The sequence below is a fragment of the Flavobacterium denitrificans DSM 15936 genome, assembly GCF_000425445.1.
Lineage (GTDB): Bacteria > Bacteroidota > Bacteroidia > Flavobacteriales > Flavobacteriaceae > Flavobacterium > Flavobacterium denitrificans.
The window spans coordinates 1-115,343 of record NZ_AUDL01000014.1; the positions used below are offsets into that span (position 1 = coordinate 1).

95 protein-coding genes, 2 tRNA genes and 1 riboswitch (1 of these 98 running past the window's edge) are annotated in these 115,343 nt (G+C 34.4%); of the genes, 44 read left to right on the top strand and 53 right to left on the bottom strand.

The window, feature by feature from the left end; translation table 11 throughout:
• The 12 genes from H600_RS22535 to H600_RS0109655 all read right to left on the bottom strand — a co-directional run.
• A partial coding sequence (locus tag H600_RS22535) for an Ig-like domain-containing protein (protein WP_157509895.1) occupies nt 1–4,025 on the bottom strand: 4,025 nt, incomplete at its 3' end.
• 996 nt (nt 4,026–5,021) lie between these two features.
• Nucleotides 5,022–5,948, bottom strand: a complete 927-nt coding sequence (queG, locus tag H600_RS0109605; protein ID WP_035108543.1) for a tRNA epoxyqueuosine(34) reductase QueG — start codon at nt 5,946–5,948, stop codon at nt 5,022–5,024.
• The gene (locus H600_RS0109610; RefSeq protein WP_026728585.1) at nt 5,945–7,291 is read right to left on the bottom strand and encodes a cytochrome P450; all 1,347 of its coding nucleotides are present in this window, start codon (nt 7,289–7,291) and stop codon (nt 5,945–5,947) included. Before H600_RS0109610 ends, queG begins: the two co-directional genes overlap by 4 nt.
• Before the next feature lie 9 nt (nt 7,292–7,300).
• Nucleotides 7,301–8,326 carry a Holliday junction branch migration DNA helicase RuvB gene (ruvB, locus tag H600_RS0109615; RefSeq protein WP_026728586.1) on the bottom strand — a complete coding sequence of 342 codons (1,026 nt, stop codon included), beginning with the start codon at nt 8,324–8,326 and terminating at the stop codon, nt 7,301–7,303.
• Nucleotides 8,327–8,433: 107 nt separating this feature from the next.
• Nucleotides 8,434–10,236 (bottom strand): cytochrome c oxidase subunit I, encoded by a 1,803-nt coding sequence (locus tag H600_RS0109620; protein ID WP_026728587.1) that lies wholly within the window; start codon nt 10,234–10,236, stop codon nt 8,434–8,436.
• A gap of 32 nt (nt 10,237–10,268) precedes the next feature.
• Complete coding sequence (locus tag H600_RS0109625; RefSeq protein WP_026728588.1) at nt 10,269–11,459, bottom strand: cytochrome c oxidase subunit II; 1,191 nt, start codon at nt 11,457–11,459, stop codon at nt 10,269–10,271.
• Nucleotides 11,460–11,478: 19 nt separating this feature from the next.
• Nucleotides 11,479–12,873 (bottom strand): hypothetical protein, encoded by a 1,395-nt coding sequence (locus tag H600_RS0109630; protein ID WP_026728589.1) that lies wholly within the window; start codon nt 12,871–12,873, stop codon nt 11,479–11,481.
• Nucleotides 12,874–12,900: 27 nt separating this feature from the next.
• Nucleotides 12,901–13,446 (bottom strand): c-type cytochrome, encoded by a 546-nt coding sequence (locus H600_RS0109635; RefSeq protein WP_026728590.1) that lies wholly within the window; start codon nt 13,444–13,446, stop codon nt 12,901–12,903.
• A gap of 8 nt (nt 13,447–13,454) precedes the next feature.
• A complete protein-coding gene (locus tag H600_RS0109640) occupies nt 13,455–13,979 on the bottom strand; it encodes a DUF3341 domain-containing protein (protein WP_026728591.1) in 525 nt (174 codons plus the stop codon).
• The gene (nrfD, locus tag H600_RS0109645) at nt 13,972–15,375 is read right to left on the bottom strand and encodes an NrfD/PsrC family molybdoenzyme membrane anchor subunit (protein WP_026728592.1); all 1,404 of its coding nucleotides are present in this window, start codon (nt 15,373–15,375) and stop codon (nt 13,972–13,974) included. The genes H600_RS0109640 and nrfD overlap by 8 nt, the downstream gene beginning before the upstream one ends.
• A gap of 33 nt (nt 15,376–15,408) precedes the next feature.
• Nucleotides 15,409–18,462, bottom strand: a complete 3,054-nt coding sequence (locus tag H600_RS0109650; protein WP_026728593.1) for a TAT-variant-translocated molybdopterin oxidoreductase — start codon at nt 18,460–18,462, stop codon at nt 15,409–15,411.
• 32 nt (nt 18,463–18,494) lie between these two features.
• Nucleotides 18,495–19,829 carry a c-type cytochrome gene (locus tag H600_RS0109655; protein WP_026728594.1) on the bottom strand — a complete coding sequence of 445 codons (1,335 nt, stop codon included), beginning with the start codon at nt 19,827–19,829 and terminating at the stop codon, nt 18,495–18,497.
• A gap of 218 nt (nt 19,830–20,047) precedes the next feature.
• Here H600_RS0109655 and H600_RS0109660 point away from each other — a divergent pair, with 218 nt between their 5' ends.
• Nucleotides 20,048–20,437, top strand: coding sequence for an SPOR domain-containing protein (locus H600_RS0109660; RefSeq protein ID WP_026728595.1), 390 nt, complete (start codon nt 20,048–20,050; stop codon nt 20,435–20,437).
• Nucleotides 20,438–20,525: 88 nt separating this feature from the next.
• Here H600_RS0109660 and H600_RS0109665 read toward each other — a convergent pair whose 3' ends face one another.
• From H600_RS0109665 to rimP, 4 genes are all read right to left on the bottom strand, one after another.
• Nucleotides 20,526–21,035, bottom strand: a complete 510-nt coding sequence (locus tag H600_RS0109665) for a DUF4920 domain-containing protein (protein ID WP_026728596.1) — start codon at nt 21,033–21,035, stop codon at nt 20,526–20,528.
• Nucleotides 21,036–21,159: 124 nt separating this feature from the next.
• Nucleotides 21,160–24,039, bottom strand: a complete 2,880-nt coding sequence (infB, locus tag H600_RS0109670) for a translation initiation factor IF-2 (protein ID WP_026728597.1) — start codon at nt 24,037–24,039, stop codon at nt 21,160–21,162.
• Nucleotides 24,040–24,097: 58 nt separating this feature from the next.
• Nucleotides 24,098–25,351 (bottom strand): transcription termination factor NusA, encoded by a 1,254-nt coding sequence (nusA, locus tag H600_RS0109675; RefSeq protein WP_026728598.1) that lies wholly within the window; start codon nt 25,349–25,351, stop codon nt 24,098–24,100.
• 13 nt (nt 25,352–25,364) lie between these two features.
• A complete protein-coding gene (rimP, locus tag H600_RS0109680; protein WP_026728599.1) occupies nt 25,365–25,829 on the bottom strand; it encodes a ribosome assembly cofactor RimP in 465 nt (154 codons plus the stop codon).
• 175 nt (nt 25,830–26,004) lie between these two features.
• On the opposite strand from rimP, the gene H600_RS0109685 reads away from it, so the two are divergent.
• The 3 genes from H600_RS0109685 (at nt 26,005) to H600_RS0109695 (ending at nt 29,296) form a co-directional block, all read left to right on the top strand.
• On the top strand, nt 26,005–26,829 hold the full coding sequence (locus tag H600_RS0109685) for a universal stress protein (RefSeq protein ID WP_026728600.1): 825 nt from the start codon (nt 26,005–26,007) through the stop codon (nt 26,827–26,829).
• 175 nt (nt 26,830–27,004) lie between these two features.
• Nucleotides 27,005–28,426 carry an aldehyde dehydrogenase family protein gene (locus H600_RS0109690; protein ID WP_026728601.1) on the top strand — a complete coding sequence of 474 codons (1,422 nt, stop codon included), beginning with the start codon at nt 27,005–27,007 and terminating at the stop codon, nt 28,424–28,426.
• Between the two features lie 63 nt (nt 28,427–28,489).
• Nucleotides 28,490–29,296 carry a helix-turn-helix domain-containing protein gene (locus H600_RS0109695; protein WP_035108546.1) on the top strand — a complete coding sequence of 269 codons (807 nt, stop codon included), beginning with the start codon at nt 28,490–28,492 and terminating at the stop codon, nt 29,294–29,296.
• A 55-nt stretch (nt 29,297–29,351) separates the two neighbouring features.
• Here H600_RS0109695 and H600_RS0109700 read toward each other — a convergent pair.
• Together H600_RS0109700 and H600_RS0109705 are read right to left on the bottom strand one after the other, a co-directional pair.
• Nucleotides 29,352–29,422 (bottom strand) — tRNA-Gln (locus tag H600_RS0109700).
• 109 nt (nt 29,423–29,531) lie between these two features.
• Nucleotides 29,532–29,602: transfer RNA gene (locus tag H600_RS0109705), tRNA-Gln, on the bottom strand.
• A 245-nt stretch (nt 29,603–29,847) separates the two neighbouring features.
• Here H600_RS0109705 and H600_RS0109710 point away from each other — a divergent pair.
• Together H600_RS0109710 and H600_RS0109715 are read left to right on the top strand one after the other, a co-directional pair.
• Nucleotides 29,848–33,129 carry a glycosyltransferase family 117 protein gene (locus H600_RS0109710; protein WP_026728603.1) on the top strand — a complete coding sequence of 1,094 codons (3,282 nt, stop codon included), beginning with the start codon at nt 29,848–29,850 and terminating at the stop codon, nt 33,127–33,129.
• A gap of 96 nt (nt 33,130–33,225) precedes the next feature.
• On the top strand, nt 33,226–33,864 hold the full coding sequence (locus H600_RS0109715; RefSeq protein ID WP_026728604.1) for a polysaccharide deacetylase family protein: 639 nt from the start codon (nt 33,226–33,228) through the stop codon (nt 33,862–33,864).
• A gap of 23 nt (nt 33,865–33,887) precedes the next feature.
• Here the strand turns inward: H600_RS0109715 and H600_RS0109720 are convergent, their stop codons facing one another.
• The 6 genes from H600_RS0109720 to H600_RS0109750 form a co-directional block, all read right to left on the bottom strand.
• Nucleotides 33,888–34,190: a thioredoxin family protein gene (locus H600_RS0109720; protein WP_026728605.1), complete on the bottom strand. Its 303-nt coding sequence runs from the start codon at nt 34,188–34,190 to the stop codon at nt 33,888–33,890.
• Between the two features lie 73 nt (nt 34,191–34,263).
• Nucleotides 34,264–35,499, bottom strand: a complete 1,236-nt coding sequence (locus H600_RS0109725) for a metallophosphoesterase (RefSeq protein ID WP_026728606.1) — start codon at nt 35,497–35,499, stop codon at nt 34,264–34,266.
• A gap of 223 nt (nt 35,500–35,722) precedes the next feature.
• Nucleotides 35,723–37,054, bottom strand: a complete 1,332-nt coding sequence (locus tag H600_RS0109735; protein WP_245176550.1) for a sensor histidine kinase — start codon at nt 37,052–37,054, stop codon at nt 35,723–35,725.
• A gap of 11 nt (nt 37,055–37,065) precedes the next feature.
• Nucleotides 37,066–37,740 (bottom strand): response regulator transcription factor, encoded by a 675-nt coding sequence (locus tag H600_RS0109740; RefSeq protein WP_026728609.1) that lies wholly within the window; start codon nt 37,738–37,740, stop codon nt 37,066–37,068.
• Between the two features lie 186 nt (nt 37,741–37,926).
• The gene (locus H600_RS0109745; protein ID WP_026728610.1) at nt 37,927–38,187 is read right to left on the bottom strand and encodes a hypothetical protein; all 261 of its coding nucleotides are present in this window, start codon (nt 38,185–38,187) and stop codon (nt 37,927–37,929) included.
• Between the two features lie 46 nt (nt 38,188–38,233).
• Nucleotides 38,234–38,434, bottom strand: a complete 201-nt coding sequence (locus H600_RS0109750; protein ID WP_026728611.1) for a hypothetical protein — start codon at nt 38,432–38,434, stop codon at nt 38,234–38,236.
• A 323-nt stretch (nt 38,435–38,757) separates the two neighbouring features.
• On the opposite strand from H600_RS0109750, the gene polA reads away from it, so the two are divergent.
• Together polA and H600_RS0109760 are read left to right on the top strand one after the other, a co-directional pair.
• On the top strand, nt 38,758–41,598 hold the full coding sequence (polA, locus tag H600_RS0109755; protein ID WP_026728612.1) for a DNA polymerase I: 2,841 nt from the start codon (nt 38,758–38,760) through the stop codon (nt 41,596–41,598).
• Nucleotides 41,599–41,658: 60 nt separating this feature from the next.
• A complete protein-coding gene (locus tag H600_RS0109760; RefSeq protein WP_026728613.1) occupies nt 41,659–42,774 on the top strand; it encodes a hypothetical protein in 1,116 nt (371 codons plus the stop codon).
• A 37-nt stretch (nt 42,775–42,811) separates the two neighbouring features.
• On the opposite strand, the gene H600_RS0109765 is transcribed toward H600_RS0109760, so the two are convergent.
• The gene (locus H600_RS0109765) at nt 42,812–43,840 is read right to left on the bottom strand and encodes a LacI family DNA-binding transcriptional regulator (RefSeq protein ID WP_026728614.1); all 1,029 of its coding nucleotides are present in this window, start codon (nt 43,838–43,840) and stop codon (nt 42,812–42,814) included.
• Between the two features lie 196 nt (nt 43,841–44,036).
• Between H600_RS0109765 and H600_RS0109770 the strand changes: the two genes are divergently transcribed.
• From H600_RS0109770 to tsf, 6 genes are all read left to right on the top strand, one after another.
• Entirely contained in the window at nt 44,037–44,783 is a 747-nt protein-coding gene (locus H600_RS0109770; RefSeq protein WP_026728615.1) for a ferritin-like domain-containing protein, read from the top strand.
• Between the two features lie 25 nt (nt 44,784–44,808).
• A complete protein-coding gene (locus H600_RS0109775) occupies nt 44,809–45,621 on the top strand; it encodes a ferritin-like domain-containing protein (RefSeq protein ID WP_026728616.1) in 813 nt (270 codons plus the stop codon).
• A gap of 195 nt (nt 45,622–45,816) precedes the next feature.
• Complete coding sequence (gene rplM, locus H600_RS0109780) at nt 45,817–46,272, top strand: 50S ribosomal protein L13 (RefSeq protein ID WP_026728617.1); 456 nt, start codon at nt 45,817–45,819, stop codon at nt 46,270–46,272.
• Nucleotides 46,272–46,658 (top strand): 30S ribosomal protein S9, encoded by a 387-nt coding sequence (gene rpsI / locus H600_RS0109785; RefSeq protein ID WP_026728618.1) that lies wholly within the window; start codon nt 46,272–46,274, stop codon nt 46,656–46,658. The genes rplM and rpsI overlap by 1 nt, the downstream gene beginning before the upstream one ends.
• Nucleotides 46,659–46,834: 176 nt before the next feature.
• Nucleotides 46,835–47,599, top strand: a complete 765-nt coding sequence (gene rpsB / locus H600_RS0109790) for a 30S ribosomal protein S2 (RefSeq protein ID WP_026728619.1) — start codon at nt 46,835–46,837, stop codon at nt 47,597–47,599.
• A gap of 138 nt (nt 47,600–47,737) precedes the next feature.
• Nucleotides 47,738–48,700, top strand: coding sequence for a translation elongation factor Ts (gene tsf, locus H600_RS0109800; RefSeq protein ID WP_026728620.1), 963 nt, complete (start codon nt 47,738–47,740; stop codon nt 48,698–48,700).
• 211 nt (nt 48,701–48,911) lie between these two features.
• Here the strand turns inward: tsf and H600_RS0109805 are convergent, their stop codons facing one another.
• Entirely contained in the window at nt 48,912–51,029 is a 2,118-nt protein-coding gene (locus H600_RS0109805; RefSeq protein ID WP_051234402.1) for a M3 family metallopeptidase, read from the bottom strand.
• Between the two features lie 246 nt (nt 51,030–51,275).
• Here H600_RS0109805 and H600_RS0109810 point away from each other — a divergent pair, with 246 nt between their 5' ends.
• From H600_RS0109810 to H600_RS0109870, 13 genes are all read left to right on the top strand, one after another.
• Complete coding sequence (locus H600_RS0109810; protein ID WP_026728622.1) at nt 51,276–54,941, top strand: TraB/GumN family protein; 3,666 nt, start codon at nt 51,276–51,278, stop codon at nt 54,939–54,941.
• Nucleotides 54,942–54,987: 46 nt separating this feature from the next.
• Entirely contained in the window at nt 54,988–55,647 is a 660-nt protein-coding gene (locus H600_RS0109815) for a queuosine precursor transporter (RefSeq protein WP_026728623.1), read from the top strand.
• Nucleotides 55,648–55,659: 12 nt separating this feature from the next.
• Nucleotides 55,660–56,340 (top strand): hypothetical protein, encoded by a 681-nt coding sequence (locus H600_RS0109820; protein ID WP_026728624.1) that lies wholly within the window; start codon nt 55,660–55,662, stop codon nt 56,338–56,340.
• Nucleotides 56,340–56,912: a DNA-3-methyladenine glycosylase I gene (locus H600_RS0109825; protein WP_026728625.1), complete on the top strand. Its 573-nt coding sequence runs from the start codon at nt 56,340–56,342 to the stop codon at nt 56,910–56,912. Before H600_RS0109820 ends, H600_RS0109825 begins: the two co-directional genes overlap by 1 nt.
• A 120-nt stretch (nt 56,913–57,032) precedes the next feature.
• A riboswitch (TPP riboswitch) is annotated at nt 57,033–57,130 on the top strand.
• Between the two features lie 65 nt (nt 57,131–57,195).
• A complete protein-coding gene (gene thiS / locus H600_RS0109830) occupies nt 57,196–57,402 on the top strand; it encodes a sulfur carrier protein ThiS (RefSeq protein WP_026728626.1) in 207 nt (68 codons plus the stop codon).
• Between the two features lie 149 nt (nt 57,403–57,551).
• Nucleotides 57,552–59,375, top strand: a complete 1,824-nt coding sequence (thiC, locus tag H600_RS0109835) for a phosphomethylpyrimidine synthase ThiC (RefSeq protein ID WP_026728627.1) — start codon at nt 57,552–57,554, stop codon at nt 59,373–59,375.
• A 33-nt stretch (nt 59,376–59,408) separates the two neighbouring features.
• On the top strand, nt 59,409–60,023 hold the full coding sequence (locus H600_RS0109840; RefSeq protein WP_026728628.1) for a thiamine phosphate synthase: 615 nt from the start codon (nt 59,409–59,411) through the stop codon (nt 60,021–60,023).
• Nucleotides 59,990–60,745 (top strand): hydroxymethylpyrimidine/phosphomethylpyrimidine kinase, encoded by a 756-nt coding sequence (locus H600_RS0109845; RefSeq protein WP_026728629.1) that lies wholly within the window; start codon nt 59,990–59,992, stop codon nt 60,743–60,745. Before H600_RS0109840 ends, H600_RS0109845 begins: the two co-directional genes overlap by 34 nt.
• Nucleotides 60,735–61,373 carry a thiamine phosphate synthase gene (locus H600_RS0109850; RefSeq protein ID WP_026728630.1) on the top strand — a complete coding sequence of 213 codons (639 nt, stop codon included), beginning with the start codon at nt 60,735–60,737 and terminating at the stop codon, nt 61,371–61,373. The genes H600_RS0109845 and H600_RS0109850 overlap by 11 nt, the downstream gene beginning before the upstream one ends.
• Complete coding sequence (locus tag H600_RS0109855) at nt 61,354–62,130, top strand: thiazole synthase (protein ID WP_026728631.1); 777 nt, start codon at nt 61,354–61,356, stop codon at nt 62,128–62,130. The genes H600_RS0109850 and H600_RS0109855 overlap by 20 nt, the downstream gene beginning before the upstream one ends.
• Before the next feature lie 121 nt (nt 62,131–62,251).
• Entirely contained in the window at nt 62,252–62,629 is a 378-nt protein-coding gene (locus H600_RS0109860; protein WP_026728632.1) for a GxxExxY protein, read from the top strand.
• A gap of 40 nt (nt 62,630–62,669) precedes the next feature.
• Nucleotides 62,670–63,806: a 2-iminoacetate synthase ThiH gene (gene thiH, locus H600_RS0109865; protein ID WP_026728633.1), complete on the top strand. Its 1,137-nt coding sequence runs from the start codon at nt 62,670–62,672 to the stop codon at nt 63,804–63,806.
• 94 nt (nt 63,807–63,900) lie between these two features.
• On the top strand, nt 63,901–64,611 hold the full coding sequence (locus tag H600_RS0109870) for a HesA/MoeB/ThiF family protein (RefSeq protein ID WP_026728634.1): 711 nt from the start codon (nt 63,901–63,903) through the stop codon (nt 64,609–64,611).
• Here the strand turns inward: H600_RS0109870 and H600_RS0109875 are convergent.
• The 4 genes from H600_RS0109875 to H600_RS0109890 form a co-directional block, all read right to left on the bottom strand.
• Nucleotides 64,608–65,402 (bottom strand): MOSC domain-containing protein, encoded by a 795-nt coding sequence (locus H600_RS0109875; protein WP_026728635.1) that lies wholly within the window; start codon nt 65,400–65,402, stop codon nt 64,608–64,610. The genes H600_RS0109870 and H600_RS0109875 overlap by 4 nt on opposite strands.
• A gap of 2 nt (nt 65,403–65,404) precedes the next feature.
• Nucleotides 65,405–66,049 (bottom strand): leucyl/phenylalanyl-tRNA--protein transferase, encoded by a 645-nt coding sequence (gene aat / locus H600_RS0109880; RefSeq protein ID WP_026728636.1) that lies wholly within the window; start codon nt 66,047–66,049, stop codon nt 65,405–65,407.
• 151 nt (nt 66,050–66,200) lie between these two features.
• Nucleotides 66,201–66,572, bottom strand: coding sequence for a DUF3127 domain-containing protein (locus H600_RS0109885; protein ID WP_026728637.1), 372 nt, complete (start codon nt 66,570–66,572; stop codon nt 66,201–66,203).
• 31 nt (nt 66,573–66,603) lie between these two features.
• The gene (locus tag H600_RS0109890; RefSeq protein WP_026728638.1) at nt 66,604–67,479 is read right to left on the bottom strand and encodes a flavin reductase family protein; all 876 of its coding nucleotides are present in this window, start codon (nt 67,477–67,479) and stop codon (nt 66,604–66,606) included.
• A gap of 160 nt (nt 67,480–67,639) precedes the next feature.
• On the opposite strand from H600_RS0109890, the gene H600_RS0109895 reads away from it, so the two are divergent.
• On the top strand, nt 67,640–68,791 hold the full coding sequence (locus H600_RS0109895) for a sensor histidine kinase (protein ID WP_026728639.1): 1,152 nt from the start codon (nt 67,640–67,642) through the stop codon (nt 68,789–68,791).
• 69 nt (nt 68,792–68,860) lie between these two features.
• Here H600_RS0109895 and H600_RS0109900 read toward each other — a convergent pair whose 3' ends face one another.
• Together H600_RS0109900 and greA are read right to left on the bottom strand one after the other, a co-directional pair.
• Nucleotides 68,861–69,250 carry an HIT family protein gene (locus H600_RS0109900; protein ID WP_026728640.1) on the bottom strand — a complete coding sequence of 130 codons (390 nt, stop codon included), beginning with the start codon at nt 69,248–69,250 and terminating at the stop codon, nt 68,861–68,863.
• 70 nt (nt 69,251–69,320) lie between these two features.
• Complete coding sequence (gene greA, locus H600_RS0109905; RefSeq protein ID WP_026728641.1) at nt 69,321–69,797, bottom strand: transcription elongation factor GreA; 477 nt, start codon at nt 69,795–69,797, stop codon at nt 69,321–69,323.
• A gap of 155 nt (nt 69,798–69,952) precedes the next feature.
• On the opposite strand from greA, the gene H600_RS0109910 reads away from it, so the two are divergent.
• Nucleotides 69,953–70,366 carry a Rieske (2Fe-2S) protein gene (locus tag H600_RS0109910; RefSeq protein WP_026728642.1) on the top strand — a complete coding sequence of 138 codons (414 nt, stop codon included), beginning with the start codon at nt 69,953–69,955 and terminating at the stop codon, nt 70,364–70,366.
• 43 nt (nt 70,367–70,409) lie between these two features.
• On the opposite strand, the gene H600_RS0109915 is transcribed toward H600_RS0109910, so the two are convergent.
• From H600_RS0109915 to H600_RS0109935, 5 genes are all read right to left on the bottom strand, one after another.
• A complete protein-coding gene (locus tag H600_RS0109915; protein ID WP_026728643.1) occupies nt 70,410–72,560 on the bottom strand; it encodes a TonB-dependent receptor in 2,151 nt (716 codons plus the stop codon).
• Between the two features lie 286 nt (nt 72,561–72,846).
• Nucleotides 72,847–73,251: an alternative ribosome rescue aminoacyl-tRNA hydrolase ArfB gene (gene arfB, locus H600_RS0109920; protein ID WP_026728644.1), complete on the bottom strand. Its 405-nt coding sequence runs from the start codon at nt 73,249–73,251 to the stop codon at nt 72,847–72,849.
• Nucleotides 73,251–75,365, bottom strand: a complete 2,115-nt coding sequence (locus tag H600_RS0109925) for a DUF4301 family protein (RefSeq protein ID WP_026728645.1) — start codon at nt 75,363–75,365, stop codon at nt 73,251–73,253. Before H600_RS0109925 ends, arfB begins: the two co-directional genes overlap by 1 nt.
• Nucleotides 75,326–75,949 (bottom strand): nicotinamide riboside transporter PnuC, encoded by a 624-nt coding sequence (gene pnuC / locus H600_RS0109930; protein WP_026728646.1) that lies wholly within the window; start codon nt 75,947–75,949, stop codon nt 75,326–75,328. The genes H600_RS0109925 and pnuC overlap by 40 nt, the downstream gene beginning before the upstream one ends.
• A gap of 24 nt (nt 75,950–75,973) precedes the next feature.
• Nucleotides 75,974–76,702, bottom strand: coding sequence for a phosphoglycerol geranylgeranyltransferase (locus tag H600_RS0109935; RefSeq protein ID WP_026728647.1), 729 nt, complete (start codon nt 76,700–76,702; stop codon nt 75,974–75,976).
• A gap of 89 nt (nt 76,703–76,791) precedes the next feature.
• Here H600_RS0109935 and H600_RS0109940 point away from each other — a divergent pair, with 89 nt between their 5' ends.
• The 3 genes from H600_RS0109940 (at nt 76,792) to H600_RS0109950 (ending at nt 78,154) form a co-directional block, all read left to right on the top strand.
• A complete protein-coding gene (locus H600_RS0109940; protein ID WP_026728648.1) occupies nt 76,792–77,388 on the top strand; it encodes a Crp/Fnr family transcriptional regulator in 597 nt (198 codons plus the stop codon).
• An 83-nt stretch (nt 77,389–77,471) separates the two neighbouring features.
• A complete protein-coding gene (locus H600_RS0109945; protein WP_026728649.1) occupies nt 77,472–77,759 on the top strand; it encodes a hypothetical protein in 288 nt (95 codons plus the stop codon).
• Nucleotides 77,756–78,154, top strand: coding sequence for a group III truncated hemoglobin (locus H600_RS0109950; RefSeq protein ID WP_026728650.1), 399 nt, complete (start codon nt 77,756–77,758; stop codon nt 78,152–78,154). The genes H600_RS0109945 and H600_RS0109950 overlap by 4 nt, the downstream gene beginning before the upstream one ends.
• A 35-nt stretch (nt 78,155–78,189) precedes the next feature.
• Here H600_RS0109950 and H600_RS0109955 read toward each other — a convergent pair whose 3' ends face one another.
• On the bottom strand, nt 78,190–78,840 hold the full coding sequence (locus H600_RS0109955) for a 4'-phosphopantetheinyl transferase family protein (RefSeq protein WP_026728651.1): 651 nt from the start codon (nt 78,838–78,840) through the stop codon (nt 78,190–78,192).
• 301 nt (nt 78,841–79,141) lie between these two features.
• On the opposite strand from H600_RS0109955, the gene ahcY reads away from it, so the two are divergent.
• The 9 genes from ahcY to H600_RS0110000 all read left to right on the top strand — a co-directional run bounded on the left by ahcY (nt 79,142) and on the right by H600_RS0110000 (nt 87,323).
• The gene (ahcY, locus tag H600_RS0109960) at nt 79,142–80,458 is read left to right on the top strand and encodes an adenosylhomocysteinase (protein WP_026728652.1); all 1,317 of its coding nucleotides are present in this window, start codon (nt 79,142–79,144) and stop codon (nt 80,456–80,458) included.
• A gap of 199 nt (nt 80,459–80,657) precedes the next feature.
• The gene (locus H600_RS0109965; protein ID WP_026728653.1) at nt 80,658–82,976 is read left to right on the top strand and encodes a patatin-like phospholipase family protein; all 2,319 of its coding nucleotides are present in this window, start codon (nt 80,658–80,660) and stop codon (nt 82,974–82,976) included.
• A 105-nt stretch (nt 82,977–83,081) separates the two neighbouring features.
• The gene (locus tag H600_RS0109970; protein WP_026728654.1) at nt 83,082–83,549 is read left to right on the top strand and encodes a hypothetical protein; all 468 of its coding nucleotides are present in this window, start codon (nt 83,082–83,084) and stop codon (nt 83,547–83,549) included.
• 55 nt (nt 83,550–83,604) lie between these two features.
• Nucleotides 83,605–83,937, top strand: coding sequence for a DMT family transporter (locus tag H600_RS0109975; RefSeq protein WP_026728655.1), 333 nt, complete (start codon nt 83,605–83,607; stop codon nt 83,935–83,937).
• 8 nt (nt 83,938–83,945) lie between these two features.
• On the top strand, nt 83,946–84,407 hold the full coding sequence (locus H600_RS0109980; protein ID WP_051234401.1) for a GNAT family N-acetyltransferase: 462 nt from the start codon (nt 83,946–83,948) through the stop codon (nt 84,405–84,407).
• Nucleotides 84,408–84,676: 269 nt separating this feature from the next.
• A complete protein-coding gene (locus tag H600_RS0109985; RefSeq protein ID WP_026728657.1) occupies nt 84,677–85,519 on the top strand; it encodes a bifunctional helix-turn-helix domain-containing protein/methylated-DNA--[protein]-cysteine S-methyltransferase in 843 nt (280 codons plus the stop codon).
• A gap of 114 nt (nt 85,520–85,633) precedes the next feature.
• On the top strand, nt 85,634–86,347 hold the full coding sequence (locus tag H600_RS0109990; protein WP_026728658.1) for a 2OG-Fe(II) oxygenase: 714 nt from the start codon (nt 85,634–85,636) through the stop codon (nt 86,345–86,347).
• A gap of 135 nt (nt 86,348–86,482) precedes the next feature.
• Nucleotides 86,483–86,728 (top strand): Ada metal-binding domain-containing protein, encoded by a 246-nt coding sequence (locus H600_RS0109995; protein ID WP_026728659.1) that lies wholly within the window; start codon nt 86,483–86,485, stop codon nt 86,726–86,728.
• Nucleotides 86,715–87,323 (top strand): alpha-ketoglutarate-dependent dioxygenase AlkB family protein, encoded by a 609-nt coding sequence (locus H600_RS0110000; RefSeq protein ID WP_026728660.1) that lies wholly within the window; start codon nt 86,715–86,717, stop codon nt 87,321–87,323. The genes H600_RS0109995 and H600_RS0110000 overlap by 14 nt, the downstream gene beginning before the upstream one ends.
• Nucleotides 87,324–87,328: 5 nt before the next feature.
• Here H600_RS0110000 and H600_RS0110005 read toward each other — a convergent pair whose 3' ends face one another.
• Nucleotides 87,329–87,649: an MmcQ/YjbR family DNA-binding protein gene (locus tag H600_RS0110005; protein ID WP_026728661.1), complete on the bottom strand. Its 321-nt coding sequence runs from the start codon at nt 87,647–87,649 to the stop codon at nt 87,329–87,331.
• Nucleotides 87,650–87,680: 31 nt separating this feature from the next.
• A complete protein-coding gene (locus tag H600_RS0110010) occupies nt 87,681–88,445 on the bottom strand; it encodes an NUDIX hydrolase (RefSeq protein WP_026728662.1) in 765 nt (254 codons plus the stop codon).
• Between the two features lie 267 nt (nt 88,446–88,712).
• On the opposite strand from H600_RS0110010, the gene H600_RS0110015 reads away from it, so the two are divergent.
• A complete protein-coding gene (locus H600_RS0110015; protein WP_026728663.1) occupies nt 88,713–88,970 on the top strand; it encodes a hypothetical protein in 258 nt (85 codons plus the stop codon).
• Between the two features lie 48 nt (nt 88,971–89,018).
• Here H600_RS0110015 and H600_RS0110020 read toward each other — a convergent pair whose 3' ends face one another.
• From H600_RS0110020 to H600_RS0110070, 11 genes are all read right to left on the bottom strand, one after another.
• Complete coding sequence (locus H600_RS0110020; protein ID WP_026728664.1) at nt 89,019–91,247, bottom strand: glycoside hydrolase family 3 N-terminal domain-containing protein; 2,229 nt, start codon at nt 91,245–91,247, stop codon at nt 89,019–89,021.
• 14 nt (nt 91,248–91,261) lie between these two features.
• On the bottom strand, nt 91,262–92,686 hold the full coding sequence (locus H600_RS0110025; RefSeq protein ID WP_026728665.1) for a glycoside hydrolase family 30 protein: 1,425 nt from the start codon (nt 92,684–92,686) through the stop codon (nt 91,262–91,264).
• A 2-nt stretch (nt 92,687–92,688) separates the two neighbouring features.
• The gene (locus H600_RS0110030; protein WP_026728666.1) at nt 92,689–93,528 is read right to left on the bottom strand and encodes an endonuclease/exonuclease/phosphatase family protein; all 840 of its coding nucleotides are present in this window, start codon (nt 93,526–93,528) and stop codon (nt 92,689–92,691) included.
• A 73-nt stretch (nt 93,529–93,601) separates the two neighbouring features.
• Nucleotides 93,602–94,675 (bottom strand): glycoside hydrolase family 16 protein, encoded by a 1,074-nt coding sequence (locus tag H600_RS0110035; RefSeq protein WP_026728667.1) that lies wholly within the window; start codon nt 94,673–94,675, stop codon nt 93,602–93,604.
• A 38-nt stretch (nt 94,676–94,713) separates the two neighbouring features.
• A complete protein-coding gene (locus H600_RS0110040) occupies nt 94,714–96,456 on the bottom strand; it encodes a cellulase family glycosylhydrolase (RefSeq protein WP_026728668.1) in 1,743 nt (580 codons plus the stop codon).
• A 40-nt stretch (nt 96,457–96,496) separates the two neighbouring features.
• Complete coding sequence (locus tag H600_RS0110045) at nt 96,497–97,975, bottom strand: glycoside hydrolase family 30 protein (protein WP_026728669.1); 1,479 nt, start codon at nt 97,973–97,975, stop codon at nt 96,497–96,499.
• Nucleotides 97,976–98,005: 30 nt separating this feature from the next.
• The gene (locus H600_RS0110050; protein WP_026728670.1) at nt 98,006–99,472 is read right to left on the bottom strand and encodes a glycoside hydrolase family 30 protein; all 1,467 of its coding nucleotides are present in this window, start codon (nt 99,470–99,472) and stop codon (nt 98,006–98,008) included.
• A 92-nt stretch (nt 99,473–99,564) separates the two neighbouring features.
• Entirely contained in the window at nt 99,565–101,016 is a 1,452-nt protein-coding gene (locus H600_RS0110055) for a glycoside hydrolase family 30 protein (RefSeq protein WP_026728671.1), read from the bottom strand.
• Nucleotides 101,017–101,157: 141 nt separating this feature from the next.
• Nucleotides 101,158–102,036 carry a hypothetical protein gene (locus H600_RS0110060; protein WP_157509897.1) on the bottom strand — a complete coding sequence of 293 codons (879 nt, stop codon included), beginning with the start codon at nt 102,034–102,036 and terminating at the stop codon, nt 101,158–101,160.
• 26 nt (nt 102,037–102,062) lie between these two features.
• Nucleotides 102,063–103,571 (bottom strand): RagB/SusD family nutrient uptake outer membrane protein, encoded by a 1,509-nt coding sequence (locus tag H600_RS0110065; protein ID WP_026728673.1) that lies wholly within the window; start codon nt 103,569–103,571, stop codon nt 102,063–102,065.
• A gap of 13 nt (nt 103,572–103,584) precedes the next feature.
• Nucleotides 103,585–106,695: a SusC/RagA family TonB-linked outer membrane protein gene (locus H600_RS0110070; protein ID WP_026728674.1), complete on the bottom strand. Its 3,111-nt coding sequence runs from the start codon at nt 106,693–106,695 to the stop codon at nt 103,585–103,587.
• 345 nt (nt 106,696–107,040) lie between these two features.
• On the opposite strand from H600_RS0110070, the gene H600_RS0110075 reads away from it, so the two are divergent.
• The gene (locus H600_RS0110075) at nt 107,041–109,911 is read left to right on the top strand and encodes a triple tyrosine motif-containing protein (RefSeq protein ID WP_026728675.1); all 2,871 of its coding nucleotides are present in this window, start codon (nt 107,041–107,043) and stop codon (nt 109,909–109,911) included.
• A gap of 44 nt (nt 109,912–109,955) precedes the next feature.
• Here H600_RS0110075 and H600_RS0110080 read toward each other — a convergent pair whose 3' ends face one another.
• Together H600_RS0110080 and gldJ are read right to left on the bottom strand one after the other, a co-directional pair.
• Complete coding sequence (locus tag H600_RS0110080) at nt 109,956–111,242, bottom strand: UDP-N-acetylmuramoyl-tripeptide--D-alanyl-D-alanine ligase (protein WP_026728676.1); 1,287 nt, start codon at nt 111,240–111,242, stop codon at nt 109,956–109,958.
• 117 nt (nt 111,243–111,359) lie between these two features.
• Entirely contained in the window at nt 111,360–113,045 is a 1,686-nt protein-coding gene (gene gldJ, locus H600_RS0110085; RefSeq protein ID WP_026728677.1) for a gliding motility lipoprotein GldJ, read from the bottom strand.
• A gap of 213 nt (nt 113,046–113,258) precedes the next feature.
• Here gldJ and porU point away from each other — a divergent pair, with 213 nt between their 5' ends.
• Nucleotides 113,259–115,343, top strand: the 5' portion of a protein-coding gene (gene porU, locus H600_RS0110090) for a type IX secretion system sortase PorU (protein WP_026728678.1). The gene runs 1,752 nt beyond the window's last position; only the first 2,085 of its 3,837 coding nucleotides appear in the window; it begins with the start codon at nt 113,259–113,261; the stop codon falls past the right edge of the window.

Genomic DNA, 115,343 nt, shown 5'->3' on the forward strand with positions numbered 1-115,343 from the left:
TCTCCTGAGCAGATCGTTGCATTCGTTACCACATCAGCCTGTTTTGGAGTAACCGTCACATTTACAGCAGTTCTCGCGCTCTCGCATCCACTCGTTGTCTGGCTTACATAATAAGTTCCTACAGACAATGTTTCTGTGCCTGCATATGCTGTGCTAGCTGAATTGGAACTATACCATTTGATTCCTGTTCCTGAAGGTGATAGATCACCAACTGTTTTTGCATCAACTGAACAGAATGTCTGGTCTGAAGCTGTCGGAGCTGAAGGAATAGTATTTACAGTCACATTCAACGCTGTTGAAGATGCACTATAGCAACCAGAAGCATTTGAAACCTGAACACTGTAGCTTCCTGAATTTGAAACTGTAATTGATTGGGTAGTTGCCCCATTAGACCATAAATATCCTATTCCGCTGGTTGAAGTTAAAACTACGCTTCCACCTGTACAAAATATTGTTGAACCTCCAGCATTAATTGACGGTGTAACTGGTGTCGGATTTACTGTAACCGAAACCAACGTCCTTGTACTTTCACAATTATTAACTGTTTGACTTACGTAATAATTATTTGAAGATAAAATCTCATTTCCCGTATATTGTGTTCCTCCTGTACTTGCAGTATACCATTTTAAATTTGTACCTGAAGTAACAGTTAAATCACTTACTTTTTTACCATCTGCAGAACAGAATGTCAGAGATGATGCAGTTGGTGAAGATGTACTATTTACTGTAACTACAACCAAAGTTCTTGAACTTTCACAACCATTTACTGTTTGCGAAACATAATAATTGTTTGACGATAAAGTCTCATTTCCTGCATATTGTGTCCCACCTGTGCTCGCATTATACCATTTTAAACCTGTTCCAGTTGCACTTAAATCGCTTACTTTTTTAGCATCTGGTAAACAAAATGATTGTGCTGAAGCTATCGGTGCCGCTGTATTATTTACCGTAACTGTGACCGTAGTCCTTGTACTCTCTCCACAACTATTAGATTGGCTTACATAATAATTTCCTGATGAAAGCATTTCCGATCCAGTATAAAGTGTTCCGCCAGTTAATTGATTATACCATTTTAAATTTGTTCCAACAGCTATTAAATCATTTACTGTTTTCGAATCTGTTCCACAAAAAGTCTGAGATGACGCTGTTGGTGCAGATGGAACATTGTTTATTGTTACCGCAACCAATGTTCTTGCACTTTCTGGACAACTGCCAGCTGTTTGAGTTACATAATAATTTCTTGTAACTAAGGTTTCAGTTCCTACATATTGCGTTCCTCCTGTTGACTGATTATACCATTTCAAATTGGTACCAGAAACTACTAAATCACTTATTTTTTTATTTTCAACAAAACAAAATGTTTGTGCCGAAGCAACTGGCGCAGATGAGTTGCTTACTGTTACTTGCACTGCAGTTCTAGAACTTTCGCATCCATTTGTTCCAGTTTGGCTAACATAATAAGTTCCTGCTGCCAATGTAGCAGTTGCTGCATATTGTGTTCCATTTGTTAAAGCGTTGTACCATTTTAAATTTGTTCCTGTCGCTACCAAATCACTTATTTTTTTATTTTCAGAAGCACAAAATGATTGAGGGGTAGGTGCTGTTGGTACGGCTGGTTTCAAGGTAACAACAACTGAATCAGAAACTTCACTTATACATCCAGAACTATTTACCCTTCTAACTGAGTAGGTTCCATCCGTAGTTACAGTAATATCTTTAGTAGTTTCTCCAGTAGACCATAACCAACTTCCAGAGTTACCTGATGATCTCAAAATAACAGATGTAGAAGAACAAGCTGTTGCTGAGCCACTTTGGAAGCTGATTGAAGGTTTGCCTGATGGCTGAACGACATTAACTGAAACTGATTTTATAGCTGTGCATCCTTCTGCCGAAACTGCTTTTATATAATACGTTCCACTTGCGACAGAAGTTGGAGTAACCACTGCCGATGTAGCGGCTGAATTTGTCCAGTATGAAAAAGTTAAATTATTACTGCTTCCCGCTGTAACCGAAGCTGCTGTCAAATCGCCAGAAACACAAGCAGTAAAAGCATTAGTCACGAGGGTAACCACAGGTTTTGGATTTACTGCAGCACTAGCCGAATTATTTGCAGTGTTTGAATCTATTGAAGCAGGCAATGTTGCCGTATTAGTATAATTTCCAGATGATTTTACTGTTGCATTAATTTTTAATGTTACAGATGTTTGTGCATCTACGTCACCAATACTCCACGTACCAGTTGATGAATCGTAAACTCCAACAGAAGGTGATGAACTTACATAAGTATAACCTGATGGAAGTAAATCATTAACAGAAACTCCCGAAACATTGTTTCCTCCTAGGTTACTAACTCTTACAGTAAATTCAACATTTGATCCAATACATGGCGTTGCATTATCAACTGTTTTAGTAATTCCTAAATCGGTACACAAAATAACGTTAACTGGCTTTGATTGCGTTTGAGCCCCACAAGCCAAAGTAGAGGACACTGTATAGTTCCCCGTTTTTGTAGCCGTATAAGTTGATGAGTTTGCGCCACTTATTGCTGTTCCGTTAAAATACCATTGATAGGGATCAAAAGTGGGTGGAGTCGTAAGTTCTGCTGTATTGTTGGTGCAACCTCCACCTGCAATATAAGTTAAAGTTGGTTCATCTGGCTGAGCTGCAAAATTTGAGAAAAAACCCGCCATCGAGAATCCGCCTCCTTGCTGTACAATTGATACGGTCATTTTACTCTCACTTGAAATCGACAGAACATTTGGACTTCCAATTTGTGTATCTTCAAAATTTATAATATACCAACCAGTGCTTCCTAATTGGTGTCTTGCAGCAACACCGTTTCTAGTTTCAATATTGGTTCCATTAACCATTACGGCATCATCTTTACTTCTCAAAAGTATGTATCCAAAGTAGGGTAATGTACCCGTGCCATAATTTCTAAATTTTGCCGTTTCTATGAAATTAGATCCACCACACTCCGACACTGGAGCAATAGTCGAAATATCAACTTCACAAGATTGAGCAGTTCCTGAATATACTACAACTCTCTTATCTGCAGCAACACGTGATGCTGAAAATGGCGTATCTAAAGAACCATTATTGAAAGTATGAAAACTTCCTGCGGTTGCTAATGTGACATTTGTCGTTCCTACCACAACACCAGTAGTAGAATATGTATTGATTACTAAGTGTGTATCATCTTTTGTTGCAACAACTGTGGTTTGTTCCGCTTTATTATTTCCTTTTCCTCTTTCGATGAAGTATTCTGTTCCCAAAACTGATTCTGGTGGAATTTGATTATAAGCGCTGTCTCCACAACCATCAGGCATATCAATCGCTGCCGCTGTATTCATAACAGCCGGACTAGAAGATTCTACTAAAGTTCCAATTGCCGCCTTAAACAAATAACTTTGACCAGCGTTTAAAGTAGTTGTAACAACATTATTGATTTTTACACTCGTATTATCAGCAGTAGCCATAATACTGTAAATAGGGCGCTGGTCTCCAAACGTACTAAAACTTCCTAAACTTCCATCTCTATAATAACCTACTCTAAAACGAACCCCGAGCCCAGCATCGCCAAAACTAGTCAAGGCTGCATTACCCTTCAAATACGCATCATTATTATCTCCTGAATTATCATCAGAAGCAACATTTCGCATATTTACCGATGTAGGCCCTGTACTTTCGACTATTAATCCGGCACCAGTAAGTACCGTATTCAAGGCATTCATTGGTAGATCTCTTGCGAGAAGTTGAAATCTATAAACCGCAGGCGTTCCTTTTACGGCTGTTAAAGTGGTCTCTAAAACACCATTGCTCTTAGACAACGTAATTGTTACAGGAGTTTCTGACTTTGTTGCAATTACAATTTCGTTCGATTTACTAAAATACTGCCAAGGTGCTGGTGCTATATAATGTTTCGTGTAGAACTGAGCAGAAGCACTGGAGCTCGCCAATAATAAAAATGCAATAAAAAATTTTAGCCTAGAAAATCTAGACTGACAAAAAGTAGAGTTACGCATACGCAATTGAGATTTGAGAAGTGCAAATATTGTCAACTGAAAAATCTTCAATGGTTTTCAGCAGATGAGACAGATACGAAAAAAAGGAGAGATTGGATTTTGAATAATAAACAAAATCTTTGATCAGATTTTTATCAAAATCAGAATACATTTGAACCTTTGTAGGCTCAAGAAATAAAAATTGATTCATAGGTTTTTGGTAGTTTTGGTGTCGCGAAAGTATATAAACACCTAATAACTAGCCACTTTAGTCGACAAACTACCTATAAAAACGTTGAACAACACTTTTATTCGGTTAAATTTAGATCAATAAGTCCAAAAAAATAAGTAATTGACAACAAAATAGATGAATTTTCTTAAATAACTACCAATAATTCACAAATATCAATCATTTAAAACAAAAACATCAAAATATCTTACAAAACAAACAGTATTTAATGATGCAAATTTCTTTTAACATTTGTTTGCTGTTTATTCCTCTAATCACGTATCCATATTTTTTATTTAATTTTTTTTCAACTAGAAAAATTTCCCTGTTCTATTTTTCTGATCAAGAGAAATGCTATTCCTTCTTAGCGTTAGACAAGTACAAAGAAAAACAAAACAAACAACTGATTACAAATACGTTAACTCATGAAATAAAAACACATAATTGATCTATGATTTTTAAATAAAGCTTCAATTTATATTTTTCCATAGAAAATTAAGGCAATCTTATATCCCTTTATATAAAAGAAAACTTTGTATTAAATTAATGTTAATCGCTGCGAAATAATTAATTCAAAAAATATGCTATGAAACAAATCATGAGATAATGTGTCATTTGTCGATGACAATTATCGACAAAGTGCTTAAGGTGTATTTTATTTCTTACAACACTAAAAAGACACACGTAGTGAATTAAAAAATAGACTCTTACAAAAAATGTGTCTTTCTAAAAAGAAAATTTTTCGAATTATACATTAGCAAAAAGCCTCAAAATTTTGTCTAATATTTTTATTTCAAAAAGGAGATATTTCGTTTTAGCCCCTCAAATTTGGTTCTTTTAATTGGGGAATTTTTAAAAACGACACGGAAAGTTTCCTCTGTAATTTCAGTCCACTCTTTTTTCGAGAAAGAAAGCAAGTCAGGATTAGGATTAAATAACGGTTCTGAATGAGGTTTTGAAAATCGATTCCACGGACAAACATCTTGGCAGGTATCACAGCCAAACATCCATTCATCAAATTTCCCCTTCATCTCATTTGGTAGATTTTCTTTTAATTCAATCGTATAATATGATATACATTTGCTCCCATCAACAACATATGGCGCTAGAATTGCCTGCGTGGGACAAGCATCAATACATGCCGTACAAGATCCACAATGATCGGTCACTTTGTGATCGTATTCTAAATCGAGATCTAAAATCAATTCGGCAATAAAATAAAAAGAGCCCACTTTTTGTGTTATTAAGTTGCTGTTTTTTCCAATCCAGCCCAGGCCACTTTTTGCTGCCCAAGCTTTGTCTAAAACTGGAGCAGAGTCTACAAAAGCGCGACCTGCAACTTCTCCAATATTTTCTTCAATAGAATGAATTAACTCTTTTAGTTTTTCTTTTATAACAAAATGATAATCCTGTCCATAGGCGTATTTTGAGATTTTAAAACTATCTTCATTTTGCGATTCCGACGGAAAATAGTTTAAAAGAAGTGAAATTACACTTTTTGCGTCATCAACAAGCAAGGTAGGATCGAGACGTTTATCAAAATGGTTTTCCATATAGGCCATTTTACCGTTATGGTTATTGTTTAACCATTTTTCTAAACGAGGAGCTTCTTCTTCCAAAAATCCAGCTTTTGAAATTCCACACGAAAGAAAACCAAGCCTTTTGGCTTCGTCTTTTATAAATTTTGAATATGTTTCTTTCGAATTAATGCTCATCTTTTAGAAAATGAAACTTCTACATTCACAGGCTTTAAAGTCACTAACGGATTAAATTCGACTTTATCGGTATTTGATTTTACAATATAGCGTTTTACAATCTGCGAAATAGCTAAGCACATTTCGTAAATAGCAAATCCTGCTCCAATACACATTCTTGGCCCCGCTCCAAAAGGATAAAAATACTGCATTGATTGCTTCTTCTGCTCTCCCAAAAATCGTTCAGGAATAAACGCATCTGGATTTTCCCAATACTTCGGATTTCGGTGCAATTCATAAAACGAAACCCCAATCAAAGTTCCCTTTTTTATTTTATATGAACCTACTATATCATCTTCAACATTTTGTCTATCTGTTATCCACGCCGGAGAATATAATCGCATCGACTCATTCAAAACGGCATTTAAATATACCATCTTTTGAAGTTGCTCAATAATATTATCAGTTTGTGATTCAATTTCAGCAATCTCATCAAAAACCTTTTGTTGCACCTCTGGATATCTTCCTAAAAAATGAAGTGTAAAGGTTAAGGCATTAGCAGTTGTTTCGTGTCCAGCTATAAATAATACTTTTATCTCGTCAATCAATTGTTCCATAGACATACTCTCTCCGTTATCTTCATAACGAGTTTCCATTAGCATATTAAGCAAATCATTAAAATCATCATTTGAAGAATTCCTTTCCTCGATAATTTCCTGTATAATTCGATTGTTCTCTTGCGCTAATTTTAAATGCGTTTTGACTTGACCACTTAAAGAAAACCACAAAGCTTTATGGGGAAGCCTAATCTCTTTGACTAAAAACTTTTGAACTTCTTCGATAATAAATTTTATTCTATGCAGTTTTTCTTCAGAAATGGAAAACTCAAATAATGATTTTGCTACAAAATTAAATGCGAGTTGGCTCATAGCCGGAAAGGCATTGACAACTTCATTTTCTTTCAAATTAATGATTTCAGCACTAATTGCCTTATTCATATTTTCTACAAGCATGTTCATTTTCTGTTTATGAAATGCAGGCTGAATAAGTCTTCTTTGTTTCAACCAAAAATCACCATCACTAGTTAAAAGCCCTTTTCCTAAATACTTAGAAAGATAAAATGACTGGAACTTTGACTTATGATAATTCTTCTGATTTTTAACTAAAATGTACTGCACAATCTCATTATCACGAGACAAAATCAAATGCTTAGAAAAACCAATCTTCAAAGAAAATGAATCGCCTAACTTATCAAAATATCTTTTATGAAACGGTATAGGATTTTTTCGAACTCCTTCCGAATCTAAAAAGAATCTAAATATTGATAATTGATTAGGATAATTATATTTTTTGCCAACAGACATAAAAAGAAATTAAAATAAACCTCCTTGGATATTATTTGTATTTATTTTTCCAAGATGCTTATATGCTTTATCAGTCACTTCTCTACCTCTAGGTGTACGCATGATAAATCCTTCTTGAATTAAAAAAGGCTCATAGACTTCCTCAATAGTTTCACTACTTTCAGAAACTGCTGTTGCCAAAGTTGAAAGTCCAACCGGACCTCCTTTAAATTTATTGATAATAGTCAGTAAGATTTTATTATCCATTTCATCTAGTCCATGCGCATCTACATTTAATGCTTTTAAAGCATAACGTGAAATTTCTAAATCAATTCTTCCGTTTCCTTTTATCTGAGCAAAATCACGAACACGCCTTAATAATGCATTTGCAATACGAGGTGTTCCTCGACTGCGCCCAGCAATTTCAATTGCAGCTTCAAGATCGATTGGCATTTTTAAAATAGATGCACTGCGTTCAACAATCGTTGTCAAAAGTTCTGTAGTATAATATTGCAAACGGGATGAAATCCCGAAACGTGCTCTCATCGGAGCAGTTAATAATCCTGAACGAGTTGTTGCACCTATCAATGTAAATGGATTCAAATTAATCTGAACTGTTCTAGCATTCGGACCAGATTCTATCATAATATCGATTTTGAAATCCTCCATTGCAGAATATAAATATTCCTCAACAACAGGACTCAATCTATGAATCTCATCAATGAATAAAACATCCCTTTCGTCTAAATTAGTCAATAATCCAGCTAAATCACCAGGCTTGTCTAATACAGGTCCAGAGGTTATTTTAATTCCCACTTGAAGTTCGTTAGCCAAGATATTTGCCAGAGTAGTTTTACCAAGCCCCGGAGGACCATGAAAAAGAGCATGGTCAAGTGCTTCACCACGCTGATTTGCTGCCGCAACAAAAACTTTTAAGTTTTCCAAAACCTGATCTTGCCCAGCAAAATCATCAAATGACAACGGACGCAATCTTTTTTCAAGATCTAATTCTTCTGAGTTATATCCTTTAGTAGTAGGATCTAGATTTTCATTCATCCTACAAAGATAGAGAAAGTAATCAGTTTGTAAAACAGCAAAATTGAACGTTTAAAATTTTAACTAACAAAAAAAGACTATCATTTCTGATAGTCTTTTAATTATTTTTAGTGGTGTAAAACTTCTTCACCTTCCTTCATTGGTACATTTTGAGGAACAAAATCTACATCGTGATTTGGGTTACTATAGTCATACGGCCAACGATATACATGAGGAATTTCACCTGGCCAGTTACCGTGGATATGCTCAACTGGAGTAGTCCACTCTAAAGTTGTAGATTTCCATGGATTCTGAACTGCTTTCTTACCGTAGAAAATACTGCTAAAGAAATTGTATAAGAATACTAATTGGAATGCACCTCCTACAAGAGCAAATGTTGTAATTAAAACATTCACATTTTGTAAATCATCAAATAATGGGAAGTTTGTGTTTGTATAATAACGTCTTGGTAAACCAGCTAATCCAATAAAGTGCATTGGGAAGAAAACTCCATAAGCACAAACTGCAGTTACCCAGAAGTGAATATAACCTAAGTTTTTGTTCAACATTCTTCCGTACATTTTAGGGAACCAGTGGTAAATACCAGCAAACATTCCGTAAAGAGCAGAGATACCCATTACTAAGTGAAAGTGAGCAATTACGAAGTAAGTATCATGAACGTTGATATCCAAAGTACTATCTCCTAAAATGATTCCAGTTAAACCTCCAGTGATGAAAGTAGAAACCATTCCAATAGAGAATAACATTGCAGGGTTAAATTGTAAGTTACCTTTCCATAAAGTAGTAATCCAGTTAAATGCTTTTACAGCAGATGGAATTGCAATCAATAAAGTTGTAAAAGTAAATACAGATCCTAAGAAAGGATTCATACCAGAGATAAACATGTGGTGACCCCAAACAATAGTTGATAAAAATGCAATTGCAAGAACTGACATAATCATCGCTCTGTAACCAAAGATTGGTTTACGAGAGTTTGTAGCCATAATTTCAGATACAAGACCCATTGCAGGCAAGATTACGATGTAAACCTCAGGGTGTCCTAAGAACCAGAATAAGTGCTCAAACAATACCGGAGAACCTCCTTGGTAATGTAAAACCTCTCCAGCGATATAAATATCAGATAAGAAGAATGAAGTACCAAAACTTCTATCGAAAATCAACAATAAAGCTGCAGATAATAATACTGGAAACGAAATAACACCAATAATAGCTGTTACGAAAAATGTCCAGATTGTAAGAGGAAGTCTAGTCATAGACATTCCTTTAGTTCTTAAGTTAATAACAGTTACAATGTAATTTAATGATCCCATTAAAGAAGATGCAATAAAGATAGCCATTGAAACCAACCATAAAGTCATACCTGTTCCAGAACCTGGAATTGCCTGTGGCAATGCACTTAATGGAGGATAAATTGTCCAACCTGCAGATGCTGGTCCAGCTTCAACAAATAAAGAACATAACATTACTACCGCAGATAAAAAGAACAACCAGTATGAAATCATATTCATAAATCCAGAAGCCATATCTCGTGCCCCAATCTGAAGTGGAATAAGTAAGTTACTAAAAGTACCACTTAAACCAGCTGTCAATACGAAAAATACCATAATGGTACCGTGAATCGTAACTAAAGCTAGATAAATATCATTTGCCATTACACCATCAGGTGCAAATTTATCTCCTAATAGAACATTAAAGATTTTGAAAGACTCTTCTGGCCAAGCCAATTGCATTCTGAAAAGCAAAGACATTACGATACCAATAATCCCCATAATAATACCTGTAATCAAGTATTGTTTAGCAATCATTTTGTGATCAATACTAAAAATATACTTAGTAATGAACGTGTCTTTATGATGATGTTCGTGCTCGTGATCGTGTCCGTGATCGTGACCGTGCGCTTCTGCTGACATATATGTGTACTTTAAATTTTCTTAATAATATATTATTTCATCGCAACTTTAGCTACCACCGCTTTAACAGTATCAATAACTGCTTTTACAGTATCTTGAACTTTTGCAGTAGTATCAGTAGTTGGAGCAGCTCCTTCAGCTGGTTTCTCAGCCGCTTTCGCAGCTTCGATATCTTGAGCTAAAGTAGTTTTTTCACTTAACCATTTTTTATACTCTTCAGGAGTATCAACAACAACTTTCATTTGCATATTGTAGTGAGAAGCTCCACAGATTTTATTACATAATAATAAGTAATCAAATGTATAAGGATCTAAAGCCGTTCCACCTTTAGCAACTAACTCAGCACTTTTTTCAGCTCTAAGTTTATTGATATGTGCAACTTTTTCAACCATAAATGGTAACTCTCTGTACTCAGCCGTTGTATAAGTTGGAATAAATGCAAACTCTGTAACCATACCAGGAACACAGTTCATTTGCGCTCTAAAATGAGGCATATAAGCTGAGTGCAATACATCTTGAGAACGCATTTTAAAATGCACTTTTTTTCCTTTTGGAATATGTAATTCTGTTACAACAATATCATCTTGAGCATTTGGATCAGACATATCAACACCTAAAGTATTAACTCCTTCAATCAAACGAACATTTGCTTTTCCTAAAACATTATCTTTTCCTGCATATCTAGCAGTCCATTTAAATTGTTGAGCGTATAATTCAATTTCAACTACATCTTCATCTTTGTCAACAAACATAATGTTGTTCCAAGCATATAATCCATAAAGAATTAAACAAGCTAAAACCACAGAAGGTATAATACTCCAAATAGCTTCTAATTTATTGCTATCAGCAAAAAATAATGCCTTTCTGTCTTTGTGTCCTCTATTTTTAAAAGAAAACCAATACAATAAACCTTGAGTTATAACTTGAACTATAAAAATTAAAACCCAAGTAATATTCATTAAGTTGTCTACTAAAAGTCCATGCTCAGAAGCAGGTGTATGAAGCGCTAAATTACCCCATTTTAGTAAACCATAAATCGTAAATATATAAATGAAAGCTAAAAAGCCGAACATAATATATCCTTGAATATTATTATCATTATCTGATGCAACCTGAGAATCGTCCGAAGAAGAACCAACCTGAGTAAGGTCAAATATCTTCGTCAATTGCCATAATGCAACTGCTAATAAAACTACAACTATAATTACCAACAAACTTGTCATCTGTTTACTTCTTTAAATATTAATAATGAAAATGTTTACTTTCTTCAATGAAAGGATTTCTTTTTGCCAACAAAGGAACTTTAGTTAATGCAGTAAATACAACAAAAATAAACAACCCTAAGAAGAAAAGAATAGATGCAATTTCAGGAACACCGATAAACCATTTGTCTCCAACTGTACCAGGCATAATCATATTAAAGAAATCAACATAGTGTCCTAATAAGATCACAATACCAGCCATAACAATTACCCAATTAAGACGTTTGAAATCTGTATTGATTAATATTAACAATGGGAACACAAAGTTCATAACAACCGCTCCAAAGAAAGGCAAGTTATATAATTGAATTCTTGTAACAAAATAAGTAACCTCTTCTGGAATGTTAGCATACCAGATCAACATAAATTGAGAGAACCATAAATAAGTCCAGAAAACACTAATACCAAACATAAATTTAGCTAAATCGTGTATATGGCTTGTATTTACATACTCTAAATATCCTTTTGATTTTAAATATACTGTCACTAAAGCAATAGCAGTAATACCACTTACAAAGAAAGAAGCAAATACATACCATCCAAACAAAGTACTGAACCAGTGCGGATCAAATGACATAATCCAGTCCCAAGACATAATAGACTCAGAAACGATGAAGAATACAAGGAATCCAGCAGAAGCTTTGAAATTCTTTTTGTAGTAAAGATCATCATTCGCTTCATCTTGTGCTAAGCAGTTCTTTCTTGAAATATAACGGTAAATATTCCATCCTAATAAAAAGACAAAAGCTCTTGCGATCCAAAATGGGAAATTTAAATATCCTGATTTTCCCGCAATAATTGCGTCATAATTTGGACTCGTTGGATCAGTAACTCCTTCACCAAGCCATACAAAAATATGGTTGAAATGCAATCCGCATAAAACTAATATAATAAAGAAAATGATTGAACCAGCTGGTAGATAAGCAGTGATACCCTGCATAACTCTAAATAAAACTGGAGACCAACCTGCTTGGGCTACTTGTTGAATAGCATAAAATGCTAGAACTCCCATAGAAAGCAGTAAAAAGAAAATACAAGCAACATATAATGCAGACCATGGCTTATTTTGCAATTGGTGCAATACATGCGTTAAATGTTCAGTATGCTCATCTGTTGCTCCAACTTTTTCATGTTCTCCACCTTTGTGTGATTCATGTGAAGCTTCAGCAACTTCATGATGCGCAGCATCTTTATGAGAAGCTTCAGCAGCTTCTCCATGTGCAGCCCCATGCGAACCGTGAGCATCCGCAGCTAGTATTTTTTCAACTTCTTGAATATCTTTAGGTGCACTTAAAAAACCATACCCAATTCCTAATAGGCCAAGGACCATTAAGATGATAGAAAAAGTTTTTAATTTACTTGAAAATGTATACATATCTATTACGATCAGTTTGTTCAACAATTATAATTGGCTTTTTAGTTTTAGAACATAGTCAGCAACTAACCAACGTTCGTGGGCGCTTAATTGATTTGCGTGTGAACCCATTGCATTTAAACCATAAGTCTCAACGTGGAAAATACTTCCTTCAGTAATTACCCTGTCTTTATAACTAGGAACTCCAAGAAATTTTTCTCTTTCAACCAATTTACCTTTACCGTTACCAGTAGCACCATGACAACTGATACAATAAATTTCGAAAAGCTCTTTTCCTTTCCCAGAATTTCTATCTGCTTCAGTCAAAGGTGATTTCAAATTAGCTTTTGCCAATTCGTAACCTGCAGTCGAATTTTCATACTCATAAGGTTCAAAACCTCTATTAATAGTTCCTTCAACAGGAAGCTGACCTTCTTTTCCTCCCTTAAATACTTTTGCTTCTGCATAAGGCTCATAACCTACAGATTCGTACATATTTGGGAAATACTGATAGTTCGGTGCCGAATTATTGTGGCAAGATGAAACTAAAATAGTTATACCAACTAAAAGTGTTATTTTATATATCCTTTTCATAGCTACAATTAATTCTTTTCTATTACTTTAACTTCGACAGCACCAGTTCCTTCAAAGAAAGAAACCAATTCTGCTTCGTTATCATTTACTGCTACTTCCATTAAGAAGTGATCATCTGTTGTTCTTACATCAGGATTTTCAGCTTCTTTAAATGGCCATAATCTACTTCTCATATAAAAAGTGATTACCATTAAGTGCGCAGCAAAAAATACTGTCATCTCAAACATAATAGGCACAAAAGATGGCATATTTTGAATGAAACTAAAACTAGGCTTTCCACCAATATCTTGTGGCCAGTCATGAATCATGATATAACCCATCATTGTAGTGGCAACAGAAATACCAACACATCCGTATAAGAAAGAACAGATTGCTAATCTTGTTGGCGCTAAGCCCATGGCTTTATCCAATCCGTGAACAGGAAATGGAGTAAAAACCTCTTCAATATGATGGTGAGCAGCTCTAGTTTTCTTTACTGCATCCATCAAAATATCATCGTCATTATAAATGGCGTATATTACTTTATTACTCATGATGTGAATCTTTACTGTTTGCTCTTTCTCTAACGTAATTATCTCCTGTTCCTTTCAAAATTGTTTTTACCTCTGCCTGAGCAATTACAGGGAATGTTCTAGAGTACAATAAAAACAATACAAAGAAGAAACCAATTGTTCCAATGAAAATTCCAATATCAACAAATGTTGGTGAGAACATTGTCCAAGAAGATGGAAGGTAATCTCTATGTAAAGAAGTAACAATAATTACAAATCTTTCAAACCACATTCCGATGTTTACTACAATCGAAATAATGAATGAGAACATTATACTTGTTCTTAATTTTTTGAACCACATAAATTGTGGAGAGAACACGTTACAAGTCATCATCGACCAATATGCCCACCAGTAAGGTCCAGTAGCTCTGTTTAAGAATGCATATTGCTCATACTCTACACCTGAATACCAAGCTACGAATAACTCAGTGATGTAAGCAACACCTACAATCGAACCAGTAATCATGATAATGATATTCATTAATTCGATATGTTGTAATGTGATATACGCTTCAAGGTTAGAAACTTTTCTCATAACGATCAACAATGTGTTTACCATCGCAAATCCCGAGAATACCGCTCCAGCAACGAAGTAAGGAGGGAAAATTGTTGTATGCCATCCAGGAATTACAGAAGTAGCAAAGTCCATCGATACAATCGTATGTACAGAAAGTACAAGAGGAGTAGCTAAACCAGCTAATACTAATGATACTTCTTCAAAACGTTGCCAATCTTTTGCTCTACCACTCCATCCGAAACTTAAGATCGAATAAACTCTCTTGTTAAATGGAGTAATAGCTCTATCTCTAAGCATTGCAAAGTCAGGTAATAATCCAGTCCACCAGAATACTAATGATACTGAAAGATAAGTTGAAATTGCAAAAACGTCCCATAATAATGGTGAGTTAAAGTTTACCCATAAAGATCCAAATTGGTTTGGAATAGGTAAAACCCAGTATGCTAACCATGGACGCCCCATGTGAATAATTGGAAATAAACCTGCTTGAACTACCGAGAAGATAGTCATTGCTTCCGCAGAACGGTTAATAGCCATTCTCCAACGTTGACGGAAAAGTAATAGTACTGCAGAAATTAACGTTCCGGCGTGACCAATACCAACCCACCAAACGAAGTTCGTAATATCCCAAGCCCAACCAACTGTTTTATTTAATCCCCATGTTCCAATACCGGTAGATACGGTGTAAATTATACAACCTAATCCCCAAAGGAAGGCTGTTAATGCGATTGAAAATACAATCCACCATTGTTTATTTGCAGGTCCTTCAACAGGCGCTGCCACATCTACAGTTACATCGTGATAAGATTTATCACCAATAACTAAAGGTTTTCTAATGGGTGCTTCGTAGTGAGACGACATAATCCTTTATATTGTTTCTTAATTAATAATTTACTAAGTATTTCTAACTTTAACGTGGTAAACCACATTAGGTTTAGTTCCTACATGCTCTAATAAGTGGTAAGATCTCTCATCAGCTGCTAATTTAGCAACCTTACTTTCCTTATCATTTACATCACCAAATATCATTGCTCCAGAAGAACAAGCACTAGAACAAGCTGTTTGGAACTCACCATCAGCAACTGGGCGACCTTCATTTTTAGCTTTCAATTTAGTAGCTTGTGTCATTTGTATACACATAGAACATTTTTCCATAACTCCACGAGAACGAACGTTTACGTCAGGATTCAATACCATACGACCTAAATCATCATTCATGTGATAGTCAAATTCACTGTTTTTGTTATACAAGAACCAGTTGAAACGACGAACTTTATATGGACAGTTATTTGCACAGTAACGAGTACCAACACATCTGTTGTATGCCATGTGGTTTTGACCTTCACGACCGTGAGACGTTGCAGCAACAGGACAAACTGTTTCACAAGGTGCGTGATTACAGTGCTGACACATTACTGGCTGGAATGCTACTTGAGGATTCTCACCTGCTTTTTCCATTTCATTGAATGTAGACAATGAGCTAGATAAACCAGCGATTCCTTCTTTTCTTTTATTATCACCTTCAAAAGTGCTTTCAGAAGAATAATATCTATCAATACGCAACCAGTGCATATCACGGCTTCTTCTTACCTCTGCTTTACCTACAACAGGAACGTTGTTCTCAGCATGACAAGCAATAACACATGCTCCACATCCAGTACAAGCATTTAAATCGATAGATAGGTTAAAATGATGTCCCGTAGTACGATCAAATGATTCCCATAAATCCACAGTTGTAGCTTCAACTTCTTGGTGATCTAAAGATACCATCGGTTTTTCATTCCAATGTTCAGCATCTTTAGTATTAAATATTTCAAGAGTAGTTTCTTTAATGATATCTCCTCTACCCATTAATGTTTTTTGTCCTTGAACACAAGCGAACTCATGAACACCATTAGCTTTAGCTAAAGTTATAGACTGAACATTATCGAAGTTTTTATATAAAGAGTAAGCATTAATACCTACTTGCATTTCTTCTTTTAAAGCCGCTTTGCGACCATATCCAACTGCAAATCCAATTGTCCCAACAGCTTGTCCTGGCTGAACAATAACTGGAACATTTTCGATTTTCACACCATCAGCAGATGTAATTGTAGCATAACTACCATTCAAACCACCATTGGCAACGATTTCATTTGATAGATCGTATTTTTTAGCGTCTGCGTTTGAAACAGTAATGTAGTTATCCCAAGAAACTCTAGTAATTGGATCTGGAAACTCTTGCAACCAAGGATTGTTTGCATGCTGACCATCTCCCATACCCGTTTTTGTATACAATACTAATTCAAGGCCTCCTACAGATTTTGATTTAGAAAGTGCACTAGCAGCACCAGCAGCATCAAAAGCTCCACCAGATATAGCCGCAGAACCAGTCACTAAAACACCATCGTGTAATACTTTGTTCCAAGAAGAACCAGCCACAAAACTAGAAGCATTAGCTTTAAGGTAATCGTAGAAAGTTCCACCAACACCATTCAAAGACAATAAAACATCTTGAAATTGTTTTGTATTAAATATTGGACGAATTGTAGGCTGAGTTAAGCTATAAGTTCCTTTTGTAATTACAACATCACCCCAAGACTCTAAATAATGAGGCGCTGGCGCAGCAATTGTTACAACAGAAGCAGTTTCATCTTCTTTTAAAGAAAAAGCAACAGAAGTTTTAACTTTTTTCAATCCAGATACAAAAGAAGCTGAATCAGCTAATGTATACACAGGATTGATTCCGCTCATAATTAAAGTATGAACCGTTCCAGCATTCATGTCTTTCACTAATTGAGACACAGCAGCATTAGAACCTTTTCTAATTTGTCTTGTTCCAGCAGTACTGAAAGACTCACTAGCCAAGTGCTGATTAATAGCTAAAACTAATAATTGAGCATTTTTATCTTCAATTCCAGACACTAAAACTCCTTTTGTCCCAGCAGCTTTTAATTGCTTAGCCGCTTTTACAACTTCAGCTTTAAAACTACCATCCAAAGAAACAGGAACAGAAGCACCTACAATAATATTATAAATCTGAACTAAAGCTTGTTTTTGATCAGCTGTAGTCATCGGAACACGCTTATCAGCAGCCGCTCCAGATAATGTCATATTTGATTCAAACTGAAAATGACGAGACATTTTTCCGTTTTGAGGAATACGTCCTTTTGCATATCCAGAATCATATCCACCACCTTGCCAATCCCCTAAGAAGTCAGCACCAACAGATACAATTAAAGAAGCTTTCGAAAAATCATAATCAACCAAAGCTCTTTCACCATAAACCGCCTCAAAAGCATCTAATGCCTCAGAAGAAGAAACAGCATCATAAACAACATGTTTTGCATTAGGATTTTTAGCAATAAACTCACCTATCAATTTCTCAGTAGATGGACTCGCTAACGTATTTGTCAACAATACCACTTGTCCTCCTTTTGCTTTTGCGTCAGCAAGACTCGCTTTAATTTTCAAATCAACAGAAGACCAACTACTGTTTTTTCCTTCCAATTTAGGCTCTTTCAAACGAGTACTATCATACAATCCTAAGATTGATGCATGAATTCTAGCGTTAGCTGCAAATTTAGCACCTTCGATAGTATTGTTCTCAACTTTGATTGGACGACCCTCACGAGTTTTTATCAAAAGATTTGCAAAATCAAAACCATCAAAAACCGTAGTTGCATAATAATCCGCAACACCAGGAATGATTTGCTCTGGTTGTAAAACATAAGGGATAGACTTGTGCACAGGACCTTCACAAGCAGCAAGTGTAACAGCTGCAGTACTAAATCCTACGTACTTTAAAAAGTCACGACGTGAAGTTCCTGACGAAGCTAAAGCTTCAGCATTTCCTAAGAATTCATCTGTAGGAATCTCTTCAACAAATTCGTTATTTCTAAGCGCCTCAACAATAGAACCATTCTCTAGTTCTTCAACACTTTTCCAGTATTTTTTGTTTGATGACATTGTATATAAATATTAAAATCTTAATAATTCGATTAATAGTGGCATTTACCGCATTCTAAACCTCCCATTTGCGCTGCAGTTAATTTCTCTACACCGTATTTTTTAGAAAGTTCAGCATGAATTTTATCATAGTAAGCATTTCCTTCCATCTTAACATCAGTTTTTCTATGGCAATCAACACACCATCCCATTGTTAATTTAGAGTATTGCTTCATGATTTCAAATTCTTGCACCGGTCCATGACAAGTTTGACACTCAATTCCCGCAACAGAAACGTGTTGTGAGTGATTGAAATATACAAAATCAGGAAGATTATGAATACGAACCCATTTTACAGGTTGTGTTTTTCCAGTATAAGCCTGTTTAGTTTTATCCCAACCAACAGCATCATATAATTTTTGAATTTGAGCATCATAGAACGCTTTGCTATACTCAGCTGTAGCAGTAGTTTCAGCAACCTCAGAAATATTTTTATGACAGTTCATACAAACATTCAAAGAAGGAATACCAGCCGTTTTACTTACACGTGCAGCAGAGTGACAATACTTACAATTGATTTCATTGTCTCCAGCATGGATTTTATGAGAATAATGAATTGGCTGAATTGGCTCGTAATTTTGATCGACACCAACTTGCATTAAATACCCATAAACAAAGTAACCACTAGCCAAAAGCAAGAAAATTGAAGTAACCAATACTAAAAATTGATTTCTAGCAAAAGCTTTCCAGATTGGCAATTTACCTTCTTTAGGCGCAACCTCAATTCCGTTATTACTTGCAACTTTAGTCAACACCTTGTTCACCATAAACAACATAACAACTAAAATAGCCATTACTAAAGCAAGAGCTCCTAAAATAACATTATTAGAAATTGAACCACTCTCCACATTAGTCCCTGGAGGAGTTGCAGCTCCGCCAGCTGCCGCAGCAGCAGGTTCAGCTTTTTTCTCAGAAGTATAAGCGATAATATTATCAATATCACCTTCAGATAATTGAGGAAACGAAGTCATTACCGCCTTGTTGTTTTCTTCAAAAAGCTTAACAGCAACAGCGTCTCCTGATTTAATCATATCAGAACTGTTGTGCACCCACTTGTAAATCCAAGCCATATCATGCTTTTCAGCAACACCTCTTAAAGCAGGACCTGTTGATTTAGCATCTAATTTGTGACATGCAGCGCAATTTGCATTAAAAAGTTCTTTCCCTTTTGCTGGATCACCACCTGTTGTTGCTGCCGGAGCTGCAGCTTCAGGCGCCGCAGGAGCAGCAGCATCTTGAGCAAATGAAGTTAGGGAGAAAATAAACGTTAGCGATAAGCTAAGGAGCAATTTTCTTGAGATCGAATTATGGTTACCCACCTTTTTCATATAGTATAATAATTATCTACTAATTTTTGGTATGATTTTTACTGTGATAAATTCGTAAAAATGAATACCCTCTTTTAAAACTTGCACAAAAATACGACTTATGAACTATTCTCAAAACCTTAAAATAGTCTTAAATATCAATTTATATCAATTCTAAATAATATTAAAATTTTCCACACAAACTTTAAATAGTATTTTTGCATAAAAACCATCACATTATGAGAATTTTAACCCCTTCGAAAAGAGTTTTCTTAACACTGACAGCATTAACATTAACATCTTACATTCATGCTCAGGATCAAAATTTAACATTAAATCAAGACCCAAAATTTGAGCAATTACTAACGGAGAAGCGCAAAATTAACACATCAATAAGTACAAACGACACTTATAGAATTCAAATTTTCAGTGGCAAAAGCGAAGAAGCAAAAAAAACGCTGGCCGATTTCAAAAGAGAATACAGCAATATCGACGGAACGATCATTTTCAACACACCAAACTACAAAGTAATCGTTGGAAACTTCAAAACCAGAATAGAAGCCGAACGAAATTTGGCAGACATAAAAAACAGATACAAAAGTGTCTTTTTACTTAAGCCAGGTAAATAAAAAACTCTTATAAAAAAAGCGAGATTTAATCTCGCTTTTTTTGTTCCTTTTGTCGCTAAAACACAATTAACCGAAGCCCCCTTTCAAATTAGTTCACCACTTTAATTCCACTTGCCATAAAGCGAATTTCTTCCCTAGGGGTAGTTATGGCATTGATTTCTGTTTGTGATTTTTTTGCATCCTTAGCATAATGTTTCAACTCATCAACGGATGTAACTTTTTTTTCCGCATTTCCTTCTAAAACAACATTTTTTCCTTTCAGCGCAGTAGGCACAAAAAATGCATAATCCTTCATTTTGACAAAAAACGACGAACCATTATCTGTTTTAATAGTAACCCAGCAACCTTTTTTTTCACAAACATCCGCCACAGTTCCCTTTACCACAATGTTCTCTATTTTTTTCTGCTCCTTAAAACTGCCCTCTAGTTTCTGAACTGAGATTGCCCTACCTAAAGAATTAGCAGAAACATCGGCACCATAATAATCTCCCACAACTGCATTCCCCGCCGGAGGCGCGCTTTTTTCAACTGCTTCCTGCGCAAAAGAAAAAGCAGATACACCAATAAAAAACAAAGCTGAATATAATAATCGTTTCATAATTAAATATTTTTAACCAAAAATAGTAAATTTTCAGAAAATCATCATCAGCACAAGCGACACTTGAATTAACCACAAAAAAAAATCCCAATATAAATTGGGACTTTTAAATTTATGATTGAAATTATTTCAATTTCTTTTTGATCGCTACTTCATGGTATGCCTCAATAACATCATTAATTTCGATATCATTAAATCCTTTTATTTGAATACCACAATCATAACCTTTTGTTACCTCTTTAACATCATCTTTGAAACGTTTTAAAGCAACTAGCTCACCAGTATGAACAACAACTCCATCTCTAACAACTCTGATTTTAGAAGTTCTTAGAATTTTACCATCAGTCACCATACAACCTGCAATTGAACCCACTTTTGAAATTTTGAAAATCTCACGAATTTCAGCATTTCCTAAAACTTCTTCTTTCATTTCAGGTGCCAACATACCTTCCATTGCATCTTTCAAATCATCAATAGCGGCATAAATAATAGAGTAATAACGGATATCGATTTCCTCTTTATCTGCAAGTTGCCTTGCATTTCCAGCTGGACGAACGTTAAATCCAATAATAATTGCATCTGATGCAGAAGCCAAGTTAACGTCAGTTTCTGTAATCGCACCAACACCTTTATGAATAATATTAATTTGAACCTCTTCAGTAGAAAGTTTAGAGAACGAATCCGACAATGCTTCAACTGACCCATCAACATCACCTTTAAGAATAACATTCAATTCTTTAAACTGACCAAGAGCAATACGACGTCCAATCTCATCAAGCGTAATATGACGCTGTGTACGAACTGACTGTTCTCTCATTAATTGAGAACGTTTTGAAGCAATTTGTTTTGCTTCTTTTTCATCTTCAAACACATTAAACTTATCACCAGCAGTTGCTGCACCATCTAACCCCAATACAGATACTGGAGTCGAAGGACCTGCCTCTAAAACCGAATGCCCTCTTTCATCGTGCATCGCTTTAACTTTACCGTGATGCTTCCCTGCCAACATATAATCTCCAATTTTCAAAGTACCTTGCTGTACTAAAATTGTAGAAACATATCCTTTTCCTTTATCTAAGTAAGCCTCAACAACAGTTCCTTGTGCTGCTTTATTTGGATTTGCTTTTAAATCTAATATCTCAGCTTCTAATAAAACTTTTTCTAACAATTCTTTTACGCCCGTTCCAACTTTTGCAGAAATATCATGCGATTGAATTTTTCCACCCCAGTCTTCAACAAGTAAATTCATACCAGCCAAACGTTCTTTGATCTTGTCAACATTTGCGTTTGGTTTATCAATTTTATTGATTGCAAATATAATCGGAACCCCAGCTGCTTGCGCATGAGAAATTGCTTCTTTTGTTTGTGGCATAATATCATCATCGGCCGCCACCACAATAATTGCAATATCGGTAACTTGAGCTCCACGTGCACGCATAGCGGTAAACGCCTCGTGACCTGGAGTATCTAAAAATGCAATTTTTTGTCCGTTATCTAAAGTCACACCATAAGCTCCAATATGCTGTGTAATACCTCCTGATTCACCAGCGATAACATTTTCTTTACGGATATAATCCAGCAAAGATGTCTTACCGTGGTCAACGTGTCCCATTACGGTAACAATCGGTGCTCTAGTAACTAAATCTTCTTCCCTATCCTCAACTACAGCGATAGCTTCTTCGATATCAACAGTAATAAATTCAACTTCGTAACCAAATTCGTCGGCAACAATAGTCAACGTTTCAGCATCCAAACGCTGGTTCATGGTAACCATGATACCAAGAGACATACAAGTTCCAATTACTTTAGTAATAGGCACATCCATCATAATCGCAATCTCACCCACTGTAACGAACTCCGTAACTTTAATAGTTTTGCTTCCTTCGTCAAGAGCTCTTTGCTCATCATCAGATTTCTGACGGTGCGTTTCTCTCTTATCTCTTCTATATTTAGCTGCCTTTGACTTCCCTCCTTTACCTTGAAGTTTTTCAAGAGTTTCTCTAATTTGGTTTTTTACTTCTTCTTCAGTTGGCTCAACTTTAGCCACAATTGCAGGACGGTTTCCTTTTACAAAACCAGGTCTTGCATTTCTGTTAGCATTAAAGCCTCCACCAGCATTATTTGGAGTAATTTTATTAGGATTTGGTGTTCCTGGCGCATTTCCTGTTGCAGGTTTTGGCGCACCTGGCGCACCTGGTTTCGGAGCAATTCTTTTACGCTTATTTTTATTTGCGTTATTATTGTTTCCAGTTCCTGGAGCCCCTGGTTTATTTGGTGTAATTTTCGGATCTTCTTTCTTCTTTTTAGGCTTGTTAAATTGAGATAAATCAATCGTCTGCCCAGTAAGAGTAGTTCCAGATAATTTTTGATATTGTGTAGTGATTGTTTCTTCAGCAGTTGCAGGATCAGTCGAAATGATTGGTTCCTGAGCCGTTTTAGAACTTTCAGCTTTAACTTCTTTTTTCTCAGTAATAATAGGTTTTTCAGCCTTTTTTTCTTCAGAAACTACAGGAGCCACTGGCTCAGGCTGTATATTTTCTTTTTCAACTGGCTTTTCTGGCTGAACAGGAGCGACTACTTCTTTTGGTTCATTTGTTTTAACCGGCTCTTCTACAGGAGCAGAAACCGCAGGTTTCTTTGGATTCAAATCAATTTTACCCACTTGAACAGGTCCGCTTACAACAGCTCTTGCTTTAATAATCTCTTGCTGTTTTTGACGCTCTTCTTCTTGTCTGCGTTTGTCCTCAATCTCTTTCTCACGCTCAACACGTAATGCTTCTTTTTCTTTTCTTTTCTCTTCTCCTACCTCTTTTGAAGCTTCCTTATTCCCCTTATCGCCCGCAAATTGGCTTTGCAGGATATTAAATTCACTATCAGAAATTTTAGCGTTTGGATTTGCATCAATAGCAATTCCCTTATCTTTTAGATAATCAACAGCTCTTTCTAACGAAATATTTAATTCCCTTAAAACCTTGTTTATTCTTATTACTCTCTCTTCAGACATATAACCTTTTTATTATTACCTTTTTCGTTGTGTTGTTAGAGCAGATAGTCAGCTAATTCTAGCTATCAAACTCTTCTTTTAGTATTTTCATAACGTCTAGAATCGTTTCCTCTTCTAAATCTGTCCTTCTTACTAAATCTTCTACGTCGTGTTTCAAGATACTTTTTGCAGTATCCAAACCTATTTTTGCAAATTCTTCAATTACCCACTCTTCGATTTCATCAGAAAACTCTGTTAATTCAACATCGTCTTCATCTGCAACTGTACCAGCTACATCACCTTCACGTATAACATCTAATTCATAACCTGTCAATTGACCAGCTAACTTAATATTGTGACCTCCTCTACCAATTGCTTTAGAAACCTCTTCTAATTTCAAGAAAACTTCAGCTCTTTTATTATCTTCATCAATTTTGATAGAAGATACTTTTGCAGGGCTCAATGCTCTTGTAATAAACAATTGAATATTATTTGTGTAGTTGATTACGTCAATATTTTCGTTTCCTAATTCACGAACAATTCCATGAATACGAGAACCTTTCATACCTACGCAAGCTCCAACCGGATCAATTCTGTCATCATAAGAATCAACAGCCACTTTTGCTTTTTCGCCAGGAATACGTACTACATTTTTAACTGTAATTAGTCCGTCGAAAACTTCAGGAATTTCTTGCTCAAATAATTTCTCTAAAAACTTTTCAGAAGTTCTAGACATAATAATTTGAGGTTTATTTCCTTTCAATTCGACGCTTTCAATAATTCCACGCACATTATCTCCTTTACGGAAAAAGTCAGATGGGATTTGTTTTTCCTTTGGAAGCACAATCTCGTTTCCTTCGTCATCAACCAAGATAACCACTCTAGGACGCACGTGGTGCACCTCTGCCGTATAAATATCACCGATAATATCTTTAAATTGCTTGTAAAGATTTGTATTATCGTGCTCGTGAATTTTAGATATTAAGTTTTGACGCAAAGCCAAAATAGCTCTTCTTCCTAAATCAATCAATTTAACTTCTTCCGAAACTTCTTCTCCAATTTCAAAATCCGCCTCGATCATTCTTGCTTCAGTCAAAGTAATCTCTTCGTTTTCAAAATCTAGATCTTCATCAGCAACGATTACTCTTCTTCTCCAAATTTCCATATCCCCTTTATCAGGATTGATAATGATATCGAAGTTTTCATCAGAACCGTATTTTTTCTTCAATGCATTTCTAAACACGTCCTCTAAAATTGCCATAAGCGTTACACGATCAATAAGTTTATTATCTTTAAACTCTGAGAATGAATCGATTAATGCTAAATTTTCCATGCGAATTCTTTAATTAAAATGTTACTGTAACAATTGCCTCTTTAATTTCTGTATAAGGTATTTGTTGCTCTTTTTGAACTGTTTCTTTTCCTTTTCCTACTTTTTTCGGTTCTCTTGCCTTCCAAGACAAAATTATAAAAACATCGTTAGCTTCAACCAATTCTGCTTCAATTTTTTCATTATTTGTAGTAACAATCAGCGTTCTACCAATATTTTTTTTGTATTGCCTTACTAATTTTAAAGGAGAGCCTACTCCAACCGAAGCTACTTCAAGCGAAAAATCCTGCTCTTCACGGTCAAGATTATTCTCAATAGCGCGGCTAATATCAATACAATCCTGCAATGCCACTCCATTATCTCCGTCTAAACCAACACTAATCTTGTAAGAATCTGAGACAGCCAAATCAATCAAAAAGATCGATGGCTTTTCCAGAAGAGCTTCTTCAATTAATCCGTTTACTTTTTCTTTAAATGTCATAATTTTATAAAAAGAGGGGACACTTAGTCCCCTCATTATTTAGATTTTAATAAATAACGGTGCAAATATAGTGATTTTTTTATAAACCAAATAAATAGATTGCTCTAAAAATATTTCTTATCTTTATAGTAGCATTAAAATAATAGATTATTCAAATAATTTAACCCAAAAAATTATGAAACGAATTTTAGTTCCTACTGACTTTTCAGAACATGCTGAAGATGCCTTAAAAGTGGCGGCGCAAATTGCAAAGAAAAATAATTCAGAAATTATTATTTTGCACATGCTTGAACTGCCGCACCAAATGAACGACGCCATACTTGGTGGCGCAAGCATCCCCGAAACCATGCTTTTTATGAAAAAAGCAAACGAAACGCTTGACGAGGTATCATCAAAACCATATCTGGATGGAATCTCAGTAACTGAAATCGTAAAATTGGACAAACCAATTCACGGCATCACACAAGTAAGCAAGGATTACGAAGTTGATTTAATCATAATGGGATCTCATGGATCGTCTGGCGTTGAAGAACTGCTAATTGGCTCAAATACCGAAAAAGTAGTTCGCAATTCGGAAATCCCGGTCCTTGTAATCAAAAAAGATATTTCCGATTTTAAAGTAGCCGATATTGTTTTTGCTTCTGATTTTTCTGAAGAAACCAAAAAACCTTTTGAAAAACTGCTGAATTTCACCAATTTCTTCGAATCAAAAATCCATTTAGTAACCATCTGCACACCAAACAGCTTTAAACCAACTCATGTTATGGAAAAAGCAATGAAAAGTTTTGTAGCAGAATTTGGCATAACCAATTATACTACTCAAATTTACAACGATACCAATATCGAAAAAGGAATTATTAATTTTTCAAACAGCATAAATGCTGACATCATAGGAATGTGCACACATGGAAGAACAGGTTTTGCGCACTTTTTTAACGGAAGTATTAGCGAAGGACTAGTAAATCATGCCGTTAGACCCATTATTACTTTAAAGATTTAAAAAAAAAACAACAAATAGCACACAAAAAAAATAGCTTTCCAATCGGGAGCTATTTTTTTTATAAAAAATCCATTTTTTTGAGCTTCTCAACAAAGTTTAATTGAGCTTCACAACAAAATCAAACACTTGTTTAATGCAGAAATTTGTCAAATAAAAATTCATAAAATCATACAACATGAAAACAATAGACAAAATTTACATTAACGGAGAATTTTCAACACCTAAAGGAACTGAATATTTTGACCTTACAAGCCCAACCACAAACGAAAAACTCGGAAAAGTTCGTTTAGGAAATACCGAAGACACTCAAAACGCAATTGAAGCTGCTAAAAATGCTTTCAAAATTTTCTCTAAAACTTCAGCTAAAGAAAGAATTCAATATTTGAAAAACATAAAAACTGCTGTTGAAAAAAGAAAAACAGACTTTGTAAACATAATGGTCGAAGAATACGGAGGAACTTTTCAATTTGCATCAGTAAGCTACGAATACATGCTAAAAGGCTTCGATTCAGCAATCAACTTATTGAACAGCTACGATTTCATCAAAACAATGGGAGAATCTGAAGTTCAAATGACCCCAATTGGCGTAGTCGGAATCATAATTCCATGGAATTCCAGCAATGGTTTTATCGCAAGCAAATTATCGACAGCAATTGCAGCAGGATGCACAACTGTTATAAAACCAAGCGAAATGAGCGCACAACAAACGCAATTGATGATGGAATGCTTACACGACGCTCAACTTCCAAAAGGAATAGTAAACATCGTAAACGGATTAGGAGAAATAGTTGGTGCAGAAATCAGTCGAAATCCTGACATTTCAAAAATCTCGTTTACAGGATCAACAAACGTTGGCAAAATTATCGCCAAAGAAGCCGTAAACACTATGAAACGCGTTACGCTAGAACTTGGAGGGAAATCACCAAATATCATTTTGGATGATGCTGATTTTTCAAAAGCAATTCCGCTTGCCATAAATGCCGCATTTATGAATAGCGGACAAGCGTGTATTGCCGGAACTCGACTTTTAATTCCGGTAAACAAATTGGAGGAAACCAAGTCAATCTTAAAAGAAGTTTTGTCAAACATAATAGTTGGCGATCCGAAAAACGGCAACACAGCAGTTGGGCCAATGGTAAGCACAAAACAATTCCAACGTGTTCAAGATTATATCCAAATCGGAATTAACGAAGGTGCAGAAGTTCTTGTGGGAGGACTAGGAAAACCTGAAGGCCTTGAAAAAGGAAATTTTATCAAACCGACTGTTTTCGTTAATGCAAACAACCAAATGCGCATTGCTAGAGAAGAAATATTTGGGCCGGTTTTAACTGTAATTACATACAAAACTGAAGAAGAAGCAATTGAAATCGCAAACGACACCACTTACGGACTTCAAGCTTACGTAAGCTCATCAGATGAAAAAAGAGCGCACAGAGTCGCTTCACAAATCAACGCTGGACGCGTTCAAATAAATGGTCTTGGGCACGACCCAATGGCACCTTTTGGCGGATTCAAGCAATCAGGAATTGGTCGTGAATTTGGAACCATTGGACTTGAAGCCTATTTAGAACCAAAAGCCCTTATTCAGCCTAAATAATCATTTTTGGATCCGGAAATTTTTCATAAAAAGATTTTCCGGATCTTTTAGTATTTTTACATCATGACTACAAAATCAAATCCGAAGCCTAAAATACTCTACTCCTGCTATTATACACGCAGCCGAGAAGGAGAACATTTTATTCCAGAACATGTTTTCAGCTATCAAATTTCTGGCGAAATGATCGCTTCGGACAACAAAAACACTTTTCACTCAAAACCAGGAGATTTTCGTTTCAGCAAAAGAAATCACTTGGCAAAATTCACCAAAATTCCACCTGAAGGAGGCGAATTCAAAGTCATATCCCTTTTCTTAGATCAAGAAATTCTTCGCGAAGTAAACAAAGAATACAATTATAAAGCAACCAAAAAAGTCGATTCTGAAGCCATGTTTACATTAGCTCCAAATCCGCTTTATAAATCATTCATGGAATCGTTGCTATCTTATCTTGAAGTTGAACAAGAAGGCAATGAAGCTTTATTCAATTTAAAAATCAAGGAAGCTATTCATTTATTACTAAAAATAAATCCCGAATTAAAAGATATTTTATTCGATTTTACCGAACCTGGAAAAATTGACCTGGAAGCGTTTATGAACAAAAACTTCCATTTCAATGTTAAAATGCATCGATTCGCCTATCTCACAGGAAGAAGCCTAGCAACTTTTAAAAGGGACTTTCAAAAAACATTCCAACAAGCGCCCGGAAAATGGCTCTTAAACAAAAGACTCCAAGAAGCCTATTATTTGATCAGCCAAGGCAATCCTCCGTCAGAAGTTTATATAGGCGTTGGTTTTGAAGATTTGTCACATTTTTCATTTTCATTTAAAAAGAAATTCGGAATTGTCCCATCATCTTTAAATCATAAATAAGCCTATCAAAATTAATTACATAAAAAAAGCCTCTCATTTCTGAGAGGCTTTTCTGTTGGTCTACTAGGACTCGAACCTAGAAAGACGGCACCAAAAACCGTAGTGTTACCATTACACCATAGACCAGCAGTGCGGTTAAGCGGGTGCAAAATTAGAACTTTATTTATCTTATGCAAATTTTATTTGAAACTTTTTTGCATAAAAAAAAGCCTCCCATTTCTGAGAGGCTTTTCTGTTGGTCTACTAGGACTCGAACCTAGAAAGACGGCACCAAAAACCGTAGTGTTACCATTACACCATAGACCAGCAGTGCGGTTAAGCGAGTGCAAATTTAAGCCTTTATTTAGTTTTTGCAAACTTTTTGAACAAAAAAATCATTTTTTTTAGTTTTTTTTCACTTAAAAAACCACACAACAATTAGAACCACCTCATAAACAATAGATTACTTTTCAGAGATAGTTTTATAGAATTTTTTGTTAATGCTCGTTTCTTTACATAAAAAAACATTTTCTTTGTAGGATAGAAAACATACAAAATTTTAACACCTAAATATGGCACAATTCAATTTCAATAAATGGAATACAATTATTGGTTGGTTTGCATTTGCAATCGCTTTAATTACCTACACATTAACTGTCGAACCTACAATGAGCTTTTGGGATTGTGGCGAATATATTGCCACAGCTGCTAAACTTGAAGTTGGCCACCCGCCAGGAGCACCTTTATTCCAAATGATGGGAGCCTTTTTTGCAATGTTTGCGATCGATGCGCAGCATGTTGCGGTAATGGTGAATATGATGTCTGTTTTTTCTAGCGCATTTACAATTTTATTCATGTTTTGGTCTTCGTCTATGATTTTGAAAAAAATTGTAGCACGTTTTGCCGAAATTGATCAAAACAATTCAGTTGTTATTTTAGGAAGTTCCTTTGTTGGAGCATTAGCTTATACTTTCTCTGATAGTTTTTGGTTTAATGCAGTTGAAGCCGAAGTTTATGCAATGGCTTCTTTATTAATTGCATTGCTTTTCTGGCTTGGTCTTCGTTGGGAACAAGACATGGACAAACCAAAAGGAAACAAATGGCTTTTAATTATTTCTTTGGTTGTCGGACTATCATTTGGTGTTCACTTTATGGCATTATTGACTATTCCTTCAATAGGTTTTCTTTATTACTTTAAGCATTACGAAAAAGTTACTATTAAAAACTTTCTTATCGCCAATGTAGTTGTAATTGGTATTTTGTTATTCATTTTCAAATTACTTTTGCCTTTAACCATGGCATTTTTCGGGAAAACCGAAATTTTTATGGTAAACAGCATGGGACTTCCTTTTAACTCAGGAACTATTTTTGTTGCATTACTTTTTGTTGCCTTCTTTTATTTTGGATTAAAATATACGAAGCAAAAGGGTTTAATTTTTTACAACACCATTATTCTTTGTATTTTATTTATCCTTATTGGCTTCTCTACTTGGATGATGCTTCCTGTTCGTGCCAATGCCAATACGGTAATCAATGAAAACAAACCTTCAGATGCCATCGAGGTTTTAGCTTATTATAATCGTGAACAATACGGTGTAAATCCTTTATTTTATGGCCCTCAGTACACAGAATTTTTTGCTGGACTTGATGAGAAAACACCTTATTTAGACAAAAAACCAAACTACGAAAGAGATTATAAAACAGGTAAATATATCATTACCAATAATTATAAAAACGCAGATCAAAACTCTGATGACAATCAAAAAACGATTTTGCCAAGAATGTGGAGCACCGAAATGGGGCACATTCAAAATTATATCAACTTTACAAACCCACCTAAATTCAAAATCAACCCAAATTACAACTACGAAGAAGATTTAGGAGAATACGGAATTGACGTAAGCCAATTAAGTGAAGATGAATACAATAAAGCCACAGCTCAATTAAGAAATGAAGTTGAAAAAACGGTTTCTGAGTTCAGAAAAGCATATGCTCAAAAACAAATTGACAACGAAGGTTATGTGAAATTCTTGAAGAGCTATGGAAAATACTTAACTATTGAAAAACCAACAACTGTAGATAATTTCAGTTTTATGTTCGAATACCAATTTGGATATATGTACTGGAGATATTTGATGTGGAATTTTGTTGGACGTCAAAGTGATGTTCAAGGAAAGTATGATAATTTAGATGGAAACTGGATCAGTGGCATCAAACCACTTGACTCTTTACATTTAGGTTCTCAAGACAATCTTCCATCAGATGTCTTAAACAATAAAGGTCGAAATGTTTACTACTTCCTTCCTTTTATCTTAGGTCTTATCGGAATAATGTACCATGCAAACAAAGATCTTAAAAGCTTTTACGTGCTTTTAGCATTATTCTTATTTACCGGAATTGCTTTAAAAATTTATTTGAACGAAAGGCCATTTGAACCTCGCGAGAGAGATTATGCGCTTGTAGGATCATTTTATGTTTTTGCCATTTGGATTGGATTTGGGGTCTACTCTTTATATGAAAGTATTCAAAAATATATTGCATCAAAAATTGCAGGACCAGTAATTATTGCAGGAAGTTTATTAGCTGCTCCGATTTTAATGGCTTCTCAAAACTGGGACGACCACGACAGATCTGGAAGATACACTGCAGTTGCTATGGCAAAAGCTTACTTAAGTTCTTGCGATAAAGATGCAATTCTATTTACCATTGGTGATAACGACACATTCCCTCTTTGGTATGCTCAGGAAATTGAGCATTTTAGAACCGATGTAAAAATCGTAAATACAAGTTTATTCATGACGGATTGGTACATTGACCAAATGAAAGCCAAAGCATATGAATCTGATCCATTGCCAATATCTTTCGTACATGATGATTATGTTGGAGACAAGCTAGATTATGTAGCGTATATCCAAAAAATTGATACGCGCTGGAACATCAATGATTTCATTGATTTTATTAAAAACCCAAAATCAACTGTTGGACTTCAAAATGGACAAACAATCCACTTTTATCCAACAAATAAAATCAGGGTTCCCGTAGATAAAAATATCATTATCAAAAATAAAGTCGTAAATTCAAAATACAACGATTCTATCGTTCCATTTTTGGATATTGACATCAAAGGAAGCGCTATTTACAAAAACCGCTTGATGATGCTTGACATCTTGGCCAACAACAATTGGAAACGCCCAATTTACTTTAGTGGCGGTGCTTTTGATGATGAAGATTATTTATGGCTGAAAGATTATCTTCAATTAGACGGAATGGTTTACAAACTAGTACCTATCAAAAATGTTCCTTCAAAAGATGGTGGACCAATGGATATGGGACAAATTGATGCCGATAAAATGTATGATATTGTAATGAAATGGGATTGGGGCAACAGCGAAAGCGATAAAATTTATCACGATCCCGAAACCAGAAGAAACAGTATCACTTACCGCACAAACCTATCTCGTTTAATGGATCAGCTTATTGCGGAAGGCAAAATTGACAAAGCTAAAAACGTAATCAATCTAGCCATGACAAAAATGCCATTGGACAAATTTGGCTACTATTCATTAGTTGAACCTTTTACAAATGGATATTACAAAGTTGGGGAAACTGGAAAAGCGAGAGAACTGCTTAATAGATTGGTTAAAAAATACAATGAAAACCTAAACTATTACGCAACATTGCCTCCAGGTGATCAAACTGATCTTGCAATAGATATTATCACGGATATTGAACGCTACAGAAGTCTATTGCAAGTTATGGATCGAAACAACGATAAAGCGTTCTACGAAAAGCACAAAAAGACTTTTAATACGTATGTAAATGTATTCGAACGTTTTGGACGTGAAAAAGAATAATAAGATACGAAAAATATACTGATTAAAAAAATGCGGTGCTATTAGCTAAATAGCACCGCATTTTTTAATTTTACAATATCTGTAAATCTATTCAAAATGAGCTTTTATTGGGTCAAAACTAATTTATTCATCAAAAAGGTGTTTTCTAAGTATTGTTGGGATATTCCAAACAAGGAAAAGAAAATATACCTCACTTTTGATGACGGGCCTACTCCAGAAGTTACAGACTGGGTTTTATCTGAATTAAAAAAATTTGACGCCAAAGCTACTTTTTTCTGCATTGGAAAAAACATCAATGCGAATGCAAATTTATTTGAAAGACTAATTGCCGAGGGGCACGCCATTGGCAATCACACAATGAATCATATAAATGGATGGAAAAGCCAGACTAATGATTATATCGAAAACGTCAAAAATTGCGCTTCAATTCTAGCAAATGAAAAAAAACTAAACAGTTTGTTATTTCGACCTCCATATGGAAAAATAAAAAAAGCACAGTCAAAAGTATTGCGCAGTCTTGGCTATAAAATAGTAATGTGGGATGTTTTAAGCGCTGATTTTGACCAATCGATCACACCAGAAAAATGCCTTGAAAATGTAACTAAAAATGTGACTTCAGGTAGTGTAATTGTTTTTCATGACAGTATAAAAGCATCACAGAATTTAAAATTTGCGTTGCCTAAAACATTACACTTTTTAAAAGAAAATGGATATGCGTTTGATGTTATCCATTAAAGAAACATCAGCAAAAAGTTGTGTTACTGGTTGAATTGCTCTTGGACAATTCCTATAATTGTATTCGCATCAAGCTCGCCAGATTGTCTCCAGATCATCTGTCCTTCTTTATAAATCATTAACGTCGGAAGACCTTTAATACGAAGAGCCTCAGCTAGTTCTTGATTCTTATCTACATCAATTTTGATTACTTTGGCCTTATCACCAAGCGCAGCGGCAACATCCTTAATCACTGGATGCATAGATACTGACGATTCATTCCAATCTGTGTAGAAGTCTATCAACACAGGGACTTGAGCATTTATTAGTTCTCCAAATTTTGACATAAAACCAAAAATTTAAATTTTTTAATCTACTTAAAAGAGACAAATATTCTACAAATGTAGCATTTTTAACGAATTAAGCCACATTGTTGCCCTTTTTTAGTTCGATTACTGTTATTTCTGGCATAATACCAACTCGTCCTGGATAAGCATGAAAACCAAACCCACGGTTAACATAAACGTATCTTCCGGCAGTTTCGTACAAACCAGCCCATTGTTTATAAATATATTGTGCCAAACTCCATTTAAAATAACCCGGAATCTCAATTCCAAACTGCATTCCGTGTGTATGTCCCGAAAGTGTCAAATGAAAGTTTTTAGGATGATCTTTTATTTCAGCATCCCAATGACTTGGATCGTGGCTCATCAAGACTTTAAAATCTTCTTTAGAAACATTTTCAGATGCTTTATTTAAATCTCCAGTCTTTTTGAAATTAACTCCCCAATTCTCTACTCCAATCAAAGCGATTTTATCGTCACCTTTTTGAATATAAGTATGCTCGTTCAGCATCAATTTAAATCCAATCTGACCATAAAGCTTTTTGATTTCCTCAAAATTTTCTGCTTTCTGTTTTTCAGATGGCCAACTCACATATTCGCCGTAATCGTGATTTCCTAGAACCGAAAACTTTCCGTATTTGTAATCTTTAATTCGGCTAAAAGTCTCCAACCAAGGATACATTTCTTTAGCATGCGTATTCACAATATCGCCTGTAAACAAAATCATATCGGCCTCTTGTTCATTGATCAAATCAATGGCATAATTTATTTTATCGGGATTGTCAAAACTTCCGCTATGCACATCTGAAATCTGCGTGATTCTAAAACCATCAAAAGCATCTGGCAAATCTGGAAAAAATACAGTTTGCTTGATTACTTTGAAATTATATTTTCCTTCAAAAATTCCATAAATTATAGACAAAAATGGAACTGCGGCCAAACCTAATGCAATTTGGCTAATAAACTTTCTTCTGTCTGGCATTATTTCTTTTTTGGGCGCATTATAAACAAAATAATTTACGATGCTTGCGCCAATTCTAAAAATATCTTCACCAAACATTACCAATGTAAGGACAATTTTTGGAACATAAACCAACAACATGAGCCCCATTGTAAACATGGTTTGCTTGGTTTGTCCTACTGAGCGGTCAAACTGAGTAAAAGAATATATAATGAATGCTAAAAGCAGAAAACTTATTACTTGGTAGCTTACTAAAATCCATCTCGTTTTGATTAGAGTACGAAAGGCTTGATAAGAATAAAATTCAACAAACAGAAAAAGTGCGCAAAGAAATATTAAACGAAAGATCATTTATTTTACAGTTTTAAGCAAAGTAACAAAGAATGAAAATTTTATTGCTTTTTATTATCAAAAATTTAACTCAAAATAAATACAAAAAGCTGGCAGATTTTTCTACCAGCTTTTTACCTAATTATTTTTTTGCTGAATTGTTTTTTTTACTTTATTATCACACTTCAAAGATCGAATCACAAAATGAAGACATAATGAAGATTGAAACAATCAACTTTTAATCCTATTTTTCAGCTTCTGGAAACGCTAAAGTAAAAGTTGTGCCTTCATTTATTTTAGAAACAACTTTGATTTCAATATGATGAAAGAAAGAAATACTTTCGGCAATCGCCAAACCTAAACCCTGCCCATCTTGATCTGAATTTATTCTGGCAAACCTATTGAAAATTTTTTCCAAATGAACCTCTGTCATTCCAAGTCCAGAATCTGTAATTGAAATAAAATAACGGTCATTTTCAAAACCATCAAAAATTACAATATCTCCTTTTGGACGATTGTATTTTATCGCATTGATCACCAAATTATAAATCAAAATATGGATTAAAGTTCTGTTTCCGATGAAATTATAATTGTGCGTCATCTGATTTTTAAAATCAATTTCACGATCTTCCAAACGATCCTGAAAATCTTCCTGAAGATCATTTAAAATTTCATGAAAATTAATGTTTTCATTTGCTTGGTATTGATTGTTTTCAATTCGGGAAATCAAAAGCAAATTATTAATGATCTTTTTCAGCATATCCAGCGTTTTCAGCGAACTCGCAATTTTATCTATTGCATTATCATCTAACGATTCGTTTTGCAGCAAATTCTCAAATTTGTTTTTCAAAAGCGCGATGGGCGTGAGCAATTCGTGAGAAACATTTGAAATAAATTGTTTTTCTTTTTTGAAAAGCTCCGCGATTCTATCCATCATTTGATTTAAAACCAAATCCAATTCTCTGAAATCTCTTGATTTTGCTTTTATCGGAGTGTGATCAAATGCTTCTGGTTCGTTTACACGCCTAATTTTTGTGTCAATTATTTTATAAAAAGGCTTAAGCAGATATTCTATATAAAATGTATCTGCCAAAAAAGTGACTAATAGAATTACAACAAAGACAATGAGTATGAAAAAACGAATCACAAAAGTCAAATCATTCACCTCACTTAAACTACTTCCTATCTCAAGCTTATAACCTTCTCCTTCATAAGCAAAATAATACTGTAGAATTCGATACTCATTTTCTTCTCCTTCAATTTTTCGGTAATCATTACTAAAAGTGTAAAATTTATGACGCGGTTTTAAGGGTGCGCGGGATAAAACCAAAAACTCATTATGAAGCATTGAAAATTCTGAAAAAGCCTCGGTTGAATCATCCGCACTTTCTATAAAATCATTGATTTCTTCTCGATTCAAATGTTTAATAAACTTTTCTTTTTTTTCCAGAAGACTATTATTTATATGATGGTATACCACATTTTCGACTAAAATGGGCAACATTAGCCACAAAATCAAAATTACTAATAATCTTGTCAGTGCATTAAAAATAGCCAATTGGTGTTTTATCTTCACAAATTTGTTTTTTATTCGTTGATGCGATAGCCAACATTTCTAACGGTTTCAAACCAGTCAATTGTAGTATGCTTGTCCAATTTTTTTCGGAGATTGCGAACGTGGACATCGATAAAATTAGAATCGGAATTGACTTCAAGGATATCTCCCCAGATATGTTCTGTCAACTGAAGTCGAGTAATCACTCTATTTTTATTCAAAACCAAATATTGAAAAATATCAAATTCTTTTTTAGTCAAACTAATTGGCACCTCATTATAACTAACCTTATAATCTTGAAGCTGAAGTAAAAATCCGTGGATAATTAAATTATTCAAAGTAAAACCATGCATTCTACGAATCACAGCAAATAACCTCGCACTGAGCTCAGTCAATGCAAAGGGTTTTGTCAAATAATCATCGGCGCCTAAATGCAAACCGTTTATTCTATCGTCAAGCTCACCACGTGCCGTAAGGACGATTACTGCCATTTTTGACTGCGTTTTTCGGACTGTTTTCAAAACTTCAAAACCGTCTCCATCTGGCAAACCCAAATCTAGCAACATTGCATCATAATCGTTGCTTCCAATTTCTTCGAGAGCATTATTGCAGGTATGCACAATTTTACAAACATAACCTGCATTGCACAAAAAGTCATAAACTTCTACCGCAAGTTCCTTATTATCTTCAACAATCAAAATATTCATAAACACAGCTATTAAGCGCGATTAAATTTACGCAATTTTAAAAAACACAACTTGCGCATTATTAAAAAATTAACGATTAAAAAAAGCTGATAAATTTCTTCATCAGCCTTTTCCAACCGCATTCTCCATAATCATTATCTCTGTTTTGTTTCCTTACAATAATTTGAAAACAAATCAAAAACAATCTTATTTTTTCACATTTGCTGTTTCTGCTTTTGGAGCTTCAGTTTTTGTTGCTTTAGCTTTTTTGCTGTGTTTTGAATGTTTAGTCGCTTTCACCTCTTTTACAGGAGTTGTTTTCTCGTCTTGCACTGGAGTTTTTTTAACTTCTTTAGCAGATGTTGCTTTAACTTCTTTTACTGGTGCTTTTTTAATTGGAGCCGGAGCGGCTGTAACCATTGCACTTGTTCCTAATACTGCGGCGATTGCCAAAAATAAATTTCTCATGATTTCTAATTTTTTAAATGAATGTTTTCTTACTTAAGTCTTTTTGTTATTTTTTTACTTTTGTTGTTTGAGCCTTTGGAGCTTCGCTTTTTTCTGATTTTGCTTTTTTGTCAGCTTTGTGTTTTTTAGGATGTTTTGTTGCTGTAACTTCTTTTACAGAAAGTGCTTTTTCATTTTTTGCAGGAAATGCATGAACCATTGCACTTGCACCTAAAACCGCTACTAATACCATCAATAAATTTCTCATGATTTCTAAGATTTAAAAATTAATTACCTTTTATTTTACACTTCAAAATTACCTTCGCAAAATGAAGACAAAGTGAAGAATTCCTACAAACTGAATTATTTAACGAGACATTAACGCTTTGTAGTTTTTTGAACCATATAAGTCATATAAGTTCATTTAAATATTCGGCATCTTTAAATTCGTCATTAGACGCACTGCAGTGCGTCTCTACAGTGTACACTTGCTAAAAATGAACTTATATAACTTATATGGTGGAAAAAAAATCTTGCGAGTCTAATTTTTAAAATCCCAATTGTTTATTTTTACAGACTAATATTTTTAATATGTCAACTCAAAAACGCCTTTTTCTTCTAGATGCTTACGCATTAATTTTTCGTGGTTATTATGCCTTCATAAAAAACCCGAGAATCAACTCAAAAGGAATGGATACATCTGCAATTATGGGTTTTATGAACTCACTTTTAGATGTTATTAAAAGAGAAAAACCAGATCATTTGGCCGTTGCTTTCGATAAAGAAGGAAGTCATGTAAGAACCGAAATGTTTGCTGAATATAAAGCCAATCGTGACGCCACTCCCGAAGCCATTAAAATTGCCGTTCCGTATATTCAGGAATTATTGCGAGCAATGCATATTCCTATCATTGAAGTTGCTGGTTGCGAAGCCGACGACTTAATTGGGACAATTGCCAAACAAGCCGAAAAACAGAATTATCAAGTTTTTATGGTAACACCGGATAAGGATTTTGCACAATTAGTTTCTGAAAACATCTTTATGTATAAACCTGCTAGAATGGGTAATGGAATAGAGATTTGGGGAATTCCTGAAGTTTTGGCAAAATTCGAAATTGAAAGACCAGAACAAGTAATCGATTTTCTTGGGATGATGGGTGATGCTGTTGATAATATTCCAGGATTGCCAGGAGTTGGCGAAGTTACCGCTAAAAAATTCTTGAAAGAATTCGGTACTATGGAAAACCTTTTAGAAAACACTCATTTGCTCAAAGGCAAAATGAAAGAAAATATCGAAGCCAATAAAGAAAAAGGGATTCTTTCTAAAAAACTGGCTACAATTATTTGCGATTGCGATGTTACTTTCAACGAAGATGATTACGAACTTTCGCGTCCGGATATTGAAAAAACAGATGCTATTTTTCAGGAATTAGAATTTAGAAGAATGGCAGAACAGTTTGACAATTTGTTTAAAACCGACGGAACTCAAACGGCAGCCCCAGAAGTTGCTGATGCCAAATTGTACAAAAAACCACAACCAAAAAACGAAGATCAGTTTGATCTTTTTGGAAGTGCTTCTGCAGATGAAGATTCAGAAACGCCAAGAACTTCTTTCTATAATACATTATTAGACACACCTCACTCCTACCAGATTATTCAAGGAGATTTAGGAGTAAAATTATTATTGCAAAATTTACAAAACCAAATTTCGGTTTGTTTTGATACTGAAACTACAGGAATTGACGCTCTTCATGCAGAACTTGTGGGAATGTCATTTGCTTTTGAAAAAGGAAAGGCATTTTATGTTCCGTTTCCGGAAAGCCAGGAAGAAGCTCAAACTTTGATCGACAAATTTGTTCCGTTTTTTGAAAATGAAAAAATTGAAAAAATTGGGCAAAACTTAAAATACGATTTAAAAATCCTTGCAAATTATGGTATTACTGTAAAAGGAAAACTTTTTGACACTATGATTGCGCATTATTTGATTAACCCAGATATGCGTCATAATATGGATATTTTGGCCGAAACGTATTTAAAATATTCACCAAAATCAATTGAAGATTTAATTGGAAAAAAAGGAAAAAATCAGCTTTCGATGCGCGATGTTCCTCTTGAAGACATTAAAGAATATGCCGCTGAAGATGCCGATATTACTTTGCAATTAAAAGAAATCTTCACTACTGAATTAGACAAAACCGAAACTAAAAAGCTATTTGATGAAATTGAAATTCCATTAGTGAGCGTTTTGGCTGCTATGGAAACTGAAGGAATTCGTTTAGATGTTGATTTTTTAAAAGGAATGTCATCTGAAATGGATGTCGAAATCAAATCTTTGGAACAAAAAATATACGAGACTGCTGGTGAGAAATTCAACCTTGCCTCTCCAAAACAATTAGGAGATATTCTATTTGAAAAAATGAAGATTGGCGGTGCAAAACAAAAGAAAACCAAAACCGGCCAATATGCAACTGGAGAAGAAGTTTTGACGTATTTGGCCAATGAAAATCCGATTGTAAAAGATATTCTGGACTGGCGCCAAATGGTAAAACTGCAAAGCACTTATATTTTGGCTTTGCCAGAGCAAGTGGACAATAAGACACAACGCGTTCATACCGATTATATGCAAACCGTTGCAGCTACAGGACGCTTGAGTTCAAACAATCCGAACTTGCAGAACATTCCGATCCGTACAGAAAGAGGCCGTCAGATTCGTAAAGCTTTCGTAGCTCGCGATGAAAACCACACTTTAATTTCTGCCGATTATTCGCAAATTGAGTTACGAATTATTGCTGCTTTAAGCGGGGAAGAAAACATGATTAAAGCGTTTCAGGACGGGGAAGATATCCACAAAGCAACAGCTGCAAAAGTATTTAATGTGGCTTTAGATGAAGTTTCGCGCGAACAGAGAAGCAATGCCAAAACAGTAAACTTCGGAATTATATATGGTGTTTCTGCTTTTGGTTTAAGTAATCAGACTTCGTTATCAAGAAGCGAAAGTGCCGCTTTGATTGATGCTTATTACAAAACGTATCCAAGACTAAAATCTTATATTTCAGAACAAGTTGAATTTGCCCGCGAAAAAGGTTACGTACAAACTATTTTAGGAAGACGTCGTTATTTAAAAGATATCAATTCGGCAAATGCCGTGGTAAGAAGTGCTGCTGAACGAAATGCTGTAAACGCTCCAATTCAAGGAAGTGCCGCCGATGTGATCAAAATTGCAATGATCAACATTCATAAAAAACTTCGTGACGAAAATTGGAAATCTAAAATGTTGCTTCAGGTTCATGATGAGCTTGTGTTCGATGTTCACAATGACGAACTCGATAAAATTCAGCCAATGATCAAACACGAAATGGAAAATGCTTTTAAAATGGCGGTTCCTTTAGAAGTTGAATTAGGAATGGGTAAAGATTGGCTAGAAGCGCATTGATCTAATTTTAGATTTCAGATTGTGGATTTTAGATTTTTGACTTAACAATATTTTTAAGCAATGAAAAAGCTTTTCCTTTTTGTCTCTCTATTTCATTCTGTACTTTCATTTTGCCAGGATCAAACCTATTATTTGGAAGGAACATTAGGGAAAAGCAAAATTTATATGAGTATCAGTGTCTATAAATCAGATAAAGAAACTAATGTAAATGCAACTTATTTTTATCAAAATTCATTAAAAGACATCAAATTAGAAGCAAAATTAAAAGATGGCAACTATACGTTTTATTTTAAGCCCGGAGATGTTGTAAGCGAAAAGTTTTATTTAAAAAAGTCGACCTCTAATAATTTTGATGGATTTTGGTATGATGCAAAAGAAAAACAGCAGCCTGTTCATCTTGCGCCTATAAACTTTGCAAATTATAAATCCAATTTAAAACTTCAGTTTGAAGAGGATAAACTAAATTTTGTAAAGTTTAAATTTCTTGAGTTTAAGAAAATCAAAACCACAACCTACAACAATAAAGAATTTGTTTGGTATTCTGAAAAACACTGTGATTCAGACTTCTTCAGATTGGGAAATAATTTTCCTGAAAAGAACAAAGCTACAATCAACCCTATTTTAGAAGAAATCCATGCGCAAAGAACACTAACGCAATTGGGCTGTTCGTCAAGTTTTGCATATAGTGATGGTAAAGGAATAGAAAGCACAGCAACTATAAACTTTCTTAATACAAATTTAATTGGTTTTGAAACTTTTGATTCTTGGTACTGCGGAGGAGCACATCCTGATTTTGGAAGCAGTGGTTTTCTAATCGATTTAAACAACGGAAGACAATATGAGATTGACGACATTATAGCTTTTGACAAAAGTGTAACCACAGAGAAAAAGGATAATTTTTCTGCTTTTTCGAAATACAGAAATGATTATTTCGCTCCAAAATTATTAGAACTTGTAACTTCTATAGAACACTTTACAAAACCTGAAAGCGATGAGGATTGTGATTACACAAATCTTGAATATTGGGATTTTGTATCTTGGAGTTATACAGAAAAAGGAATAACATTTACTCCTTATTTTGCAAGAGTAAGTCGCGCATGCGAAGAACCCTTCTTGGTTCCGTTTGAAAAATTACAAAAATATAAGAACCCAAAATTCCCTTATGATTTAAAATAAAAAAAAGCCACCAGATTTAATCCTGATGGCTCTTTTGCTATTTTACTTTTCTAGTCGATTCTCGTTCTTTCAAAACCGTCTTGATGACGATTGTTTCATAATCCGAAGTTTCTTCTTCGCTTTCTTCCAATCTTTTAATTAAACGTTTTGCAGCAACTTCACCAATTTCAATTCCGTGCTGGCTTACCGTTGTTAAACTTGGCGATAAACGTCTTGAAGCTAAAATTCCGTCAGCAAAACCAATAATTGAAATATCTTCAGGAACTCTGTATCCTTTTTTCAAACTCACTCTTAAAGCTGCAACTGAGTCATTTTCATCCAAAGCAAAAATTCCATCGATTTTGTTATCAAAAAGACCATCGATTTTAGCTTTCATGTCATCTTCAGAATCGGTACGAAGAATAATTTTCTCGTTTACTGGAATATTGTTGTCTGCCAAAGCTTTCAAGTATCCATCAGCTCTTAATTTTCCAACGCTTAAATTATCTACAGAAGAAATCAAGGCGATATTTTTACATCCAAGATTAATCAAATGCTGTGTTGAGTTCAAAGCTGAATCAAAATCATCAACCACTACTTTATCACAATCCACTTCATCGGCAATACGATCAAACATCACAATTGGAGTTCCGTCATTGATAATTTCCGAAAAGTGATTATAGTCTTGAAGTTTTTGGGCTTCCTCAGAAACCGAAAGAATGAAACCATCAATAGTTCCGTTACTCAACATTTCAAGTGTATGAATTTCTTTTTCCAAAGATTCATTAGAAATACAAGTAATCACATTATATCCTTTTTTATCGGCAACTTTTTCAATACCACTGAAAACTTTTGCGAAAAAAGAGTTCAATATATTAGGTATAATTACACCAATAGTTTTGGTCTTTCTGTTTTTCAAATTCAGACCAATAACATTCGGCTTATAATTTTTGAGTTTGGCATACTCCTTAATCTTCACCTTCGTTTGCTCACTAATTTCTGGACTGTCATTTAATGCCTTAGACACTGTTGACACAGAAACACCTAGTTCTTTCGCAATTTGTTTAAGAGTTGCTTTAGCTTTCATCTAATTGAATTTTATGTAATTAATACAAATATAGTAGAATTACCTAAAATAAAACAAAAAAGCCCTACCACTTATTAAAATTATAAGGTCTTTTGAAAATAAAAGCAAGATAACCCTGATTTTTAAAACCGCATCTCCTTAAATCTCGTTAATACTCTAATATACGCTTTATTAACCTTAATAAAAACCTTTGATTATGAAAAACGAAGTTAAAATTCAGGAAGTTAATCCTTCCCTGGATAGTAGAAGGAGCTTTCTAAAGCTCAGTGGCTTAACGCTAGTTAGTGCAGGTTTGGTTCTTGCTGGCTGCAGCGACAACGATAATGAAGATAATATGCAGGACAATTCCCTGCCTGGAATAAAAAATGGAGTATTTGATTTAGGCTCCGGAGATTTTGGTGTACTGACTTACGCTTACGCCTTAGAACAATTAGAAGCTGATTTTTATACAAAAGTTGTAAATTCTTCCAGTTTCAATTCTGTTTTTAATGACACAGAAAAACAAGTTTTAACCGACTTGTATCATCACGAAGTAGTTCACAGAGATTTTTTTAAAGCCGCTTTAACAGGAGCCCTTCCTGATCCTAGTTCACAATTGCTTCCCTCCTTAGTATTCAATTATGGCTCTCTAAACTTCAATAGTCGCAACGAAGTTCTTGCAACTGCAAAAGCACTGGAAGACACAGGAGTGGCTGCTTATAATGGCGCTGGAAGATTAATTAAAAGCGCAGACTACTTATTATTGGCCGGAAAAATTGTTTCGGTAGAAGCTAGACATGCTTCAGCAATAAGAAGCTTGATTAATCCGAATTCGAAAGATTTTGCCGGAGATGATATTGTAAATATGACGACAGGTTTAGACGATGCAAAAGATCCTTCTAAAATCCTTCCGATTGCTGGAAATTTTATTACCACAAAATTTACAGCTAAATACTTGCCTTAATCCTAACCGTTAAAACTTAGAAATTATGAACATTTTAAAATTTATAGAATCCTTCACTGATGACAATTTAACGAATCGTACTGGTTCTCGCAGAGACAGTTTTACGCAGTTTGGGAATATTGGAAAAAATTTAGCTTTGGCATCAATCCCTTTCGGATTGTCGGCTCTTACTAATAAAGCTTTCGCGAAAGACATTACAGCAACACCCGCAACACCAATTGGAGCTTTGCAATTTGCTTTGACTTTAGAATATCTTGAAAATGAATTTTACGCCATGGCATTAGATTCTGGAGTAATTCCAGCATCAGAAAATGGCGGACGCGATTTAAAAGTATTTCAACAAATTGCCGCACATGAATCTGATCATGTTAAATTCCTAATTAACGGACTTGGCGGAACAATGAGCCCAAACTTCGTTGCAAAACCCACTTTTGATTTTACAGTAGGTGGCGCTTTTGATCCTTTTCATGATTATCCAACATTTTTAGCATTGGCACAAGCTTTTGAAGATACCGGCGTAAGAGCTTACAAAGGCCAAGCTGCAAACTTAATAACCACACCAGATTTGCTAACCGCAGCATTGCAGATTCATTCAGTAGAAGCGCGTCATGCATCCGAAGTTAGAAGATTACGAGGTTTAAAAGGATGGATTTCCAATGCCGAGAGAGGCGCTGGTATGCCGGCAGCAACACAAGCAGTCTATGACGGAGAAGGTGTAACGATGCAAGCAGGATTTAATACCGCAACCGCCTTTGGGGCTGCAGCAGGCTCAGAGGCTTATGATGAGCCACTTACAACACAACAGGTAATTGATATAGCCAATATATTTATTGTATAATTGATTTTTTTTCCTAAATATTTAACCGTCTTTACTTTATTGCAGAGACGGTTTTTTTATTCCTTAATTAATTTAAAAACTGAAGTCCTGATTTTCAGCAGATAAAATATTCTTTCAGGTATTTGGTTTTAAAATAATTAATTGTACTTTTGCATCCCCTTTATTGGGGATGGAATGTTTAATTAAAATAATATTATGGACGCATTAAGCTACAAAACAGTTTCAGCAAGCAAAGCCACAGTAACTAAAGAGTGGATTGTTGTTGACGCTGAAGGTCATAACTTAGGACGTCTTGCTTCTAAAGTTGCTATGATCTTAAGAGGTAAGTACAAGCCAAGTTACACACCGCACGTTGACTGTGGGGATAACGTAATTGTTATCAACTCAGAAAAAATTAACCTTACAGGTACAAAAATGAATGACAAAATTTACATGCGTCATACAGGTTACCCAGGAGGACAAAGAACTTTAACTGCTAAAGTATTGCAAGCTAAAAACCCTGCATTATTAGTAGAAAAAGCGGTAAAAGGAATGTTACCTAAAAACAAATTAGGAGCTGAACTTTTTAGAAATCTAAATGTTGTTGTAGGAGCTGAGCACAAACACGGAGCTCAAAAACCTAGAACTGTTAACCTAAATGATCTTAAGTAATGGGAGTTATTCACAAAATCGGTAGAAGAAAAACCGCTGTTGCACGTGTATACGTTTCTGAAGGAACTGGAAACATCACTGTAAACAAAAAAGAATTCGCAACTTACTTTCCAACTGCAACTTTACAGTACAAAGTTTTACAACCGCTTTCTATGACAGAAAACGCTGGTAACTTTGACGTAAAAGTAAACGTTTACGGAGGTGGTACAACTGGTCAGGCAGAAGCTGTAAGAATGGCATTAGCACGTGTAATGTGTGAAGTTAACGCTGAAAACAGAGCTATCCTTAAACCAGAAGGTTTATTAACAAGAGACCCTAGAATGGTTGAACGTAAGAAATTCGGTCAGAAGAAAGCTCGTAAGAGATTCCAATTCTCTAAACGTTAATATTACCTGTCTTGTTCAGATGGGACAAGACATTATCAATTATTTATTGAAATTAAAAAACACAGTTATTGTTGCTCTCCTATCGAGGTAGGATATAGTTTAGCATCTAAATGTATAAAGCCAGAGAAATCGCCATTTATACATTGCTAATCAACAGAACGTAAACTAGTACAAAAATGGCAAACAAAATAGAAGTAAAAGAATTACTAGAAGCAGGTGTTCACTTCGGACACATGACTAGAAAATGGGATCCAAACATGGCTCCTTACATTTATATGGAGCGTAATGGTATTCACATTATCAATCTATATAAAACTGCAGCTAAAATTGAAGAAGCTAATGAAGCTTTGAAAAAAATCGCTGCATCAGGTAGAAAAATCTTATTCGTAGCTACCAAAAAACAAGCAAAAGACATCGTTGCTGATAAAGCAAAAGCTGCAAACATGCCTTACATCACTGAAAGATGGCCAGGTGGAATGTTGACTAACTTCGTAACTATCAGAAAGGCAGTTAAAAAAATGTCTTCTATCGATAAAATGAAGAAAGATGGTACTTTCAACACTTTATCTAAAAAAGAGCGTTTACAAGTTGATCGTCTACGTGCTAAATTAGAGAAAAACTTAGGTTCAATTGCTGATATGTCTAGACTACCTGCAGCATTGTTCGTAGTAGATATCAAAGCTGAACACATCGCAATAAAAGAAGCTCAAAAATTAAACATTCCAGTTTTCGCAATGGTTGATACGAATTCTGACCCAAGAGAGGTTGATTACGTGATTCCTGCAAATGATGACGCTTCTAAATCAATTGACAAAATTTTATCTTTAGTGACTACTGCAGTAATCGAAGGTCTTTCTGACAGAGGTGCTGAAAAAGAAGTTGAAGTAGCTGAAGAAGCTCCAGCTGCTGAAGCTGAAGCTGCTCCTGCAACTGAAGAATAAATCAAATTTTAAATTCCAAATTTTAAATTCCAAATTCCAAATACAAAATTAAAAACGTTATGTTGATAATTTAATAAAATTGGAGTTTGGGATTTAGAAGATGGAATTTTTACTTTTAACATTAAAATTCAAAATATTATGGCAACAATTACTGCTGCAGACGTAAATAAATTAAGACAATCTACAGGTGCCGGAATGATGGACTGTAAAAAAGCTTTAGTTGAAGCTGAAGGAGATTTCGATAAAGCTATACAAATTCTTAGAGAAAAAGGACAAAAAGTTGCTGCTAACCGTTCTGACCGTGAGTCTTCTGAAGGAGCTGCTGTTTCTTTTATCAATGCAGACAATACTAAAGGAGCTATCCTTACTTTAAACTGCGAAACTGACTTCGTAGGTAAAAATGAAGCTTTCGTTGCTCTAGCTAAAGATTTAGTTGAAAAAGCGATCAACTTCTCTACTAAAGAAGAATTATTAGCTTCTGATTTCAACGGAATCACTGTTGCTGAGAAATTAATCGAGCAAACTGGTGTTATCGGTGAAAAAATCGAAATCGGTGGTTTTGAAATTTTAGAAGGCGCTTTCGTTGGATCTTATGTTCACGTTAACAAAATTGCTGCTTTAACTGCAATTTCTGCTCCAGTTGCTAACGCTGAAGCTTTAACAAAAGACATCTCTATGCAAGTTGCTTCTATGGGTGCTGACACATTATCTTACAAAGATTTTGACCCAGCTTTCGTTGAATCTGAACTTGCTGCTCGTATTGCTGTAATCGAAAAAGACAATGAAGAAGCTAAACGTTTAGGAAAAACTTTGAAAAATGTTCCTAAATATATCTCTTTCTCTCAATTAACTCCTGAAGTTATCAAACAAGCTGAAGAAGATGCTAAAGCTGAATTAAAAGCTGAAGGTAAACCAGAGCAAATCTGGGATAAAATCCTTCCAGGAAAAGTTCAACGTTTCATTTCTGACAACACTACTTTAGATCAAGAAAAAGCTTTACTTGATCAAAACTTCATCAAAGATGACAGTAAAAAAGTTGGTGATTATGTTAAAGGATTCAATGTTGAAATCACTGGTTTCAAAAGAGTTACTTTAGGTTAATATAATTATTTCAATATAAAAAGCCCTGAATCTTACGATTCGGGGCTTTTTTTGTTCTGCATAAACTGGACTGATACCGAAGCCTCGGGACAGCTCTACAATATAATTTGTTCCTCTCGGAAATACTAAAAGCCTTGGGCTTTAAATACAATTCAATAAAAATCCCCGAATAAATAATTTATCCGGGGATTTTAATCAGATTTCAATCTTCTTATTTTTTACCCTTGATTGGGAAGTTTCTTGCACGCATCAACGCATCAGATTTCGGGGCTCTACCTCTGAAGTTTTCATACGCTTTTTCTTGATCAATAGTGTTTCCAACACTAAATACAGTATCATAAAGTCTTTTTGCTACAGCTTTATCATAAGCTCCTTTTCCTTCTGTAAAAGCTTCCCATGCATCTGCATTGATAACATCAGCCCATAAGTAACTGTAGTATCCTGCAGCATATCCATCACTTGAGAAAATATGCCCAAATTGTGGAATACGGTGGCGCATTACAATTTCTGAAGGCATATGAAGCGCATCTAATGTTTCTTTTTCAAATTTATGAGGATCGATAGGCTGCGTAGCCAAATGAAGTTTCATATCTACTAAAGAGCTTGAGATTGTTTCAACCGTAGAGAAACCTTCACCAAAGTTTGCTGCTTTCTCGATTCTATCTACTAACGCCTGAGGTAATGGCTGATTAGTTTTATAATGCAAAGCGAATTTGTTCAACACTTCTGGAGTTGCCAACCAGTGCTCTAATAATTGTGATGGAAATTCAACATAATCTCTCGCAACAGCCGTTCCTGCCAAACTTGGATATGTTACGTTTGAACATAAACCGTGAAGTGCATGTCCAAATTCGTGGAATAAAGTCGAAGCATCTTCCCAAGAAATCAAAATTGGCTCATTAGCTGCGCCTTTAATAAAATTACAGTTATTAGATACAATTGTAAGAACATCTCCATCTAATTTTTGTTGGTCGCGATATGCATTCATCCACGCGCCAGAACGTTTTCCCGCACGAGCATAAGGATCAAAATACCATAACCCAACAACTTTACCTGTTACTTTGTTGCTTACCTCCCACACACGTACATCTGGATGATAAACTGGAACATTAGTGACTTGTTTGAAGCTTAAGTTGAATAATTCTCCAGCAACCCAAAACATTCCTTCTCGCAAGTTTTCTAATTGAAGGTAAGGCTTAACTTCATTTTGATCTAAATCGTATTTTGCTTTTCTAACTTTTTCAGCATAAAAACGGTAATCCCATGGCTGAATTTTAAAATTTCCGCCTTCTGCATCAACGATTTTTTGCATTTCGGCAACATCTTTATGTACTTGCTCAACAGCAGGCTCCCAAACAGATTCCATTAAAGCCAAAGTCTTTTTAGGATCTTTTGCCATTTTGTTAGACAAACTCCAGTCAGCAAATGTTGGGTAACCCAATAATTTTGCTTTTTGAGTACGCAATTGCAAAATAGAAACAAGTGTTGAGTTGTTGTCATTCTCGTTTCCGTTATCGCCACGTTTTACAAAAATATCAAATGCTTTTTCTCTTAAATCTCTGCGAGTTGAAAATGTCAAGAATGGCTCGATTGAAGAACGCGTGTTAGCAATACATCCCATCACGTTCAATTTTCTTTCTTTTGCTTCAGCAATCGCAGCATTTTTAACTTCGGTTGGCAAACCTGCAAAATCGCTTTCTGTTTTTAATTCAACATATTGGTTATGCTCTTCTGCCAATAAATTTTGGCTAAAACGTGTAAAGAGCGTTGCAAGCTCTTTGTTTATTCCAGCAACTTTTGCTTTGTCTGCATCATTAAGCTGTGCCCCTTGACGTACAAAATTAGTATAGTACAACCAAATCAATCGTTGTTGCTCACCTGTAAGTTTGCTTTTTTCTTTTGAATTATAAACCGTTTCGATTCGGGTAAATAACTTTTTGTTTTGATTTATTTTATCTGAAAACTCAGAAAATTTAGGCGACATTTCTCTGTCGATTGCACTAAACTCAGGACTACTTAAGTTTGATCTATAGATTCCATAAACGGTCAAAATACGCTCAATCGTTGCGCCAGAACGCTCTAAAGCAACAATAGTATTTTCGAAAGTAGCTGGTTTTGGATTATTCGCAATAGCATCTATTTCGTTTAATTTTTCCTGAATAGCAAATTGAATTGCCGGTTTGAAGTCAGAAACTTTGTACTCATTAAAGGCAGGAACTCCACCATAAGGTCCTGTCCAAGGTTTTAGCAACGGATTATCAGAATTGCTTTGTGCGGAAGCCGCAAAAAAAGTTGTACTCATGATAAAAATTGACATTAATTTTTTCATTCTCATTAATTTGATTTTAAATAATAGAAACTTGTTCTTCTCCAAAAATACCTAAAAATTACGAATCACAAACCATTCACAGAATGTTAAAAAAAAATCATTTCTTTAAAAATACCTTTAATTAAGAAAAGCATTCGGCGTTGTTCAGAAAATCCTTTATAAAAAAACGTATAAAAACGGGAAACCGTAAACAACAGAATCTATTCTGCTTTATATTTGTTTATTAAAACCTTTAATCGTTCTCTCTTGAAAAAATTACTTTATATCTCATTATTAATAACTTCGGTTATTCAGGCACAAAACAAAAGTTTATTTTGGGAAATATCCGGCAATGGTTTAACCAAAAATTCTTATTTGTACGGAACGATGCATGTCAATGAAAAAGTATCTTTTCATTTGTCTGATTCTTTCTTCAAAAACCTTTTGGGATCAGATATTGTTGCCAATGAAAGTAATCCTGAAACTTGGGGCGAATTAAACAACTTAATGAAAAACGACGACTATAATTTCGCTACAAATTTTTATTCGGAATTTTATTTGTTTCCTGCGAGCAAAGAAAACATTAAGACCATTTTTGTTAATGATAATGCCAAATATTTTAAAAACATGCTATCTGGAGCGGAAGGAAATCATGCCGATTTTCAAGAAAATACCGTTCTTGATATGTTTATTTTTCAGACAGGAAAAAAGTACAAAAAGAAAATTGCCGGACTCGAAGATGCAAAACAATCAATGCTTTCGATCCTCAATATAATGGATGAAGATGCTATTGCTAAAGATGAGAACAAGACGATTTTACTAAAGATCTTAAAGAATCGAAATCCTACAGAAGCTCTTAAAGAATATTACAGAGAAAAAGATATTGTCATGCTCGATTCTATCTATAAATTAATGTTTTCGAAAAAAGCGCACGATGCATTAATTATAAACCGCAACAAGGTAATGACCAAAAGCATCGATTCGATTGCAAAAACCGGCAGTTTATTCTCAGCCGTAGGTGCAGCGCATCTGGGAGGAAATGAAGGAATTATTGCGCTTTTAAGACAAAAAGGATATACAGTAAAACCAATAATTGACACTTTTACTGAAAATGGAAAAAATCAGAAAAAGACAATTGAGGCCTATTTTCCAAATCCAAATTTCAGCGTTACAAGTACAAAAGACAAAATGTTGCAATTGCCATTATATAAAACTACAATTCAAGAAAACGAAAATTTAGGCTCGCCTGACTTTACAAATGGTGGCGCTATTACAATTAAAAGAATTCCGTTTAATTACTTCCTAAACAGCAATGAAATCACCTACAATACAAAATCTTTAGACAGTTTGTTTTTTGAAAATATTGCGGGCGATATTATTGAGAAAAAATATTTTGAGCAAAATAATTATTCAGGTTACGATATTAAAAATGTGACCAAAACAGGAAATAGCCAGCACTCTAAATTTTTTGTTACACCACTGGAAATTATTGCGGTTTCAATGACTGGACCTGCAAATTATGTTCGCCAATACGAAAGCGAAGTTTTTGACAATATCAAAATAAAACCTTTTAAAAATGAATGGGAAAAAATAAAACCATTAAAAGGCGGTTTTGAAGCCGAAATTCCGTCATTTAATTTTGTTTTTGGAAATACGCTCGAAAAAGGAACTGATATTGACATTCAGGCTTATGATAATCAAGAAAAAGGGTATTATTTTTTAAGAGAAAAAACGCTAAACGATACCGAATTATTGGAGAATTCAGAATATGAACAACGCCAAATTCACTATCAGTTTTATTTACAACAAGATCAAGATTCCTCTGCCGTGCAATACAATAAAGCAGAAAATGTTTTGATTTCGTCTTCTAAAATTGGAAATCGAAAAATGAAATTAAAAACGGTCGTTGCGGGAAATAAATATTATTTATTGGGGACAGTAAACGCATCTGAAGAAAATACAAACCGATTTTTCAAATCGTTTTCAATTTCGCCTTTTATTTATACTTCAAAATCCAAAATGTATGTTGACTCGACAGCAAACTATAAAATAGAAATTCCCGAGAAGGAAAATGAAAACTTGTTTTTGAATCTTAAAGGAGACAAACGACAACGAAAAAACACTTTTACATCAGAAATAAAATTTCAAAACTTCGCCTCTGAAACTGGCCGAAAAATCAGCTTGCAATATTATAAATATCCAAAATACGAGCATAATCTCCCGATTGATTCAATTCAAAAGAAGTTCAGAGAAGAGTTCTTAAAAAAGGATTACATAGATTTTAGTGACGACAATTTTAATGACGAAAATTTTATCGACAACTCGACTTCATTACTAAGTCCAGAGGTATGTGTGAAAAAAGGTTTTTCAGAATCGCTTTGGAATAAAATTCTTTCAGACAAAAAAAATATTTACGAATTTGTTTCAGAAAACACCACTTTCAATAAAGAGGATAATAGTTATATTATAAACGCAACAGTTTCAAAACCAAATGCTGTCCAAGCAATAAAATACAAGGCGCTTTATAAAAACAACACCTATTATCTGTTGAGCACGCTGGTTGACAAAAACTATAAAAATGAAGATGTTTTTATCGAAAAAACGTTCAATTCACTGGCTTTGGCAAAAAACTACCCAACTGAAAATGCAACCGATAAAATCAAACTTTTTATTGAAGATGCACAAAGCAAAAGCGATACTATTCGTTATTCAGCTTTAAAGTCAATAAATACGTTGGATGTTTCTGCTAAAGATTTTGAAAGCTTAACTGGTTTTGTAGATTCTTTTGGTTTTAAAGAAAATGAAACGTATGCTGTTACTTCACTTTTGGAGAAAATAGGTCATATAAAAGATGATAGAGTTATTCCGTATTTAGAAAATTATTATAAAAAAGAATCTGTTAAAACTGATGAGCAAGTTAGTATTCTTAAAGCGCTTTCTAATCAAAAAACAAAAGCTGCTTATAAAAAAATCAATGAATTACTAGATTACGATTTGCCTATTCCAGACAATCAATTTGCGATTGCCAACTTATTTTCGGCATTTGAGGAAGATTCGGAAAACAGCAAAGAATTATTCCCTGATGTTTTTCAGTACTACAGCATAAAAGAATACCACAGCCCTGTAGTAACTTTTTGCAATTCGTTGTTTGAACAAAAATTAATCTCTGTTAATAAATTAAAAGCGTTCAAAAAACTAATTCTTACCAATACCAAACTTGAATATAAAAGAGTGGTGAGTTGGAATCAAAAAAACAAAGCAAAACAAACCAACGAAAACCTTGAAGATACAGGCATTTATTTTGACAGTACTGAATCGCTAGCCGACTTGCTTACCTATACAACCTTGATTTATAACTATATTGACGACAAGCCGGTCAAGGATATTTTAACCAAAATAAAAAAACTAGACATTCCTGAATTGAATATCGAATTAGCAAGATTAGGAATTGTAAACAATAAACTGACAACAGCTGAAATTGAAGATTTCTTAAAAGATTCGAAAACACAATTTGCCGTTATAAACCTTTTATTAAACCAAAATAAAAAAGATTTACTTCATTTTTCAGATGAAGAAATTTCAAAAGCTGCAGTAATAAATTTCCAAAATCTTAACGAAAATGACAGCATTTCAATGATGAAAACGAAAATTATTGAAAAAGACAGTCATGAGATTTCGCTATTCTATTACAAAATAAAAGCAAAAGATATGGAAAAAAGCCAACTTTGCACGGTTGGTTTTATAAGTGAAAATGGAAAAATAAATCCGTTGGCATTCAACGTTATTAATTTGAAGTTGCTGGATGATGGTGAAGAAGATTTAGAAAAAACATACAATTTAATTGCAACAGAATATTTGAACAAGGAGCATTTAAGAGCAAGTTTTGAAAAAGTAAATGCAAATAATGAAAACATTCTTGATGAAGAATATTAAGCTTAAAATAATTAACTTTGAAAAACAGATTTTATAGTAAGCTTATATGTTTAAAACCAAAAGAGAAATTGTCTTTGTAATTCTGGCAGGTATATTCATAACAAACGCAGTTGTTGCTGAATTAATTGGAGGAAAACTTATTCAAATTGGCCCATTTGTAATGAGCATCGGAATTTTGCCTTGGCCAATAGTGTTTTTAACAACCGATTTAATAAATGAGTATTTTGGTGAAAAAGGAGTAAAAAAACTCTCTTTTATAACCGCGTGTTTGATTGCATACGCTTTTTTGATTTTATTTATGGCTATTATAATTCCTGCAGCAAAAGGAATAAGTCCTGTAAATGACGAACAATTTCAAGCTGTTTTTGGTCAAAGCATGTGGATTATTGTTGGTAGTTTGATTGCGTTTATGGCGTCACAATTAATTGACGTGTGGATTTTTTGGTTTTTTAAAAGACGCACCGGAGAGAGAAAAATATGGCTGAGAACAACAGGATCAACAGTAATTTCGCAATTATTTGATTCTTTTATTGTACTTGGAATAGCATTTTGGTTGCCTGGAAAAATTGATTTTGATACTTTTATATCCTCGGCGCTAATTGGTTACACTTTTAAATTATCAATTGCCATATTATTGACACCTTTAATTTACGCAGGGCATCATTTGATAAAAAAATATTTGGAAGAAGATCCTCATAAGGAATAAAAACATTTGGATATGAAAAATAGTTTCTCGCTTATCTTATTCTTCATAATAGGTTTGTTTTTTAGCTGTGGCCATGATGAAAAAAAGCCGGCTAAAAAAGCAATTGCACCTGTCAATATGTTAACGCCTGCTCCTATTAAAACTAATGCAAAAATCTCGTCGAAAAATATTAAGGCTCCAAAAGAAATTGATACAAAAAAAACAGCGAGTATCAACAAAAATCCTTTTGATGTAAAAAATCCAATAAACGTTACACCAATTCATACGCCAGTAAACCAAACGCAAAACACTCCCATTAACATCAAAAAAGAAGTCAACGACAAATTATTGAATTTTGTTAATATCAGAAAGATCCTGAACAACTGTAAAATGGGTCAAACAATGACACAGGAACAACTTACAGAAAACTTTGAAATTCCTGAAGAAGCTGTTAAACTAGTTAAAAGCGTTACTAAAACCGCCGAAAATGAATTAGCCGTAAAATGGAAATCTACCTGGCTAGTCGAAAAAGTATCTGATGCCGAACTTGAAGACGGTAAAATGAAAGTAAAATTCAAAGCAAATAAAATGTATATGTCGGGCAATGCGATCGGCATTAAATATAATAGAAAAATTTACAACGACTTAATAATAGTTGGTCGTTCAGCATATATCCCTAGTGTAAAAGGATATAGCTGGCAAATTGGAAGATAATGGAAAACGAAAATACCATTCGATGCAGTTGGTGTACTTCCAGCGATTTATATAAAAAATATCATGACGAAGAATGGGGCGTTCCCGTGTATGACGACCCTACTTTATTCGAATTTTTAATTCTGGAAACTTTTCAGGCAGGATTAAGCTGGATTACGATTTTGAACAAAAGAGAAAATTTCAGAGAAGCTTTTGATTATTTTGATTATAAAAAAGTAGCCCATTATTCTGAAGACAAAATCGAAGAATTAATGCAGAATATCGGAATTATTCGGAACAAATTAAAAATAAAAGCCACAGTTTCAAACGCTCAGGCTTTTATGAAAGTGCAAGAAGAATTTGGCTCTTTTTCTGATTATATCTGGAAATACACGGATGGAAAACCTATTATAAATCATCCGAAAACTTCAAAAGATGTTCCTGCCACCACACCGCTTTCAGACGAAATCAGCAAAGATTTAAAAAAAAGAGGTTTTAAATTTGTTGGTTCAACCGTAATTTACGCACACATGCAAGCCACCGGAATGGTCAATGATCACACGGAAGATTGCTTTATTCGCAAAGAAAAATAGTCACAGTTTTCAGTCGCAGTCGCACTCTTAGTTTTCATATTTACAAAACTTGATATTTTAAATTAAAGAGTGAAAACTGTGACTGAGACTGAAAACTTTAAAAAAAATACATATATTTGCTTCACACTTTAGGGGTGTCTACAAAGTTGTAGGCTGAGATTTTACCCTCTGAACCTGATCTAGTTCATACTAGCGTAGGGAAAAGTAAGATGACTTCTGCGCGCATATTTTTGCGTTTCTGTAGCCATTCCTAAGGTGTATCTATACACTAAACTAAGAAGGAATGGAACTAAAAATCAATCAACAAATCAAAAAATTCAATGCTGAATCGTTAAGCGTTCAATCATTGCTCGATCTCGAAATTCCGCAAAAACAAAACGGAATCGCCGTTGCTGTAAACAATACTGTTGTTCCAAAAACCAAATGGAACGAATATCTCCTACACGAAACTGACGATATTTTGATTATTTCTGCTACGCAAGGTGGGTAGAGATTTAAATTCCAAATTTTTAAAAAAACAAATTCCAATTACATACTGCTCGTAGACGCACTGCGGTACTTCTCTACAGAAAATGATATGATTAAACACAATCAGAATCAACGTGAAACTTTAAACTTCAAACCTGAAACAAAAATATTATGACAAACGAAGAACAAATATCCAGAACCCCATTTCCGAATTCTAAAAAAGTATATATCGACGGAGAAATTCATCCGATAAAAGTAGCAATGCGTGAAATTGCTTTGAGCGATACCAAACTTTCAAATGGAGGCATTGAGAAAAACCCTCCTGTAACTGTTTACGATACTTCGGGCGCTTATACCGATCCGAATATCGAAATTAATATTCGAAAAGGACTTCCGCGTTTAAGAGAACAATGGATTTTAGATCGAAATGATGTTGAAATTTTAGACGAAATCACTTCAGATTACGGCTTAAGTCGATTAAAAGACGAAAACTTAAATCATCTTCGTTTTGAATATTTACATCAGCCTAAACGTGCTAAGAAAGGTGCAAACGTAACGCAATTATATTACGCCAAACAAGGAATCATTACGCCAGAAATGGAATATATCGCGATTCGCGAAAACCAGCGCATCGAACTTTTAAACGAACAAACCAAAGCAATGCAATGCCAGCACGGCGGAAACAGCTTTGGTGCGAATACGCCAAAAAGCAAAATCACTCCAGAATTTGTTCGTTCTGAAGTGGCTTGCGGAAGAGCGATTATTCCAAATAACATCAACCATCCTGAAAGCGAACCAATGATTGTGGGGCGTAATTTCTTGGTAAAAATCAATGCCAATATCGGAAATAGTGCCGTGACTTCGAGTATTGAAGAAGAAGTTGAAAAAGCCGTGTGGGCTTGTCGTTGGGGAGCAGACACGATTATGGATTTATCAACGGGAAAAAACATTCACGAAACCAGAGAATGGATTATCCGAAATTCTCCTGTTCCAATTGGAACCGTTCCGATTTATCAAGCATTAGAAAAAGTAAAAGGAATTGCTGAAGATTTAACTTGGGAAATTTTCCGCGATACTTTGATTGAGCAAGCAGAACAAGGTGTTTCATATTTTACCATTCACGCGGGAGTTTTGCTTCGTTATATTCATTTGACTGCGAATCGTGTTACAGGAATTGTTTCTCGAGGCGGGTCGATCATGGCAAAATGGTGCTTATTTCATCATAAAGAAAACTTTTTATACACGCATTTTGAAGAAATCTGCGAAATCATGAAACAATATGACGTTGCTTTTTCTCTTGGAGACGGATTGCGTCCAGGTTCGATTGCCGATGCAAATGATGCAGCACAATTTGCAGAATTAGAAACTTTAGGAGAATTAACCAAAATTGCCTGGAAACATGATGTTCAGGTTTTTATTGAAGGTCCAGGACATGTGCCAATGCACATGATTAAAGAAAACATGGACAAACAATTAGAACATTGCCATGAAGCTCCTTTTTATACTTTAGGTCCGTTGACTACAGATATTGCTCCGGGTTATGATCACATCACATCGGCAATTGGAGCGGCTATGATTGGCTGGTACGGCTGTGCGATGTTATGTTATGTAACACCAAAAGAACACCTTGGTTTACCAAATAAAAAAGATGTTAAAGATGGCGTAATAACCTACAAAATCTCAGCTCACGCCGCCGATTTAGCAAAAGGTCATCCAGGAGCGCAATATCGTGATAATGCTTTGAGTAAAGCCCGTTTCGAATTCCGCTGGGAAGATCAATTTAATTTGGCTTTAGATCCAGATACAGCAAGAGAATTCCATGATGAAACACTTCCGGCTGACGGCGCAAAAGTGGCGCACTTCTGCTCAATGTGCGGACCAAAATTCTGTTCTATGAAGATATCTCAGGAAATCAGGGATGTTGCTGCCGCAGAAAAAGGAATGCAAGAGAAATCAGAGGAATTTATTGAACAGGGGAAAGAGATTTACATCTAAAAGAAAATAGAGTAAAGAAGAAAGAAAAAAGATATGATTGTGATTACGAATCCTTTTTTTGTTAAAAATGAAATAGACATCCTTCATTCTTTATTTGAAGAAGGATTGTCATTGCTTCATATTCGGAAACCTGAATTTTCAGAATTAGAAATGGCGCATTTTATTCCGCAAATAAAACCTGAATATAGAAATAAACTTGTTTTGCACAGTCATCATTCCTTAGCAGAAGATTTCGGAATTACGAGAATTCATTTTTCTGAAAAAGAAAGAAAAAGTAATCGTATCAATCCTGCAAGGTTTTCAAAACCTTGTAGGTATAAATACGAATCAATTTCAACATCAACACATTCTATTGAAGGTTTTAATTCCTTAGAAAATGATTTTGATTATGCCTTTCTAAGCCCTGTTTTTAAAAGTATTTCGAAAGAAAATTATCATTCAGAAATTGATCTTTTTGAAGAGATAAAAAAGCGTACAAATTATAAAACAAAACTAATCGCTTTAGGCGGAATTGATTCAGAAAATATTCGCAAAACTTTAGAAAAAGGTTTTGATGATGTTGCTCTTTTAGGAAGTATTTGGAAAAATAAAAATCCATTAAAACAAATTAAATTATGTCAGCAAATCGCCCAATCGTTCTCGCTATAGCCGGTTTTGATCCTTCGGGGGGCGCTGGCGTTTTAGCCGATGCCAAAACTTTTGAATTGCATCAGGTTACTGGATTTGCAATCACAACTGCAAATACTATTCAGACCGAAAACAAGTTTTATGAAATTCAATGGACAAATTTAAGCTTTGTGATTCGTTCGATAGAAACTCTTTTTTTAAGTTATAAAATCAGCGTGGTAAAAATTGGGATTGTTCCAACGCTTCATTATTTAAACCGAATTCTTTCGACAATAAAACTTTTATCGCCATCAACAAAAATTGTTTGGGATCCTGTTTTAAAATCAACTACTGAATTTGAATTTATAAAAATTGAAGACTATCCGGCATTAGATAAAATCCTTTCCAAAATTGATCTGATTACGCCCAATTACAACGAAATCGAAATCTTGTTTCCTGATTTTTTTACAAACAAAATCTGGCAACAAAATAAAATTCCGACTTCCATTTTATTAAAAGGCGGACATAATGCTTTAGAACCTGGCACTGATCGTCTTTTTCTAAAAAATGAAACAATTGATTTATTGCCTTCAGGAAAAAAATGTTTTGAAAAACACGGTTCTGGCTGTGTTTTATCAGCCTCAATAGCCTCAAATCTTGCATTAGATCAAACTTTGCATGAAGCTTGTCTAAATGCTAAAACCTACATAGAAAAATATCTAAATTCAACTTCAACACTAATAGGATTTCACTATGTACAATAAACTACAATACATTTCTCAAGGAAATACAATCGAAGAACAATTGTATAATATTCAACAGGCGCTTGATGCGGGTTGCGATTGGATACAAATGCGATTTAAAAATCAGACTGCTAAAGATACTTTTGCCTTAGCTGAAGCTGTAAAATTTTTATGCGAAGAATATCTGGCGAATTTTATTGTAAATGATGACTTGCATCTCGCTGAACAAATTGCAGCAGATGGTGTTCATCTTGGTTTAACCGATATGAAAATTAATGAAGCCAGAGCTATTTTAGGAAACACAAAAATTATAGGAGGAACGGCAAACACTTTTGAAGACATTCAAAACCATGCAAAAAATGGCGCTGATTACATTGGTTTAGGCCCTTTCCGATTTACGAATACAAAGGAAAAATTAAGTCCGATTTTAGGTTTGTCAGGGTATTTTGAGATTCTTCAAAAAATGAAAAAAAATAAAATCACAATTCCAGTTTTTGCAATTGGCGGAATTACTTTGAAAGATGTAAATCCGTTAATGGAAACTGGCATTTACGGTATTGCACTTTCTGGGCTTATCACAGAAAGTGACGAAAAAGAAAAATTAATTCAGCAACTCAACGAAAAATTATATGCAAAAGTCATTGTTTAATATAGCAGACAAAACCTTTACTTCTCGTTTATTTCTTGGAACGGGAAAATTTGGTTCAAATCAGGAAATGGAAGAAGCGATTTTGGCTTCAGAAAGCGAATTGGTTACCGTTGCCCTAAAACGCATCGACTTAGAAACAGATACTGATGCAATTTTACCCCATTTAAAACATCCAAAGATCAATTTATTACCCAATACATCTGGAGCACGAAACGCCAAAGAAGCTGTTTTTGCTGCACAATTGGCACGTGAAGCTTTAGAAAGCAACTGGGTAAAATTAGAAATTCACCCAGATCCAAAATATCTAATGCCTGATCCTATTGAAACTTTGAAAGCGACTGAAGAATTAGCAAAATTAGGATTTATTGTACTTCCATACATTCACGCCGATCCGGTTTTGTGCAAACATCTTGAAAGCGCTGGAACTTCTGCCGTAATGCCTTTGGGTTCACCAATTGGAAGTAATAAAGGTCTAAAAACAATAGATTTCTTAGAAATTATAATCGAGCAAAGTACGGTTCCAGTTATTGTTGACGCCGGAATTGGCGCTCCTTCTGATGCCGCTAAAGCAATGGAAATTGGCGCTGATGCCGTTTTGGTGAACACTGCGATTGCTGTTGCCGGAAATCCGAGTTTAATGGCTGAGGCGTTTAAAGAAGCTGTCATTGCTGGAAGAAAGGCTTTTGAAGCAAAGATTGGAAATCAGCAAAATTATGCTTCAGCTTCTAGCCCTTTGACTTCTTTTCTTTATGAATAAATTTGATTTTCTCTCGCAGATTTAGCAGATGATTTTTATGTTGAAACTGCTGAATCTATTTATTATGATTTTTTAACCAATAAAAAAAACCGAATTTTCTTTGATTTTGAATTAAAAAATTATGTCAGAAAATGAAATATCATATAAAATTAGAGGAGCAATTTTTAAAGTATATAACGGTCTCGGACCCGGATTATTAGAATCGGTTTATGAGAGTGCTCTTTATTATCAATTACAAAAAGATGGATTACAAATCGTTAAACAAATTGATTTCCCTGTTAAATATGATGAAGCTTATTTAGACATAACTTTCAGACTAGATATTTTAGTGGAGAATAAAGTAATTATAGAATTAAAATCCGTGGAGGAAATAAAGCCAATTCATTTCAAACAATTAAATACTTATTTAAAATTGACTAATAAAAAACTAGGACTATTAGTCAATTTTAACTGCTCTAATATCCTAGAAAATATTCATCGCGTTGTAAATAAAATTTAATCTGCACGATCTGCAAAATCTGCGGGAAACAAAATAAAAAATGAACACATTCAAATCTATTTTCGATCAATATAATTGGGATGAAATCCAATCTAGAATATACAAGACAACATCAAAAGATGTCGAACGTACTTTGGCTAAAACCAAATACAATCTTGATGATTTTTTGATTTTAATCTCCCCAATTGCTCAAAATTATCTGGAAGAAATGGCTCAAAAATGCCATGAAATTACCAAAAAACGTTTTGGAAAAACCATTCAAATGTATGCGCCACTTTATTTAAGCAACGAATGTCAAAATATCTGTACGTATTGTGGTTTTAGTTTAGACAATAAAATCAAGCGAAAAACACTTTCTGATTCCGAGATAAAACTTGAAGTTGAAGCTTTGAAAAATACAGGCTTTGATCATGTTTTACTCGTAACAGGCGAAGCAAATTATACAGTAAACATCCATTATTTTTTGAATGCAATTAATTTAATCAGAAAGGATTTTTCGATTATTTCTGTTGAAGTACAACCACTTTCAACTGAAGATTATGAACATCTACACAACGCTGGTGTTTACTCGGTTTTGGTTTATCAGGAAACCTATCATCAAGAAGTTTACAAAAAGTATCATACAAAAGGTAAAAAATCAAATTTCGAATATAGATTAGAAACTCCTGACCGAATTGGAACTGCCGGAATTCATAAAATTGGTTTAGGTGTTTTATTGGGGTTGGAAGATTGGCGAACCGATAGTTTCTTTAATGCCTTGCATTTAGATTATTTGCAGAAGAAATATTGGCAAACCAAATATTCCGTTTCTTTTCCACGTCTTCGTCCCGCTGAAGGAATTATCGAACCTAATTTTATTATGGATGACAAAGATTTGACGCAATTAATCTGCGCTTACCGATTATGGAATGAGGATTTAGAAATCTCCATTTCAACACGTGAAAACGAAAAATTCAGAAACAATATCATTCCGATTGGTGTTACGAGTATGAGCGCAGGCTCAAAAACAAATCCGGGTGGTTATGTGGTGGATCCGCAGTCTTTGGAGCAATTCGAAATCAGCGACGAACGCTCTGCCGAAGAAATTTCACAAATCATAAAAAAATCAGGTTACGAACCCGTTTGGAAAGATTGGCACGAAGCATATAGTCAAAAGTTGGAAAGTCAAAAGTCATAAAGTCCAAAACTTAACTTTAATCTTTCACCTTCAACTTTCAACTTTTGACTTTCGACTTTCGACTTTCGACTTTCGACCTTTAAGACTAAAAATAATGAGCATTATACAAGAATTCCTTCGTTACAACAGACAAACTATTTTACCTGAAATTGGCGATGAAGGTCAAGAAAAACTAAAAAAAGCAAAAGTATTAGTTATTGGAGCCGGCGGTTTAGGCTGTCCGATTTTGCAATATATTGCTACTGCCGGTGTAGGTTTTATCGGAATTATGGATTTTGACACCATTGAAATTCATAATCTTCATCGGCAGATTTTATATACTGAAAATGAAATAGGAAAACAAAAATCGATTGTTGCCCGAGAAGTCGTTTCAAAACTAAATCCGTTGATTGAAGCTGTCGCTATTAATGAAAAACTAACTACTGAAAATGCATCAAAAATCATTGAACAATATGATATTGTTGTCGATGGTTCTGATAATTTTTCGACACGTTATTTAGTGAATGATACTTGTGTGAAACTAAAGAAAACTTTGGTTTACGGAAGTATTTTAAAGTTTGAAGGCCAAATTGCCGTTTTCAATCATAACGGAAGCAAAAATCTCCGAGATTTGTTTCCGGAAATGCCTGATCCAAAAGATGTTCCGAATTGCAATTTGAATGGCGTTTTAGGAACTTTACCTGGAATCATTGGCAATATGATGGCGCACGAAACACTTAAATTAATTTTAGAATTACCAACTTTAAAGAATGAACTTGTCATTTTTAATACGTTAAACTGGAATTTTACAAAGCTGAATTTCTAAAACACAACCTCATCACCAACAGAAATAGTTCCTGAATTCAGACTAACGATATTAGTCCCAAATAAAACAGAATTATCTACATTTCTGTATTTGCTCAAGGTTTTTAGAGGCTCTTTTTTTACAATTCCTTTCTGCGGATCATTATTTACCATAATACATCTTCCGCAAGGCTTTATGTTTTTAAATTGAACGTCGCCTATTTTAAAAACCTGAAAATCATCTTCTTCGTGAGCACTTTTGGTGCTCACCACAATATTTGGGCGGAATCTTTTAATAGTGATTTTTTCTTCTAATTTTTCATTTAAAAAATTAAGACTTTCTGTTCCAATTAATAAATAGGGATAACCATCGGCTAAACTGACATTGTAGATTTCATTTGTTCTTGAACTTTCATGTTTACGAGCACCAATTTTATTGATTTTCACCAATCTGCATTCAAAACCTAATTTATCACTAAACCATTTTGAAGAATTTTTATTGACTTCGAAAACTTCACTTTTATCGTCCCAAACTTGAGAATCTATAGGATTTTCCAAATGTTCACTAATAGAAAATTCATGCGTTTCTCCTTCAAAAGCAATTTGAATTTTATCTCCTAAAATCTCAGGATAAAACTGACTCATTATTGGGTATTCTCTTTGCGTAACATGAACATTTTCTGAATCAATCAACATCCATCTTCGGTCATTTTCAAATCCCATTTCTTCTGCATTGGCACTTTTTAAACTAATACCAGCCAAGCTTTTTATCGGATAAATATAAATTTCTTTTATAATGTAAACTGCACTCATTTTTATTTGCTTTTTAAGATGGACATAAATTCTTCGCGATCAATTTCACGACAACCCAAACTTTCTAAATGTGGATTATAAATCTGGCAATCTAATAATTTGTAATTTTCTTTCTTCAAATATAAGGCTAAAGCAATGAAAGCTGTTTTTGAAGCATTTGAAACTTTAGAAAACATACTTTCTCCACAAAAAACAGTTCCCTTTCCTAAATCAATTCCATACAAACCCCCAACTAAGATATCATCCTGCCAAACCTCAACAGATTTTGCAAATCCTTCTTCATTCAGTTTGCAATATGCTTCAATCATTTCATCAGAAATCCAAGTTCCATTTTGACCGTCGCGTTTTATCTGTTGGCAATTCGAAATTACTTCTCTGAAATTTTTATTGTAAGTCACCTTGAACATTTTCTGATTCAGGATCTTTCGCATACTTTTCGATATTACGAGTTCATCGAAAAACAAAACCATTCTCGGATCTGGCGCCCACCAAAGAATTGGCTCTCCTTCATTAAACCAAGGAAAAATTCCGCTTTTATAAGCCAATTGCAATCGTTCGGAACTTAAATCGCCGCCAATTGCCAAAACACCTTCTTCATCAGCTTCTGAAACGGGCGGAAAAAATAAATCGTTGAATAAATAATACATCTTTTTTAAAAATCAATCATGAAATTCCAAATTTCAAAATGTTGTCATTTATATAAATAACAAACCAAACTCAAAAACAAAATTCCAAATCCCAAAATCACGTGAATGAATTGGAATTTGGAATTTTATTTTTTTAGAATTTAAACCTTTTTTAGAACGGTAAATCGTCTGGTTCGTCTTCGTTAATGCTTGTTGCTGGTGCAAAAGTTTCTGCAACTGGCATTGGAGCGCCTTGCGCAGGTCCTTCTGGCGCCAATCTTTCGATTCTCCAACCTTGAATACTATTGAAATATCTAGTTTCTCCTTGTGGATTAACCCATTCTCTTCCTCTTAAATTGATAGAAACTTTTACTGCTTCACCTAGTTTATAGTTGCTTAATAAATCGCATTTGTCTTGAGTAAATTCGATTAAAATGTGTTGTGGATACTGCTCATCTGTAGTTACTACTAATTCTCTTTTTTTGAATGAAGCACTAACTTGTTGCTCAGGATTTACCACTTTTACTTTTCCTATAACTTCCATCTTCGTCTATAATTAATTATTGTTTCTATTCTTATTTTTTGGCTAAAAGCACTTTCCAAGCTGAAGAAATATCATCATTATTGAGATATTTTTTGGCTTCTAAATGTATTTTTTCCTGATCATCTGAGCTTAAAACTCCTTTCACAGAAAAATTTTCTTTCACAAATATACTAACTTCTTCTGTTGTAGGCAAGGCTTCTATATTTCCTAATTTTCCGAGGTCATTCCCATTAAACACAGGGCTTTCCTTTACAAAACTCGGAATTGCATCTACTCCAACGCCCAAAGTTGTCAGTGGTTTTGGCACTTCAAAAAGCCCTTGATTTGATCTTGAATACCAATTTGCTCCCAATCTTGAAACCAAATCAATTTTGTGTTGATCAATAGCTCCATTTTCGTCTAAAATCGATTCGTTGATATGAATCTTTACCACTTCACACAAAATCAGATTTCCAGCTCCTCCTTCTGTTCCTAACGGAATAATTTGCGAAATCTTGCATTCAAACTGAACCGGTGATTCTTTAACCCTATACGGCTTTACAATATCAGATGGAACCTGAGTTAAACCTGCTTTTATGAACTCATTTACACCCTCACCATATTCTGTACTTGCCAATGAGGTTTGTTGTACCAAATCGTAATTTACGACATTAATTACTACTTCACGTGTTGCTTCGGCATTAATCAAAGTATGCTTTACTGTATTGTCACGAACGCGTCTTGAAGGCGAAAAAACCAAAATTGGCGGATTAGCACTAAACACATTAAAAAAGCTGAAAGGCGATAAATTCGGGATTCCTTTTTCGCTTATTGTACTTGCAAAAGCAATTGGCCTTGGGCCGACAGCACTTTGCAGATAACCTTGCAATTTAACTGTTGGTATCTCTTTTGGATCGATGCTAATCATAATTTTTCTTTTTAACCAAACCTCATTTTGGTAACTGCAAAAGTATAGAAATGGTTTAATTCGGAGAAATAGTTTGGAACATAAAAACGAAAAATCTTTCCGGAATTGCAAAATATTAAATGCGTATAATTCGTTATATTTATACCTCAAAAATTAGTTTATGCACTTTTCTGAACGCAGAAATACAACTCGCTGGGTTATAATTCTTATTTCCTTTTTAATCATTACTTTGATTCTTTGGAATACATATACTTTTTTCCAAATTTTCAAAAATGAAGAGCGTTTGAAAATGAAACTTTTTGCGAATGCGCAAATTACAATTGTCAATGCCGATGAAAATACAGATGTAGAGCTTCCTCTTCAGATTTTCAATAACAATACTTCAATTCCAGGTGTCATAATGCTGTATGATAAAGTAGTCAGTGCTAAAAATGTTCCTGATGAAATTTTGAATGACAAAAAGAAATTAAAATCTTTTTTAAACAATCTAAGAAGTGAAAACGAACCCATTACTTTTGAATACGCTCCCGGAAAATACCAAATTTTATATTACGGGAATTCGGCTTTACTCAATAAGCTAAAATATTATCCAATTGCTTTATTGCTGATTGTCTTTTTATGTGTCGCCTTGATTTATAATTTTTATAAAAGCACCAAAATGGCCACACAAAACAAACTGTGGGCCGGAATGGCAAAAGAAACGGCACATCAAATTGGTACGCCTTTATCATCTTTAATTGGTTGGATTGAAATTTTAAAAACAGAAGATATTGATTTATCTATAACTTCTGAAATAGAGAAGGATATTGATCGTTTACAAACTATTACGGATCGTTTTTCTAAAATTGGTTCTGTTCCCGTTTTAGAAACTCATGATATTGTTTCAGAAACTTTAAATGCTTTTAAATACCTGCAATCGCGTTTTTCAAAACAAGTTGCATTTTCATATCACACTCCTCAAAACCCAATAATGGTTCAGATAAATCCAATTCTTTACAGCTGGACAATCGAGAATTTGGTAAAAAATGCCATTGATGCCATGAAAGGAAAAGGAAATTTAGAACTGCAAATTGAACAAGATGCTCATCAAGTAAAAATTAATGTAAAAGATTCAGGAACCGGTATTCCGAAAAAACAATTCAAAACGATTTTTGAAACTGGTTTTACAACCAAAAAACGTGGCTGGGGATTGGGACTTTCTTTAACTAAAAGAATTGTAGAAGAATATCATAACGGCAAAATCAAAGTTTTACATTCTGAAATTGGAAAAGGTACTACGTTTCAGATTTTATTGAATAAAAAAATGCAGTAAATAATTTTACTGCATTTTTTATATTTTTTATGGGCTTTGATTTCGCTCAGCCTGACACTCGTAAAATCTTTACAAATTTGCTGTAATACTTTTAGCCAAAGCTTCAAATTCCTCTTTTGTAAGTGATACTTTATTTTGGAAGCGCATTTCATCCATATGATTCAACGGAATCAAATGCACATGCGTATGAGGCACTTCTAATCCAACAACTGCAACACCAACTCTTTTGCAAGGAACTGTTTTTTCTAAAGCGATTGCAACTTTTTTAGAAAACTTCATTAAGCCTAAATACAATTCATCATCCATATCAAAAATCTTGTCGATTTCTTGTTTTGGAATACACAGCGTGTGTCCTTTTGCATTTGGGTTAACATCTAAAAAAGCTAAGAAGTTTTCATCTTCAGCAACTTTATATGCGGGAATTTCTCCGTTTACTATTTTTGTGAATATCGATGCCATTTTTGTTTATTCGTTTATTTGGTTAATCGTTTAACCGATTTAACGATTAAGCAGTTAAACTTTAAAATATTTAGTCTCTAGAGATTTCTAGAATTTCAAATTTCAAAACACCATTTGGAACTGTAATTTCAGCTACTTCCCCAACTGATTTCCCTAGCAAACCTTTTCCAATAGGAGAAGTCACTGAGATTTTTCCAGTTTTCAAATCGGCTTCGCTTTCTGCAACAAGCGTATATTTCATTTCCATTCCGTTGCTTTGATTTTTGATTTTCACATTAGATAAAACCAAAACTTTAGAAACATCCAATTGAGATTCATCAATTAATCTTGCATTTGCATAAACCTCTTCCAGTTTGGCAATTCTCATTTCTAATAAACCCTGTGCTTCTTTTGCAGCATCGTACTCGGCATTTTCAGATAAATCTCCTTTGTCACGTGCGTCTGCTATATCTTGAGATGCTTTTGGACGCATTACACTTTTTAAATGCTCCAACTCATCTTTTAATTTTTTTAATCCTTCTGCTGTATAATAAGATACTTTACTCATAACTTCATCGTTTATATAAATACAAAAAATCCCATCGGGACGGGATTTTGTATTACAAATATACTATTATTTTTAATAGTACATAATTATATGTTAATCATATAAAAATCAAAACTAAATATTTTATTTTTGTTTCCTTAATCCTTACTAAAAGAATGAAAAAAATCTGGCTCTTAATCGTCTTTGTTTGTGCACTTTATGCTTGTAGTGATAGTGAGCGCAGCAATAAAAACCCTTACATTCCAAACTACTCTGTCAATTTATCTGTAGATATGAACTTGCCTGCTTATTCAAATCTAAAATTTGTAAGCAACGGCGTTATTGTTCCTAATTTTGGCGCAAAAGGAATTATCATTTTTAATGCTGGAAACTCCTATAATGCATTTGATGCCGCGTGCCCAAATCAGGAACTTACTTCTTGTACAGCAATGACGATTGACGGCATATATGCAGTTTGTTCTTGTGACAAAGTGCAATACAGTTTATTTACTGGTTTGGGAAGCAAAGAATATCCGCTGAAACAATATAGAGTCGAAGTTATAGGATCTGTAATTCATGTATATAATTAAAACAAAAACGCCTGAAAGTTTAATTTTCAGGCTTTTTTGTTTGTTAGAATTTCAAAGTCAATCCGGCTAAGAAATTAATTCCCGCCTGCGGATAATAGTACGGATAAATATCCCACATATATCCGTTTGAAACATATTTTTTGTCCAAAATATTGTTCACCATTCCTGTAATCATAATCGATTTGAAAACCGATTTTGGTTTGATTTCATAAGAAACATTCAAATCGTTCACAAAATAATCTGCCAGTTTTGCTGATGGCAATTCAATATTATTCATGTATTGCTCGCCAACGTATTTTTGCAATAACGAAATATGCAAACTCTGAATTGGGCTATAGACAATTATATTTCCGGCGATAACTTCTGGCGAATAAGCAATTTTAGTTGTTCCGTAATTTTGGCCTTCAACAGCCAAATCAACATTTTTATTACTGCTTAAAGTAAAGTTTGGTCGAAGAATAAATTGTTCAGAAAGTTTGATCGTTGCATCGAATTCAAAACCCAAACGATAGCTTTTATCTGTATTAGAACGAATTGGTGCACCAACATCGTCAAGCGTTCCTGTCAAAATCAACTGATCTTTATAAGCCATATAATAGAAATTAGAATTCAATTGGAAGTTTTCCGAATTAAATCTCCATCCTAATTCAAAATCATTTAATTTTTCTGGTTTTACATTTCCTCCTTCGTAATCTGTTCGGTTTGGCTCACGATTCGCACGAGCATATGAGAAATACAGCGTGTTTTTTTGATTGATTTCATAATTTAATCCCGCTTTTGGGTTAAAGAAATTAAAATCATCATCTACTAGACCAGTTTCCGCACTATTAGCTTTGTATGTTACTCTTCGGTACTGCAAATCGCCATAGAAACTCAATTTTTCCGTGAATTGATAATTTGCTTTCGCGAAAATATTTCCGTCTGTTTTTGTCGAAAAATCATCGTAATAATGATCTCCTAATTCTGAGTTTGAAGCATATCTCGCCCAAATCACTTGTCCGTAATGATCTCCTTCATATTTGTTCCAGCCTCCTCCAAAAATGACATCCAGTTTTTCATCTTTATATTTTACAGAAAAAGTCGTTCCGTAGAAATCATTGTCCAACCATTTTTGACGCACCAAATCTGTAGTTGCAACAGCTCCAACTGGGTCTAAATTATAATCGGCCATGTTGGCATCTTCCTTATAATTTTCGTAGTAGCCTTTTCCTTTTGTATAATGAAAAGCCAAATTAGAACTCCATTTATCAGACCACGATTCACTCCAATGTAGTTGATAATGATCTTGCTGATAATTATCGGTTTCATTGTCATAATAACGAGTATTTCCAAATTCATCTGTGTACTTTCCAGCCGAATTATATCTTCTATTCTTATTCAACATTTCACCGTCGATTCCGTTCCAAGATTGGTACGTTTTTTCAGTTCCGCCAAAAACCAAAGCTTTAATTAAAGTGGTTTTTCCAACATAAGTTCCTTGTAGAAAATACGATTTCAAATCAGAACTTGCTCTGTCAATATAACCATCAGATTTAATTCTAGACAAACGTCCAGCCAATTCAAAATGGTCATTTAATAAACCAGTACTGAATTTCACGGTATTTTTCTGCGAATTAAAACTTCCGAAAGAGCTTGAGATTTCGCCAGTTGCCTTCGAAGCATAATTATCTGTCAACATATTCAAACTTGCGCCGAAAGCACCAGAACCATTTGTAGAAGTTCCTACTCCGCGCTGTAATTGAAGACTTTCTACTGAAGAAGCAAAATCGGGCATATTAACCCAAAAAGTTCCTTGGCTTTCTGCATCGTTATACGGAATTCCGTTGATGGTAACATTCACACGAGTTGCATCACTTCCACGGACGCGAATTCCGCTGTAACCAATTCCGTTTCCAGCATCAGAAGTAGTAACTACCGAAGGAAGATAATTCATCAAAGTAGGAATATCTTGTCCCAGATTTCTAAATTTGATTTCTTTTTTATCCATATTACTAAACGTAACCGGAGTTTTTGAAGTCACACGAACCGCAGAAACCAAAACCTCATCAAGCGAATTTACTTTTGTAGAATCTTGCTGTTGCGCAAAAGAAATTAGAGTAAAGAAAATAGAGAATAGAGTAAAGAAAATAGATTTGTTGCTCAGCTTTGCAACTTTGCAACTTTGTAACTTTGTAACTTTAAAAAGTGTTTTCATCTGTAAATAAATTACAAATAAAAGGGGGAATTATTCTTTTGTTAAATTAATAAATGTGTTTCACGACAAAATAAAGTGTGCACGCTTGATAGTGTCGTTTTTTCCCTTAGCAACATTACTCGCTCAGGTTCTTTGGGTATGATCTCAGCTCGTTATTTAGAGCACCCCTTTGAGACAGTGCAAATTTAGTGTTAAAAAGATTAAAACTCCAAAAAATAAATTCCAAATTCCAAAAACTCACTTTTCAATGATTTTCTGTTGGAATTTGGAATTTATTTCTTGTTATTTAATCTAGATTCGGTTTCTTTCTTGATTGTTTCAAATCAGAGATATTCTTTTTATCCTTGATTCTTTTTTTAATTACAGCTTTCGGAACTTTTGTTGCTTTTCTAATCTTCGGAACAAATAATCCTTTTTTGATTATTTCCAGAAATCGCTTTATAACAATATCTTTGTTTTTAAGCTGACTTCGATCTTCATCACAATTTAAAATTAAGATATTTTCAGAAGTTAAACGCGCTGCAATATTAGTTAGCAAAAGCAGTTTTTCTTCATCAGACAAAGCTTGCGAAGCATTTAAATCAAAAGACAAAACCACTTTTGATGAAACTTTGTTCACGTTTTGTCCGCCAGCTCCACTACTGCGAACAGCTTTAAAACTTAATTCTGATATGATTTTATCAACATCCATTATTGTGGCTGATGTGGTGCTTTCAACAAATCATTTACTGTTTTCACCGGGTTAAAAGTAATTAATGGGACAGCAACAAAAATAGTCAGCCAATGCGCCATTGAACCATTCCATAATCCTGGCAATTCGTAATTTTTAACCGTTTTTCCGTCAACACTTTTTTCAACAATAAAACCTGTTTTTTGATCTACAAAGTTTTGCAAATCAAACTTCTGTCCTTTATAACTTTTAATGCCGCAAACTAAATCTACTGGATTAAAATGTGTCGATTCTGCCAAAATTTTAGCCTGCTTTTTATCTGACAAATCAATTTGCGATGTTTCAACAATTTGAAGCGATTTTATGCCTTTGTCGCTCATTACCCAAAAAGGTCCTCCACCAGGTTCTCCTTCATTTTTCACCATTCCGCAAACTCTGATAGGGCGATCTAAAAGTTCTTTGACTTTGTTGATTTTATTCTCAAAAGTAAACATATTGAAATCGCTCGATATTTCAATATTTAATTCATCAGTCAAAAAAAGAGTCATTTCGTTTAATTCCTTTTCTCCAATTTTTTGCTGCTCAATTGCATTCAGATAAGTGAACACTTTTTGTTGTGCCGCAATCAAAATTCCCGCCAACGCTTTTTTGTATAATGTAATTTTATCAATATGATTTTGAATCACATTGTCAATGTTTTTTATAAAAATAACATCTGCATCAAGCGCATTTAGATTTTGAATCAAAGCACCATGTCCGCCTGGTCTAAAAATCAAGGCGCCATTTTTGTCTCTCACCAATCTGTTTTTTGCATCAACCGCAATCGAATCTGTAGCGGCATTTTGATAGGAATAACCAATATTAATCGCAATACCCGAATCTTTTTCTACTTTTTCCTTAAGAAATCCAATTTCTTTTTCAAACAATACTTGATGTGCTTCGGTAACTGTAAAATGAAGATTTGAAACTTGGTTCGAAGATGCGTAATGTGCACATTCGTTTAAATGTTCTTCAATCGGATTTGCAATATGATCTTTATATTTATGAAAAGGCAAAACAGCCTTTGGCTTATCTGCAAAAGCAAAATAATCCTGCGAAAGCAATGTTTTTATGAAATAGTAATTTTTATAATCACGCTCTAAATTATCAAAATCGGGATAAATCGATTTCAATTTTTTATCAACTGCTTTGAAAAAAGGGAACTTATCCATTGCGACAATAAAAATAGGAAGTTCTTTGTCTTTTTTTCTGTTTATATAAGCATTTATTGTTTCTTTTTCGATGTCAAATTCATTCACAAAAGCCCTCAAAAACTTAAACATTCTAGTCGCAGCACCTGAAGCTGGAACGAATTTTTTGATTTTCAGCTTTTCCTTTTGAGCATCAAAAAATGCTGCTTTTTCCTCAAATTCTGTTTCTGAAAAGGCCAAGATACCATCATCAATCGTTGCTGGACTAATCAAATGGCTTTTTGATATTCCTTTTTTAAAAATCTTCAATTGTTTCAGAATATTTTCTAAAGAAATGCCACGCTCATACAACTGAACAAAATCTTCAGATGAAAAGCCACGTTCCTTGGCCATAGCAAGCCCTTCAATAATTGCTGTGGCTTTTGCCAAGCGGCTTTCTTTATTTCCTGAAAGAATTATAAATGGCTTTTTAGTATCAATTAAAGTTTGTTTAAAAACAGAAAACACAGTTTCTCTTCCGTCTGGCGTATCTCTGATATCATCTTTTTCCCAAGGAACATCAATATCTGTCAGGAAAAACAAATCGTACTCATGTTCCAGCGCAGCTTCATTTAAAAGCGGGTCACAGAATCCGTAATACATCTCAGAGAAAACTTTGGTTACCATCAAATTAGTATCGCAGAACAAATAAGTGTTTGCCTTAGAAAGTTTTTCATTCTCTAAAGCTGTTTGTCCGTATGCAATAGGCATCATATCATCAGCCACACAAATGTGCTGATTCTCCTCCCATTTTTCTTGTAAGTAATCGCGTGCAAACTCCGGGACCCATTCGGTTTCGTAATATTCTGCAAGCTGTTTTGCTAAAGTTGTTTTCCCCGTACTTTCGGGCCCAAATAAAGCAATTTTTATGATAGTTGTTTTTTGCTGTCTAAGATTTTTCTCCATTCTAAATAAGCTGAAATAGCCAAAATTGTAAAAATTAAATATTGAAGTGACAGCATCCCTAAGCCGCGATAAGCATAAAGAGGCACAACAATTATATCGCCAATAATCCAAAGTGTCCAGTTTTCGATTTTTTTCCTGGCCATGTACCACATTCCTGCAAAAAATATTCCTGACGAAATCATATCGACATAATTGTCTGGATTGATTGTATAGTCAAAATATTTATAAATGCCGAAAACTACAAAAACGGTCACAATAAATAGTACGATTCCGATTATTTTTTCATTAAAATTTGTACGAGTAATCGGCAAATCATCTTCTGTAGTACTTCCCTTACCCCAAACATACCAGCCGTAAATACTCATTATCGAAAAATACCCATTAATAATCATGTCGCCAATGTAGCCCGCAATGTACAGCAAATACACTGAAATTACTGTCGCAATCAACCCCGTAGGATAAACCCAGATATTTTCTTTTTTAGCAAACCAAACGCTTAATATGCCACAAACAAAAACTAAAAATTCAAGAGCAATATGCCATAACGGCGCATTTTTATAACTGTCTAGAAAAAAATCTATCATTTGGTCAAGCTGTTTTGGGTTGGTTTATGATTCAAAAAAATGACTGTCGTTTTCAAAAGCAGTTCCAATAACTACTAAATCGGCGCCAGCATTATACGCATTTTGAATTCCGTGCAAATCTACAATTCCTCCGCCAACAATTATAGGAATTTCTATATTTTGAGCAATTAACTGTATCATTTTCAGAGGTACTGCATTCTTAGCACCACTTCCAGCTTCTAAATACATCAATTTATTTCCTAGCATTTCTCCTGCTTGTGCAGTTGCCAAAACTAGATCAACGTTTTCACGATTGAGCGGTTTGGTTTTACTAACGCGCGCAACGGCCGTTTCATTGCCACTTTCAATCAAAATATATCCTGTTGAAATAACTTCAAGATCCGTTTTTTTAAGAATTGGCGCAGCCTGAACTTGATATTCAATTAAATAATCAGGATTTCGCCCTGATAATAAAGACAAAAACAAAATGGCATCGGCCTGAGGAGAAATCTGCGAAGGATCACCCGGAAATATGACAACAGGAAGACTCGTTTTTTGTTTTAATTGCCCTATTAAATCTTCTAAAATATTGTTTTCAACGATACTTCCGCCAACAAAAATATGCGTTGCCGGAGATTGATTTATTTTATCCAATAAACCATCTAATTTTTCAAGAACAATTTTATCCGGGTCTAAAAGAATAGCCAGCAATTTTTGGCCTTTATTTTTAGCCTCTAAAATTTGTTGATGAATAGTGCGTAGTTTTTGCTCCATAATGGCTGTAAAAGTAAAAAGTTTTTAACGTAGAAGAACTATTTTAAACCAATTAAATTTGTATATTTCCTATCCACAAGCAAGTAAAAATGATATCTCAGGAATTATTAGAAAAATACGGCGCCCTAAAAAAGTCCTTCCAAAAAAACGAACCAGTTTTTGAAGAAGGCAATCTTCCTACACATTACTATCAGATTATTTCGGGCGAAATTAAAATGAGCAATTATAATGATGATGGTCGTGAATTTATACAAGGAATATTTTATAAAAAGCAGTCTTTTGGCGAACCTCCTTTATTTCTAAATCAAAGATATCCGGCCAATGCCATTGCCGTTGAAGAAAGTACAATTCTTGCTTTGAATAAACCAAGCTTTACGAAACTTTTGGAAGAGAATCCAGCTATTAGCATACAAATAATAGAAAATCTTGCACAACGTTTATATTACAAATCCATAATGTCAGCAGAAATCTCAACTCACGATCCTGAACATCGTGTCTTGAAATTAATCGATTACGGAATACTTTACTTCAATTTTCCAAAGGACAATAATGGTTATCTCATTCATTTAACGAGACAGCAAATTGGCGATTTGACCGGATTGCGTGTTGAAACTGTTATCAGAGCAATAAAAAATTTAGAAAAAAAAGGCGAATTGAAGATTATAAAGCGAAAAGTATATAGATAAAAAAAGTTCTCGTTTTATGATTTAAGTCATAAAATGTAGTGGTATTGTGCATGTAACTTTGTTGATATAAAAAACACTATATCATGACACTATATCAATCAACATTCGACATTTTTAATAGAAATTACATGGGTTCTGCTGCAATGGCAGTAATTGGCCAAAGCTGTTTAGGCGGCGCTGCTGCCATGTATGTTTTAGCAAACGGAACTTCAATTCCTCAAATGATTCAACTAGGAATTATTGTTTTAGCTTGTGTATTTGCAAACACTTCAATATTGGCACAAATGAAGCATAAAACAGTTTTTAACTTTATTATTTTAAGTGGAGTATTAAGTGTATTCTTTATACTTTTGAATAGTTTTATTCTATGAAAAAACAAATAGAAAATAGAGCTGATGTTTCTTTTTTAGTGCATCAATTTTATACTAAAATAAGAGCCGACAAAGAAATCGGCTTTTATTTTAATGAGATGATTTCTGATTGGGATGCGCATCTCGAAAAACTGACGGATTTTTGGGAAACAAACCTATTTGGTGTGCGCAAATACAAAGGAAATCCGCATGCTGTGCACAATGAAGTTGATGCTCATTTTGGTGAAAAAATCACAACAAACGAATTTGGTATTTGGCTGAATCATTGGTTTCAAACCATTGACGAATATTTTGAAGGCGAAAATGCTGAAACACTAAAACGTCGAGCCAGAAAAATGAGTACTTTTTTGTATGTGAGCATGTTTCAGCACAGACAAAAGGAAAGTGAAATTTAAAACTGAAAACTGCCACTGAGACTGTCAACTAAAAACTACTTCTCAAAAGCATAAACCAAGGTAAACTTCCCTTCAAAATTATCTGATTTTACTTCTTGATAGTACACATTAAAATCTTTTACCAAATCATCAAAGTGAAGACTTGCATGAGTTTGTTCTTTTTCTAAAGAAAAATTCTCAACCTGAATATGATCTTTAAAACTGATTCCTTTTTCATTTCTGATTTTAAAGATGGCTTCTTTGGCACCCCAGATAACGGTAAGTTTTTTAATGTATTCTTCTGTAAATTCCGGTTTTAAATAACTGCATTCAAAATCGGTAAATTTATCAGCAATTCGCTGAATTTTTTCGCGTTGCAATTCCATATCAATTCCAACAGTTTCGTGGCTGATAATAATTGCCGCAAAATGGTAGGAATGTGTTATTGAAATGTAATTATGGCAATCAAAATAAGGTTTCCCGAATTCGTCGTAATGCAAATCTTTATCTGTAAAACCCATTTCCTGAATCAACATGCGAACACTCAAAAAAGCACGCTGATGCAGTTGCGATTTCATTCCGTCCAGTCTTTTTTGTGTCTTTTCTTTCAACACAACTTTGCTCAATAACTCCTCAAAAGATTCTGTTATTTCCCAAATTAAGATTTTAGTTGTCTCGTTAAACTGAATAGTCTGAAATAAAGGCATTTTTTAATGATGAATTATGAGTTGTGAATTATGAGTTTTAAAACCATATAAGTCATTTAAGAAAATATAACTGCTGGCTAAAAAAATGTATTAGTAAATATAAGCAATTAGTAGCAAAAGTAATAGTTAAGAAACCTTTTTAAATGAACTTATATCACTTATATGGTTCAAAAACAATTCTGAAACTAACATTCTAGAGATTAAGAAATTAAAGATTTCACAAATCTGACAGAAATTAGTAAAATTCAAAAGCTATTCCTTAAATTTGCAAAAAATTTACAATTATACAAATATAATATAAATGAGTACATCGACTACGCCATATGTGGCTTTCAAAGTAAAAGACATTTCTCTAGCGGCTTGGGGAAGAAAAGAAATTGAACTAGCTGAAGCTGAAATGCCAGGTTTAATGGCACTTCGCGCTGAATATAAAGACGAACAACCTCTTAAAGGCGCTCGTATCGCTGGATGTTTGCACATGACGATTCAAACTGCTGTTTTGATCGAAACTTTAATTGCTCTTGGTGCTGAGGTTACTTGGTCTTCTTGTAACATTTTCTCAACTCAGGATCAAGCTGCTGCCGCAATTGCTGCTGCTGGAATCTCAGTTTATGCTTGGAAAGGTCTTGACGAAGAATCATTTGACTGGTGTATTGAGCAAACTTTATTTTTTGGAGAAGACAGAAAACCATTGAACATGATTCTTGATGACGGTGGAGATTTGACTAACATGGTTATTGATCGTTATCCAGAATTAGTTCCTGGAATTAAAGGTCTTTCTGAAGAAACTACAACTGGTGTGCACAGACTTTACGAAAGAGTAAAAGCTGGAACTTTACCAATGCCTGCAATCAACATCAACGATTCTGTTACTAAATCTAAATTTGATAACAAATACGGATGTAAAGAATCTGCTGTAGATGCTGTACGTCGTGCAACTGACTTAATGTTGGCTGGAAAAAGAGTTGTTGTTTGTGGATACGGTGACGTTGGAAAAGGAACTGCTGCTTCTTTCAGAGGTGCTGGTTCTATTGTAACGGTTACTGAAATCGATCCAATTTGTGCTTTACAAGCTGCAATGGACGGTTATGAAGTTAAAAAATTAAACACTGTAATTGCTAATGCTGACATCATCATTACTACTACAGGAAATAAAGATATCGTTCTTGGAGAGCACTTCGAACAAATGAAAGACAAAACTGTTGTTTGTAACATTGGTCACTTCGATAACGAAATTGATATGGCTTGGTTAAACAAAAACCACGGTGCTTCTAAAATCGAAATCAAACCTCAGGTTGACAAATACAACATCAACGGAAAAGATATTATCATCTTGGCTGAAGGTCGTTTAGTAAACCTTGGTTGTGCTACAGGTCACCCAAGTTTTGTAATGAGTAACTCATTTACAAACCAAACTTTGGCTCAAATCGAATTATGGAACAACAGCGCAGCTTACAAAAACGAAGTTTACATGTTACCAAAACATTTAGACGAAAAAGTGGCTGCTTTGCACTTAGCTAAATTAGGCGTTGAGCTTGAAGTTTTAAGAGAAGATCAAGCTGCTTACATTGGTGTTGAAGTTCAAGGTCCATTCAAACCAGAATACTACAGATATTAATCTATTTAAGATTTATACATATTCAAACCCGATAGGTTAAAACTATCGGGTTTTGTTTTTAGTACATTTTCCTAGACAAATCACTTGTCAATATCTCACGGAAAACATTTCTAACAAAAAATTGCAGATTTACAAATATCTATTTACTTTTAAGTCTTAAAATAAGACTCTATTTATCAAATACTTAAAAGGTAAACACTTGAAAAAATCAACTTATTTAATCGTCTTCTTATTTTTACTAAGTCTCCCACAAATCATTTTTTCTCAAGAAAAAAAACCTAAAGTCGTATTAGTCTTAAGCGGTGGCGGAGCAAAAGGAATTGCACATATTCCTCTTTTGCAAAAGCTGGATTCTCTTCATATTGTACCCGATCTTATTGTAGGAAACAGTATGGGAAGCATCATTGGCGGTTTGTACGCCATGGGATATTCCGGAGATAGCATCGAAAAAATCACTAAAACAATCTCTTGGGAAAAAATTCTTGGTGGAGGTCAATCATTGCGATCTGTAAGTGCCGAAGAAAAACGAGAGTTTCAAAGATATGTAGTGGGAATTGGTGTTAAAGATGGGAAACTTAATAATATTGGTTCTCTTTTAAACGATCAGAATCTAAGAGAATACCTTTCAGAATTAACCTTTCCTGTATATAATGTTAGAGATTTTGATAGCCTCCCAATACCTTTCAGAGCTATGGCTACGGACTTGGTCGAAGGAAAAGAAGTCATTTTAAGCAAAGGCAGTTTAGCTTATGCTATGCGCTCCAGTATGTCATTGCCTGCGATTTTCAAGCCAATGCCCTACGAAAAATCAGTATTAGTAGATGGAGGAGTGTTAAACAATTTTCCAACTGATGTTGCCCAACAAATGGGAGCTGACATTATTATAGGAAGCGACGTTGGTGGCGGATTGGAACCCATAGACAAACTCAACAATGTGATGACAATATTGATGCAAACCAGTATGTTTCCTAGCAATATCAAAAATCCGGCAAATCGTGATCGTTGCACAATATTGGTTGACCATTTACCCAACTTGCGTTTCTCAACTGCCGATTTTGCTGACAGCAATGAAATATACAAAGACGGCAAAATCGCAACAAATCAAAATCTTCCAGCTTTAATTGCTTTGTCCGAAAAACTAAAGGGATTTTCGCAACGAACTCATGCGTTGCCTGATATGCCAAAAGAGTTCGTGCTAGACACCATCGTTTATAAAAAAATAAGCCCTGAGAATATGCCTTTGGTGGTGGGTAGAGCAAATCTCAAAACCCATGTGAAATACACAACCAAAGATTTAATAGCAGGAATTAATAGGGCTATGGGAACTAATCTTTTTGATGAGATTACATACAGCTATTTTGTCAAAGACGGAAACAAGCTCGGAATTACTTTATTTGGATTTGAACGCGCCAAAAATCAACTTAACACATCAATCCATTACGATACTTATAGAGGTGTCGGGATTATTTTTAATTATACCGGAAGAAATATTCTTGCAGACGCTTCCCGACTATTAGTAACGGTTGATATTGCAGAACAGCCAAAAGCCAGAATCAATTATCAAAAGAATTTTGGCGGACATAGAGAATGGTGGTGGGCAACGGAAGCTTATGGAGCTTTTTTAAGACAAGAAATTTACATAGATGGCAAAGCCTCAGATAACATACTCTATAATGCTTTTGAATTCAATAATGAGATCAACCGAAATATAAATTCCCTAAAAAATTATTTTGGTTTCGGCTTGAACTATCATTACACCAATTTAAAGCCAAAATACGATCGGGAATACAATCCAAATTCCATCTCCATAAACAGCTACAACTTTAATAACATCGAATTCAACATGCATTATTCTTATAATGATATGGATAAAGTTTTCTTTGCAACAAACGGAACAATTATAAAATCAAATGTAGCAAGATCATTTCTTTCTAAAGTTAACGCCTCCTTTTCTGACCCCGATTTAACAACCATTTCAGGCACAACAAATGGTTATACAAAATTTGGTTTTACTTATGAAAGAAGAGCGCTTTTAAAAAAGAAAATTACTGGAATCATTGGGTTTGATTCTTATTTTATTTTTCAAGACAAAGTTAAAGAAGATCAAATTGAATTTTCAGGATTCGGATACGCTTCAAAATATTTCCTGGGCGGAATTATTCCAAGCTCAGGCAGTAATCGTTTTTCATTTGCAGGTCTGCATGAAGATGAACTCAATGTTACTCAATATATGGGACTTAAACTCGCATCTCAAATAAATCTCACCGGAAAAATTTATCTGACGCCTCATTTTAATATTGCAACCGTGGGCTTTGATACTTTTGACGAATACATAAACCACGCATTCAATCCAAAAGGAAATTGGGATGATAATTTTGATACTAGTTTAGTACTGTCAGGTGGCGCCGCAATTTCCTATCAGTCTATTTTAGGCCCAATTCATTTTGACACATCGTGGATCAATAATATTGACAAAGTAAGATTATTTTTCAGCGTTGGATTGTCGCTAAATCCATAGAAGAAACTAAAGTAGGTTTTATACATGTCTATTTTATTTAATCTAATAAAAAAGTCTTTTAGGGCTTTGTAAAATAACGGTATATTTGAGAACCAAAACTAAATTATGAGAAACCTGCTTATTGCTATTATAATTATTTTATTGCCCCTTTTCGTAAAGTCCCAAAACTTTAATTATCAACAATATACAATGCGACCTAACCCCCTTACGGGCACTGTAGACCGACCAAAACTTCCGGAATTAGAAACCGTAAAACCTATTTCTTTAAACAGCATAGAAAAATTACAAGCCAAACTAACAAGAGAAGAGCAAAAACTAGTAAAACTGGCAAGAAAAACCTGGGATCAGGAAGAGGAATTAAAAAAAGAACAAGAACAATTAAAAAATCTTGAGAATGATTCACAAAATAGCAATGATCCCGAACATCAAAAAAAGATTAAAGCACTAAAAAAACAAATAGCTAATTCCCAATATAAAGTCGATCAAGCAAAAGCTGAAGTAGCACTAGCATCAAAAAAAGTAGAAGATCTGGAAAAAGCTATAGAAGACTATAAATTTACTAGACACGATTAGCATCTTTTTACATCTTTATTCAAAGCTTTGGTTAACTTTGTAAAAAATCAAAATCATGAAGAACTTTTTATTTTTATTCGTTGCCATAATTTTCGAAATCATAGCAACATCGGCATTAAAAAAATCTTCAGAATTCACTAAATTAATTCCAAGCATCATCACAGTTATTGGATATTGTGGCGCATTTTACTGTTTAAGTTTTGCCATAAAAACTATTCCTGTTGGATTTGCTTATGCCATCTGGTCTGGAGTTGGCATTATTTTAATAACTGCAATTGGCGCTATTTTTTTCAAAGAAATACCAGATTTGCCAGCTATAATTGGCTTGGCTTTAATTGTAATTGGCGTGATTATAATTAATGTTTTTTCTAAAACTGTGGCACATTAATTTTTAAAATGAATTTCAGAAAAGCTACAATTTCAGATCTTGCCGAAATGAAGGAATTGTTTGTCCAAACTATTAGGTCTGTCTGCAAAAACGATTACAATCCTGATCAAATTGATGTTTGGATTTTTGGCGCAGAAAACACCCAGCGCTGGATTGATGTTATCGAAAACCAACTTGTTTTGCTCGCCATAATTCAAGAAAAAATTGTGGGTTTCGGAACTTTAAAAGACAATAATTATATTGATTTCTTCTTCATTCATAAAGATTTCCAAAGACAAGGAATTGCTAATAAAATCTTTACCAAATTAGAACTTGAAGCTAAAAAACATCATTCAAAAATTATAACTTCTGACGTAAGCATAACCGCAAAACCATTTTTTGAAAAGAAAGGATTTGTTGTAAAAACGGAACAAAAAAACATGATAAAAGGCGTCGAAATAATTAATTATAAGATGGAAAAAGAATTATAACGGACAATATAATCTCGCAAAGACGCGAAGTCGCAAAGTTTTACTTTTTAAGTTCGCTAATATTTGTAGACTTACTTTGCGGTCCTTCGACTTCTCTCGGGATGACAATATTGTGGAAAAAACTTTGCGACTTCGCGTCTTTGCGAGATTAAAATCATATCGATTTTTGCGCAAATCTTAGCGCACTTTGCGGTTAAAAAAAACTCCGCAAGTTTCGGATTTTATACCTTTAAAAACCAATCGATATTTGTATTATAAATGGAAAGAAGATGAACACACAGGAAACCATCAATTATAATCGTATCGCCGAAGCTATAGATTATATCAAAGCTAATTTTAAAGAGCAACCCAATTTGGATGAGGTTGCAGAGAAAGTGCATTTGAGTCCGTTTCACTTTCAAAGACTTTTTAGTGAATGGGCAGGCACAAGTCCGAAGAAATTTTTGCAATACACGAGTATTGAACACGCCAAAAAGCTACTTAAAGAAAATCAGGCAACAATCTTTGAAACTGCTTTTGAAACTGGACTTTCAGGAACAAGCCGTCTTCATGATTTATTTGTAAATATCGAAGGAATGACGCCTGCAGAATATAAAAACGGCGGAAAAAATCTAGAAATAAACTACAGTTTTGCCGAAAGTCCGTTTGGAAATATTATTGTGGCATCTACTCAAAAAGGCGTTTGTTTTATGGCTTTCGCCGAAGAAGAAGCGAACGGATTTGATGCTTTAAAAGATAAATTCCCGAATGCTTCTTTCTCTCGAAAATTAGATTTGGCACAACAAAATGCCTTATTTATTTTTCAAAACGACTGGAGTAAATTATCAGAAATAAAACTTCATTTAAAAGGAACCGATTTCCAATTAAAAGTCTGGGAAACTTTACTGAAAATTCCGATGGGACATCTTTCTACTTATGGAAATATTGCACATCAAATTCAAAAGCCTAATGCTTCAAGAGCAGTCGGAACAGCAATTGGAAGTAATCCAGTTGCATTTTTAATTCCGTGTCACCGTGTAATCCAATCTTCGGGAATTTTTGGCGGTTATATGTGGGGAAATACCCGAAAAACAGCCATAATTGGCTGGGAAGGCGCACAGATAAATCCATAGTTATTCTGCCACGAATTACACGAATGTTCACGAATTAATTTTTATCAATTAAAATAAAAATTCGTGTAATTCGTGTAATTCGTGGCGAAAAAAACCTCAATCTAAAACTTCTTTATGCAAAATATACAATCAAAAATTGCTTCTCAAAACTGGGAAAGCATCACCGAATCTATGCACGAAAATGGCTTTGCAATACTTCGAAATATTCTCAACAATGAAGAATGCGAAGACTTAAAATTCGATTATGACAATCCAATTTTATATCGAAAAACGGTTATAATGGAACGTTATCGATTTGGTTTGGGCGAATACAAATATTTCAATTATCCCCTTCCCGATTTGATTCAAAATATCAGAACTGCAATTTATCCAAAACTGGCGCCAATTGCTAATTCTTGGATGAAATCCTTAAATATCAATACGGTTTTCCCAAAAATACATCAAGAATTATTACAACAATGCCACGACAATAATCAACTCAAGGCGACTGTTTTAATTCTTAAATATGGCAAAAGCGGCTTCAATACTTTGCATCAAGATTTATATGGCGATATTTATTTCCCAATTCAAATTGTACTTTTTCTCTCAGAACCTGACGAAGATTTTACCGGTGGCGAATTTGTTTTAACACAGCAAACGCCACGAGCGCAATCGAAAGCAATTGTTTTGAAACCTAAAAAGGGAGATATTTTAATTTTCACTACCAATTTTAGGCCAGCAAAAGGTTCGAAAGGTTATTATCGTGTCAATATGAAACATGGCGTTAGCGAAGTTCATTTTGGAGAAAGATATACATTGGGAATTATTTTTCACGACGCCCTTTCTTAATTTATTTCTCGCAAAGTCGCGAAGTCGCAAAAAACAATCCAACTTTATGTTTTAAGTTTTAAATCCTTGCTTCTTAAATTATAGACAAAAACTTTGCGTTTTTGCGACTTTGCGAGAAATACTATTTGCAAAAATATGATTCAGCACAACAAAATTCAAGATTCAGATCTTCGTATTAAAATTAAAAATGCGGAAATTTGCTTCGGTGGAAACCAAAAACTAAAAATCTACGGAACGCTCAGATGTTCTTCAGGAAAAAGAATGAAGCGCGAAAATCGGATTTTCTTTTTTTCTGAAAATGAAGCAAAGCAAAATGGCTTCAGGCCTTGTGGCCATTGTATGAAACCCGAATATTTAAAATGGAAAAATGGACTTATTTAATCCTGAAAAAGACGAAAACACCAATTTGCTTCCAAAAGATGGAACTGTAAATTATTACGGAAAATTGTTTTCCAGAACAGCGTCCGATTTCTATCGTGACATTCTATTAAATACAATTGAATGGAAAAATGACGAAGCAATAATCTTCGGAAAATTGATTTTAACTAAAAGAAAAGTAGCGTGGTACGGCGATCAAGAATTTGAATATACATATTCGAATACTACTAAAAAGGCTTTGCCTTGGACAAAAGAGCTTTTACAATTAAAGCGCATTATCGAAGAAAAAACGGGAGAAACTTTCAATTCCTGTCTTCTGAATTTATATCATTCGGGCGAAGAAGGAATGGCGTGGCACAGCGACGCTGAAAAAGATTTGAAAAAAAATGGCGCGATTGGATCGTTAAGTTTTGGTGCTGAACGTAAATTTGCTTTTAAACATAAGGAATCTAAAGAAACCGTTTCTTTAATTCTTGAACACGGAAGTTTATTAGTAATGAAGGATGAAACGCAAACGTATTGGTTGCATCGTTTGCCTCCAACAAAGACTACGCAAAAACCTAGAGTAAATTTGACTTTTAGAACTATTGTGAGATAGAAATACTACTTCTTTTTGATTGCAACATTTTCATACGAACGCCTTAAAGCATCTTCAAACATTTCGGGTCTTACTTTTGAAAGTTCTACAATTGTCCAGCCTTGTTTTCCCCATTTGTTCGGAATTGGATAGAAGATCTTTTCACTCGATGCACAAAAAACGGATTGATCAATTTCGTTTAATTTTAAAACAGCGCGATTATTTTTTTCATCAAAAGTTCCAAAAATCTTCTTTTTGATTCGGAAAGAGGTTTTCTCAAAATGTGGTTCTTCAGTAGCATCTGAAAATGACATTGCTAATTTTCTAAATTCTTCAATTGAAACCATAATATCATTTTTTAAAGGTTAAAGCCAGATTTTACCAACCTTGATTCAGTCCATTTTTCAATACTTCATCATATTTTTCTTTATCAAAAGAATATAAATTTGGTGCTTTGTGCGCTACATTGCTTTTCTTTTCATCAAGTTTTGTGACAATTCCGATATTAGTAATTTTTCTCAGAAAATTTCTTCTGTCCAACTTTTTATCCAAAATGGTTTCGTATAATTTTTGAAGTTCGGGCATGGTAAATTTCTCTGGCAACAAATTGTAACCTATTGGCATTAAATTCAATTCAATTCTAAGAGTATCTAATGCTTTATCTAGAATTTCTTTATGATCTAAAATGAGCTCAGGAACTTCTTTATGATCGATCCATTCAATAATCTCATGTTCATTTGAAGGTCTTGGAATCGTTTTTAAAAAATCAACCAAAGCATAATAGCCAATGGTCACAAAACGACGCAAAAGCCATTTGCCTTTTGATTCTTCAATTTGTAGATATTCTAAAACTTTTGCGTCAAAATGCTGATCATTTCTTTTCACTTTTCCAAAAGTGGCAAATTGTCTTAAAAAAATCCCATCAACTCCAGTCCTGTCATTCAAAATAGTTACCGCCGCCGTATCTATATCTTCGTCAAGAGGAATAAATCCGCCGGGTAAAGACCATTTCGGATTATCTCTTACTTTGATAAGCAAAACCTTAAGCTGGTTATCATGAAAACCAAAAATGACACAATCAATTGACAGTCCAGGCTGATAATTTTCATTATTTTCTATTATGTCTTTTAACTTTTTTGTCATCAAAATCTAATTTTTCCTCATTGAATAACCGTGCAATTTAATTCAATTTTGCAATATAAAAACAATTTCTGATGATTATCGTCAAAAATTGGACTATGTTATATAAGTGTATCTATCACAATTTTAACTTAAAATTAAAATCAAATATAAAAAAAATAAGTACATTGCGTCATAATAACACATTTAAATAAATTTGTTGTTATTTCAATAAAAAAGAAAGAATATTATTACATTTATTTTGTGATTTAGTAAATCAACGTGAGAGATATGAACGCTAATCCATTAAAAAATATAAATCAAAGAATACGAACAAAAATTTGGACTTCTTTCGGGTTTGTTTCGAAAACGTATTTATTGGAGGAATCTATAAAATATAGCCAACAACAGGAGAAAATTTTCAATCAAATGATTGTTGAAACTGAAGCTAAAGACAAAAAAGCAAAACGCGAAGCTTTTGATAAAGCTTTATACGCATCCTATAAAGGAATTGGCGCTATGGATTTTATAAATACTGTTTTGAAGTAATTCAAAACCTTTATAAAATCCATAACGCCAATTTAAAATTGACTTCTACTATTGTACTAATTCAAAGTCTGCTCTAAGTTTTATATCTGCTGAAGAAGCTCCGATCATTACTTCAAAATCTCCTGGCTCAGCAACCCATTCTAATTTATTATTGTAGAAAGAAAGTTTTTCTTTATCAATTGTAAATTCAATTGTTTTTGATTCACCTGCATTCAATTTTACTTTTTGGAAATCTCTAAGTTCTAAAACTGGTCGAACTACCGATCCAAATTTATCTTTCAAATAAAGTTGCACCACTTCGTCCCCAGCCACTTTTCCAACGTTTGATAATTGGAAAGAAACTTTAATCGTTTCATTGCTTTTTATTTTAGAAGAAGACAATTTCAAATCAGCGTAATTGAATTTTGTATAACTTAAACCGTATCCAAAAGGGAATTTTGGTGAGTTTTTCAAATCGATGTAAGCCGAAACGTAGTTTTTAGAATCTTCATCTTTCGCAGGTCTCCCTGTACTAAAGTGATTGTAATAAATTGGCACTTGACCTACTTCTCTTGGGAAAGTCATAGGCAATTTCCCTGACGGGTTGTAATCTCCAAATAAAACATCAGCGATTGCATTTCCAGCTTCAGTTCCTAACCACCAAGTATATACAATTGCAGGAGCGTTGTCTGCCGTCCAGTTGAAAATAAGCGGTCTTCCGGCATTTACTAAAACTACAACCGGTTTTCCAGTTGCCATAATTTCTTTTACTAAATCTTCTTGAACGCCAGGAATATGAAGATCGCTTCGGCTTTTTGCCTCACCACTCATATTGTGTCTTTCACCAATGCTCAAAATTACAACATCAGCCTGTTTTGCTGTTGCAACTGCTTCTGCAAAACCGGCTTTGCTATCACCTTCAACTTCACATCCTTTTGCATATAATAATTTCGTGTTTTTTCCAACTTTATTCTGCAAGCCATCCCATTGCGAAACTACCCATTTATCATAATTTACTTCTGGCAATTCAACAGCCCAGAATCCCATATTTGCTTTGTATTCTTTTACCATTGGGCCAATAAAAGCGATCGTTTTCAGGTTTTTAGAAAGAGGCAAAGTCTGATTTTCATTTTTTAATAAAACAATACTTTTCTCTGCAACTTCAAGCGCCGCTTTTCTGTTTTCAGGATTTCCTAAAACTTTTGCTTCTCTCTTATCATCCGAATATTTATAAGGATCATCAAATAATCCCAATTCGAATTTTTTACGCAAAATACGTTTTACAGCATCATCAATCAAATCTATCGAAACTCTTCCTTCTTTAACTAAAGCGGCAAGATTGTAACGATATGCATTACTTTCCATATCCATATCGCTTCCTGCTGTAATTGCAGAATAAGCCGCTTCTTTAAGATCTTTTGAGTAACCGTGCGCTACCATTTCTCCAATTGATCCCCAATCAGAAACTACGAAACCTTGAAAATTCCATTTTCCTTTCAAAATATCACGTTGTAAATGCGCATTTCCAGTTGCTGGAATTCCGTTTAAATCATTGAAAGAATTCATAAAAGTTGCAGCTCCAGCATCTAAAGCCGATTTAAAAGGAGGCAAATACGTTTCTAGCAACATTCTTTCGCTCATATCAACTGAGTTATAATCTCTTCCGCCAACACCTGCTCCATAAGCAGCAAAGTGTTTTACGCAAGCCATAACAGAGTTCAAATCTCCTAATTTGTTTCCTTGAAAACCTTTTACACGTGCATAAGCAATTTTAGAACCTAGGTAAGTGTCTTCTCCAGCACCTTCCATCACTCTTCCCCATCTTGGATCACGACCAATATCAACCATTGGCGCAAATGTCCAGTGAATACCGCTTGCTGCAGCTTCTGTCGCCGCAACTCTCGCTGCCAATTCAATTGCTGGCAAATCCCAGCTTGCTGCTTCGGCTAACGGAATTGGAAATGTTGTTTTATATCCGTGAATTACGTCCTGACCAAACAACAAAGGAATTTTAAGACGCGATTGCATTGCCAATTCTTGGTATTGTCTAGTATATTTTGTTCCAATGATATTCAGCATTGATCCCACTAAACCCGCTTTGATTTCATTTTGTTTATTCGGATTTATTGTTATTGGTCCTGTTGCTTGATTATCGCCAGTGTATTGATTTAACTGACCGATTTTCTCTTCGATTGTCATTTTCTTCAACAGATCATTTACTTTTTGATCTATTGTTTGCTGCTGAGCAACCGCCAAAAAAGACACCATCAGCAGGGTTAATGTGGTTATTTTCTTCATGAATTTAATTTTAATTACCAAACGTAAGTTGCCGCAGCACCCGCGCTTAAAGTCGTTGTAATTTGTTTTTGGTTGTATTTGATATTGAATGTTTCTGCTGAAGCTCCATCATTTTCTACAATTAGGACAATTTGTCCCGACGGAGTTTTGAACGCAACGTTATGTAAGTTTCCCGCAATGTTGCTTCCAATTCTTACTGACCCTTCAGGAACAAATTTTGAAGCATGACCAATCAAATAATAACCTACTTCTCTTTTAACATTCTGATTTTGATCAATCATCAGGGCACCTTTGCAAGTAGAACAACCTCCTGGAGTAAATGGTTTGTAGTTTTCATCATTTGCCAATCCCCATGAAAGTGCAATTTTGCTCCAATTTCTCATTGAACCAATTACAACATTTTTAACACCCCATTTCAAATCATTTTCAAAACTGCTCCCTGACCCTGTATATTGCTCAGTAAAATATAAATCTTTGTCTGGAAACGCATTATGAACCGTTGTCAAAGCGCTGATATCTCCTTCGTATAAGTGAAAAGCTGAACCTGCCACAAAAGGATTTGCTTTAGAATCTTTTAAAATAGTCAAAGGATATTCTGGCTTATTGCAATTATGATCGTATACAATAATCTTGGTTTTTATTCCTGCTGCTTTAAAAGCTGGCCCTAAGTTATTTCCAATAAAATCTGCCTGCTGTTCTGCCAGCATCAACATACTAGGATTGTTCCCCGGATGTAAAGGTTCATTTTGAGGTGTAATGGCATCGATTACAATTCCTTGCGCTTTCATTGCCTGAATATATTTTACAAAATACTCGGCATAAACTTGATAATATTTAGGCTGTAAACTTCCTCCTTTTGAGCTTCCGTTGTCTTTCATCCAAACGGGTGGCGACCACGGCGAACCCATAATTTTAATTTTCGGATTTATGGCTAAAATCTCTTTTAAAACCGGCACTACATCTTTTAAATCTGGGCCAAGATTAAAATGTTCCAATTTTAAATCGGTTTGTCCTGCTGGCATATCATCATACGAAAAAACTGTTTCATTCAAATCTGAAGCACCAATACTGATTCTTAAATAACTTAAACCTACAGCATCATCTTTTCTAGAAAAAAGCTCTTGAAGCAAAGCCTCTCTTTTTGCTTTATCTAATTTCAAAATTGCCTGAGCACTTCCACCTGTCAAAGAAAATCCAAAACCTTCAATAGTTTGGAATTTTTGAGAAGCGTCAACCGTAATGGTTTGGTTCGAATTTGTATCCGAATCAAAAACCAAATCAGGCTGTTTTTTCAATTTTGATGTTTCATCTGTGGTTGTAATCCAAGATGCAGCTTTTCCTGAATGGGAAACCGTGCTTTTTGAAGAACCGCATTTTATTTGAACTGCAATCAAAGGCAGTAAAAGTAAAATTTGAAGTTTTTTGTTGATGTTTTTCATATTCAATCTATTTCTATTAGAACAGGTAAATGATCTGATGGATATTTTAAATCCTTCGAATCACTCAGAACTGCATGTTTTTTAATTTTAAGCTCACTATTTTTTGATACAAAAATGTAATCGATCAATACGTTTACTGGTTTGTCATGTTTGAATGCATTGAAAGTTCCATAAGGGCCAAATGGTTTTTCTATTGAAACATCTTTGGTATCATTCATAACTTTTTTTATTTCTAAAATTTGTTTTGTATCGGGTTCTGAATTAAAATCTCCCATTAAAAAAACAGGAAACTTTTTAGTATTCACTTCCGCAATTTTTGACAAAACAAGTTCTACACCTTTTACTCTTGCAACTTCACCGATATGATCAAGATGAAGATTAAAAACCCAAAACGTTTTCTTTGTTTTTAGATCCTTAAAAAGTCCGTATGTACAAACTCTATTGCAAGCACCGTCCCAGCCTTTCGAGACTTGATTTGGTGTTTCAGACAACCAAAACGTATTGGATTGTTGCACTTGAAAACGATCTTTTTTATAAAATATCGTAGCAGCTTCTCCTGTTCCATTTTCCTCTCTTCCAATTCCAAATTTGGCATAATTTGGCAAAGCCGAAGCAATGTCAATTACCTGATTTGGCAATCCCTCCTGAATCCCGAAAATATCCGGGCTATAGAATTGCAATTGAGAAGTAAAATACTCTTTTCGATTTGGCCAAGCGTTTTCTCCATCTGAAGCAACATCCAAACGAATATTATACGTCATCATTTTCAAATTTTGACCAAAAAATGATTGACTTGTCAAAACAAGCATTACCGCTAAAACTATTTTATTTATTGTTTTCATATTTAAAAAAATTTAATCTCGTAAAGCTATGTTTTCCGAGGCTTTACAAAAAATAAATCGTTTAAAAATTATGTTAATTATATACTCTTACGTAATCAACTTCGAAAGTTGCGCTGGTAAAATTTGGATCTACTTTTCCACCAAAATTTCCGCCCATTGCTAAATTCAGAATCAAGAAAAAGTTGGCATTAAATGGCGTTGAACTGCTGTTTGCATAAGTGTAAAACAAATTATCATCTACATAAAATTTGATGCTTTCTGCAGTCCATTCCGCTGCATAGACATGAAATTCTGTTGCGGAATTTGGAACCGTCGTAGTTGCTGTATCTGGCGTATTTCCAGAACGTCCAGGCGAATGCAGAGAAGAATGATTTACGTTTGGATTATTTCCAACTGACTCTAAAATATCTACTTCACCACAAGCTGGCCATGGAGCAGTATCAATATTATCACCTAACATCCAAAAGGCTGGCCAAGTTCCTCCTCCTACTGGCAATTTTGCACGAACTTCAGCACGGCCATACTTAAACGAGAACTTTCCTTTTGTAAGCATTCTTGCCGAAGTATAATGGCTTCCCATATATTCTTCTTTGATAGCTTTTATTTTTAAAATTCCGTTTTCAATAATCACATTTTCCGGACGAGTGGTGTAATATTCTAATTCATTATTTCCCCAGCCGTCACCAGTTCCTGTATTATAACCCCATTTTGAAGTGTTCGGGGCTCCATTTACATCAAACTCATCAGCCCAAAGTATTTTTCTTGCCACAAAAACATTTACAGAAGTTGTTGTACTGACAAACTGTGATCCGTTATAAGCTGAAACCACAATCGGGTAGTTTTTAGTTCCCGAAGCGGTAAATTCATAACTAAAATCGCCTGTCGTAATTTCTTTTAATTGATTATCAATCAAAACTTTATACGAAACAGCATTTGTAGCCGAAATAGTAAGTTTTATTTTTCCGCTTCCGTCACCATCTGGTTTAGCCACAGTTTTGCCGATAACTTCTACTTGAACAGAAAGGTTTGAAGGGCCAGTTGCAACAGGAGCATCATCTCCGCCATCATTGCCACTGCTGCAGGACAGGCAAGAAAATAACAGGGCTATTAAAAAGCTTATTTTTTTTATTAAATTATTTAATTTCATGGTTTGGTCTTTTAGTTAGTTTTTAGTTTTTTTTAAGCTTACTTTTTCCCTTCCGAAAAATCCAAATAATTCAAATTGAATCCTCCCTTTTCAAAAACCACTTTTATTTTATTGGTTCCCAATTCTAATTGAACTCCAGATAAAACGACTGTTTTCCATTTGTCATTTCCTCCAGTTGCAGGAAGCGCAATTGGTTCCGATTTTTTTCCATTTGCAGTTTCAAAATGAAGTTTTCCTTCTGATTTTTCACTTGAATAACGAATCGCTACTTTGTATGTATTTTGTTTTTTAACTTCAGATGTAAATTGTAACCACTCACCGTCTTCGATAAAAGAAACCTGATAACCATTTGATCCGGCATCTTTGCAAGGCAAAATATCAACACCATCATTTCGCATCGTATTTCCTTTATTCCACTCATCAAAATTTCCGGTTTCAACTCTATAGTTTATAAAATCCTTATCTGAATATGCGTACTCGTTTGTTCCAAGATCATATTGCGATGCCACAATTTTCCCTGGAATTACATTCTTTTTATATGGTTTTGTTTCGTTTGTTTGTACTTGTCTGAACATTGCATCTATTACATCTGGCTTAACTGTTACGTTTTGCATTTTGTAATTATCAGCCATTTTCATTAAAGCCTTTTTTGCAAATTCTGGAGTTGGTTTCTGTCCTCCGTCTTTCCAATATTTCAACAAAACATCATATTCAGGAATTTTTGTTACTGACGTTACTCCAGCAATATTTTCGATTTTTTTCATTGGCCAAAAAGCCCATCCAATATTGTTGCTTTCTACTAAAGTCAATACGTCTTTGAACCAAACATTAGAATTTTCTCCACTTTCACCTAACCAAATTGGCACATTGTATTGTTTTCTGTAATCCAACATTTTTTGGATTGAAGCTACCGTGTTGTAGTTCCAATATTTATGAAAACTCAACGCCATGTTTTCATCCCATAAAGGAAAAATTCCGTTGTAATTATTTCCCCAGCAATTTCCTTCAATAATTACCATGTGATTTGGATCAACCTCACGAATGGCTTTTGTTACGGCAACCATCAAATCTCTTAAAGGTCCGTTTGAGTTTTCATCACAGCCATTTTTATTGCTTCCAGTAAAATTCCAATTGGGCTCATTGATAATGTCGTAAGCACCAATCCATTGATTGTCTCTGTAACGAGAAGCCAGCTTTTTCCATAAAGCAATCATTTTTTTCTGATTGGCTTCACTATTCCAAAGGGAGGGTTTTGTGGTATCGTAATCTGAAATTGCTGCGTCATTTCCTTGTCCTCCAGGTGCTGCGTGCAAATCTAAAATCAGGTACATTTTATTCTCGGCACACCATTTCAACAAATTGTCGGTCATGGTGAAACCTTCTTCAATCCAAGTTATTTCACCATTTTTTTCTTCTTGAATAGATGGTGTATACAAATTATAATGCATTGGAAGACGAACAGAATTGAATCCCCATTTTGCCAATGAATCAATATCACGTTTTGTTATTCCGTTTGCTTTATAAGCCGCATAAAATTCCTTCGTTCCTTGTTCTCCAACAACTTCCTGAATTTTTTGTTTGATTTGATATTGCGGACTTGCGAATGGCTGTGTCTGCAACATATAGCCTTCCTGAACCATCCAGCCCCCTAAACCAAGACCTCTCAAGATTATATTTTTGCCGTTTCCGTCAACGATATTTTGTCCGTCTCGATGTAAAAACCCTTGTCCGAATGAAGCAACAGATAACAAAAGCTGTGTTGCTATAATTAATTTTTTCATTCTGAAAACTTATTTATTTTCTGTTCAAAATTGTTGTTTCTTATTTCCAAGTATAAGTTCCTACTGCTCCAGCATCTAATGAAGTTGTAACCCACTTGTCATTGAATTTGATATTGAAGATTTCATTTGTTGCTCCATCATTTTCAACAATCAATACTTTTGTTCCTGTTGGTGTAACAAAAGCAGCATTTTGAAGGTTTCCGCTTATATTGCTTCCGATTCTAGTAGAACCCGCTGGAACAAATTTTGAAGCATGAGCAATAATATAATAAGCAACATTGCGCTGGAAATTTTCACTTGTAGTTACTGTTAGAGCACCTTTGCACATTGTGCAACCGCCACTTGTATGAGGCTCAAATGATCCGTTGTTTGCAAGATTCCATTCTAATGCATTACGGCTATAATTTCTGACCGAGCCAATAATCACATTGCGCACATGCCATTTTAAATCACCTCCAAAATCACCTGCTGAAGAAGTCCATTGTTCTGTGAAGTACACATTTTTAGTCGGATACGAATTATAAACATTTGTAAGTGCGCTGATATCTCCTGCATATAAATGAAAAGCCGATCCATCTACGAAAGGAAATGCATCAGCATCTGCTAAAATAGATTTTGGATAATTTGGATTATCACAATTGTGATCGTAGGCAATGATTTTTGTTTTGATTCCAGCAGCTTTGAACGCAGGACCTAAATTTGTTTTTATAAAAGTTGCCTGATCTACTGCAGACATATACATACTTGGATTATTACCGTCATGCAACGGCTCGTTTTGCGGTGTTACGGCATCAATTGTAATTCCTTCAGCTTTCATTTGCTGAATGTATTTCACAAAATATTTTGCATAAACATCATAATATTTAGGTTGCAATTTTCCCCCAATAAAACTGTCTTTATCTTTCATCCAAAGTGGAGCCGACCACGGAGTTGCCAAAATCATAATTTTAGGATTGATTGCCAAAATCTCTTTTAAAAGAGCAATTACGCCCGCTTTGTCTTTATCTAAACTAAATTTTGCAAGATCTAAGTCGGTATCGCCAGTTGGAAGATCATTATAAGTAAAAGGCGCCGCGTTCAAATCTGATGCTCCTATACTAATTCTTAAATAGCTAATTCCAATTGAATTTTCGCCTGAACCAAATAATTCTTGCAAAAGAGCGCTCTTTTTAGCAGGAGTCAACTGGTTGATTACATCTGCGCTTCCGCCTGTAAGCGTGTACCCAAAACCATCGATTGTTTGGTATTTCTGACTTTCACTAACTTCGATATTAGCATAAGTATTTACAGTGGTTCCAAATCCTAAAGTTCCCGTTTGTTTGGCCAAAAGAACACTTTGATCGCCTTTTGTCAACCAGAAATCGACATCATTTGTCACTACGACTGGCGGTGTAACAACTGGTGGCGTAACTACAGGTCCTGGGTCTGTTGCATCGTTTGATGATGAGCACTTTACTTGAGTAAATACTGTCAAAGCAAGAAATAATGCTTTTATAGTGGTTTTAAAATTTAAGTTCATTTTTATAGTTTTTTTTAGTTAACTGCACGGCTAATAGACAATTGTCTGGATAGCGTGTGCCGGAATAGTAATAGTAGTTTTTAAAGTGCCTGTGGTCAAATTATATGCAACATCTTTATCGGATTGATTCATGACAATAGTGGCAATTTTTCCATCGCTATTTTTAAACGACGTGCTTAAAAGGGTTTTATCACTAATGGTCTGAGTTATGCGTTTTGCATTTGCATGAATGAATTTTGAAAAATGCCCAATATAATAATACATCGGCGTATAGATTAATTCATCTTTTACAAGATCGGCATGGATTGGTGCGAAGCAAAAATTGTTAACATGATTTGGCCCTCCGTTTTGATCTAGAAGAATGTTCCAATCGGTCCAACCAACTGTTCCGTTATTAAAATCATTTATCATGTTAAGACCATAACGCTCAGCATTTCCCCAAAATTGAAATCTTGATGCATCGAATTTTTCGACACAGCCTTCTGTAAACAAAAGTCCTTTATCTGGAAAAGCTTTATGAACAACACCAACCGATTCAAATCTTGGTGGGCCACCGCTCCAAGTCTCGTACCAGTGGAATCCAATTCCCCATGCAAATTTTGAAACATCAGGATCTGAAAAAACGAGATTTGCTCTTTTTTCTAGCATTTCACCTCGGTTGTGATCCCAAATAATTACGTTTTTTGAAGCAAGTCCTTCTTTGTGTAATGTTGGTCCTAGATAATTCTTCAAGAAATCTCTCTCGGCTTCAGGCGTATAAATGCAAGATTCCCATCTTTGCTTTGCCATTGGCTCATTTTGAATGGTTAATCCCCAAATTGGAATACCTTCTTTTTCATATTCTCTAATAAATTTCACATAATAATTAGCCCAAGATTGTGCATACTCTGGCAACAAAACGCCGCCGTGCAAAATATCATTATTGTCTTTCATGAAAGCTGGGGGACTCCACGGACTGACAAATAAAGTTAATTTCCCGCCGGCTGTTTTAATTGCTTTTTTAAGAAGTGGAATTCTGTATTTTCGATCGTGGTCAATATTGAAGGTTTTCAATTCTTTATCACCTTCAGCAATATAAGTATAACTGCCGCTGCTAAAATCACAGCTATGTATGTTGGTTCTGGTTAATGAATAACCAATTCCTTTGTTTTTGTCGTAGTAAGCGTTTAGAAATTCCTGTTGTTTTTTTGGAGATAATTTAGCGAACACTTCAGCACTTGCATCAGTAATTGCACCTCCAATTCCAAGGAAAGTCTGATCTGTTTGTTCAGTATTTACATTAATAGATACTGTTGAATTTGTTTGTTGTGTGTTGTTTGAAATGAAATTATTTGATAGTGACAATTTCAGATTGGTATTTTCGGCGCTAGTATAAACCTCTATTTTTTTATTTGATATGGAACCAGAAACCACAGAAGCATCTGCAATTTTTGATGAATTACAACTTAATTGCAATAATAATATTGGAGTGATTAATATGCTGCTTATGGCTTTCATTGTACTTTCAAAAAAAAACGAATTAATTAAAAAGTAAATTGAGGGTTAATATGGATGATTCAGATCAACCCTCATTATTTACAAATAAAATATTAATATACAAGCGTTTGGATTGCGTGCGCAGGTATCTTAACTACAGTCTTTTCAGCAGCTATAATTAAGTTATAGGTAATCTCTTTATCTGATTGATTCATGACAATTGTTGCCATTGTACCATCAGTATTTAAAAATGAAGTACTCAATAACGCACTTCTGCTTACTGCAGTACTAACGCGAACTGCATTTAGGCGAATGAATTTTGAAAAATGTCCTATGTAATAATATGATGGCGTATAGATCAACTCGCCTGTTGTTGTATCAGCGTGAATTGGAGCAAAACAAAAATTACCAACATGATTAGGCCCTCCGTTTTGATCTAATAGAATATTCCAATCTGTCCATCCAGCAGTTCCGTTGTTAAAATCGTTGATCATTGAAATACCATATCGTTCACCATTTGCCCAAAATTGATATTTTTTAGCATCAAATTTTTCAACACAACCTTCAGTAAACAAAAGACCTTTGTTAGGATAAGCCTCATTTACTTTTCCAACATTATCAAACATTGACGCTCCTCCAGACCAGTTTTCATACCAGTGAAAACCCATTCCCCATACATATTTTGAAGCTTCAGGATCAGAATAAATTACATTGGCTCTGTAATTCATCAAATCACGATTGTGATCCCATGCAATGATTTTTACATCACCCAATTTTTCTTTTTTCAAAGTTGGTCCAAGGAAATTTTTAATAAAATCTCTTTCAGCTTCGGCAGTATAAATACATGATTCCCAAGTTTGAACTGCCATTGGCTCATTTTGAGTTGAAGTTCCCCAAATTGGAATTCCTTCTTTCTCATAAGCTTTTATGAATTTTGCGTAAAAATTTGCCCAAGTCTGATAGTATTCTGGCAATAAGGTTCCGCCTTTAAGTACATTTTTGTTGTCTTTCATGAAAGCATTTGGCGACCACGGAGCAACATAAGTCGTTAATTTTCCACCTGCTGTCTGAATAGCTTGTTTGATTAACGGAATACGGAATTGCCTGTCGTGATCAATAGAAAAGGTTTTCAAATCCTTATCGCCTTCTTCGATATAAGAATAACTTCCACTGCTAAAATCAGAACTTTGAATCGTTGTTCTTAGCAAAGAATAGCCAATTCCTTTATTTTTATCGTAGTATGCATTCAAGAATTCTGTTTGCTTTTCCTTTGAAAGCTTAGCAAAAATTTCGGCACTTGCATCTGTAATAGCGCCACCAATACCCATAAAAGTCTGAAACTTTTTTGTTGGTTCTACAAAAACAGAAGATTCTACTTCAAGAGGCTGTTTGGCTGCTGAAAAAGTTAAATTGTCAGTAGAGGTTAATCTTAAATTAGAATTCTCTGCTGTCGTATATACGGTTACTTTTTTCCCGTTGGTTGTAAATTCTTTTTTTGCTTTAGGCTGGGCAAAAGCAGCCACTGAAAACAAAAAACATAGAATTTTTAAACTGTTATTTTTCATTCTTTCCTTAATTATATTAATTCTATATACAAGTTCTCAGAAACTCATTTCTGACAGCTTAAGGAAGGATTTAAAAAATAGCCCATACTCATAACGATTATGGGCTATTTACAACCAAACTTAAACTTAACTTAATCTTTATTATTTTCCTCTGAACTCGATTTTAGTAACCGTAATTCCGTCTTTAGTAAATGTGTTACCTCCAGATCTAATCACTAAATAGATTTTTCCTGTTTCAGAAAATTTAACTGTATTTGAAACTGTACCAGTTGCATCATTTTTTACACATCCAACAGAAGATAGTTTTCCAGAAAACTTAGCTTTAGCACACCCGTCCCAAGTACTTAGTCCCATTACTTTATTATCTTTATATTCAACTCCTGATTTAGGAACTGTTTTTCCAGCATAAACTTCAAACCAAGTTTCATCAGATCCGCTAGGGCAAGAAACCAACATATCAATCGTGTATTCTTTATCTTTTACAACATCGATTGCTTGGTAAATTCCTTCTTGAGCCCATCCTCCTGGAGAATGAATAGTAGCACTACTATTAGCGTAAGACCAGAAAGCTGCTCCTGTAGAACTTAAATTTAAAACAGTCCATTTAGCTTGATCTGCAGCAGTAGCAAAAGTTCCACCTTGAACCAAGTTTCCTTTTGCAGGATCTGTAGTTGCAACAACTAGTTGTGAAGTCGCTTTTCCTGTTGCTCCTCCAGCACCAATAGCTGTATGCGTAATTGTGTAAGTACCTGCATCTGGAAGAACAATAGTTTGTGTCATTTTACCTGGAAAATCACCATCGCCAGTATTCCATTTTGACGAAATAACACCTTTAGGCTGTGCAGTCAAAAGATATGTATTTACCGCTCCAGCCACTGGAGCTACAGTAAATGAAGCATCAACACTAGCCGCTGTTAAACCATTTCCATCTCCAGCATCTTCTTCACAGCTTGTTAGCGAACCTAATGCTATTGCAAGCATTAGGTAAGCACTTCTTTTTAAAATTATATTTAGGTTCATTTTTTTGCGTATTTGGTTAGTTAGTTTTATTCGTAGTTAGGATTTTGTTTCAATTTAGTTCCCACTAACTCAACATGAGGAATTGGGAAAATTTCATCTGTACCTGCATTGAATCCTCTGTCAGACAAAGCAGCTGCTGCATCACCCCATCTTACTAAATCAAAGAATCTGTGACCTTCGCCTGCAAGCTCCATTCTTCTTTCAGCTTTGATTGCAGCTAATGAAACAGGAACTGACGCCAATCCTACTCTCGCTCTAACAGCATCTAACAATGCTTGAGCTCTTGCTCCAGAACCTAATGCTTCTGCTTCCATCAAATAAGTATCAGCAAGTCTGATTACATAAGAGTTTTGTTTGTAGTTTAACTCTGCAGCACCTCCACCAGTACGCACATCAGATTGTCTTGGCAAGAATTTATTCAAGAAATACCCTGTGTCTTGGTATCCTGGTATATAATCAGCAGTTCCAGCAGCTTTTAAAGCTTTCAAATCTAAAATTGTAGCAGCAAATCGTGGATCATCTTTCATTGCATCGTACAATTTTTGAGTAGGAACACTGAAACTCCATCCTGAAGGAAGGTCTGGTGCAGTTGAGTTTGCTGGTCTAGAGTAACCTCTTGGCCCTACCATTACATTTAATGAGTTACCTTCGTCTCTTCCAGAACCCCAGAAATCCCAGTTTGAGTTACCAGCACTAGTATGCGAAACCTCAATAAGTGACTCTGAATTGTATTTGTTTGATGTTACCCATAAATCACTAAACTTAGTCAACAATTTATTTCCGTACTGATTTGCTGCGCCTGGAGTACCATTTACTTCAGCCAAAACAGCAGCAGCTTCTGCTTTTTTTCCTTCAAACAAATAAACTTTACCTAATAAAGCTTGAGCAGCAACTCTTGTAAGGCGACCTGACTCTGAAGCAGCGTTTACACTTGTCGGTAAAGCTGGAATAGCCTCTTTTAAATCTTTTTCAATTTGAGCATATACAGCCTCTGGAGTTGCCTGTTCAACGTCCAACATTGTAGATGTTGTTAACGGTTCCAAAATAAGCGGAATGTTTTTAAACATTCTAACTAAATTAAAGTAGTATAATGCTCTTAATGTTTTTGTCTCAGCTGTAAAACGACCTTTTAAAGCTGCTGACATATCAACACCTGCCATTTTTGACAACAAAACATTTCCTCTGTAAATACCTTGGTAATGGTCATTCCAGAAGCTTCCTGGAATAATCAATGAAGTTAAAGAGTGAGTAGAGAAATTTTGAATTCCGTTACCATCTGAAGCACCACCACCACCAGCATAAAAATCATCTGATCCAGCATTCATCATGGCAACCATATTTTCAAATCCACCAGTGTTTTTTCTTAATGGATCATAAACTCCAACAAGTGCAGCAGTTGCTTGTTGTTCATTTTTGTAATAACTGCTGGAAAGGAAAGATCCTTTTGGCTCAAGAGTAACAAAATCCTCAGAGCAAGATCCTAAAACGGCCATTGCAACAGCAACGTATATGTATTTAAATTTTATATTTTTCATGATTCTTTAAGTATTAAAATTGAAAGTTGGCCCCAAACATAATAGACCTTGCCTGTGGATAAACACCTCTGTCGATACCAAATACCTGACCTCCAATTTCTGGATCATATCCAGTGTATTTCGTAAATGTGATAAGGTTTTCTCCATTAAGGTAAAAACGGATTTTATCAGCACCAATTTTAGAAGACAAGCTTAAAGGAAGTGTGTATCCTAATTGTACAAGTTTCAAACGAACGTAATCTCCGCTTTCTAAGTAAAAGTCAGACATGTTGCTGAAGTTTTTGTTTGTATCATTGTTTGCAAGTCTTGGGTAATCATTTGATGTTCCTTCTCCTACCCAACGATCTAAAGCAGAAGTTTGGTAATTAGCATTTAAGATATCCAATCTTCGTAATCCTTGGAAAATTTTGCTTCCAGAAGTTCCTTGAGCAAATGCCATGAAATCGAAGTTTTTGTAATCTAAATTCAATGTTAAACCGAAAGTTAATTTTGGTAAACTTGTTCCTAAATATTGCTTATCCTTATCTGAGATTGCACCATCACCATTGTTATCAACCCAACGGAAATCTCCAGGTTTAGCGTTTGGCTGAATTAATCCACCTGCAGCATTTTTGTAAGCATCGATTTCAGCTTGATTTTGGAAAATACCGGCTGTTTTGTATCCATAGAATTCATTGTATGAGTGACCAACTTGAGTTCTTGTCACTGCTCCCATAGATTGGAAAGAAGCATTTCCTTCAATATAATCAGCTGTAGCTCCAATGTAAGTGATTTCATTTTTCAAAGTAGAAAGGTTTCCATTTACCCCTAAATTGAATTCACCTAATTTTTTTCTGTAACCTAATTCAAACTCAAAACCGCTGTTGTTCATGTCAGCAACGTTTGCCCATGGTTGTTCAGCAACTCCAACGTATCCAGGAATAACCACTGGTTGTAAGATACCAGTTGTTTTTTTCATGTAGTAGTCAAAAGTAAAGTTGAAATCGTTGAATAATTTTGCATCAAAACCAATACTTGTTTGCGAAGTCTCCTCCCATTTCAAGTCAGGGTTGTCAAGAGTTACGTTAGCATAACCAGTTGTAATAGCTCCAGTATTTCCGAAAGAATAGTTGTAACCTCCAGATACTAATGAGATATATCTGAAATCAGCAACTTGGTCATTTCCTACAACTCCATAACCTCCACGGATTTTTAATGTATTAACATATGGATTTTCTTTCCAGAATTCTTCTTTTGAAACCACCCATCCTAAAGAGAATGAAGGGAAGTTACCCCATTTGTGGTTATCTCCAAAACGAGTTGATCCATCACGACGAATAACTCCAGTTACAAGATATTTCTCTTTGTAGTCGTAATTTAAACGAGCAAATAATGAAGTAACTTTATGTTGAACTAGATCGCTAGTACCACTAGTTCTGTCAGATTGAGGAATGTCAAAGTTAAAAGAAGCATCTTTATAGCTTGTAATAGGCAAACCGTACATTGTTGCTCCAACATAACCTCCAATATTATCAACATAAGTTCCTTGACCTCCTAATACACTAAGATTGTGATCACCAAATCTATTAGCATATGTTACGATATTCTCAATATTCCAAGAAAATGATTTGTTGTTGTTTTGGTGATAGTTGTTTTTAAGAACATTTACGTTTGAGCTTAAGAAATAAACAGGTGTAAATCCTGTATCACCCCAGTAAGCTAATTTACCACCAATTGTAGTTCTAGCTTTTAAGTGGCTTGTAATGTTTGCCTCAAGATAAGCATTACCAACGAAATCATCAGACCAGTTGTATGCACCTAATCTTGTTTGAATATATCCTAATGGATTTGACATTTCTTGTCCAACAACAGAAGAAATACCATAAGGATTTCCGTTAGCATCGCGAACAACTGGATTAGTTGAATATGGTGCCGCATTTGCAACAGCAGGATCAGTAACTACTAATGGAGTAGTTGGATCAAGATTAATAGCAGAACTTAAAGGACCTCCAAACTCGCTGTTTGTGTTTCCAATTCCTGTTGATTTTTGTCTTGCGTAAGCAAAAGTTTGACCAAACGTAAAATATTTAGATATTTTATGAGTAGAGTTTAAACGGAAAGTCTTTTTGTTGTATTCAGAGATATCTGTAGCAACAATACCTTGCTGATCTTGGATCCCGAATGAAGCATAAAAAGTAGAAAATTCTCCACCACCGCTAAAGCTTAACTCATGTGAATATCTGTAAGCATTATTATTAAAGATAGCGTCTTGCCAATCTGTACCTTTTCCTAAAGCTGAAGGATTTGGATAAACAATTGAACCTCCATCTGCAACAGCTTTCTCATTCATTAAAGTAGCATATTGTGTTGCGTTCAATAAATCAAGTTTTTTCGCTGGAGAAGAAACTCCTGAAAAACCAGTGTAGTTAACAGAAAGTTTTCCAGATTTACCTTTTTTAGTAGTCACTAAGATAACCCCTGTAGCAGCACGAGTACCATAAATAGCAGCAGAAGCGGCATCTTTTAGAACCTCGATAGACTCGATATCTGATTGATTCAAGAAATTGATACCACCTGCGTCAACCACGTTTCCGTCAACAACCCAAAGTGGATTGTTACCTCCATCTCCAAAAGTTGTAATACCACGTACACGGATAGTTGATCCAGCCCCAGGTTGTCCTGAACTTGCAGCAACAGTCACCCCTGAAACTCTACCTTGTAAAGCTTGTTCAACGCGTCCGTTTGGTACTTTTTCAAGATCTGCAGCCTTTACACTGGAAATTGCTCCCGTAACCACCGCTTTCTTTTGAGTACCGTATCCAACAACCACCACCTCATTTAATGATTGTGATTCTGGTTTTAATTGAAATGTAATTTTTGTTCTTCCATTTACAGCTTCATTCACTGTAGTGTACCCAATAAAAGTTACTGTCAAAACACCATTTGACGGTACTTGAATTTGGAATTTCCCATCAAAGTCTGATGCCGTAGACTTTTTTGTACCTTTTAATACAACAGTTGCACCAGGAACTGGCATTCCACTTTCATCATTGATAATCCCGTTTACTGTGACATCCTGAGCCACAGCCATAACCGAGAATAACAGAGATGAAACACAAAAAACAAGTAATTTTGTTAATTTCATTTTTCTAAAAATTTTGGTTAATTAATTAGTAATTTGATGCAATAATAATGTTATTTTTTTACTATCAACAACTAAATTTCACTACAAAAACACATCAAAACAAATTTTTACACATTACAAAAACACATCATTTATTTTTTAATTATTTGATTTACAATATTTTAAAAATAAAATTTAAGATGTTATCAAAATGTTAATTACAAAAATAAACACTACAGTTGTATAAGATTGCTTATTTTTATCAATAAAATGTGTTTCTACAACGAGATAGTAGTAAAAAAACTATTGTAAAACACTACAAACAAGACAATTAGAAAGCAAAGACCCAAAAACACCAAAAATTTTATGAAATTGACAAAATCATATTTTATTATTATTTTTTTTACATTATTTACAATTACCTTTTTTGGACAAGTTAAAAACATAGGGCTTCCAGATGTAAGAAATTACAAGCGAAATGAATATAAAGGAGGAACACAAAACTGGAGTATAGATCAAGACAAAAACGGAAATTTATATTTTGCCAACAATAATGGTTTACTACAATTTGATGGATCGTCTTGGAGAAAATATCCTCTGCCAAATCGTACTTCTGTGCGATGCTTAAAAATTAGTCATGACGGAAAAATTTTCGTAGGAGGATACAATGAGTTCGGCTTCTTTAAACCAAATGAAAAAGGAAAGCTTCAATATACATCATTATCTCAAAGGGTCGACAAGAACAAAATCAAGATTATTGATTTCATCTGGAAAATTCATTCATTCGACAATCAAACCATTTTCCAATCATTTGCCCGTGCTTATGTTTTCAAAAAAAATAAGCTTACAATATTAGAAGCACCAAAACGATTTCAGTTTTCTTTTGTAGTCAATAACAGATTATATTTTCAAGATATAGAAAAAGGAATTCTTGAATACAAAAACGGAAAACTTTACACATTGCCAAACACTACAAGCCTCAACAATACAGAGATTTGGGGAATGTACGGTTTGGCAAAAGACAAAACCTTAATAATAACCTTGGAAAAAGGCTTATTTGTATATGAAAACGGAATTGTGAAACCTTGGAATACCGAAGCCAATAATTTTGTCAAACAAAACAACTCTTTAGGCGGCGTCACAATAAATAATCATTTCATTGTTCTAAATTCAGTATTGGACGGAATTGTCATTTGCGATTATAACGGAAAAATAATCCAGCATTTAAATCGAAAAAAAGGATTGCAGAACAATACCGTTCTTACTTCCTTTATAGACAACAAGAATAATCTTTGGCTTGGTCTTGACAATGGTATCGCGTTCGTCAATGAAGGATCTCCATTTACTTATTTTGGCTTCAGTTACGATATTAGCACCGTTTATGCGTCTGTCATACATCAAGGAAATTTATATGTAGCAACAAACCAAGGGGTATTTTATCACGCTTGGAACAATAGCTTTAAAGAGGACACTTTTAAACTTGTCCAAGGAACTACCGCACAATCATGGAATGTACAAATAATTGACAATGAACTAATTTGCTCCAATAACCGTGGAGCATTAGTCATAAAAGGCGGAGCGGTTACTAATATAATAGATACTAAAGGTTATTTTGGCTTTAAAAAAATCCCCAATCATCCAGGTTATTTTATCGGTTCTAATTATGATGGTTTTGCCATTTTTCAAAAAACTGCAAATGGATTGGCTCACAAAAATCAAGTTATTGGCTTTGATAAATCTTCAAACAATTTTGAGCTTGACGATTCTTATTTATGGCTCAAAAAAGATGAATCAATTTACAGAATGACGCTAAGCAATGATTTGACACGATTTTCTTCTATCAAAAAAATCGATCAATTGACTTCACAATATAAAAACATTGGAAGTATTCAAAAAATTGATAACCAGCTATATTTTCAAACTAATAACCATTTTTACAAATATTCAAAGGAGCAAGATTTGTTTTATGAGGATAAAAATCTATCGAAATTATTTAAAAACATTCCGGTCATTAACAGTTTAAGCCAAGATTCGCAGTCCAATTTATGGTATGCGTTTGATGAATCTTTAGGTGTTTTAATGAAGAAAAATAATTATTATACCAATATAGTAGCACCCTTCTCGAATTTGACCGGAAACTTAGTAGCCAATTACTTATCCGTAAACACCATTGACTCAAAAAACATTTTTATTGGACTAACTGATGGATTAGCACACTATAATCCAGAATTGCTTAATAATTTTGTTACCAAACCAAAAGCATTTATCCGAAGTTTTTCATTTCCTGGTGACACCATAATTTTAGGAAATAATCAGAATAAAATTGAAAATGTTCGAATTCCATATTCATCAAATCACGTTCGTTTCACTTTTTCATCGCCTACATATGAAAATCTAGAAAATGTTGAGTTTTCATATCAATTAGAGCCTTTTGATGACAAATGGAGCAATTGGTCAACTATTTCTATAAAAGAATATACAAATCTTCGTGAGGGCGAATATATGATGAAAGTAAAGGTCAGAAACAGCTACGGAATCCAATCGGAGCCGTCTACCATTTCCTTTACCGTTTCTCCGCCTTGGTATCGCCATTTCTTGGCGCTGATTTTGTATTTTGTTCTCATTATAATTGCCATCTACGTTATTTCAGACAGAATTAAAATGAAGATCAGGAAAAACAAATATTATGAAACAATTGAACAAAGAAGATTATATCTTGAAAAAGAATCAAAAATCAGACAAGAACAATATGACCTTGAAAAAGAGATCGAAAAACTAAAAAATGACAAGCTTCAAATTAAAATCTTAGCAAAAGATAAAGAGCTTGTAAACAATTCTCTTCAGGTTGTGAAGAAAAACAAAATCTTAAACGGAATTATCCATAAACTGAAAGAAATTGATATTGAAGCACTAGATGATTCTACTAAATTTCAAGTCAGCAAACTTAACAAAAGTATAGTAAAAGAAGTAAATACAGATAAAAGCTGGAAAGACTTAGAAAAACACATTAAAAACGTTCATTTTGAGTTTTTAAAGAGGCTAAAAGAGAAATACCCAACAATTTCTCCACGTGAATTAGACTTGTCGACTTATTTATTAATGAATATGTCTACAAAAGAAATTGCCGAAATTATGAACATTTCGACAGGAGGAGTTGAGTTAGCACGATATCGCCTAAGAAAAAAGTTAGGATTGAATAAAAAGGAAAACTTAATAGGGTTCCTGATGAGCATTTAAACAAAAAGCCATCAGCCGTAGACTGCGGCCGATGGCTTTTCTATTTATGAAATATATTCTAATGTCCGTTCCAAAGCCATTCCTCTGGAGCCTTTTATCAAAATAGTATTGTTTTTAAAATCAAGTGTTTTTAGATAATCAGAAAAATCAGCAAAGGTTTCAAAAAAATGAAGCTTACTATTTGAAACTTTATTTTCAAAAAAAGATTTCCCAATCAAATAACAAACCGACTTGTCCTGGTTAGACAAAGAATCAACTATGATTTTGTGCTCGTGCGGGCTTTCAGCACCTAATTCAAACATATCGCCCAAAATCATTATTTTATTCTGATTATCCAACTGCAAAAAATTTGTGATCGCCACAGCCATACTACTCGGATTTGCATTGTAGGCATCCAGAATAATTTGATTTGAGCCCTTTTTCAACAATTGGGACCTATTATTCTCCGGAATATAATTCTCAATTGCTTCTTTTATAGCCTGATCAGCAACCTTAAAGTAATGACCAATAGAAACTGCAGCATTTATGTTATTTGAATTGTATAAACCAATTAAATGTGATTCAACATTAAAATTTTCGTAATTAATGACAACAAATGGATTTGCCTCAATACTTACGATGTTAACATCGGCTTCAGCTTTATTCAAACCGAAAGTAAATGATTTTATTCCAACAGATTTTTCAATCTGAATAGAATCTTCAAGATTTACAAATGCCGTTTTATGCTTTTTTGCAAGATATTGGTACATCTCACTTTTACCCTGAATAACACCTTCAACACCACCAAAACCTTCTAAATGGGCCTTCCCAAAATTGGTGATATAACCATAATCAGGCTGCGCTATTTCACATAAAAATTCAATTTCTTTTTTATGATTTGCCCCCATCTCCACAATTCCGATTTCAGTTTCTTTATTAAAAGACAACAAAGTCAATGGAACCCCAATATGATTATTCAAATTTCCAACAGTAGCCTTTGTTTTAAATTTCTTTGACAAGACAGCATTGATTAGTTCTTTCGTAGTGGTCTTTCCATTACTGCCCGTCAAAGCTACAATTGGCAGTTTCAAATAAGACCGATGATACTTGGCTAATTCCTGCAAGGTTTCTAAACTATTTTGAACTAAAATAGTTCTCTCGTCTATAAAATACGATTCATTGTCTATAACAACAAATAAAGCCCCTAATTTCAGAGCTTCCTCTGCAAAAGTATTAGCATCAAAATTTTCGCCTTTGATTGCAAAAAACATAGAATCCTTTTCAATTTTTCGAGTATCAATTGAAAGTGATTTACATTGCAAAAACAGATTATGAATGTCCTGAATATTCATTTATATTATTTTTAATAGATGATAAAAGTAGAAAAAAAACAATAAAAAAATTCCAAATTCCAGACTGAATATTCAGCTTTTGGAATTTGGAATTTTTTATATTGGAATCTTTAAATCTTAATTCCTTGGTGATTTTCTTTTTTCAGATTTAGATCCTACTCTTGACATTGCACATCTGAAACCAATGTAATCAGTTGCCATATCTTGAGGGAAATATCTTCTTTGAGCTGGATCCAACCAATAAGCTCTATCTCTCCAAGAACCACCTTTGTAAACTCTTACCTTATCATCGATTAAAGTAGTACGTTTGCTAGAGCTGTCATATTTTCTGATCATTTTTCCTAAACTGTCAGTTGTTACATTATGCTTAGGAGAGTTGTACATAGCTTGGTCAGCTTTTGGCCCAGACTCTGAATCACCGAAGTCAAAATATCTAGAAGATTGTTTATCACCATCTCTATAGTTGATATTGTTACTTGTACTGAAATTTTGTCTCAAATACGTTTCTTGTTCATCAACTGGAACTTGAGCAATTTCTCCTGGAAGATTTCTTGCTATAACTTTACCGTTGCTTAAAGTATCGTATTTAATATTAGATGTTGTAACGATTTCAATTTTACCATCTTTGCCAATTTTATTTTTAGCATAAAGGTTACCTCTAAAGTAATTGAAATCATTTGCTTCATTATCAATAATAGGTCTATAAACGTCAGCTACCCATTCTGCAACGTTACCTGCCATATCGTACAATCCGAAATCATTAGCAGCATAACTTTTTACTTTATTTGTGATATCGGCTCCGTCATCAGACCAACCTGCAATTCCACCGTAATCACCATTTCCTTGCTTAAAGTTAGCCAATTGATCGCCTCTGTTTTTACGTTTTGATGAACGAGTGTAATCTCCAGACCAAGGATATTTCTTTTGTCCTTTGTAAATATTGTATTCTCTTTGTCCAACATCAGCTGCAGCAGCATATTCCCATTCTGCCTCAGTAGGAAGTCTATATTCTGGCAAGATTACACCAGAAGAACGTTGTGCGTAAACATTTTTCTCTTCTGGAACCACTCCATCTTTACCAGCTTTTGGTCTTCTTCCAGTAGGGTTTTTCTTCAATACGATCTCTTCGCTTCCACCACGAGATGTACTAGGAGACATTAAATATGCTTCAGTGTTGAATGCATTTTCAGCAGTAACATCACTTGTTTTAGCACCTTTTTTAAGATACCCGTCTTTTTCTAAAACAGCTTCGTTTACACGATCAGTTCTCCATTTGCTGAATTCAACAGCTTGAATCCAGTTAACACCAACTACAGGGTACTCAGCATAAGATGGGTGTCTTAAGTAGTTGTTAGTCATCGTTTCGTTATATCCTAAACGATTTCTCCAAACTAAAGTATCTGGTGATGCTCCTTCGTAAATGTTTTTGTAATTTTCTTCTGTTGGCGGGAAAACTTTCTTTAACCACTCAAGGTATTCTAAGTACATACCATTAGTAACTTCGGTTTCATCCATATAGAATGACTGAACGTGTTGTTGAGTTGGTGTGTTATTCCAATCGTGCATAACATCATCCTGTACTTTACCCATTGTAAATGTACCTCCTTCAACAAAAACTAAACCAGGACCAGCCTGTTGTTTTTTTCCTGCATTTCTAGCAGCCGTTCCATTCTGACTATCTACATCCCACCCAGTCGCTCGAGAAGCGTGAGAGGAACTCGATTTTTTGCTACAACTAGCCGTGCCCAACATCAATACTATTGACATCATTAATTGCAAGACTACAATTTTGTTTACTTTCATACTCATTCTTAGGTGATAAATTTAGGTGCTGCAATATAATAATTAACATTTAATTAGCAACATCTGTTCTAATAATTTTATTTAGCTGTTTTTTACCAGAAAATAACCTATAGTTACGAACGCAAAAATATACTTTTTATTATTTACTATAACATGAAATACTATATTTTTACTTACTAAAATATTTTGCAATCAATTTCGTTTTCTGTACCTATGAAACAAGTCTTAATCTTATATTTTTTTTTAGTTCCGATTTTTGCTTTTTCTCAGACAAATGGAAGCTTCACAATAGATTGGCAAGGCAAAAAAGAAATGAGTTTTGGCGATTTCAAAACCATCATTCCTTATTTTTCTGGAAGCAGTTTTCGATACGATACTACTAAAAAAAGCATAACACTATTGCTAAATCTCAGCGAAACGAGCTTTACAGCAAACTCTTCAGTGCAGATTTCCAACATTAATTACGAGACAATTTCCATTACTGATATTGGCGATTTAAACCCTGAAAACATCCCCGAAAAACCAAATGAAACGTTAAAAATTACCTCTTCAAGAGACAAAAAACAACTTTTTCTTTTACTGTCACCAATAGTTAAGGACGGAAACAGTTTTAAGCGAATAAGATCTTTTTCTTATTCTCCCAATAGCGCAACATCAAAAAGCAGTGATGCTTCATTATTCCAGAAATCCGCCGCAATCTCTAATTCTGTTTTAGCATCAGGAGATTGGTATCGTTTTTACATCGAAAAATCAGGGGTTTATAAAATATCCAAATCTTTTTTGCAAAGTTTAGGCTTTGACCCAAGCAAAATAGACCCAAGAAGAATAAAAATATACGGAAACGGAGGAAGAATGCTTCCTTTAGCCAACAGCACTTATTATCCAAATGATTTAACTGAAAATGCTATTCAAATTATTGGAGAAGCTGACGGAATTTTCAACAATGAAGACTACATCCTTTTTTATGCCGAGGGTGTTGATATATGGAATTCAGAAAGTCAGACAAATCTTAATTTATTCGACTCAAAATCATATTATTACATCACAACCACAGGCGGAGATGGAAAAAGAATCTCTCCCCTTAACCAACCAACAGGCAATACTACTTTAGAACTAAATACGTTTGATGACTATCAATACCATGAAATTGATCAGACCAATATTGCTCATTTGGGTCGTCAATGGTTTGGAGAATCGTTCGACATCAATCAAGAACAGGAATTCACTTTTACGATTCCTAATATAGACGCTTCTGTACCTGTAAAAATCGAAGTTGTTGCAGCATCCGCAGCCTTCACCACTACTTCTTTTGCTGTGAGCGCAAATGGGCAGAATATCGGAAACATCAATTTTAACGCATTAGTCTCAAGTTCAGATATTAAGTTTTACACAGGAAAATTACCTGTAAATGCTACATTTACAGGTGCCGAAAACACCAAAATCAAACTTACTTATAATAATAATGGTGTACCGGGATCAAAAGGATATCTCGATTACATTAATATAGTTGCAAAAAGAAAACTGCTTGGAACTGGAAAACAATTCAAATTCCAATATGATTTGGCAGGATCAACAGTTGGAATTGCAAATTACACCATCCAAAACGCCGCAGGAATATCACAAGTTTGGGACATTACAGATCCTTATAATGTATCTAAAATTGAAAATTCAAATCAGACTACTTTTAGCTTCAAGGCGTCATTAGGCGAAATCAGAAAATATATTGCCATCGATGCTTCAGATTATTTAACACCTTTAAAAGAAAGCCAATCTAAAGTTGCCAATCAAAACTTGAAAGGAACTCTATTCAAAAATGCTCAGAACAGCTTCCAAGATATCGACTATGCTATTATTTCGCCAAAATCTTTGGTTTCACAAGCTGAAAAACTAGCCACTTTTCACCGCAATTATTCTAATTTGAATGTAAAAGTTATTGCTTTGGAAAACATCTATCAAGAATTCTCTTCTGGAAAACAAGATATTGCTGCAATTAGAAACTGCATCAGATATATTTATGAAAATGCTTCTTCATCAGACAAAAAAATCAAATATGTAAATTTATTTGGAGACGCTTCATATGATTACAAAGACCGAATTACAAACAATACCAATATTGTTCCTATATATCACTCCTTAATCAGCAATACTACAGGAGAAGCCTCTTTTGCGTCTGACGACTTTTTCGGACTGATGGATGCCGACGAAGGAAATATCACCAATTTTTTTGGCGGAATAGACATCGCTACTGGCAGAATGCTGGTCTCTGATAATGCCCAAGCCAGCGAAATGGTGAATAAG

What these genes read in the sequence shown, in the direction of transcription:
- queG (WP_035108543.1), bottom strand. Translation starts at nt 5,948, where the DNA reads ATGAGCATTAATTCGAAAGAAACATATTCAAAATTTATAAAAGACGAA.
- H600_RS0109610 (WP_026728585.1), bottom strand. Translation starts at nt 7,291, where the DNA reads ATGTCTGTTGGCAAAAAATATAATTATCCTAATCAATTATCAATATTT.
- ruvB (WP_026728586.1), bottom strand. Translation starts at nt 8,326, where the DNA reads ATGAATGAAAATCTAGATCCTACTACTAAAGGATATAACTCAGAAGAA.
- H600_RS0109620 (WP_026728587.1), bottom strand. Translation starts at nt 10,236, where the DNA reads ATGTCAGCAGAAGCGCACGGTCACGATCACGGACACGATCACGAGCAC.
- H600_RS0109625 (WP_026728588.1), bottom strand. Translation starts at nt 11,459, where the DNA reads ATGACAAGTTTGTTGGTAATTATAGTTGTAGTTTTATTAGCAGTTGCA.
- H600_RS0109630 (WP_026728589.1), bottom strand. Translation starts at nt 12,873, where the DNA reads ATGTATACATTTTCAAGTAAATTAAAAACTTTTTCTATCATCTTAATG.
- H600_RS0109635 (WP_026728590.1), bottom strand. Translation starts at nt 13,446, where the DNA reads ATGAAAAGGATATATAAAATAACACTTTTAGTTGGTATAACTATTTTA.
- H600_RS0109640 (WP_026728591.1), bottom strand. Translation starts at nt 13,979, where the DNA reads ATGAGTAATAAAGTAATATACGCCATTTATAATGACGATGATATTTTG.
- nrfD (WP_026728592.1), bottom strand. Translation starts at nt 15,375, where the DNA reads ATGTCGTCTCACTACGAAGCACCCATTAGAAAACCTTTAGTTATTGGT.
- H600_RS0109650 (WP_026728593.1), bottom strand. Translation starts at nt 18,462, where the DNA reads ATGTCATCAAACAAAAAATACTGGAAAAGTGTTGAAGAACTAGAGAAT.
- H600_RS0109655 (WP_026728594.1), bottom strand. Translation starts at nt 19,829, where the DNA reads ATGAAAAAGGTGGGTAACCATAATTCGATCTCAAGAAAATTGCTCCTT.
- H600_RS0109660 (WP_026728595.1), top strand. Translation starts at nt 20,048, where the DNA reads ATGAGAATTTTAACCCCTTCGAAAAGAGTTTTCTTAACACTGACAGCA.
- H600_RS0109665 (WP_026728596.1), bottom strand. Translation starts at nt 21,035, where the DNA reads ATGAAACGATTATTATATTCAGCTTTGTTTTTTATTGGTGTATCTGCT.
- infB (WP_026728597.1), bottom strand. Translation starts at nt 24,039, where the DNA reads ATGTCTGAAGAGAGAGTAATAAGAATAAACAAGGTTTTAAGGGAATTA.
- nusA (WP_026728598.1), bottom strand. Translation starts at nt 25,351, where the DNA reads ATGGAAAATTTAGCATTAATCGATTCATTCTCAGAGTTTAAAGATAAT.
- rimP (WP_026728599.1), bottom strand. Translation starts at nt 25,829, where the DNA reads ATGACATTTAAAGAAAAAGTAAACGGATTAATTGAAGAAGCTCTTCTG.
- H600_RS0109685 (WP_026728600.1), top strand. Translation starts at nt 26,005, where the DNA reads ATGAAACGAATTTTAGTTCCTACTGACTTTTCAGAACATGCTGAAGAT.
- H600_RS0109690 (WP_026728601.1), top strand. Translation starts at nt 27,005, where the DNA reads ATGAAAACAATAGACAAAATTTACATTAACGGAGAATTTTCAACACCT.
- H600_RS0109695 (WP_035108546.1), top strand. Translation starts at nt 28,490, where the DNA reads ATGACTACAAAATCAAATCCGAAGCCTAAAATACTCTACTCCTGCTAT.
- H600_RS0109710 (WP_026728603.1), top strand. Translation starts at nt 29,848, where the DNA reads ATGGCACAATTCAATTTCAATAAATGGAATACAATTATTGGTTGGTTT.
- H600_RS0109715 (WP_026728604.1), top strand. Translation starts at nt 33,226, where the DNA reads ATGAGCTTTTATTGGGTCAAAACTAATTTATTCATCAAAAAGGTGTTT.
- H600_RS0109720 (WP_026728605.1), bottom strand. Translation starts at nt 34,190, where the DNA reads ATGTCAAAATTTGGAGAACTAATAAATGCTCAAGTCCCTGTGTTGATA.
- H600_RS0109725 (WP_026728606.1), bottom strand. Translation starts at nt 35,499, where the DNA reads ATGATCTTTCGTTTAATATTTCTTTGCGCACTTTTTCTGTTTGTTGAA.
- H600_RS0109740 (WP_026728609.1), bottom strand. Translation starts at nt 37,740, where the DNA reads ATGAATATTTTGATTGTTGAAGATAATAAGGAACTTGCGGTAGAAGTT.
- H600_RS0109745 (WP_026728610.1), bottom strand. Translation starts at nt 38,187, where the DNA reads ATGAGAAATTTATTTTTGGCAATCGCCGCAGTATTAGGAACAAGTGCA.
- H600_RS0109750 (WP_026728611.1), bottom strand. Translation starts at nt 38,434, where the DNA reads ATGAGAAATTTATTGATGGTATTAGTAGCGGTTTTAGGTGCAAGTGCA.
- polA (WP_026728612.1), top strand. Translation starts at nt 38,758, where the DNA reads ATGTCAACTCAAAAACGCCTTTTTCTTCTAGATGCTTACGCATTAATT.
- H600_RS0109760 (WP_026728613.1), top strand. Translation starts at nt 41,659, where the DNA reads ATGAAAAAGCTTTTCCTTTTTGTCTCTCTATTTCATTCTGTACTTTCA.
- H600_RS0109765 (WP_026728614.1), bottom strand. Translation starts at nt 43,840, where the DNA reads ATGAAAGCTAAAGCAACTCTTAAACAAATTGCGAAAGAACTAGGTGTT.
- H600_RS0109770 (WP_026728615.1), top strand. Translation starts at nt 44,037, where the DNA reads ATGAAAAACGAAGTTAAAATTCAGGAAGTTAATCCTTCCCTGGATAGT.
- H600_RS0109775 (WP_026728616.1), top strand. Translation starts at nt 44,809, where the DNA reads ATGAACATTTTAAAATTTATAGAATCCTTCACTGATGACAATTTAACG.
- rplM (WP_026728617.1), top strand. Translation starts at nt 45,817, where the DNA reads ATGGACGCATTAAGCTACAAAACAGTTTCAGCAAGCAAAGCCACAGTA.
- rpsI (WP_026728618.1), top strand. Translation starts at nt 46,272, where the DNA reads ATGGGAGTTATTCACAAAATCGGTAGAAGAAAAACCGCTGTTGCACGT.
- rpsB (WP_026728619.1), top strand. Translation starts at nt 46,835, where the DNA reads ATGGCAAACAAAATAGAAGTAAAAGAATTACTAGAAGCAGGTGTTCAC.
- tsf (WP_026728620.1), top strand. Translation starts at nt 47,738, where the DNA reads ATGGCAACAATTACTGCTGCAGACGTAAATAAATTAAGACAATCTACA.
- H600_RS0109805 (WP_051234402.1), bottom strand. Translation starts at nt 51,029, where the DNA reads ATGAAAAAATTAATGTCAATTTTTATCATGAGTACAACTTTTTTTGCG.
- H600_RS0109815 (WP_026728623.1), top strand. Translation starts at nt 54,988, where the DNA reads ATGTTTAAAACCAAAAGAGAAATTGTCTTTGTAATTCTGGCAGGTATA.
- H600_RS0109820 (WP_026728624.1), top strand. Translation starts at nt 55,660, where the DNA reads ATGAAAAATAGTTTCTCGCTTATCTTATTCTTCATAATAGGTTTGTTT.
- H600_RS0109825 (WP_026728625.1), top strand. Translation starts at nt 56,340, where the DNA reads ATGGAAAACGAAAATACCATTCGATGCAGTTGGTGTACTTCCAGCGAT.
- thiS (WP_026728626.1), top strand. Translation starts at nt 57,196, where the DNA reads ATGGAACTAAAAATCAATCAACAAATCAAAAAATTCAATGCTGAATCG.
- thiC (WP_026728627.1), top strand. Translation starts at nt 57,552, where the DNA reads ATGACAAACGAAGAACAAATATCCAGAACCCCATTTCCGAATTCTAAA.
- H600_RS0109840 (WP_026728628.1), top strand. Translation starts at nt 59,409, where the DNA reads ATGATTGTGATTACGAATCCTTTTTTTGTTAAAAATGAAATAGACATC.
- H600_RS0109845 (WP_026728629.1), top strand. Translation starts at nt 59,990, where the DNA reads ATGTCAGCAAATCGCCCAATCGTTCTCGCTATAGCCGGTTTTGATCCT.
- H600_RS0109850 (WP_026728630.1), top strand. Translation starts at nt 60,735, where the DNA reads ATGTACAATAAACTACAATACATTTCTCAAGGAAATACAATCGAAGAA.
- H600_RS0109855 (WP_026728631.1), top strand. Translation starts at nt 61,354, where the DNA reads ATGCAAAAGTCATTGTTTAATATAGCAGACAAAACCTTTACTTCTCGT.
- H600_RS0109860 (WP_026728632.1), top strand. Translation starts at nt 62,252, where the DNA reads ATGTCAGAAAATGAAATATCATATAAAATTAGAGGAGCAATTTTTAAA.
- thiH (WP_026728633.1), top strand. Translation starts at nt 62,670, where the DNA reads ATGAACACATTCAAATCTATTTTCGATCAATATAATTGGGATGAAATC.
- H600_RS0109870 (WP_026728634.1), top strand. Translation starts at nt 63,901, where the DNA reads ATGAGCATTATACAAGAATTCCTTCGTTACAACAGACAAACTATTTTA.
- H600_RS0109875 (WP_026728635.1), bottom strand. Translation starts at nt 65,402, where the DNA reads ATGAGTGCAGTTTACATTATAAAAGAAATTTATATTTATCCGATAAAA.
- aat (WP_026728636.1), bottom strand. Translation starts at nt 66,049, where the DNA reads ATGTATTATTTATTCAACGATTTATTTTTTCCGCCCGTTTCAGAAGCT.
- H600_RS0109885 (WP_026728637.1), bottom strand. Translation starts at nt 66,572, where the DNA reads ATGGAAGTTATAGGAAAAGTAAAAGTGGTAAATCCTGAGCAACAAGTT.
- H600_RS0109890 (WP_026728638.1), bottom strand. Translation starts at nt 67,479, where the DNA reads ATGATTAGCATCGATCCAAAAGAGATACCAACAGTTAAATTGCAAGGT.
- H600_RS0109895 (WP_026728639.1), top strand. Translation starts at nt 67,640, where the DNA reads ATGCACTTTTCTGAACGCAGAAATACAACTCGCTGGGTTATAATTCTT.
- H600_RS0109900 (WP_026728640.1), bottom strand. Translation starts at nt 69,250, where the DNA reads ATGGCATCGATATTCACAAAAATAGTAAACGGAGAAATTCCCGCATAT.
- greA (WP_026728641.1), bottom strand. Translation starts at nt 69,797, where the DNA reads ATGAGTAAAGTATCTTATTATACAGCAGAAGGATTAAAAAAATTAAAA.
- H600_RS0109910 (WP_026728642.1), top strand. Translation starts at nt 69,953, where the DNA reads ATGAAAAAAATCTGGCTCTTAATCGTCTTTGTTTGTGCACTTTATGCT.
- H600_RS0109915 (WP_026728643.1), bottom strand. Translation starts at nt 72,560, where the DNA reads ATGAAAACACTTTTTAAAGTTACAAAGTTACAAAGTTGCAAAGTTGCA.
- arfB (WP_026728644.1), bottom strand. Translation starts at nt 73,251, where the DNA reads ATGGATGTTGATAAAATCATATCAGAATTAAGTTTTAAAGCTGTTCGC.
- H600_RS0109925 (WP_026728645.1), bottom strand. Translation starts at nt 75,365, where the DNA reads ATGGAGAAAAATCTTAGACAGCAAAAAACAACTATCATAAAAATTGCT.
- pnuC (WP_026728646.1), bottom strand. Translation starts at nt 75,949, where the DNA reads ATGATAGATTTTTTTCTAGACAGTTATAAAAATGCGCCGTTATGGCAT.
- H600_RS0109935 (WP_026728647.1), bottom strand. Translation starts at nt 76,702, where the DNA reads ATGGAGCAAAAACTACGCACTATTCATCAACAAATTTTAGAGGCTAAA.
- H600_RS0109940 (WP_026728648.1), top strand. Translation starts at nt 76,792, where the DNA reads ATGATATCTCAGGAATTATTAGAAAAATACGGCGCCCTAAAAAAGTCC.
- H600_RS0109945 (WP_026728649.1), top strand. Translation starts at nt 77,472, where the DNA reads ATGACACTATATCAATCAACATTCGACATTTTTAATAGAAATTACATG.
- H600_RS0109950 (WP_026728650.1), top strand. Translation starts at nt 77,756, where the DNA reads ATGAAAAAACAAATAGAAAATAGAGCTGATGTTTCTTTTTTAGTGCAT.
- H600_RS0109955 (WP_026728651.1), bottom strand. Translation starts at nt 78,840, where the DNA reads ATGCCTTTATTTCAGACTATTCAGTTTAACGAGACAACTAAAATCTTA.
- ahcY (WP_026728652.1), top strand. Translation starts at nt 79,142, where the DNA reads ATGAGTACATCGACTACGCCATATGTGGCTTTCAAAGTAAAAGACATT.
- H600_RS0109970 (WP_026728654.1), top strand. Translation starts at nt 83,082, where the DNA reads ATGAGAAACCTGCTTATTGCTATTATAATTATTTTATTGCCCCTTTTC.
- H600_RS0109975 (WP_026728655.1), top strand. Translation starts at nt 83,605, where the DNA reads ATGAAGAACTTTTTATTTTTATTCGTTGCCATAATTTTCGAAATCATA.
- H600_RS0109980 (WP_051234401.1), top strand. Translation starts at nt 83,946, where the DNA reads ATGAATTTCAGAAAAGCTACAATTTCAGATCTTGCCGAAATGAAGGAA.
- H600_RS0109985 (WP_026728657.1), top strand. Translation starts at nt 84,677, where the DNA reads ATGAACACACAGGAAACCATCAATTATAATCGTATCGCCGAAGCTATA.
- H600_RS0109990 (WP_026728658.1), top strand. Translation starts at nt 85,634, where the DNA reads ATGCAAAATATACAATCAAAAATTGCTTCTCAAAACTGGGAAAGCATC.
- H600_RS0109995 (WP_026728659.1), top strand. Translation starts at nt 86,483, where the DNA reads ATGATTCAGCACAACAAAATTCAAGATTCAGATCTTCGTATTAAAATT.
- H600_RS0110000 (WP_026728660.1), top strand. Translation starts at nt 86,715, where the DNA reads ATGGACTTATTTAATCCTGAAAAAGACGAAAACACCAATTTGCTTCCA.
- H600_RS0110005 (WP_026728661.1), bottom strand. Translation starts at nt 87,649, where the DNA reads ATGGTTTCAATTGAAGAATTTAGAAAATTAGCAATGTCATTTTCAGAT.
- H600_RS0110010 (WP_026728662.1), bottom strand. Translation starts at nt 88,445, where the DNA reads ATGACAAAAAAGTTAAAAGACATAATAGAAAATAATGAAAATTATCAG.
- H600_RS0110015 (WP_026728663.1), top strand. Translation starts at nt 88,713, where the DNA reads ATGAACGCTAATCCATTAAAAAATATAAATCAAAGAATACGAACAAAA.
- H600_RS0110020 (WP_026728664.1), bottom strand. Translation starts at nt 91,247, where the DNA reads ATGAAGAAAATAACCACATTAACCCTGCTGATGGTGTCTTTTTTGGCG.
- H600_RS0110025 (WP_026728665.1), bottom strand. Translation starts at nt 92,686, where the DNA reads ATGAAAAACATCAACAAAAAACTTCAAATTTTACTTTTACTGCCTTTG.
- H600_RS0110030 (WP_026728666.1), bottom strand. Translation starts at nt 93,528, where the DNA reads ATGAAAACAATAAATAAAATAGTTTTAGCGGTAATGCTTGTTTTGACA.
- H600_RS0110035 (WP_026728667.1), bottom strand. Translation starts at nt 94,675, where the DNA reads ATGAAATTAAATAATTTAATAAAAAAAATAAGCTTTTTAATAGCCCTG.
- H600_RS0110040 (WP_026728668.1), bottom strand. Translation starts at nt 96,456, where the DNA reads ATGAAAAAATTAATTATAGCAACACAGCTTTTGTTATCTGTTGCTTCA.
- H600_RS0110045 (WP_026728669.1), bottom strand. Translation starts at nt 97,975, where the DNA reads ATGAACTTAAATTTTAAAACCACTATAAAAGCATTATTTCTTGCTTTG.
- H600_RS0110050 (WP_026728670.1), bottom strand. Translation starts at nt 99,472, where the DNA reads ATGAAAGCCATAAGCAGCATATTAATCACTCCAATATTATTATTGCAA.
- H600_RS0110055 (WP_026728671.1), bottom strand. Translation starts at nt 101,016, where the DNA reads ATGAAAAATAACAGTTTAAAAATTCTATGTTTTTTGTTTTCAGTGGCT.
- H600_RS0110060 (WP_157509897.1), bottom strand. Translation starts at nt 102,036, where the DNA reads ATGAACCTAAATATAATTTTAAAAAGAAGTGCTTACCTAATGCTTGCA.
- H600_RS0110065 (WP_026728673.1), bottom strand. Translation starts at nt 103,571, where the DNA reads ATGAAAAATATAAAATTTAAATACATATACGTTGCTGTTGCAATGGCC.
- H600_RS0110070 (WP_026728674.1), bottom strand. Translation starts at nt 106,695, where the DNA reads ATGAAATTAACAAAATTACTTGTTTTTTGTGTTTCATCTCTGTTATTC.
- H600_RS0110075 (WP_026728675.1), top strand. Translation starts at nt 107,041, where the DNA reads ATGAAATTGACAAAATCATATTTTATTATTATTTTTTTTACATTATTT.
- H600_RS0110080 (WP_026728676.1), bottom strand. Translation starts at nt 111,242, where the DNA reads ATGAATATTCAGGACATTCATAATCTGTTTTTGCAATGTAAATCACTT.
- gldJ (WP_026728677.1), bottom strand. Translation starts at nt 113,045, where the DNA reads ATGAAAGTAAACAAAATTGTAGTCTTGCAATTAATGATGTCAATAGTA.